Annotated in this window: 110 protein-coding genes and 1 pseudogene (2 of these 111 only partly in view); 54 read left to right on the top strand and 57 right to left on the bottom strand. The window is 64.2% G+C overall.

The features are described from left to right. A protein-coding gene (locus LY284_RS32690) for a LysR family transcriptional regulator (RefSeq protein WP_045460305.1) crosses the window boundary here: on the bottom strand, window positions 1-293 show its beginning. Its footprint begins 613 nt before the window's first position; only the first 293 of its 906 coding nucleotides appear in the window; the start codon lies at window positions 291-293; the stop codon falls past the left edge of the window. A gap of 104 nt (window positions 294-397) precedes the next feature. On the opposite strand from LY284_RS32690, the gene LY284_RS32685 reads away from it, so the two are divergent. After that, window positions 398-3,937 carry an indolepyruvate ferredoxin oxidoreductase family protein gene (locus LY284_RS32685; protein WP_233390575.1) on the top strand — a complete coding sequence of 1,180 codons (3,540 nt, stop codon included), beginning with the start codon at window positions 398-400 and terminating at the stop codon, window positions 3,935-3,937. Here LY284_RS32685 and LY284_RS32680 read toward each other — a convergent pair. Further along, complete coding sequence (locus tag LY284_RS32680) at window positions 3,901-4,878, bottom strand: LysR substrate-binding domain-containing protein (protein ID WP_233390574.1); 978 nt, start codon at window positions 4,876-4,878, stop codon at window positions 3,901-3,903. The genes LY284_RS32685 and LY284_RS32680 overlap by 37 nt on opposite strands. 116 nt (window positions 4,879-4,994) lie before the next feature. Here LY284_RS32680 and LY284_RS32675 point away from each other — a divergent pair, with 116 nt between their 5' ends. From LY284_RS32675 to araH, 7 genes are all read left to right on the top strand, one after another. Then, entirely contained in the window at window positions 4,995-6,728 is a 1,734-nt protein-coding gene (locus tag LY284_RS32675; RefSeq protein WP_233390571.1) for an IlvD/Edd family dehydratase, read from the top strand. 119 nt (window positions 6,729-6,847) lie between these two features. Beyond that, window positions 6,848-8,194 carry an MFS transporter gene (locus LY284_RS32670; RefSeq protein ID WP_233390570.1) on the top strand — a complete coding sequence of 449 codons (1,347 nt, stop codon included), beginning with the start codon at window positions 6,848-6,850 and terminating at the stop codon, window positions 8,192-8,194. A 39-nt stretch (window positions 8,195-8,233) separates the two neighbouring features. Further along, window positions 8,234-9,163: a dihydrodipicolinate synthase family protein gene (locus LY284_RS32665; RefSeq protein ID WP_233390568.1), complete on the top strand. Its 930-nt coding sequence runs from the start codon at window positions 8,234-8,236 to the stop codon at window positions 9,161-9,163. Window positions 9,164-9,211: 48 nt separating this feature from the next. Next, entirely contained in the window at window positions 9,212-10,150 is a 939-nt protein-coding gene (locus LY284_RS32660; protein ID WP_233390566.1) for a Gfo/Idh/MocA family protein, read from the top strand. Between the two features lie 48 nt (window positions 10,151-10,198). Next, the gene (locus tag LY284_RS32655; protein ID WP_014252184.1) at window positions 10,199-11,203 is read left to right on the top strand and encodes an arabinose ABC transporter substrate-binding protein; all 1,005 of its coding nucleotides are present in this window, start codon (window positions 10,199-10,201) and stop codon (window positions 11,201-11,203) included. Window positions 11,204-11,209: 6 nt separating this feature from the next. After that, on the top strand, window positions 11,210-12,739 hold the full coding sequence (araG, locus tag LY284_RS32650) for an L-arabinose ABC transporter ATP-binding protein AraG (protein ID WP_233390564.1): 1,530 nt from the start codon (window positions 11,210-11,212) through the stop codon (window positions 12,737-12,739). A gap of 28 nt (window positions 12,740-12,767) precedes the next feature. Beyond that, window positions 12,768-13,778: an L-arabinose ABC transporter permease AraH gene (gene araH / locus LY284_RS32645; protein ID WP_014252186.1), complete on the top strand. Its 1,011-nt coding sequence runs from the start codon at window positions 12,768-12,770 to the stop codon at window positions 13,776-13,778. 4 nt (window positions 13,779-13,782) lie between these two features. On the opposite strand, the gene LY284_RS32640 is transcribed toward araH, so the two are convergent. From LY284_RS32640 to LY284_RS32620, 5 genes are all read right to left on the bottom strand, one after another. Beyond that, the gene (locus tag LY284_RS32640; protein ID WP_233390563.1) at window positions 13,783-16,260 is read right to left on the bottom strand and encodes a glycoside hydrolase family 2 protein; all 2,478 of its coding nucleotides are present in this window, start codon (window positions 16,258-16,260) and stop codon (window positions 13,783-13,785) included. Between the two features lie 71 nt (window positions 16,261-16,331). Further along, window positions 16,332-17,336: a DUF1839 family protein gene (locus LY284_RS32635; RefSeq protein WP_233390561.1), complete on the bottom strand. Its 1,005-nt coding sequence runs from the start codon at window positions 17,334-17,336 to the stop codon at window positions 16,332-16,334. Beyond that, window positions 17,333-18,385 (bottom strand): amino acid--[acyl-carrier-protein] ligase, encoded by a 1,053-nt coding sequence (locus tag LY284_RS32630; protein WP_233391099.1) that lies wholly within the window; start codon window positions 18,383-18,385, stop codon window positions 17,333-17,335. Before LY284_RS32630 ends, LY284_RS32635 begins: the two co-directional genes overlap by 4 nt. Window positions 18,386-18,417: 32 nt before the next feature. Next, window positions 18,418-19,671 (bottom strand): acyl-CoA dehydrogenase family protein, encoded by a 1,254-nt coding sequence (locus tag LY284_RS32625; RefSeq protein ID WP_233390559.1) that lies wholly within the window; start codon window positions 19,669-19,671, stop codon window positions 18,418-18,420. After that, window positions 19,668-19,919 carry an acyl carrier protein gene (locus LY284_RS32620; protein ID WP_045460334.1) on the bottom strand — a complete coding sequence of 84 codons (252 nt, stop codon included), beginning with the start codon at window positions 19,917-19,919 and terminating at the stop codon, window positions 19,668-19,670. The genes LY284_RS32625 and LY284_RS32620 overlap by 4 nt, the downstream gene beginning before the upstream one ends. A 424-nt stretch (window positions 19,920-20,343) precedes the next feature. Between LY284_RS32620 and LY284_RS32615 the strand changes: the two genes are divergently transcribed. Then, window positions 20,344-21,036 (top strand): YdcF family protein, encoded by a 693-nt coding sequence (locus tag LY284_RS32615; protein WP_233390557.1) that lies wholly within the window; start codon window positions 20,344-20,346, stop codon window positions 21,034-21,036. A gap of 9 nt (window positions 21,037-21,045) precedes the next feature. Here LY284_RS32615 and LY284_RS32610 read toward each other — a convergent pair whose 3' ends face one another. Continuing rightward, window positions 21,046-23,727 carry an excinuclease ABC subunit UvrA gene (locus LY284_RS32610; RefSeq protein WP_233390555.1) on the bottom strand — a complete coding sequence of 894 codons (2,682 nt, stop codon included), beginning with the start codon at window positions 23,725-23,727 and terminating at the stop codon, window positions 21,046-21,048. Window positions 23,728-23,881: 154 nt separating this feature from the next. Here LY284_RS32610 and LY284_RS32605 point away from each other — a divergent pair, with 154 nt between their 5' ends. After that, window positions 23,882-24,133 (top strand): hypothetical protein, encoded by a 252-nt coding sequence (locus LY284_RS32605; RefSeq protein WP_077161342.1) that lies wholly within the window; start codon window positions 23,882-23,884, stop codon window positions 24,131-24,133. Window positions 24,134-24,166: 33 nt separating this feature from the next. Here LY284_RS32605 and LY284_RS32600 read toward each other — a convergent pair whose 3' ends face one another. Continuing rightward, the gene (locus LY284_RS32600) at window positions 24,167-24,589 is read right to left on the bottom strand and encodes a hypothetical protein (RefSeq protein ID WP_014252194.1); all 423 of its coding nucleotides are present in this window, start codon (window positions 24,587-24,589) and stop codon (window positions 24,167-24,169) included. A gap of 586 nt (window positions 24,590-25,175) precedes the next feature. Here LY284_RS32600 and LY284_RS32595 point away from each other — a divergent pair. Next, window positions 25,176-25,931 (top strand): FadR/GntR family transcriptional regulator, encoded by a 756-nt coding sequence (locus LY284_RS32595; RefSeq protein WP_233390553.1) that lies wholly within the window; start codon window positions 25,176-25,178, stop codon window positions 25,929-25,931. Window positions 25,932-25,935: 4 nt separating this feature from the next. Here the strand turns inward: LY284_RS32595 and LY284_RS32590 are convergent, their stop codons facing one another. Beyond that, window positions 25,936-26,346 carry a hypothetical protein gene (locus LY284_RS32590; protein WP_233390550.1) on the bottom strand — a complete coding sequence of 137 codons (411 nt, stop codon included), beginning with the start codon at window positions 26,344-26,346 and terminating at the stop codon, window positions 25,936-25,938. A gap of 436 nt (window positions 26,347-26,782) precedes the next feature. Between LY284_RS32590 and LY284_RS32585 the strand changes: the two genes are divergently transcribed. After that, complete coding sequence (locus LY284_RS32585; protein WP_233390549.1) at window positions 26,783-27,868, top strand: glycosyltransferase; 1,086 nt, start codon at window positions 26,783-26,785, stop codon at window positions 27,866-27,868. Then, window positions 27,865-28,719, top strand: a complete 855-nt coding sequence (locus LY284_RS32580) for a polysaccharide deacetylase family protein (RefSeq protein ID WP_233390547.1) — start codon at window positions 27,865-27,867, stop codon at window positions 28,717-28,719. The genes LY284_RS32585 and LY284_RS32580 overlap by 4 nt, the downstream gene beginning before the upstream one ends. Here LY284_RS32580 and LY284_RS32575 read toward each other — a convergent pair. Continuing rightward, the gene (locus LY284_RS32575) at window positions 28,709-29,548 is read right to left on the bottom strand and encodes an alpha/beta fold hydrolase (RefSeq protein WP_375294310.1); all 840 of its coding nucleotides are present in this window, start codon (window positions 29,546-29,548) and stop codon (window positions 28,709-28,711) included. The genes LY284_RS32580 and LY284_RS32575 overlap by 11 nt on opposite strands. 261 nt (window positions 29,549-29,809) lie before the next feature. On the opposite strand from LY284_RS32575, the gene LY284_RS32570 reads away from it, so the two are divergent. Both LY284_RS32570 and LY284_RS32565 read left to right on the top strand, forming a co-directional pair. Then, window positions 29,810-30,457, top strand: coding sequence for a carbonic anhydrase (locus LY284_RS32570; protein ID WP_233390542.1), 648 nt, complete (start codon window positions 29,810-29,812; stop codon window positions 30,455-30,457). Window positions 30,458-30,539: 82 nt separating this feature from the next. Then, the gene (locus LY284_RS32565) at window positions 30,540-32,075 is read left to right on the top strand and encodes a SulP family inorganic anion transporter (protein ID WP_045460357.1); all 1,536 of its coding nucleotides are present in this window, start codon (window positions 30,540-30,542) and stop codon (window positions 32,073-32,075) included. On the opposite strand, the gene LY284_RS32560 is transcribed toward LY284_RS32565, so the two are convergent. The 4 genes from LY284_RS32560 to LY284_RS32545 form a co-directional block, all read right to left on the bottom strand. Further along, on the bottom strand, window positions 32,042-32,866 hold the full coding sequence (locus tag LY284_RS32560; protein ID WP_233390541.1) for an anti-sigma factor: 825 nt from the start codon (window positions 32,864-32,866) through the stop codon (window positions 32,042-32,044). The genes LY284_RS32565 and LY284_RS32560 overlap by 34 nt on opposite strands. Beyond that, window positions 32,863-33,381 carry a sigma-70 family RNA polymerase sigma factor gene (locus LY284_RS32555; protein WP_233390539.1) on the bottom strand — a complete coding sequence of 173 codons (519 nt, stop codon included), beginning with the start codon at window positions 33,379-33,381 and terminating at the stop codon, window positions 32,863-32,865. Before LY284_RS32555 ends, LY284_RS32560 begins: the two co-directional genes overlap by 4 nt. 4 nt (window positions 33,382-33,385) lie before the next feature. Beyond that, on the bottom strand, window positions 33,386-33,922 hold the full coding sequence (locus tag LY284_RS32550; RefSeq protein WP_233390537.1) for an anti-sigma factor: 537 nt from the start codon (window positions 33,920-33,922) through the stop codon (window positions 33,386-33,388). 110 nt (window positions 33,923-34,032) lie between these two features. Further along, the gene (locus LY284_RS32545; protein ID WP_233390534.1) at window positions 34,033-35,280 is read right to left on the bottom strand and encodes a LysR family transcriptional regulator; all 1,248 of its coding nucleotides are present in this window, start codon (window positions 35,278-35,280) and stop codon (window positions 34,033-34,035) included. Window positions 35,281-35,433: 153 nt separating this feature from the next. Here LY284_RS32545 and LY284_RS32540 point away from each other — a divergent pair, with 153 nt between their 5' ends. Then, window positions 35,434-35,934 (top strand): universal stress protein, encoded by a 501-nt coding sequence (locus LY284_RS32540; RefSeq protein WP_233390532.1) that lies wholly within the window; start codon window positions 35,434-35,436, stop codon window positions 35,932-35,934. Between the two features lie 10 nt (window positions 35,935-35,944). Here the strand turns inward: LY284_RS32540 and LY284_RS32535 are convergent, their stop codons facing one another. Further along, window positions 35,945-36,640, bottom strand: a complete 696-nt coding sequence (locus LY284_RS32535) for a GntR family transcriptional regulator (protein WP_233390530.1) — start codon at window positions 36,638-36,640, stop codon at window positions 35,945-35,947. A 212-nt stretch (window positions 36,641-36,852) separates the two neighbouring features. Between LY284_RS32535 and LY284_RS32530 the strand changes: the two genes are divergently transcribed. The 8 genes from LY284_RS32530 (at window position 36,853) to LY284_RS32495 (ending at window position 44,078) form a co-directional block, all read left to right on the top strand. After that, a complete protein-coding gene (locus LY284_RS32530; protein ID WP_233390528.1) occupies window positions 36,853-37,548 on the top strand; it encodes a GntR family transcriptional regulator in 696 nt (231 codons plus the stop codon). Between the two features lie 259 nt (window positions 37,549-37,807). Beyond that, window positions 37,808-38,758, top strand: a complete 951-nt coding sequence (locus LY284_RS32525) for an ABC transporter substrate-binding protein (RefSeq protein ID WP_077160788.1) — start codon at window positions 37,808-37,810, stop codon at window positions 38,756-38,758. 7 nt (window positions 38,759-38,765) lie between these two features. Next, window positions 38,766-39,626, top strand: a complete 861-nt coding sequence (locus tag LY284_RS32520) for an ABC transporter ATP-binding protein (RefSeq protein ID WP_077160789.1) — start codon at window positions 38,766-38,768, stop codon at window positions 39,624-39,626. Next, window positions 39,623-40,381, top strand: coding sequence for an ABC transporter permease (locus LY284_RS32515; protein ID WP_233390526.1), 759 nt, complete (start codon window positions 39,623-39,625; stop codon window positions 40,379-40,381). Before LY284_RS32520 ends, LY284_RS32515 begins: the two co-directional genes overlap by 4 nt. Further along, window positions 40,378-41,154: an ABC transporter permease gene (locus LY284_RS32510; RefSeq protein WP_053571242.1), complete on the top strand. Its 777-nt coding sequence runs from the start codon at window positions 40,378-40,380 to the stop codon at window positions 41,152-41,154. Before LY284_RS32515 ends, LY284_RS32510 begins: the two co-directional genes overlap by 4 nt. 2 nt (window positions 41,155-41,156) lie before the next feature. After that, entirely contained in the window at window positions 41,157-42,563 is a 1,407-nt protein-coding gene (leuC, locus tag LY284_RS32505) for a 3-isopropylmalate dehydratase large subunit (protein WP_233390524.1), read from the top strand. Continuing rightward, a complete protein-coding gene (gene leuD, locus LY284_RS32500) occupies window positions 42,560-43,177 on the top strand; it encodes a 3-isopropylmalate dehydratase small subunit (protein ID WP_233390523.1) in 618 nt (205 codons plus the stop codon). The genes leuC and leuD overlap by 4 nt, the downstream gene beginning before the upstream one ends. A 16-nt stretch (window positions 43,178-43,193) precedes the next feature. Next, window positions 43,194-44,078, top strand: a complete 885-nt coding sequence (locus tag LY284_RS32495) for an oxaloacetate decarboxylase (protein WP_052485903.1) — start codon at window positions 43,194-43,196, stop codon at window positions 44,076-44,078. 9 nt (window positions 44,079-44,087) lie between these two features. On the opposite strand, the gene LY284_RS32490 is transcribed toward LY284_RS32495, so the two are convergent. Further along, entirely contained in the window at window positions 44,088-44,918 is an 831-nt protein-coding gene (locus tag LY284_RS32490) for a siderophore-interacting protein (RefSeq protein WP_233390521.1), read from the bottom strand. Between the two features lie 14 nt (window positions 44,919-44,932). Then, entirely contained in the window at window positions 44,933-45,670 is a 738-nt protein-coding gene (locus LY284_RS32485; RefSeq protein WP_233390519.1) for a PadR family transcriptional regulator, read from the bottom strand. A 153-nt stretch (window positions 45,671-45,823) separates the two neighbouring features. Here LY284_RS32485 and LY284_RS32480 point away from each other — a divergent pair, with 153 nt between their 5' ends. The 3 genes from LY284_RS32480 (at window position 45,824) to LY284_RS32470 (ending at window position 48,122) form a co-directional block, all read left to right on the top strand. Beyond that, window positions 45,824-46,405, top strand: coding sequence for a flavin reductase family protein (locus LY284_RS32480; protein ID WP_233390518.1), 582 nt, complete (start codon window positions 45,824-45,826; stop codon window positions 46,403-46,405). 220 nt (window positions 46,406-46,625) lie between these two features. Next, window positions 46,626-47,285 carry a hypothetical protein gene (locus LY284_RS32475; protein WP_233390516.1) on the top strand — a complete coding sequence of 220 codons (660 nt, stop codon included), beginning with the start codon at window positions 46,626-46,628 and terminating at the stop codon, window positions 47,283-47,285. A gap of 69 nt (window positions 47,286-47,354) precedes the next feature. After that, a complete protein-coding gene (locus LY284_RS32470) occupies window positions 47,355-48,122 on the top strand; it encodes a class I SAM-dependent methyltransferase (protein ID WP_233390514.1) in 768 nt (255 codons plus the stop codon). On the opposite strand, the gene LY284_RS32465 is transcribed toward LY284_RS32470, so the two are convergent. The 10 genes from LY284_RS32465 to LY284_RS32420 all read right to left on the bottom strand — a co-directional run bounded on the left by LY284_RS32465 (window position 48,095) and on the right by LY284_RS32420 (window position 58,519). Next, window positions 48,095-48,562: a hotdog family protein gene (locus tag LY284_RS32465; protein WP_233390512.1), complete on the bottom strand. Its 468-nt coding sequence runs from the start codon at window positions 48,560-48,562 to the stop codon at window positions 48,095-48,097. The two genes, LY284_RS32470 and LY284_RS32465, sit on opposite strands and share 28 nt — an antisense overlap. Continuing rightward, entirely contained in the window at window positions 48,559-49,356 is a 798-nt protein-coding gene (locus LY284_RS32460; RefSeq protein WP_233390509.1) for a beta-ketoacyl synthase chain length factor, read from the bottom strand. Before LY284_RS32460 ends, LY284_RS32465 begins: the two co-directional genes overlap by 4 nt. Beyond that, window positions 49,353-50,561: a beta-ketoacyl-[acyl-carrier-protein] synthase family protein gene (locus tag LY284_RS32455; RefSeq protein ID WP_233390507.1), complete on the bottom strand. Its 1,209-nt coding sequence runs from the start codon at window positions 50,559-50,561 to the stop codon at window positions 49,353-49,355. Before LY284_RS32455 ends, LY284_RS32460 begins: the two co-directional genes overlap by 4 nt. Before the next feature lie 86 nt (window positions 50,562-50,647). Further along, a complete protein-coding gene (locus LY284_RS32450; protein WP_233390505.1) occupies window positions 50,648-51,370 on the bottom strand; it encodes a class I SAM-dependent methyltransferase in 723 nt (240 codons plus the stop codon). Between the two features lie 31 nt (window positions 51,371-51,401). Further along, window positions 51,402-52,214 (bottom strand): polysaccharide deacetylase family protein, encoded by an 813-nt coding sequence (locus LY284_RS32445; RefSeq protein ID WP_233390503.1) that lies wholly within the window; start codon window positions 52,212-52,214, stop codon window positions 51,402-51,404. Next, window positions 52,211-54,565: an MMPL family transporter gene (locus tag LY284_RS32440; RefSeq protein WP_233390501.1), complete on the bottom strand. Its 2,355-nt coding sequence runs from the start codon at window positions 54,563-54,565 to the stop codon at window positions 52,211-52,213. The genes LY284_RS32445 and LY284_RS32440 overlap by 4 nt, the downstream gene beginning before the upstream one ends. Window positions 54,566-54,572: 7 nt before the next feature. Next, window positions 54,573-55,157: an outer membrane lipoprotein carrier protein LolA gene (locus LY284_RS32435; RefSeq protein ID WP_233390498.1), complete on the bottom strand. Its 585-nt coding sequence runs from the start codon at window positions 55,155-55,157 to the stop codon at window positions 54,573-54,575. A 4-nt stretch (window positions 55,158-55,161) separates the two neighbouring features. After that, entirely contained in the window at window positions 55,162-56,136 is a 975-nt protein-coding gene (locus tag LY284_RS32430; protein ID WP_233390496.1) for an acyl-CoA synthetase, read from the bottom strand. Further along, window positions 56,133-57,845 (bottom strand): AMP-binding protein, encoded by a 1,713-nt coding sequence (locus LY284_RS32425; protein ID WP_233391093.1) that lies wholly within the window; start codon window positions 57,843-57,845, stop codon window positions 56,133-56,135. Before LY284_RS32425 ends, LY284_RS32430 begins: the two co-directional genes overlap by 4 nt. A 20-nt stretch (window positions 57,846-57,865) precedes the next feature. After that, window positions 57,866-58,519, bottom strand: coding sequence for a hypothetical protein (locus tag LY284_RS32420; RefSeq protein WP_233390493.1), 654 nt, complete (start codon window positions 58,517-58,519; stop codon window positions 57,866-57,868). Between the two features lie 443 nt (window positions 58,520-58,962). Between LY284_RS32420 and LY284_RS32415 the strand changes: the two genes are divergently transcribed. The 6 genes from LY284_RS32415 (at window position 58,963) to LY284_RS32390 (ending at window position 63,893) form a co-directional block, all read left to right on the top strand. Continuing rightward, the gene (locus LY284_RS32415; RefSeq protein WP_014252231.1) at window positions 58,963-59,223 is read left to right on the top strand and encodes a phosphopantetheine-binding protein; all 261 of its coding nucleotides are present in this window, start codon (window positions 58,963-58,965) and stop codon (window positions 59,221-59,223) included. Between the two features lie 147 nt (window positions 59,224-59,370). Next, window positions 59,371-60,087 (top strand): 3-oxoacyl-ACP reductase FabG, encoded by a 717-nt coding sequence (fabG, locus tag LY284_RS32410; RefSeq protein WP_233390491.1) that lies wholly within the window; start codon window positions 59,371-59,373, stop codon window positions 60,085-60,087. Window positions 60,088-60,103: 16 nt separating this feature from the next. Then, window positions 60,104-61,423, top strand: a complete 1,320-nt coding sequence (locus LY284_RS32405; RefSeq protein WP_233390488.1) for an NAD(P)/FAD-dependent oxidoreductase — start codon at window positions 60,104-60,106, stop codon at window positions 61,421-61,423. Beyond that, a complete protein-coding gene (locus LY284_RS32400; protein WP_233390484.1) occupies window positions 61,423-62,268 on the top strand; it encodes a MipA/OmpV family protein in 846 nt (281 codons plus the stop codon). The genes LY284_RS32405 and LY284_RS32400 overlap by 1 nt, the downstream gene beginning before the upstream one ends. After that, window positions 62,261-63,058, top strand: coding sequence for a 1-acyl-sn-glycerol-3-phosphate acyltransferase (locus LY284_RS32395; RefSeq protein ID WP_233390482.1), 798 nt, complete (start codon window positions 62,261-62,263; stop codon window positions 63,056-63,058). The genes LY284_RS32400 and LY284_RS32395 overlap by 8 nt, the downstream gene beginning before the upstream one ends. Window positions 63,059-63,125: 67 nt before the next feature. Further along, on the top strand, window positions 63,126-63,893 hold the full coding sequence (locus LY284_RS32390; protein ID WP_233390479.1) for a glycosyltransferase family 2 protein: 768 nt from the start codon (window positions 63,126-63,128) through the stop codon (window positions 63,891-63,893). A gap of 9 nt (window positions 63,894-63,902) precedes the next feature. Here LY284_RS32390 and LY284_RS32385 read toward each other — a convergent pair whose 3' ends face one another. Genes LY284_RS32385 through LY284_RS32375 form a run of 3 tightly spaced genes read right to left on the bottom strand, consistent with a single transcriptional unit; the run spans window position 63,903 to window position 66,113 of the window. Next, window positions 63,903-65,243 carry an ATP-binding protein gene (locus LY284_RS32385; RefSeq protein ID WP_233390477.1) on the bottom strand — a complete coding sequence of 447 codons (1,341 nt, stop codon included), beginning with the start codon at window positions 65,241-65,243 and terminating at the stop codon, window positions 63,903-63,905. Next, a complete protein-coding gene (locus LY284_RS32380) occupies window positions 65,240-65,983 on the bottom strand; it encodes a response regulator (protein ID WP_233390475.1) in 744 nt (247 codons plus the stop codon). The genes LY284_RS32385 and LY284_RS32380 overlap by 4 nt, the downstream gene beginning before the upstream one ends. Further along, entirely contained in the window at window positions 65,970-66,113 is a 144-nt protein-coding gene (locus LY284_RS32375; RefSeq protein ID WP_233390473.1) for a hypothetical protein, read from the bottom strand. Before LY284_RS32375 ends, LY284_RS32380 begins: the two co-directional genes overlap by 14 nt. A 219-nt stretch (window positions 66,114-66,332) precedes the next feature. Here LY284_RS32375 and LY284_RS32370 point away from each other — a divergent pair, with 219 nt between their 5' ends. The 7 genes from LY284_RS32370 (at window position 66,333) to LY284_RS32340 (ending at window position 71,241) form a co-directional block, all read left to right on the top strand. Then, the gene (locus LY284_RS32370) at window positions 66,333-66,788 is read left to right on the top strand and encodes a redoxin family protein (protein WP_233390471.1); all 456 of its coding nucleotides are present in this window, start codon (window positions 66,333-66,335) and stop codon (window positions 66,786-66,788) included. A 207-nt stretch (window positions 66,789-66,995) separates the two neighbouring features. Continuing rightward, window positions 66,996-67,217 carry a DUF4148 domain-containing protein gene (locus tag LY284_RS32365; protein ID WP_233390469.1) on the top strand — a complete coding sequence of 74 codons (222 nt, stop codon included), beginning with the start codon at window positions 66,996-66,998 and terminating at the stop codon, window positions 67,215-67,217. 43 nt (window positions 67,218-67,260) lie between these two features. Beyond that, window positions 67,261-67,533, top strand: a complete 273-nt coding sequence (locus tag LY284_RS32360; RefSeq protein WP_041733354.1) for a hypothetical protein — start codon at window positions 67,261-67,263, stop codon at window positions 67,531-67,533. A 40-nt stretch (window positions 67,534-67,573) separates the two neighbouring features. Continuing rightward, entirely contained in the window at window positions 67,574-67,990 is a 417-nt protein-coding gene (locus LY284_RS32355) for an organic hydroperoxide resistance protein (RefSeq protein ID WP_041733356.1), read from the top strand. A 42-nt stretch (window positions 67,991-68,032) separates the two neighbouring features. After that, a complete protein-coding gene (locus LY284_RS32350) occupies window positions 68,033-68,956 on the top strand; it encodes a LysR family transcriptional regulator (protein WP_060854065.1) in 924 nt (307 codons plus the stop codon). A 108-nt stretch (window positions 68,957-69,064) separates the two neighbouring features. Further along, window positions 69,065-70,273, top strand: a complete 1,209-nt coding sequence (locus LY284_RS32345) for a YbfB/YjiJ family MFS transporter (RefSeq protein WP_233390467.1) — start codon at window positions 69,065-69,067, stop codon at window positions 70,271-70,273. 143 nt (window positions 70,274-70,416) lie between these two features. Further along, window positions 70,417-71,241 (top strand): serine hydrolase, encoded by an 825-nt coding sequence (locus LY284_RS32340; protein ID WP_233390465.1) that lies wholly within the window; start codon window positions 70,417-70,419, stop codon window positions 71,239-71,241. Window positions 71,242-71,251: 10 nt separating this feature from the next. On the opposite strand, the gene LY284_RS32335 is transcribed toward LY284_RS32340, so the two are convergent. From LY284_RS32335 to LY284_RS32325, 3 genes are all read right to left on the bottom strand, one after another. Then, window positions 71,252-72,505: an MFS transporter gene (locus tag LY284_RS32335; RefSeq protein ID WP_233390463.1), complete on the bottom strand. Its 1,254-nt coding sequence runs from the start codon at window positions 72,503-72,505 to the stop codon at window positions 71,252-71,254. Between the two features lie 85 nt (window positions 72,506-72,590). After that, window positions 72,591-73,505: a LysR substrate-binding domain-containing protein gene (locus LY284_RS32330; RefSeq protein ID WP_233390461.1), complete on the bottom strand. Its 915-nt coding sequence runs from the start codon at window positions 73,503-73,505 to the stop codon at window positions 72,591-72,593. Window positions 73,506-73,546: 41 nt separating this feature from the next. After that, entirely contained in the window at window positions 73,547-74,842 is a 1,296-nt protein-coding gene (locus LY284_RS32325) for a sugar efflux transporter (RefSeq protein ID WP_233390459.1), read from the bottom strand. Window positions 74,843-75,099: 257 nt separating this feature from the next. On the opposite strand from LY284_RS32325, the gene LY284_RS32320 reads away from it, so the two are divergent. The 4 genes from LY284_RS32320 to argP all read left to right on the top strand — a co-directional run bounded on the left by LY284_RS32320 (window position 75,100) and on the right by argP (window position 79,790). Further along, on the top strand, window positions 75,100-76,110 hold the full coding sequence (locus LY284_RS32320) for an IS110 family transposase (protein ID WP_233390456.1): 1,011 nt from the start codon (window positions 75,100-75,102) through the stop codon (window positions 76,108-76,110). Between the two features lie 334 nt (window positions 76,111-76,444). Further along, entirely contained in the window at window positions 76,445-77,848 is a 1,404-nt protein-coding gene (locus LY284_RS32315) for an ISNCY family transposase (protein WP_233390454.1), read from the top strand. Window positions 77,849-78,049: 201 nt separating this feature from the next. Further along, window positions 78,050-78,313 carry a hypothetical protein gene (locus LY284_RS32310; RefSeq protein ID WP_233390452.1) on the top strand — a complete coding sequence of 88 codons (264 nt, stop codon included), beginning with the start codon at window positions 78,050-78,052 and terminating at the stop codon, window positions 78,311-78,313. A gap of 532 nt (window positions 78,314-78,845) precedes the next feature. Continuing rightward, window positions 78,846-79,790: an HTH-type transcriptional regulator ArgP gene (gene argP / locus LY284_RS32305; RefSeq protein WP_233390450.1), complete on the top strand. Its 945-nt coding sequence runs from the start codon at window positions 78,846-78,848 to the stop codon at window positions 79,788-79,790. 33 nt (window positions 79,791-79,823) lie between these two features. Here argP and LY284_RS32300 read toward each other — a convergent pair whose 3' ends face one another. After that, window positions 79,824-81,104, bottom strand: a complete 1,281-nt coding sequence (locus tag LY284_RS32300; RefSeq protein WP_233390448.1) for an MFS transporter — start codon at window positions 81,102-81,104, stop codon at window positions 79,824-79,826. Further along, window positions 81,094-82,179, bottom strand: coding sequence for an LLM class flavin-dependent oxidoreductase (locus LY284_RS32295; protein WP_233390446.1), 1,086 nt, complete (start codon window positions 82,177-82,179; stop codon window positions 81,094-81,096). Before LY284_RS32295 ends, LY284_RS32300 begins: the two co-directional genes overlap by 11 nt. A gap of 338 nt (window positions 82,180-82,517) precedes the next feature. Here LY284_RS32295 and LY284_RS32290 point away from each other — a divergent pair, with 338 nt between their 5' ends. The 7 genes from LY284_RS32290 (at window position 82,518) to LY284_RS32260 (ending at window position 89,502) form a co-directional block, all read left to right on the top strand. Next, the gene (locus tag LY284_RS32290; protein ID WP_233390444.1) at window positions 82,518-83,153 is read left to right on the top strand and encodes a histidinol-phosphate transaminase; all 636 of its coding nucleotides are present in this window, start codon (window positions 82,518-82,520) and stop codon (window positions 83,151-83,153) included. Then, window positions 83,150-84,394 (top strand): acetyl-CoA carboxylase biotin carboxylase subunit family protein, encoded by a 1,245-nt coding sequence (locus LY284_RS32285; RefSeq protein ID WP_233390442.1) that lies wholly within the window; start codon window positions 83,150-83,152, stop codon window positions 84,392-84,394. Before LY284_RS32290 ends, LY284_RS32285 begins: the two co-directional genes overlap by 4 nt. A gap of 6 nt (window positions 84,395-84,400) precedes the next feature. After that, window positions 84,401-85,729, top strand: coding sequence for an acetyl-CoA carboxylase biotin carboxylase subunit family protein (locus LY284_RS32280; protein ID WP_233390439.1), 1,329 nt, complete (start codon window positions 84,401-84,403; stop codon window positions 85,727-85,729). A gap of 33 nt (window positions 85,730-85,762) precedes the next feature. Beyond that, complete coding sequence (locus LY284_RS32275; protein ID WP_233390437.1) at window positions 85,763-86,521, top strand: iron-containing redox enzyme family protein; 759 nt, start codon at window positions 85,763-85,765, stop codon at window positions 86,519-86,521. A gap of 53 nt (window positions 86,522-86,574) precedes the next feature. After that, entirely contained in the window at window positions 86,575-86,856 is a 282-nt protein-coding gene (locus tag LY284_RS32270) for a 2Fe-2S iron-sulfur cluster-binding protein (protein ID WP_233390435.1), read from the top strand. 15 nt (window positions 86,857-86,871) lie between these two features. Continuing rightward, complete coding sequence (gene ssuE / locus LY284_RS32265; RefSeq protein ID WP_233390434.1) at window positions 86,872-87,450, top strand: NADPH-dependent FMN reductase; 579 nt, start codon at window positions 86,872-86,874, stop codon at window positions 87,448-87,450. Between the two features lie 258 nt (window positions 87,451-87,708). Then, window positions 87,709-89,502, top strand: a complete 1,794-nt coding sequence (locus tag LY284_RS32260; protein ID WP_233391092.1) for a serine hydrolase — start codon at window positions 87,709-87,711, stop codon at window positions 89,500-89,502. 45 nt (window positions 89,503-89,547) lie between these two features. On the opposite strand, the gene LY284_RS32255 is transcribed toward LY284_RS32260, so the two are convergent. The 21 genes and pseudogenes from LY284_RS32255 to LY284_RS32160 form a co-directional block, all read right to left on the bottom strand. Continuing rightward, window positions 89,548-90,192 carry a trimeric intracellular cation channel family protein gene (locus tag LY284_RS32255; protein ID WP_233390432.1) on the bottom strand — a complete coding sequence of 215 codons (645 nt, stop codon included), beginning with the start codon at window positions 90,190-90,192 and terminating at the stop codon, window positions 89,548-89,550. Then, a complete protein-coding gene (locus tag LY284_RS32250; protein ID WP_233390430.1) occupies window positions 90,189-91,457 on the bottom strand; it encodes a M20 family metallopeptidase in 1,269 nt (422 codons plus the stop codon). Before LY284_RS32250 ends, LY284_RS32255 begins: the two co-directional genes overlap by 4 nt. Before the next feature lie 305 nt (window positions 91,458-91,762). Further along, a complete protein-coding gene (locus LY284_RS32245; RefSeq protein ID WP_233390428.1) occupies window positions 91,763-93,028 on the bottom strand; it encodes an MFS transporter in 1,266 nt (421 codons plus the stop codon). Window positions 93,029-93,041: 13 nt separating this feature from the next. Then, window positions 93,042-93,971, bottom strand: coding sequence for a transporter (locus LY284_RS32240; RefSeq protein ID WP_233390426.1), 930 nt, complete (start codon window positions 93,969-93,971; stop codon window positions 93,042-93,044). Window positions 93,972-94,182: 211 nt separating this feature from the next. Continuing rightward, window positions 94,183-94,827, bottom strand: a complete 645-nt coding sequence (locus tag LY284_RS32235; RefSeq protein WP_233390424.1) for a CocE/NonD family hydrolase C-terminal non-catalytic domain-containing protein — start codon at window positions 94,825-94,827, stop codon at window positions 94,183-94,185. Next, on the bottom strand, window positions 94,794-95,870 hold the full coding sequence (locus LY284_RS32230; protein ID WP_233390422.1) for a CocE/NonD family hydrolase: 1,077 nt from the start codon (window positions 95,868-95,870) through the stop codon (window positions 94,794-94,796). The genes LY284_RS32235 and LY284_RS32230 overlap by 34 nt, the downstream gene beginning before the upstream one ends. Beyond that, window positions 95,867-96,802: an MBL fold metallo-hydrolase gene (locus LY284_RS32225; RefSeq protein ID WP_233390420.1), complete on the bottom strand. Its 936-nt coding sequence runs from the start codon at window positions 96,800-96,802 to the stop codon at window positions 95,867-95,869. The genes LY284_RS32230 and LY284_RS32225 overlap by 4 nt, the downstream gene beginning before the upstream one ends. After that, complete coding sequence (locus LY284_RS32220) at window positions 96,799-97,740, bottom strand: alpha/beta hydrolase (RefSeq protein ID WP_233390418.1); 942 nt, start codon at window positions 97,738-97,740, stop codon at window positions 96,799-96,801. The genes LY284_RS32225 and LY284_RS32220 overlap by 4 nt, the downstream gene beginning before the upstream one ends. Window positions 97,741-97,743: 3 nt before the next feature. Further along, on the bottom strand, window positions 97,744-98,847 hold the full coding sequence (locus tag LY284_RS32215) for an NAD(P)/FAD-dependent oxidoreductase (RefSeq protein WP_233390416.1): 1,104 nt from the start codon (window positions 98,845-98,847) through the stop codon (window positions 97,744-97,746). Window positions 98,848-98,873: 26 nt separating this feature from the next. Next, window positions 98,874-99,851, bottom strand: coding sequence for a phosphotriesterase (locus LY284_RS32210; protein ID WP_233390414.1), 978 nt, complete (start codon window positions 99,849-99,851; stop codon window positions 98,874-98,876). After that, window positions 99,848-100,876: a phosphotriesterase gene (locus LY284_RS32205; RefSeq protein ID WP_233390412.1), complete on the bottom strand. Its 1,029-nt coding sequence runs from the start codon at window positions 100,874-100,876 to the stop codon at window positions 99,848-99,850. Before LY284_RS32205 ends, LY284_RS32210 begins: the two co-directional genes overlap by 4 nt. 229 nt (window positions 100,877-101,105) lie before the next feature. Then, window positions 101,106-102,242, bottom strand: coding sequence for an NAD(P)/FAD-dependent oxidoreductase (locus tag LY284_RS32200; RefSeq protein ID WP_233390410.1), 1,137 nt, complete (start codon window positions 102,240-102,242; stop codon window positions 101,106-101,108). Next, window positions 102,239-102,448: a ferredoxin gene (locus tag LY284_RS32195; RefSeq protein WP_045460514.1), complete on the bottom strand. Its 210-nt coding sequence runs from the start codon at window positions 102,446-102,448 to the stop codon at window positions 102,239-102,241. The genes LY284_RS32200 and LY284_RS32195 overlap by 4 nt, the downstream gene beginning before the upstream one ends. Further along, entirely contained in the window at window positions 102,445-103,620 is a 1,176-nt protein-coding gene (locus LY284_RS39145) for a cytochrome P450 (RefSeq protein WP_233390408.1), read from the bottom strand. Before LY284_RS39145 ends, LY284_RS32195 begins: the two co-directional genes overlap by 4 nt. 95 nt (window positions 103,621-103,715) lie before the next feature. Continuing rightward, window positions 103,716-104,339: a TetR/AcrR family transcriptional regulator gene (locus LY284_RS32185; protein WP_233390406.1), complete on the bottom strand. Its 624-nt coding sequence runs from the start codon at window positions 104,337-104,339 to the stop codon at window positions 103,716-103,718. 112 nt (window positions 104,340-104,451) lie between these two features. Continuing rightward, window positions 104,452-104,595, bottom strand: a pseudogene (locus LY284_RS39340) (DapH/DapD/GlmU-related protein); the annotation flags it as partial. Between the two features lie 124 nt (window positions 104,596-104,719). Beyond that, window positions 104,720-104,995, bottom strand: a complete 276-nt coding sequence (locus LY284_RS39335; protein WP_375294309.1) for a maltose acetyltransferase domain-containing protein — start codon at window positions 104,993-104,995, stop codon at window positions 104,720-104,722. Between the two features lie 300 nt (window positions 104,996-105,295). Beyond that, window positions 105,296-106,993, bottom strand: coding sequence for an ABC transporter ATP-binding protein (locus tag LY284_RS32175; protein ID WP_233390404.1), 1,698 nt, complete (start codon window positions 106,991-106,993; stop codon window positions 105,296-105,298). 16 nt (window positions 106,994-107,009) lie between these two features. Continuing rightward, the gene (locus LY284_RS32170) at window positions 107,010-107,978 is read right to left on the bottom strand and encodes an ABC transporter permease (protein ID WP_233390402.1); all 969 of its coding nucleotides are present in this window, start codon (window positions 107,976-107,978) and stop codon (window positions 107,010-107,012) included. 23 nt (window positions 107,979-108,001) lie between these two features. Next, window positions 108,002-108,982, bottom strand: a complete 981-nt coding sequence (locus tag LY284_RS32165) for an ABC transporter permease (protein WP_233390400.1) — start codon at window positions 108,980-108,982, stop codon at window positions 108,002-108,004. Between the two features lie 12 nt (window positions 108,983-108,994). Then, on the bottom strand, window positions 108,995-110,593 hold the full coding sequence (locus LY284_RS32160) for an ABC transporter substrate-binding protein (protein ID WP_233390398.1): 1,599 nt from the start codon (window positions 110,591-110,593) through the stop codon (window positions 108,995-108,997). A gap of 261 nt (window positions 110,594-110,854) precedes the next feature. On the opposite strand from LY284_RS32160, the gene LY284_RS32155 reads away from it, so the two are divergent. The 3 genes from LY284_RS32155 to LY284_RS32145 all read left to right on the top strand — a co-directional run. Next, window positions 110,855-112,063: an LLM class flavin-dependent oxidoreductase gene (locus LY284_RS32155; protein WP_233390396.1), complete on the top strand. Its 1,209-nt coding sequence runs from the start codon at window positions 110,855-110,857 to the stop codon at window positions 112,061-112,063. Window positions 112,064-112,271: 208 nt separating this feature from the next. After that, window positions 112,272-113,840, top strand: coding sequence for an ABC transporter substrate-binding protein (locus LY284_RS32150; protein ID WP_233390394.1), 1,569 nt, complete (start codon window positions 112,272-112,274; stop codon window positions 113,838-113,840). A gap of 3 nt (window positions 113,841-113,843) precedes the next feature. Beyond that, a protein-coding gene (locus tag LY284_RS32145; protein ID WP_233390391.1) for an ABC transporter permease crosses the window boundary here: on the top strand, window positions 113,844-113,938 show its beginning. It continues 826 nt past the right edge of the window; the window shows 95 of its 921 coding nt (coding positions 1-95); it begins with the start codon at window positions 113,844-113,846; its stop codon lies beyond the right edge, outside the window.

Raw genomic sequence — 113,938 nt, 5'->3', positions numbered from 1 at the left:
CGTGCCACGCCGCGCATGTCGTGCGAGCGAAAGCGCGGCTGATGCATGGCGTCGCGCGCGGCGTCGAGCACGCGGCGCGCGTGGTGATGAAAGTCCTGACCATCGGGCGTCAGCGCGACGCCTTGCGGCATGCGTTCGAACAACTTCGTGCCGAGCGCGCTTTCCAGCGCCAGCACCGCGTTCGTGATCGCGGATTGCGACACGTGCTCGTTGGCCGCCGCCATCGAAAACTGGCCGGTTTGCGCGGCGGCCACGAAATAGCGCAACTGGCGAAGCGTGAGATCGAAGGCCATCTGATTTTCGAATACCAGAGTTGTTTATTCGTGATTTTACGATAGCGGTTCAGCTTTCTATACTGCGCAAAAAACAATGCCCCGAACCTGGAGACACGCCCCTCATGAACGCACCCGATCGCGCCGCGCTGGCCGCAGCAACCGATGTTTCCCTAGACGATAAATACACGCTGGAGAAAGGCCGCGTCTATATCAGCGGCACGCAGGCGCTCGTGCGCCTGCCGATGCTGCAAAAAGCGCGCGACCGCCGTGCCGGACTGAATACGGCGGGCTTCATTTCGGGCTATCGCGGCTCGCCGCTCGGCGCGCTCGATCAGTCGCTCTGGAAGGCGAAGCAGCACCTGAAAGACAACGACATCGTGTTTCAGCCGGGCGTGAACGAAGATCTCGCGGCGACGTCAATCTGGGGCACGCAGCAGGTGAATCTGTGGCCGGGCGCGACGCGCGACGGCGTGTTCGGCATGTGGTACGGCAAGGGGCCGGGCGTGGATCGCACGGGCGATGTGTTCAAGCACGCCAACTCTGCCGGCACTGATAAGCACGGCGGCGTGCTCGTGCTCGCGGGCGACGACCACGCGGCGAAGTCATCGTCGGTGGCGCATCAGTCGGATCATGCGTTCATCGCGGCGGGCATTCCGGTGCTGTATCCGTCGAACGTGCAGGAATATCTCGATTACGGTCTGCATGGCTGGGCCATGAGCCGTTACTCTGGCCTGTGGGTCGCGATGAAATGCGTGACCGACGTGGTCGAATCGACGGCGTCGATCGATCTCGATCCGGACCGCGTGGAGATCGTCACGCCGGCCGATTACGCGATGCCCGCGGAAGGTCTCAACATTCGCTGGCCCGATTCGCCCCTCGCACAGGAAGCGCGCCTGCTCGACGAGAAGTGGTACGCCGCGCTGGCCTATGTGCGCGCGAACAAGCTCAATCGCGTGGTGCTCGATTCGGACAAGCCGCGCTTTGGCATCATCACGGCGGGCAAGGCGTATCTCGACGTGCGTCAGGCGCTCGTCGATCTCGGCCTCGACGATGAAACGTGCGCGCAGATCGGTCTGCGCGTGTTGAAGGTAGGCTGTGTGTGGCCGCTCGATGCACAGGACGCGCGCGCATTCGCGACGGGTCTCGAAGAAATTCTGGTCGTCGAAGAGAAGCGGCAGATTCTCGAATATGCGCTGAAGGAAGAGCTGTACAACTGGCGCGAGGACGTGCGCCCGCGCATCTACGGCAAGTTCGACGAACGCGACAATGAAGGCGGCGAATGGTCCGTGCCGCGCGGCGACTGGCTTTTGCCCGCGCATTACGAGCTGTCGCCCGCGCTGATCGCAAAGGCCATCGCCCGCCGTCTCGCGCGCGCGGATCTTCCCGCCGACGTGCGCGCCCGCATGCTGGCGCGCGTCGAAACCATCGAGGCGAAAGAACGTGAAGCGGTGAAGCCGCGCGTCGATGTCGAGCGCAAGCCGTGGTTCTGCTCGGGCTGCCCGCACAACACGTCGACGCGCGTGCCCGAAGGCTCGCGCGCGCTCGCGGGCATCGGCTGCCATTACATGTCGATGTGGATGGACCGCAAGACCGAAACCTTCAGCCAGATGGGCGGCGAGGGCGTCGCGTGGATCGGACAGATGCATTTTTCCGGCGACAAGCACGTCTTCGTCAATCTCGGCGACGGCACGTACTTTCATTCGGGCCTGCTCGCGGTGCGCGCGGCGATCGCGGCGAACGCGAACATCACCTACAAGATTCTTTATAACGACGCTGTCGCGATGACAGGCGGCCAGCCCGTCGACGGCGTGCTGACCGTGCCGCAGATCGCGCATCAGGTCTATGCGGAAGGCGCGAAACGCATTGTCATCGTCACGGACGAGCCGCAGAAGTACGATGCGGGCGTCGCATTGCCGGACGGCGTGAATGTGCATCATCGCGACGAGCTCGACCGCATTCAGCGCGAGTTGCGCGATACGCAAGGCACGACGATCCTCATCTACGATCAGACCTGCGCGACGGAGAAGCGCCGCCGCCGCAAACGCGGAACGTATCCCGACCCGGCGCGCCGCGCGTTCATCAACGATGCCGTGTGCGAAGGCTGCGGCGACTGCTCGGTGCAGTCGAACTGCCTGTCCGTCGAGCCGATGGACACGCCGCTCGGCACGAAGCGCAAGATCAATCAGTCGTCGTGCAACAAGGACTTTTCGTGCGTGAAAGGCTTCTGCCCGAGCTTCGTGACGGCCGAAGGCGCGCAGGTTCGCAAGCCCCGGGCGTCGAAGGAAACCAAGCCCGACTTCGACAAGCTGCCGTCGCCTTCATTGCCCGCGCTCTCGAAGCCTTACGGCATTCTCGTGACGGGCGTGGGCGGCACGGGCGTCGTGACGATCGGTGGATTGATCGGCATGGCGGCGCATATCGAGCGCAAGGGCGTCACGGTGCTGGACATGGCAGGCCTCGCGCAGAAGGGCGGCGCGGTGCTGAGTCATGTGCAGATCGCGCCGGAGCCTCGCGCCCTGCACGCCACGCGTATCGCGACGGGCGAAGCGCGGCTCGTGATCGGTTGCGATGCGATCGTGTCGGCTTCCAACGACGTGCTCTCGCGCACCCGCAACGGCGTGACGCAGGCGGCGATCAACAGCGGCGCGACGCCGACCGCCGGTTTCGTCACGGACGCGAACTGGACCTTTCCGGCCGCGCAGACGGAGCAGGCGTTGCAGGACAGCATCGGCGCGGGCTGCGCATTCATCGACGCCAACGCGCTCGCGCTCAAACTGCTCGGCGACACGATCTATTCGAATCCGCTGCTGCTGGGCTTTGCATGGCAGAAGGGCTGGCTGCCGCTCGAACTCGCGAGCCTGAAGCGCGCGATCGAACTGAACAATGTTGCCGTCGAGAAGAACGTGCTCGCGTTCAACTGGGGACGATTCGTCGCCCAGCATGGCGTGGGCGAGCTCATCAAGCCCGCGCAACATGCGATCGTGATGAAGATGCCCGAGTCGCTGGAAAACGTGATTGCGACGCGTGAGACCTTGCTCACGGCGTATCAAAGCGAAGCGTATGCGCGTTCGTATCGCAGCGTGGTCGAACGTATGCGCGAGAAAGAGAAGTCGTTGAACCCGAAGCTGCCGTTGACGCGCGCGGTGGCAAAGAATCTCGCGAAGCTCATGGCCTATAAGGACGAGTACGAAGTCGCGCGCCTCTATGCCGATCCCGCCTATCTCGACAAGCTACGCGAACAGTTCGAAGGCGAGCCGGGCCGCGATTACAAGCTCATGTTCCATCTTGCGCCGCCGCTCTTCGCCAAGCATGACGAGCACGGCCATCTCGTGAAGCAGCGCTTCGGCGCGTGGATGCTGCCCGCATTCCGCGTGCTCGCGAAGATGAAGGGCTTGCGCGGCACGTCGCTCGACGTGTTCGGCAAGACGGAAGAGCGCCGCACGGAGCGCGCGATGATCGCGGATTACATCGCGCTCGTCGACGAATTCTGCGCGACGCTCGATGCCGACCGCTTCGACACCGCGCTGCAACTCGCGAAGCTGCCCGACGAAATCCGCGGTTTCGGCCACGTGAAGGCGCGCAACATGGCGGCGGTTGCAAGCAAGCGCGAGCGTCTGATCGGACGTTATCGCGCGCCGGTGGAGCTGGCGGCGACGGCCTGAGCGCCGTACACCTCGCGGGCGGCGGCGCGCAACGCATCGACCATGACTTCCGTGGCCGGCGTGAAGAGCCGGTCCGCCCGCGTGACGATGCCGAAGTCGTCCATCTGGCAATCCATCGGCAGCGGCAGCATGTCGACGATGCCATGCCGCGCGTAATACAGCGCGACGTCTTCCGCCACGACGGCGATCATGTCGCTTTGTTCCAGCACTTGCGTGATGAAGAGAATCGCCGCCGTCTCGACGACATTCGACGGCGGCGCGAGGCTCGCGCGCTGGAACATCAGTTCGAAGCGATGCCGCAACACGCTGCCCGCGGGCGGCACGAGCCACGCCGCATCGCGCACGTCGCTCAATGTGAGCGCCTTCTCCTTCAGCAACGGATGCCCCGCGCGCACGACCGCGCGCACCGGCTCGCCCGCAAGCTGCTCGTAACGCAGCCGCACCTTGTCATGCTCGACCGAGAGCCGGCCGATGACGATATCGAGCTTTTCCTGCGCGAGCCGTTCGAGCAGCACGTTGCTCGTATCGATCTCGACGGAAATGCGGATATCCGCATGCGCGCGCTTCACGGCGGCGACGGCGGCGGGCAAAAGCCGCACGCCCGGCGACGTGATCGCGCCGAGCGCCACATGTCCGAGCCGTCCCGACGCAAGCGCGACGAGTTCTTCCTGAGCCTGATCCAGACTGCCGAGCACGGCGCGCGCGTGACGGATCATCGCGTCGCCATACAACGTCGCGCGCACGCCGCGCGGTTCGCGCTCGAATAGCGCCACGCCGAGCGTTTCTTCCAGCTCGCGCAAGAGCTTCGACGCGGCGGGCTGCGTCATGTTCAGCACGGCCGCCGCGCGATGAATATTGCCTTCTTCCGCCAGCGCGACGATCAGCAGAAGCTGCCGCGTCTTCAGGCGATTGCGCACATACCAGGGACTGGGATTCAGCATGTAGGGGTTTATACGAATGCTGGTTTGTATATCGATAACGTCCAACTTTTCATTAGTCCATTATCTCGCGGCCTTTTAGACTTCGCCAAATCGAATTTTTGACGGGGATGAAACCGATGGCCGCATCGAAGCCCAAGCTGCGCTCCGCGCAATGGTTCGGCACCAACGACAAGAACGGCTTCATGTATCGAAGCTGGATGAAGAACCAGGGCATTCCGGATCACGAGTTCGATGGCCGGCCGGTCATCGGCATTTGCAATACGTGGTCCGAGCTCACACCGTGCAACGCGCACTTTCGCAAGATCGCGGAGCACGTGAAGCGCGGCGTCTATGAAGCGGGCGGCTTTCCCGTCGAGTTTCCGGTGTTCTCCAACGGCGAATCGAATCTGCGGCCGACGGCGATGCTTACGCGCAATCTCGCCGCGATGGACGTCGAGGAAGCGATTCGCGGCAATCCCATCGACGCGGTCGTGCTGCTCACCGGTTGCGACAAGACCACGCCCGCGCTCCTGATGGGCGCGGCAAGCTGCGACGTTCCCGCGATCGTCGTGACGGGCGGCCCGATGCTCAACGGCAAGCTCGACGGCAAGAACATCGGCTCGGGCACGGCGGTGTGGCAACTGCATGAGTCGCTGAAGGCCGGCGAGATCGACCTGCATCAGTTTCTTTCCGCCGAAGCGGGCATGTCGCGCTCGGCAGGCACCTGCAACACGATGGGCACCGCGTCCACGATGGCCTGCATGGCCGAAGCGCTCGGCACGTCGCTGCCGCACAATGCCGCGATTCCCGCCGTCGATTCGCGCCGCTACGTGCTGGCGCATATGTCGGGCATTCGCATCGTGGAGATGGCGCTCGAAGGGCTGACGCTCTCGAAGATTCTCACGCGCGAGGCGTTCGAAAACGCGATCCGCACGAACGCCGCGATCGGCGGCTCGACCAACGCGGTCATTCACCTGAAGGCGATCGCGGGGCGCATCGGCGTGCCGCTCGAACTGGAAGACTGGACGCGCATCGGCCGCGACACGCCCACCATCGTCGATCTGATGCCCTCGGGCCGCTTCCTCATGGAAGAGTTCTATTACGCAGGCGGCCTGCCTGCCGTGCTGCGGCGTCTGGGCGAAGCCAACCTGATTCCGCATCCGGATGCCCTCACGGTGAACGGCAAGTCGCTGTGGGAGAACGTGAAGAGCGCGCCTATTACGGATAACGAAGTAATACGTACGCTCGACAATCCGTTGATCGACGATGGCGGCATTCGCATTCTGCGCGGCAATCTCGCGCCGCGCGGCGCGGTGCTGAAGCCTTCCGCGGCGAGTCCCGAGTTGCTCAGGCATCGCGGCCGCGCGGTCGTGTTCGAGAACCTGGAGCACTACAAAGAGCGCATCGTCGACGAATCGCTCGATGTCGACAAGCACTCCGTGCTCGTGTTGAAGAACTGCGGGCCGAAGGGTTATCCCGGCATGGCCGAAGTCGGCAACATGGGCCTGCCGCCCAAGCTGCTGCGTCAGGGCGTGAAGGACATGGTGCGCATCTCGGACGCACGCATGAGCGGCACCGCTTACGGCACGGTGGTGCTGCACGTCGCGCCGGAAGCGGCGGCGGGCGGGCCGCTTGCGGCAGTGCGTGACGGCGACTGGATCGAGCTCGACTGCGATGCCGGCACGCTTCATCTCGACATCAGCGATGAAGAACTCGCGCGCCGCATGAGCGATCGCGAGCCGCCGCGCAAGCACGGCGAGGGCGGCTATCAGCGGCTTTATGTCGATCACGTTCTGCAGGCGGACGAAGGCTGCGACCTCGACTTTCTCGTCGGCAAGCGCGGCGCGGCCGTGCCCCGGCATTCGCATTGAAAACTCCCAAAAGAACCTGAGAGCGTTGTTATCGTGCGCGTCGCATGGCTAAATCGAGGACTCTTGAAACGAACCGGCACGCCGATGCCGGTCGAGATTGCAGATAAATAGGAAACCCTATGAATTCGAAAAACGCGGCCGCGCTGGAACGCACCGCACCCGGGACGGATCGCGCGATCGATCATCCGGACGCGAGCGAGCGCCGCATCATCGGATTGCTGGTGCGCAAGCTGTTGCCGTTTCTCGCGTTGATCTACGTGGTGGCCTACATCGACCGCACGGTGGTCGGCTTTGCCAAGCTGCATATGAACGCCGCGGTGGGCTTGAGCGACGCCGCGTATGGCCTCGGTGCGGGCCTCTTTTTCATCGGCTATTTCCTGTGCGAGGTGCCGAGCAATCTCGCGCTGGAGCGCTTTGGCGTGCGCGTGTGGTTCGCGCGCATTCTCGCGACGTGGGGCGTGATCACGATGGCGATGGCGCTCACGCGCGGCCCGATGAGCTTCTATGCGCTGCGCTTTCTGCTCGGCGCGGCGGAGGCGGGGCTGTATCCGGGCATCCTGTATTACTTCACGAAGTGGTTTCCGCTGCGTCAGCGTGCGCGCATCATCGGCTTGCTGATGCTGGCGCAGCCGATCTCCGGCATCGTCACCGGGCCGGTCGCCGGCTGGCTGCTGTCGACGCATGGGGTCTTCGGCATGTCGAACTGGCAGACCTTGTTCGTCGTGAGCGGCCTGCCCGCCGTGCTGCTCGCGCTGCCGACCTTGCGCGTGCTGCCCGAGTCGCCCGAGCATGCGCGCTGGCTCGCGCCGGCGGATCGCGCGTGGATCGAGCGCAAGCTGGCCGAGGACCGCGCAGCCTACGCGCTGAAGGCGCACGGCAATCCGCTCGCGGCGCTGAAGGACGGGCGCGTGCTGCTGCTCGCGTTGCTGTTCCTGCCGTTTCCGCTCGCGATTTACGGTCTTTCGCTGTGGCTTCCGACGATCATCAAGAGCTTCGGCGTCACCGATTCGATGACGGGCCTGCTCTCCGCCGTGCCGTATCTCTTCGCCGTAGTCGGGCTGTGCATCGTGCCGCGTCACTCCGACAGGAAGCGCGAGCGCTATGGCCATATCGTGGCGGTGACGAGCTTCGGCGCATTGATGCTGGCGGGCAGCGCATGGGCGGGCAGCGCGCCGTTGCAGTTCGCGTTCATCTGCCTCGCCGCGTTCTCGCTGTATGCGATTCAGCCGGTCGTGTGGGCGTTGCCGGGGCAATTCCTGACCGGCGCGAGCGCGGCCGTCGGTATCGCGACGATCAATTCCATCGGCAATCTCGGCGGCTATTTCGGGCCCGCGGGCATCGGCTTCATCAAGGATCGCACGGGCCATCTCGCGGACGGCCTCTACTTTCTGGCGGCGATGCTGTTCGTGGCGGTCGTCGTCACCTTCGTCGTGCGCCGCGCGCTCGACCGGCCGCGCGCCCGATGAACCCATGAGATTCCCATTCAATTCACTCTGGACGCCAGCATGACGAGCCTCGCCCATCCACGCTATCGCGGCATCTTCCCGGTCGTGCCGACGACCTTCACCGAATCCGGCGAGCTCGATCTGGAAAGCCAGAAGCGCGCAGTCGATTTCATGATCGATGCAGGCTCGGACGGCCTCGCGATTCTCGCGAATTTCTCCGAGCAGTTCTCGCTCGCCGACGATGAACGCGACACGCTCACGCGCGTCATTCTCGAACACGTCGCGGGCCGCGTACCGGTAATCGTCACGACGTCGCACTACGGCACGCGCGTGTGCATCGAGCGCAGCCGGCGCGCGCAGGAACTCGGCGCCGCGATGGTCATGGCCATGCCGCCTTATCACGGCGCGACGTTCCGCGTGCCCGAAGCCGCGATTTACGCGTTCTACGCGCGTCTTTCGGATGCCCTGACCATTCCGATCATGATCCAGGACGCACCGGCCGCGGGCACGCCGCTGTCCGCGCCGTTTCTTGCCCGCATGGCTCGCGAGATCGAGCAGGTGTCGTACTTCAAGATCGAAACGCCGGGCGCGGCGAACAAGCTGCGCGAGCTGATTCAACTCGGCGGCGAGGCGATCGAAGGACCGTGGGATGGCGAAGAAGCGATCACGCTGCTCGCCGATCTCAACGCGGGCGCGACCGGTTCGATGACAGGCGGTGGCTTCCCCGATGGCATTCGTCCGATCATCGAAGCGCATCGCAACGGGCGCATCGACGAAGCGTTCGCGCTGTATCAGCGCTGGCTTCCGCTCATCAATCACGAGAACCGGCAGGCGGGCCTGCTCGCGGCGAAGGCGCTGATGAAGGAGGGCGGCGTGATCGCATGCGATGCGCCGCGTCATCCGCTGCCCGCGATGGGCCGCGAAACGCGCGATGAGCTGATCGCCATTGCGCGACGTCTCGATCCGCTGGTGTTGCGCTGGGCGCGATAGCGTTATCGTGAACGCTCGCCCACCCAATCGGAGACAAGGAGGCATCGCATGAATACGGTCTATAAACTCGGCGTCGTCGGCATCGGCAAGATTGCGCGTGACCAGCATCTGCCCGCGATCGCGGCGCAGCAGGGATTCGAACTCGTCGCGTGCGCGAGCCGGAACGCGAGCGTCGAAGGCGTGCGCAATTACGAGGATATCGGCGCGCTGCTCGCCGCCGAACCATCGCTCGACGCGATCTCGCTCTGTGCGCCGCCGCAAGTGCGCTATGAGCAGGCATTGGCCGCGCTCGAAGCGGGCAAGCACGTCATGCTGGAAAAACCGCCGGGCGCGAGCGTGAGCGAGGTCGTCGCCTTGCATGACATCGCGCGTGCGCGCGGCTGCACGCTGTTCGCGTCGTGGCATTCGCGGGCGGCAAGCGCGGTGGAGCCCGCGCGCGCGTGGCTCGCATCGAAGGAGGCGGGCGCTCTGCGTTCGGTCGAGGTGCGCTGGAAGGAAGACGTGCACCGCTGGCATCCGGGCCAGCAATGGATCTGGGAGCCGGGCGGTCTCGGCGTGTTCGATCCGGGCATCAACGCGCTCTCGATCGTCACGCGCATCCTGCCGCATGAAGTGGCGTTGCGCGCGGCCACGCTCACTACGCCGAGCGATACGTCCACGCCCATCGCGGCGGAACTCGATTGCGTCGCGACCAACGGTGCGCCCGTGCGCGCGGTGTTCGACTGGCGTCACGGCCCCGTCGAGGAATGGGACATCGATATCGAAACCGACGCAGGCCGCCTCTCGATGCGCGAAGGCGGCAAGCGCTTGTCGATCGCGGGCAAGGACATCGTGCTTCCGGCAGAGCGCGAATATCCCGCGCTGTACGAGCGTTTTCACGAACTCGTCGCAACCAAGCAGAGCGACGTCGATGTACGGCCGCTCGCCCTCGTTGCCGATGCGTTTCTCACAGGACGTCCTATCGAAACCGAGCCGTTCGGGCGTTAGCAGCACCCGCATCATCTACACAAAAGCCAACACAAGGAGACATACGACATGACCAGCACTTTCCGCCGCCTGACCCTGCGCGCCATGATGGCCGCGATGATCGCCGGGCCTTTCGCGATGCACGGCGCGGCGCAAGCCGACGAGCCGCTCAAGATCGGCTTTCTCGTGAAGATGCCCGAACAGGCGTGGTTCATCAACGAACAGAAGGCCTCGACGGCGCTCGGGCAGAAGGAGAACTTCACGTCCGTGAACATCGGCACGCCGGACGGCGAGAAAGTGCTGGCCGCTATCGACAATCTCGGCGCTCAAGGTGCGCAGGGCTTCGTGATCTGCGCACCCGACGTGCGCCTCGGACCGGCGATTCAGGCGCGCGCGAAGCGCTACAACATGAAGTTCGTATCCGTCGACGATCAGCTCGTCGATACATCCGGCAAGCCGCTTTCGAACGTGCCGCATCTGGGCATGTCCGCCTTCAAGATCGGCAATCAGGTCGGCGATGCCATCGCGGGCGAGATGAAGCGCCGCGGCTGGAAGCCGGAGGAAGTGGGCGCGTTGCGCATCACCGATTACGAACTGCCGACCGCGAAGCTGCGCACCGACGGCGCCACGCAAGCGCTGATCGCGGGCGGCTTCAAGAAGGAGAACATCTTCGATGCGCCGCAAAAGACCACCGACGACGAAGGCGGCTTCAATGCGGCGTCGCCGGTGCTCGCGCAGCATCCGAACATCAAGAAGTGGGTGATCTTCGCGCTCAATGAAGAAAGCGTGCTGGGCGGCGTGCGCGCCACGGAGCAACTGCACATTGCTTCGGCCGATGTCATCGGCGTGGGCATCAACGGCGCGGGCGAGGCCTTCGCGGAGTTCCAGAAGAAGGAGCAGACGGGCTTCTTCGGCACGATCGCGGTGAGCTCGACCAATCATGGCAAGGACAGCGCGCAGAACCTCGTCGAATGGATTCGCAAGGGCAAGCAGCCGCCCGCCGACACGCAGACCACGGGCAAGCTGATGACCCGCGAGAACTGGAAGTCGGTGCGTACCGAACTCGGCATCTAAGGCGTCATGGATACGACGACGCTGGATGAAACGCGCGCGCCGGCAACGAGCGCCGGCTATCTGGAACTCGACGGCATCACGGTGAGCTTCCCCGGCGTGCGCGCGCTCGACGGCGTTTCGCTGTCGGTGCGCGCGGGCGAAGTGCACGGCCTGATGGGCGAGAACGGCGCGGGCAAATCGACGCTGCTCAAGGTGCTGTCCGGCGTGAACAAGCCGCTTGCGGGCACGTTGCGGTTAAACGGCATCGAGCAGCGCTTCACGTCGACGCGCGAGGCGATCGCGGCGGGCATCGCGATCATCTATCAGGAACTGCATCTCGTGCCCGAGCTGACGGTTGCGGAGAACCTGATGCTCGGCGCCTTGCCGAACCGTGGCGGCGTGCTCGACGAACGCGCCCTCGTGCAACGCGCGATGAAGGAACTTGAGCGCCTGGGCGAACGCATCGACCCGCGCACGCCGGTCAAGCATCTCTCGATCGGTCAGCGGCAGATGATCGAGATCGGCAAGGCGCTGATGCGCGATGCGCGCGTGATCGCCTTCGACGAACCCACGTCGTCGCTCTCCGCGCGCGAAACCGCGCAGCTCTTTAGGATCATCGATGCCTTGCGCGCCGATGGCCGCGCAATCATCTACGTCACGCATCGCATGGACGAAGTCTACGAGCTGTGCGATCGCGTGACGGTGTTTCGCGACGGCAAGCGCATCGAGACGTTCGAGTCCGTCGCGGATCTCGAACGCGATCGTCTGATCGGCTGCATGGTGGGCCGCTCGATCACCGATGTGTACGGCTATCGGCCGCGCGAAGCCGGCGACGTGATGCTCGAAGCGAAGGGTCTGCTCGGGCCGGGCTTGTCCGAGCCGGTCTCGTTCAGCGCACGGCGCGGCGAGATTCTCGGCTTCTTCGGGCTCGTCGGCGCGGGCCGGTCCGAGTTGATGAAGCTCATCTACGGCGCGACGAAGGCGAGCGAGGGACACGTCGAGCTGAAGGGTAAACGCGTGGCGTTCGCGAGTCCGCGCGATGCGGTGCGCGCGGGCATCGCGCTGTGTCCCGAGGATCGCAAGCAGGAAGGCATCGTCGCGATCGCATCGGTGTCGGACAACCTCAACATCAGCGCACGCCGGCATTTCAGTCCCGCGCGTTTCCTGCTCGATGCCCGGCGCGAACGTGCGCTCGCGCAGGAATACATCGCGAAGCTGGCGATCAAGACGCGCAGCGGCGAGACGGCGATCGGCACGCTGTCGGGCGGCAATCAGCAGAAGGTGATTCTGTCGCGCTGGCTCGCCGAACGCATCGACGTGTTTCTGATGGACGAGCCCACGCGCGGCATCGATGTCGGCGCGCGCGCCGAGATCTACAACCTGCTGTACGAGCTCGCCGAAGCGGGGCGCACGGTGATCATGGTGTCGAGCGATCTCGCCGAAGTGATCGGCGTGGCGGATCGCATCATCGTGATGAAGGAAGGGCGCATAGCGGGTTCATTGCTCAAGGCCGACGCCACCCCCGATGAACTGATCAAGCTCGCGCTGCCGCGTTGACGGCCGCGCACGGAAGGACGAACAGATTATGAGTCAACTCATGCAAACTCCAGGCACTTCATCCGCAAGCGACAGCGCCGCCCCGGTCACGCCTTCGCAGGCGCGCATGTGGGACCTCGTCAACAAGTCGGGCATCGTCGTGGTATTCCTCGTGCTGTTCGCGGTGCTCTCCGTGACGGTGCCGGGCTTTCTCACGCCGCGCAACATTCAGGGCTTGCTGCTTTCGGTGACGCTCATCGGCTCCATCGCCGTGACGATGATGTTCGTGCTCGCCCTGGGCGAGGTGGACCTTTCTGTTGCCTCGATCGTCGCGTTCGCGGGCGTGATGGCGTCCACGGTCATCACGGCGACGCATAGCGTGACGCTCGGCATCGTGGCGGGCGTGCTCGCGGGCGGTGCGGTCGGGCTCGTGAACGGCGTGCTGATCGCGCGCTTCAAGATCAATTCGCTGATCGCCACGCTCGCGATGATGGAAGCGGTGCGCGGCCTGGCCTTCCTGACCTCGAACGGCGATGCGGTGATGATCTCCGAGGAACGCTTCTTCGATCTCGGCGGCGGCTCGTTTCTCGGCATCTCGTTTCCGATCTGGAGCAACATCATCGGCTTCGTGGTGTTCGGCTTTCTGCTGAAGAAGACCGTGTTCGGCAAGAACGTGCTGGCCGTGGGCGGCAACAGCGAAGCCGCCGTGCTCGCGGGCCTGCCCGTCACGCGCATCAAGATCACGGTGTTCGTGCTGCAAGGGCTCGTGACGGGCTTCGCCGGCGTGATGCTCGCGTCGCGCATGAGTCTCGGCGATCCGAAGACATCGGTCGGTCTCGAACTCGGCGTGATCTCGGCGTGCGTGCTCGGCGGCGTATCGCTGACGGGCGGCGTGGCGACGATCTCGGGCGTGCTCGTCGGCGTGCTCATCATGGGCGCGGTGCAGGACGCGATGAGCCTGCTCAACGTGCCGACGTTCTATCAGTATCTGATTCGCGGCGGCATTCTGCTGCTGGCCGTGCTGTTCGACCAGTTCCGGCGCAGCAAGCGAGCGGTTTGACGCATCACGCAGCGCGATACGTCGCGCTGCGCAGCGCATTGACCGCGCACACATCGCCCTCGGGCGCGGCGCGCACATTCGCGTGCCGCGCGACGAGCGGAACGCGTCGCGTGCCGCCAGGCGCGAGATGAAACCAGTCGATGCGCGCGTAATAGTTCGGATCGACGATATGCACCCAGCGCGCGAGCTGCGCCGTTTCGACGACGAGACTCCAGCCTTCGTCATCCTTCTCGACCGAGGCACGCAGGCCGATATCGCGCCGCTCGCCAATCGACGGATCGGGAAAGTGGAACGCTTCCGATAGCACGTCGCCCGTATCCGCATCGCGCAGGACGACATGCGTCGCATCGTGCGCGCGCGGCCCGAAGCGGTACGCATACGCGATATCGAAGAACGCGCCGATCAGCGCATTCGAGGACACGCGTTGCACGCTGCGCGGCGGCAACACGATATCGCGCGAACCGCCCGCCACTTTGACCGCGCCTTCGCGCAGACACGTCAGCTCGACGCGTGCGCGAATCTCGCGTGCCGTCTCGTTGACAAGATGCACGTCGAGGCCGTCGAGGCCTTCGTCGAGAATCAGCGCCTGCACCGGTTGCAGCACGCGCGCGAGTCCATGCAGCGCGCTCTTCGGTGCGCCGAGCACGTCGATGACGCCCCAGCCCGCGCCCGGCCGCACATCGAGCAGATTCCACACGATGCCGCCCGCGCAGGTCGATCCTTCGCGACGCCATTCGGAGAACACCGCGCCGATCACATCGGCGACGATCGCGCGCGACAACTCCAGATAACGCTCGGGATTTTCATAGCGCAGACGCGGCACATCGATGCGATAGAGCGCTTGCATGTAGTGCTCGCGCACGTCGTCGAAGTCCCACGCGGAACCGGGATCGCGCGGCACGCCCGATTTCCAGCGCGGCTCGTGCGCGCGCGGGTTCGGCAACGCGCGCAACGCGGCATCGTCAGGCACGTTCGCGAACGCGAGGCATTCTGAGGCAAAGCGCACTTGCGCGCGGCGCACGTCGTCGAACGATCGCTGATACGCGGGCACGCCGTAGTAATGCGTGATGCCGCCGCGCGTGCCGAAAGGCATCGATACCGTATCGCCGGGCGCGGCGCTCGGCGAGTTCACGACATACGCGGCATCGGGCCTGTGTGCGGCGATCGCGTTCGGCAGCAGTTCCGTGAAAAGGCGCTGCTGATAGGCGTCGAAAGGCAAGCCGAGCATCGCAGCCTGCTGATGCACTTCGCTTCCGCCGCATAACACGGCGAGCGATGCGAAGCGCCGCGTGCGTGCGAGAAACTGTTCGGCTTCGCGTTGCGCGCTCGCGCGAAAGGCTTCGTCGTCGGGATAATCGAAGTTCGCGAAAGCGAAGTCCTGCCAGATCATCACGCCGTATTCGTCCGCAAGCGCGTAGAACGCATCGGACTCGTAGAGCGTGATGCCGCTCACGCGAACGATGTTGAGACCGGCATCGCGCATCAGCCGGAAAATGCTTTCGAGCTTCTCGCGCGGCGCGTCCAGCGCGACGATATCCGCCGAGGTCCAGCATGCGCCGCGCGCAAAGACAGGCACGCCGTTCACGACGAGCCGAAAGCCCTGCTGGTCCGCGCCGCGATCGACTTCTATCGTGCGAAAGCCGACATCACCGAGTTCGATATCGTTAAGCTTTACCGCATAGCGCGCCGGCTCGCCGTGCGTATGGGGGAACCACAGGCGCACGTCCGGCACGCGCACGCTGCCCGTCAGCGTGTGCGCGTCCTGCCAGTGCAGCGTGGCTTGCACGCCGCCGCATTCGATCCGATGCGGCGCGGGCGCTTGCGCGTGAAAGAAGCGAAGCGTGATGTCGAGCATGCCGTCGCGTCCCTCGACGCGCGTGTGCATGTCCACACGGTCGATGCAGGCAGGCGATGCGCCGATCAGCTCGACCGCGCGCCACGGGCCCGCGGGCTGAATCGCCGGGCACCAGCCGGACATATGCCCGAGCAGCGTCGTGCGCACGTTTCGCAGCGTGGCCGGCTGCGCGAGCTTCGGACGCCAGCGCGCGCGTGGGCGTTTTGCGGCGAGCGCGGGCGCGATCGAGCGAAAGCACAGATGCAGCATGTGCTCGCCGTTCAGTTCGACATCGACGTCATGCGCGATGAACATCGAATCCGATTCGAGCAGCTTGCGATCGTCGAGCCACACTTCGGCGATAGTCGCGAGCCCGTTGAAGCGCAGGCGCCGTTTGCCGTCGCCCGCGATCTTCACGCGATACCAGTGATCCGAATGCGCGAACGGCTGCGCGAGCGCTTCATCGGCGATGCCGGACGCGCGCAACGCGGAAGCGATCGTGCCGGGGACGGGCGCAGCGATCCAGTGCACGTGCGTGTCTGTGAGCGTGTCGAGCGATGGGGGCGTGGCGTATGCGCCCGCGGGTGTGCTCGCGCATTGCCAGCCTTCGGACAGACGCAGCGGCGCGTGCGCGGACAAGACGTGCATGACCTTCCTCGATGACGATGGAATGGGGAACGAAAACGAAGCCGCGCGAGAGGATCGCGCGGCTTCGGCGTTCAGAGAAAGCGCGCGGCAAGCGGCTCGATGACTTTATCGTAGGACGCCTGCATCGAATCGAAGCAATCCTCGCACGCGTCGGTGCGCGAACGCATGCGGGCGCGCGCGAGACGGAACTGCATCACCATCGCTTCGCTCGCGAGCGACTGCGCGCTCGTCTGAATCTCGACGGGCACCTCCACGCCATGCTTGCCCAGCCAGCCGAGATACTTCGCCAGCAACTCGAAGTTCGAGCCCAACTGCCGCATCACGTTGAACGTGTAGAGGTGATAGTACGCAGGATCGCGTTCGAGCAACGCGCGCAAATGCTCGGGAAATGCCGCGCGCCATTGTTCGACGGGGTTCACCTGCGGACGATCCGCGAGCCGCAACGCAAGCAGTTCGAGCGAGCGCTGCACGAGCGCCTCGCCTTCGAGCGGGGCACGCGCGCGCTTCACGAACTCGACGTACGGAAAGAGCGCGTGCACGTCGCTCGCGAGGCCGGGCATCAGACGGAAGACGCCGTCGTAGTCTTCGCCCGACAACACGAAATAGCCCGCGTTATGGAAGTACGTGATGCGCTTCGCTTCCGTGTCGATGGCGTCGATGGCGATAGTCGTCTTCGTATGCGTCTGCCGGTACGCGGTCGCGCGCGTGTCGGGCAGATAGTACGCATCCATTTCGACCACCACCATCTGCCCGCGACGCGTCTGCTCGCGCACGTGCGCTTCCACCGTGTCGTAGATCGCGAGCTCCTGCGCCTGAAGGCCGTAGAGCCGCGCGATATCGTCGAGCGAGAACTTCGGGAAGGTGAACTGATCGCCCTCGAACGCCTGCGTCACCGTGAAGCCGAGCCCCGCATGCGGATCGCAACGGTAGTGATGCAGCAGCTCGATCCACAGATCGACGTAGCAATTCGTTTCCAGCCACACGCGCTCTTCACGATGCAGCGCGTGTTGCTGAAAGCCGCTATCCGCAGGCGTGGACGTGGCGATCACGGTTTCTGCCGGCGAGCGTGCGTTCATACGTTCGTTCCCAGGTTCGCGAGGCCTTGTTCGATGAGCGGCGCCTTGTCGCCCCAGAGCAACTGGCGCACTTTCTCGGGCCACGCATTCACATCGAGTCCGTGATGACGGAACAGCGCGAGCGTGGTGCGCTCCATGCCGAATCCGACGCACGCGGTATGCGCGACTTCGTCGTCGGCCTGACGGATATGCCACAGCTCGCCGAAGTGATCCTGGTGATAGTTGAACGACAGGCACGCGGTCGGACGATCGGGCGTTGCGACGGGCACGAGCAGTTCGAACTTGAGTTGCTGCGCGCGCTGGCTGTCCGCGACGATCATGCCGCCACGCCCGAAGAACGGATCGTTGGCGAGATCGATCTCGAAAGGCAATTCGAGCAGGTTCACGAGCAGCGAGCCGCGCTCGATCCACTTCTGACGGAACGCCATGACCTGTTCGGGGCTGCCTACGCGAATGTACTCGCGCATGCGGAACATCTGCATGCGGCCCGGATCGATGGACGGCTCGTGGCGGAAGCAGTACGAGAAGGCGTCGAAGGTCGCGCCGTCTTCGGCGAGATTGCCGCGCTTCGCGACGAGCGGATAGATCGGATAGCATGCGGCCGGCGTGAGCACGAGGCGCGTGGGCTTTTGCTGATCCATCCATTCGTCGGAGCGCTCTTCCTCTTCGCCGACATGCACGATCTTGTCGAGCGCTTCGAGCAGGCGATGATGCCCGCGGTCGTTGCCCTGGAAGCTATGGATCGTGCCCGCGAGATTCGGGAAGCTCTTCAGATACTCGCTGTCCTCGAAGTCGCGGCGGCGCATCGCGGGCGGAAAGCGCAGCACTTCCGCGTGCTGATCGGCGCCGAGCATGGTGATCGCCTGATTCAGGCGCTCGACGACATCCTCGAATACTTCGCTGCGGCCATACAGACCGTCTTCGCCCGTGTCGAGCAGAATGCCCGCCTCGAGGAGACGATCGCGCAAGGTCAGGTCCGATTTATCGTACGGGGCCTGAGCCGCTTCCGCTTGTTGTGCTTGTTGGGCTTGTTGTGCTTCGGCCTGCATCATCGCGGCCTGTTCCGTCGGCATGTTCATCGTCAAAGTGTCCCCGTTGCGGCGCGCTGCGCAAGCAGCAGATTCGCCGTGTTCAATTCAATGCGGTCGTTGCTGATCATGAGCGGCGACGAGTGCAGATCGCGCAGATGCCGTCCCACGCTGAACGGCGTGTCGTTCTTGTAGCCCGCCATGCCGCAGATCATCAGCGTCTCTTGCACGACATGCACGGCCGATTGCGAAATCGCCAGCTTGAGCATGTTGAGGTCGGCATTGATGCCGATCGATGCCGCGAGCGGCGCGTCGTCGTCGTTGCTCTGGCTCGCCTTGCGCGCCGCGCGCTGCGCGCTCGCGGCTTCGACATTGGCGAGCGATTCGCGCAGGCGCGCCTGCATCATCTTGATGAGCGTGAGCACTTGCGAGAGCCGCGCGGCCGAAGGCGGCAACGCGGGCTTGCCGCGCGCCTGATTGCGGAAAAACTGATGCGCGCGGTTGGTCGCATCGCTCGCGATGCCGCACCAGACCGCCGACCACAAGGTATGCGATACGGGCAGCATGCTTTCGTCGGCGATCTTCGAGAACGGCGTGGGCAGGATCTGCTCCGCGGTGCCGCTCGCGACGAGACGATGCCCTTCGCTGCAAGTACCGCGCATGCCGAGCGTGTCCCACGTGCCGCGCTGTTCGAGCGTGAACGTATCGCGAGGCGCGACGATCAGGACCTGATCCGAAGGCGGCGCATCCGGATGACGGCGCGCCGTGACGAGAATCGCGTCCGCATACTTGCCGTACGAGATGGTCGGCGCGAGCTTCTCGATGCGAAACGCGTCATCGACGAGATCGACCGCGCACGCGCTCGTGCGCATGTTGCCGCCGATGTTCTCTTCCGAGGTGGCCGATGCGAGCAGCAATTGCTCGCCGACCATGCGCGCGAGAAAGTCGCGCTGCCACGCCACGTTCGCGCCGTGATCGACGATGCACACGACCTGGCTCTGATGCATCGCATAGATCATCGCGGACGACGCGCAGCCTTGCGCGAGGGCTTCGCACAGGCGCGCCACGCCGGTGAGCGAGAGACCGTCGCCGCCGTAACTCGCCGGGATCATCGCGGAGAAGAGGCGCTCTTCGCGCATCGCCTTGACGGCTTCGGCGGGAAAGCGCGCCTGCCGGTCCACCGCATCGGCGTGCTTCGCCGCGACGGCGGCAACACGCTTCGCGGCTTCGATCAGCTCGCTTTCGCTGCGCGCGCCGGCGCTCTGCGCGAGCTCGGCGATCTCCAGCTCCTGGGCGGGCGCGTTCATGCTGCCGCCTGCGCGCGACGCAGTTCATCGACCGCCGCCGCGAGCGAATCGACGCTCGAGAACAGGCGGCGCGTGAGCATGTGGTCGGGAATCTCGATGCCGAATTCATCTTCGATCGCGAGCATCACATGAACCGTGGCAAGCGAGGAGAGACCGGCGGAATAGAGATCGTCGCTGTCGGAGAGCGTGTCGATGGGCACGTCGAGACGAGCGGACTCGGCGAGGATACGGCGCAATTCAGTTTTCATTGTGTGTGTTTTCCCTGTTACCCGACCAACGGTCAATTTAATCCGGACTGCGACGATGAATTCTTATCGAATGCCGCATTCATTCCGGAACGTGCTGACAGCGGTGTTGTTCTTCTCTCGTGAAGACGGTTTCACGAGCCTCCTCTCACGCACTGCCGTTTTCTTTGTTTGATCGTATTTAACGGATTTGCGGCACTATGCGTCCGTGCGATGGCGCACGGAGGGCTTCCAAGAGCCATGCGGCGTTATGTGCGATAACCCGCACGCTTTTAATCGCCGATATCGTTCAAACTCCTGCTGGCCGTGCTTTACGCAATGCGCATTGTTTGTCCATATCAATCTTGCAAGTTTTATGCGAGATTGAAAGCAATCTGAAAATATAAGGACGCGGGTGAGGTAATTGGTACTGATTGCGCTACTGCTTATGTTTGTGTTGCTGTTCGTCGTCTGGAATAAACGGCGCGCCACGATTTTCATGCTGGCATGCGCGGTATTCTGGCTGCTCGGAAGCTGGCTTGCGGGGCCGCTCGTGTGGATCGCGAATTCCGGGTATGGCTCGGCGCGGGAGCCGCATCTGGGTGCGCGCACGGCGATCATCGTGCTTGGCGGGGGCACGCGCCACGATTTCTACAAGCGTCTCGTGCCCGAAGGCGATGGGATGGCCCGCATCGATCTCGCGGCATCGCTCTACAGGCGCTGTGTCGAAACGGAAAAGTCGTGCTTCGTCGTCATGAGCGGCGGCAATCCGCAGCATCATGAACAGAGCGAAGCCGATCTCTATAGCGGCTTTCTGCTCGACGCGGGCGTGAAGCGCGCGGATCTCGTCATCGAAAATCAGAGTCTCGATACCTACGAGAACGCGCGTAATACGGCAAAGCTGCTACGGTCGAGGCAATACGACACGTCGGTGCTCGTTACCTCGTCGCTGCATATGCGCCGCGCGATGCTCGCGTTCGGCAGTTTCGGCATACATCCGCAGCCGGCGGTGGCCTCGATACGCGAACCGGATTCGCGCTGGGTGCTGCGACCGGCCGCATTGTTCGATTCGAACCGCGCGTTGCACGAGCTGGTCGGCATCGCGCGATTTTATGTGTGGCGATGGATAGGGTTGTATTGACGCGACTCGTCAACTCGCGCGGTCCGACGAGAGCGCCTCGCTCAGATAACCCGCCGTGCGGCTCGCGGCATGCTTCGCGATGCGTTGCGGCGGCCCTTCCACGACGATCTTGCCGCCATCCTCGCCCGCGCCCGGACCGATATCGATGACCCAGTCGGACGACGACGCGACCCGCATGTCGTGCTCGACGACGACCACGGTGTTGCCCGCATCGACGAGTCCCTGCAGTTGCGCCATGAGGCGGTCCACGTCGGCGGGATGCAGACCCGTCGTCGGTTCGTCGAGGATATAGAGCGTGTCGCCGCGGTGCGCGCGCTGCAGTTCCGTCGCGAGCTTGATGCGTTGCGCTTCGCCGCCGGAAAGTTCCGTGGCGGGCTGCCCGAGCCGCAGATAGCCGAGACCGATGTCGCGCAGCACGGCAAGCGCGCGCATCACGTTCGGTTCATCGGCAAAAAAGTCGCACGCGGCATCGACGCTCATGCCGAGCACGTCGGCGATGTTCTTGCCGTGCCATTCGATCTCCAGCGTCTGCGGGTTGTATCGCGAGCCGTGACACGTCGCGCAGGACGTGTAGACGCTCGGCAGAAACAGCAGCTCGACGCTCACGAAGCCTTCGCCTTCGCAGGTCGGGCAGCGCCCTTGCGCGACATTGAACGAAAAGCGCCCCGCGCCGTAGCGGCGTTTGCGGGCGGCGGGCGTGTCGGCGAAGAGCTGGCGAACGTGATCGAAGAGGCCCGTGTAGGTCGCGAGGTTCGAGCGCGGCGTGCGGCCAATTGGCTTCTGATCGACGCGCACGAGACGCCGGATCGTCTCCATGCCCTCGACGATGCGCCCGCCCGCGGAGGCGTCGGCGGCTGCGAAGAGCGGGTCCTGCTCGTCGTCCTGAGGGTCGTCGAGCGCGCGTCCGAGCCGTTCGGCGACGAGTTCCGGCAGCGCCTGGCTGACGAGGCTCGACTTGCCCGAGCCTGAAATGCCGGTGACCGTCGTGAAAGCGCCGAGCGGAAAGGCCGCGTCGATGCCATGCAGATTGTTGCGTGTGATGCCCTCGATCCTCAGCCAGCCGCGCGGCTTGCGCGCCGCACGTTCGCTCGTCTTCTGCGAGGCGAAAAGATGCGCGCGCGTCTGCGATTCGACGACCGATGCGAGGCCTGCCGGCGGTCCGCTATAGAGCACATGTCCGCCGCGCTCGCCGGCGGCCGGACCGACATCGACGAGCCAGTCCGCGCGCCGCATCGTATTCAGATCGTGCTCGATGACGAAGAGCGAATTGCCCGCCGCCTTAAGACGCTGCAACGCGGCGAAGAGCGCTTCGCTGTCGGCGGGATGCAGCCCCGCGGACGGTTCGTCGAGCACGTAGACGACGCCGAATAGTTGCGAAGCGAGTTGTGTCGCGAGCCGCAGCCGCTGCAATTCGCCGGATGAGAGCGTTGGCGTCGCGCGATCGAGCGAGAGGTAGCCAAGGCCGAGATCGATCAGCGTGGCGAGCCGCTCCAGCAAGTCGGCGGCGATGCGCTCAGCGGCGGCGCGTTTCTCGCCGGAAAGGTTGGCCGTGCGGCGCACGTCGGGCGCGGCCTTGTGCGCCGAGCCGCCCGCCGCGACGCGCTGCGCCACAGCGGCGTCGCGCGCTTTCTTCGTGAGCGCGGAGCCGGGCGCATCGGCGTGAGCGGGCCATTCGCCGCGCGCGATGGGCGCGAGCAGATCGGCGAGACGGTTGAGGGGCAGCCGCGCGAACTCGGCGATGTCGAGCCCCGCGAAGGTCACGGACAGCGCTTCCTTCTTGAGCCGCTTGCCATGGCACGCGGCGCAATCGCTGCCGATCATGAAGCGCGACACGCGCTTTTTCATGAGCGCGCTTTGCGTATGCGCGAAGGTGTGCAGCACGTAGCGGCGCGCGCCGGTGAAGGTGCCCTGATAGCTCGGCTCGGCGCCGCGTTTGAGCGCCGCCTGCGTTTCCTTCGGCGTGAGTCCGGCGTACACGGGCGCGGTCGGCTGCTCTTCGGTGAAGAGAATCCAGTCGCGGTCTTTCTTCGGCAGGTCGCGCCAGGGGGTGTCGACGTCGTAACCGAGCGTGACGAGAATATCGCGCAGATTTTGCCCGTGCCATGCCGGCGGCCAGGCCGCGATGGCGCGCTCGCGAATCGTGAGCGAGTCGTCCGGCACCATCGACTTTTCCGTGACTTCGTAGACGCGGCCGAGACCGTGACAGACCGGGCACGCGCCCTGGACCGTGTTCGGCGAGAAGTCTTCGGCGTACAGCATCGGCTGTTTCGGCGGATAGCTGCCGGTGCGCGAGTACAGCATGCGCACGAGGCTCGACAGCGTCGTCACGCTGCCGACCGATGACCGCGCATTCGGCGCGCCGCGCTGCTGCTGGAGCGCGACGGCGGGCGGCAGGCCTTCGATGGAATCGACCTGCGGCACGCCGACCTGCTCGATCAATCGCCGCGCATACGGTGCAACCGACTCGAAGTAGCGCCGCTGGGCCTCGGCGTACAGCGTGCCGAACGCAAGCGACGATTTCCCCGATCCCGAGACACCGGTGAACACGACGAGCGCGTCGCGCGGCACATCGACATCGACGTTTTTCAGGTTGTGCTCGCGCGCGCCGCGAACGCGCACGAAACCTGCTCTCGATGCAGATGCGGCATCGTCGCGATCGACTGGCTTGCGGGTGGTTTTACGGACATCCATGGGCAGGGCGGAATGACGGCCAGACGCGGCGTGGAGGTTGAGAAGGAGATTGAGCAGCGAGCATGCAGCATGCCATATACCAGATGGCATTTTGCGTTATGCATATTGCGTGCGGAATGCAAACCGACTGGCGATGAAACCGAAGGAGAGGACAATGACGACGGCAGTGTGGAAGGTGTTGCTCGCGGCGGCCGCGGGCATGACGATGGGCGTCTCAGGCGTGGCGCTGGCGCAATCGGGCGGCGGCAATGGGAATGGCGGTTCGGGCGGAGGCAATGCGCACGGCGCGGCGACAGCCGGGCCGACCGTTGGCGGCGAAAGTACGTCCGCGCCCGGCAGCGCGCGTCAGGACGGCGCGCATGGCAAGCACAAGAAGAAGGCGAAGCCCGCGACGCAAACGCAATAAAGCAATGAAGCCATGACGCGCGGGCGCTGCGGATCAGGCCGCTACGCTTTCCACGTCGATATCGTCGGTACCGAGGCGCGAGAAGATGTCGCACACCGCGCGCATCTCGGCTTCGTCGCGAATGCTTACGATCACGCGCGTGATCGCACAGGCTTCGTCCGCGTCGCCGCCATCGGCGCCGAACGAGGGCAGGATGTCGTCGCCGGTCATATCGAGGCCGAACGGGTAGTCGTGCGTATCGACCACGCCGAGATGCTCGCCGTGGCCCGCGTACTCCGCCGCGATCCACTGGGTCTGCGCGTTGTTGCTCTGAGTCTGCGAAGCGTGGAAATCGGCAAAGCCGCTCATGCTCGCCAGGCGCACCCGGTCGCCCGCGATGCCTTCCGCGCGCAAGTCTTCCAATGCTTCGTCCAGCTTTCGCGCGCCACAGAACGCGCCGCTTACTTCACGCATCATTGCTCGTCTCCTTGCCTGCCAACCTCGATGCTGCGCCTCAGTATCGCCGTGAACCCGGCGAATGGGAATACGGATGTTCACCGGCTTTCGCCTGATGGTTGATGGCGACGCGCGAGCTGCGCAACGCATGTGACGAGACGCACAGACACGCGCGGATACGCACGAAACCAGCCGGTGAACCGCTGTGCTCAGGCCCGCGAGTGCGCGAGGAGATGGCGAATCCAACGGATGCGGACATGGATTCGCGAGCCGGACGATAAAGCGAACTCGCCCTATACAGACGAGCGCGCACGGCCGATATGCGGCTGATGCCGCCTGACTGGCGCGTTTTCACTTCATGCGGTACTTCAACTTTACGCCGCAACCGGCGGTTTATCAACGGGTTGCTTTGTCCCTAATCGCATGATTTCGAGGTGTTCGTCATCGCCTTACCCGACTCCTGATTCGCTTAATCGTTAAAACGAATGCTGGTTCTAAATCGGCGTGCGCAAGGCGGCGGCATCTTGCGTGCAAAATTCGATAGTCATCGTACAAGCTGTCGCGCGCCCTATAATGAGCCGGTCAGCACACCATGATCGGCCTTTCAATGTCCCAAGCACTCGCGTCCGGCGCGCTTCGCCGCTCCCGCAATCTCACCGAGGAAGTCGTCGCCGAATTGTCGGAGCGGATTCGCAGCGGCGCGCTTCAGCCGGGCGACAAGCTGCCGACGGAATCCGAAATCATGGCGCAGCTCGGCGTGAGCCGAACGGTCGTGCGCGAATCCATCTCGCGGCTGCAAGCGGCGCGGCTCGTGCAGACGCGTCACGGCATCGGGACGTTCGTGCTCGAAGCGGGCGATCAGGACCGGTTCCAGATCGAAGCCGCAGGCGATCTCACCGTGCGTGACGTGATGGCCATTCTCGAACTGCGCATCAGTCTCGAAGCGGAAGCGGCGGGTCTCGCCGCCATGCGCCGCACCGATGACAATCTCGCGCAGATGCGCCGCGCGCTCGACGAGTTCGAGCGCCTTGTCGAAGCGGGCGAGGGCAACGACGTCGCCGCCGATGTCGCGTTCCATCTGGAACTCGCAAAGGCGACCGGCAATCGTTACTTTCACAGCATCCTGAGTCAGCTCGGCAACACCATCATTCCGCGTACGCGCGTCAATTCCGCGGCGCTCGCGCACAACGATCCGGGCAGCTATCTCGATCGCGTGAATCGCGAGCACGAAGACATCTACGATGCGATCGAGCGTCGCGATCCCGAAGCGGCGCGCGCGGCCATGCGCATGCATTTGTCGAACAGCCGCGAGCGTTTGCGGCGTGCGCATGAAGCGTTGTCGAAGTCGCAAGACGCGGGGTGAACCTCTAGTCCTCGTCGAGCATGACCGACAGCGTTCCCGGTTCGCTTTGCACACCCACGTCGAGATCGATCTCGTGCGGCGTCATGGTGGCGATTGCGCGCAGCAGACGCGGCGAGAAGCGCGCGCCGAATCGCGCAATGTCGGCTTCGCGCGTGGCGTCATCGGCATGAGATAGCGCGCGCAATTCGCTCAACGGCAAGCCAACGAAAAGATCAAGCGGATACGGCGGCGCATCGGCATCGGCCGACGTTCGCGCTGATTCCGGCGCGCGAATGCGCAAGCCCGGTTGCAGATGCGATTCGAGTTCCATCGTCACTTCATAGCTGGCTTCGGCCTCCAGCGCCGAGTGCGCTTCGCTGCGTAAAAACGGCGTGACGGATTGAAGGCGCGCGAGTTCTTCATCGGACAGCAGCATGATTTTCTCCTCGAAACTTCGATTCAAGTTATCACGCTCACTCGGCACTCGCTGAGACGGGGCAAGGTCTCGATGAACAATAGTTGGTCGAACGAAATGCAAACGTTTGACGCGTTTGCTTGAGTGCTTCGTCGCACTCGATTGCCTTTGCTTATCGATCTGAAACTGACAAAATCGCCATGCAGGCGTCAACCGGACGCTGGTTCGAGCCGTTATCAAGACGGGCGCAAAACTTTACAGCTAGCGATTGTTTTTAGCACCGGCGGCACCGGTCTTTCATTACGCTAACAAGCCCAGCATTTTCTTCCGAGAGCCTCGTTCGAGGCAGCATTCAATCCCTTGCGTTTTCCTTACGAACCACCAAGGGCAGCAAGCTAGACGAATTATTACCAAATATTTCGGCGCGTCACCGCCGGAATCATGGAGAGCAGAGCACTTGAAGATCCTACATAGCGAGTCCTCAACGGGATGGGGCGGTCAGGAGATCCGCACGTTGAAGGAGATGGTGGCGCTGCGCGACGGCGGCCATACCGTCGAGCTGGTGTGTCCGATCGAGGCGCGCCTCGGGCATCGCTGCAAGGAACTCGGTTTCACCGTGCATCACGCGCGCATGCGCGGGGGCGGCGACATGCAGTCGATGCTGCATATCGGCGCGTTGCTGCGCCGCCGTCCGTTCGACGTGGTCAACACCCATAGCGGTCACGACAGTCTCGTCGCGGGCACGGCGGCGCGGCTCGCGCGCACGCCGCTCATCGTGCGCACGCGGCATCTCGCGCTGCCCATTTCCTCGCTCGCCACCTATACGTGGATTCCGCATCGCGTGATCGCCGTGAGTCATTACGTGCGCCGCTATCTGATTTCGGCGGGCGTCGCCGAGAAGCGGGTGCAGACGATCTATGACGGCATCGTCAAGCCGCAGCCCGTCGCGCATTCGACGCTGCGCGAGGAACTCGGTCTCGGCGACGATGCGTTCATCGCGTGCATGGTCGCGATCATGCGCGACAAGAAGGGCCATGAAGATCTGATCGCCGCGGTGCGTCCGCTGCTCGACACCTATCCGCACCTGCACGTCGTGATGGCGGGCGACGGCGATCTGTACGTTCGCATCAAGGGCATCGTGGATGGCCTCGGTCTCGCGCATCGCATTCACTTGCTGGGCTTTCGCACCGATGTGCCGAACATCTTTCGCGGCTCCGATCTTTTCGTGCTGCCCACACATCAGGAAGCGCTTGGCCAGGCATTCATCGAGGCGATGGACGCGGGCTTGCCGGTCATCGGCACGCGTGTCGATGGCGTGCCCGAACTGATCGAAGACAACGTGAACGGCCTGCTCGTGCCGCCGCACGATCCGGTTGCGCTGCGCGCGGCGATCGCCCGCATGATCGACGATCCGGCTTTGCGTCAACGTCTTCAACGCGAAAGCGTGCGCATCACCGAACGCGGCTTCACTGTCGGCGAAATGGCGCAAGAGACGGCGCGCTTCTATCAGCGCGCCTTGCAGGAGCGGGGGCATCCGCAATGAGCAGGAAGCAGGCACGCGCCGTTCCCGTGTTGATGTACCACCACGTCAGCACGTCGCCGGGCATGATTACCGTCACGCCCGGGCATTTCGCCGCGCAAATGGATTATCTGGCGAGCGCGGGTTATCGAACCATCGGCTCGGCACAACTCGCGGCGTTTCTGCGCGGCGAAGACATGCCGCCGAAATCGATCGTCATTACGTTCGACGATGGTTATCTCGACAACTGGGTGCACGCGCATCCGGTGCTCGAGCGCCACGGCTTTACGGCCTTATGCTTTCTCGTGAGCAGCTGGCCGGGCGAAGGCCATGTGCGCCCGAATGCGGCGTATGCGGGTTCGGCCTTGCCGGCTCTGCTCGATCATCATGCGGGCGAACGCGCGATCGAGAGCGGACGTGCCGACGATGCGATCCTGCGCTGGTCCGAGATCGAAGCGATGCGCGCTGCCGGCACGTTCGAGTTCCACAGCCACACGCATACGCATGTGCGCTGGGACCGCGTTGCGGGCTCGTCGGGCGAGAAGCGCGAACGGCTGCACGACGATCTTCACGCGGCGCGTTCCGCGTTGCGCGCCCGCCTCGGCGAAGTCTCCGATCATCTGTGCTGGCCGCAAGGCTATTACGACGACGACTATCGGGAAGTGGCGCTGAGCGCGGGCTTCAGGCACTTCTATACGTGCCATACGGGCACGAACGTCGGCGCGAATCCGCTCGATCGCAACGCGTCGGCCGATGCGGAGCGCACCATCAAGCGGCTCGAAGTACGCGATCGTCCGGCGTCGTGGCTGGCGTCGCGCTTATGGGTGCATACGCGGCCCGCGATCAGCCGGGCCTATCTCAAGATCAAGCGCTGAATCGCGCGCGATGCGATTGCACGAAAGCGGCAATCGCATCGTTCACTGCTTCGGCCGCATCGCGATGCGGCGAGTGCCTGCACTGCGCCAGCTTGACGAGTTGCGTGTGCGGGACGGCCGCCTCGATCTCGTCGAGTTGCAGCATCGACGCGTATTCGTCGTCGTAGCCCTGTATCGCCAGCAACGGGCGCGCGATCGACGTTATCTCTTGCGTGATGTTCCAGTGAAGAAACGCGGGATTCAGCCACGCGTCGTTCCAGCCGTAAAAGGCTGAATCCACGTCGTCGTGATACGCACTCAGCTTTTCCCTGAACGACGTGGTTTCATACGTGCGACGGGCCTTTTCGATGCCTTCCACCGTCATTGTCTCGACGAACACATGCGGCGCCATGATGGCGAGACCGGCGAGCGCTTCGGGAAAGGCGCTCGCATACAGGAGCGCGATCGTGCCGCCGTCGCTATGGCCGAAGAGCCACATGCGCGCGCGCTCATCGGCGCCGATGCCGAGCGCATCGAGCAGGGCGGGCAGCACGTCATGCGCTTGCCTATGCAGAAATTCGACCGGCCACTTTTCTTGGGCCCGTCGAGGCGTAGAGCGCCCATAACCCGGTCTCGAATAAACGAGGCCGCGGCATTCGAGGCGATCGCATAGCGTCTGTGGCCAGTCTTTCCATAGCGCGATCGATCCCAACCCCTCATGCAGGAATAGCGCAATGGGCGCCTCGGCACGTTCCGCATTCAACCACTGATATTCGATATGCACCGGATAAGCACCGTCGTTCAATTCGACGAAGCGCGTTGCATTCATATTCTCTGCCGGGCCGTTCATGAAAGTTTTATGACTGAATGTCGATCGATAAAGATTAGCAGACCCCAATGCATGCACCGCAATAAAACCTGACCGCGCGATGCATGATTCACGCGGGTGCACGGTGAAATTGAAACATCATATTTTTTCTCTGGACGGCGCTGAACTTTTTCTGCGAAAGTTATTCGTAAGGAACTCGCTGCAGTGCAGCGTAGCTACCGCCCTTTTTAAATACCCGCGTCGTTGCTGAAGACGCAAACGTTTGCTTCTGGAGAGAAATGCATGAATCGACCGAAACGGATGCTGCTGGAAAACATCGCCTGGGCGCGCGAAACCGCGCATGCGGATGCGGAGTTCTTTCCGCGTCTCGCGCAAGGGCAAAGCCCGAAAGTGCTGTGGATCGGTTGCGCGGATAGCCGCGTGCCCGCTGAAACGGTAACGAACGCCAATCCCGGCGATTTATTCGTCCATCGCAACATCGCGAATCTGTTTTCACCTTCGGATGACAACACGATGAGCGTGCTCGAATACGCGGTGCGCGTGCTGAAAGTCGATCACGTGATCGTATGCGGCCATTACGGATGCGGCGGCGTGCGCGCCTCGCTGCTGCCGCAGTCGAGCGACTTGCCGCACGTGAATCGCCGTATCGCGCCGCTGTGCGCATTGGGCGAGCGGCATCGCGCGGAACTCGATACCTTCGCCGATCTCGATACGCGCGCCAATCGCCTCGCCGAATTGAACGTGCTGGAGCAAGTCCGCCTCTTGCGGCAACACGCGGTCGTGCGCGAGCGCGACGAGCCGCCCCTCGTTCATGGCTGGATCTTCGGCCTGCATGACGGTCTTATCGACGTGCTCGCGTCTGGCTATGCGCAAGCGGGCGAAACGCAAGACGCGGCGCACGTGCAAGTGGTATCGCTTCAGGCCGCTTAAGCCGGCTTTTTCCAATCGATAGCTTGTCGATGCGAAGTCGCCCCGCGACGTTCGCAGGCCCCAACTCGTTCGAAAAAAACTCATGAATCAAGCTAACCGTCTCGCCACTTTTCCGCGCGATGTATTCGCGGGCACTGTCGTATTTCTCGTCGCGATGCCGCTCTGTCTCGGCATCGCCAATGCATCGGGCGTCGAGCCGTTTGCCGGGCTGTTGTCGGGCATCATCGGCGGGCTCGTCGTGGCGCTGCTGAGCGGCTCGCAATTGAGCGTGAGCGGCCCTGCCGCGGGTCTCATCGTGATCGTCGTCGATGGCATCGCGGGTCTCGGCAGCTTTTCCGCGTTCCTGCTTGCCGTGCTGCTTTCGGGCGCGATCCAGTTCGGCTTCGGCATGCTGAAAGCCGGACGTTTCGCGGCGTACGTGCCTTCGTCGGTCATCAAGGGCATGCTCGCGGCCATCGGCCTGCTGCTCGTCATCAAGCAGATTCCGCTCGCCGCGGGCTTCGCCAATCAAGGCGCGCCGGCTGCGAGCGGCCCGGGCATGCTCGGCACGCCGTTCGGTCCCATATCGATGGCGGCGTGCATGGTGGCTGTCGTATCGCTGGTGATGCTGGCCGGCTGGGAAACACGCGCGATGCGGCGCTTCGCGCTGGTGCGCGCGGTGCCCGCGCCGCTCGCGGTGGTCGCGTTCGGCATCGGCATGACGCTGTTGCTCGATATGTTCGCGCCGGGGTTCGCCCCGCCCGCACAACATCGCGTTGGTTTGCCGTCACTTGAAACGTTTGCGGCCTTCACGAATGCGCTGGAATTGCCGAATTTCGCTCAACTCGCGAATCCCGACGTGTGGCGTCTTGCGCTGACGCTCGCGATCGTCGCGAGTCTCGAAACGCTTCTGAGTCTCGAAGCCGTGGAGCAGCTCGATCCGAAAAAGCGTGCGGCGCATCCGGATCGCGAGTTGAAGGCGCAAGGCATCGGCAACATGATGGCGGGCGCGATCGGCGCGTTGCCGATCACCTCGGTGATCGTGCGCAGCTCCGCGAACGTGCATGCGGGCGCGCAGAGCCGCTGGTCATCGTTCGTGCACGGCGTGCTGCTGCTCTTGAGCGTGTTTGCGCTGACGAGCGTGATCAACCTGATTCCGCTTGCCTGCCTCGCGGCGATCCTGATCTTCACGGGACTCAAGCTCGCCAAGCCTTCGCTGTTCGCGGCGGTCGCGAAGCAGGGCCTCGAACGCTTTGCGCCGTTCGTCGTCACGATTGCGGGCGTGTTGCTGACGGACCTGCTGATGGGCATTCTGCTCGGCATCGCATGCAGTCTTCTGCTTGCGATTCGCGCGAACCTCGAACGCCCGATCACGCTGGCGCAGCACGACGACCATTACCTGCTGTCGTTCCGCAAGGACGTCTCGTTTCTCGGCAAGGTCACGCTCAAGCATCATCTGCGGACGATTCCCGACGGCGCCACGGTAATCTTCGATGCCTCGCGCGCCGACTATATCGATCCGGACGTGCGCGAGGAAATCGAACGGTTCATGGCGGCCGCGCCATCACGCGGCATGCATGTCGAATGCAGAAAGCTGCCGCGCGCTCAACCCGGCGTCGATGGCGTCAGTTGCGCGTAGACATCGTGCGCGAGTTCGAGCATCACCTTGCGATCGATGCCGCCCGACACCGCATAACCGAAGTCGCCGTCGATCCAGTAGAACACGTTCACCGGCCCGTCCTGGTACAGCCTGAACGCGGTGGTGTTCGTGCTCGTCTTGCGATGCGAGATGCATAACGTGACGCGCTCGCCCTTGGCACCGCGATACATGAACTGCGCGGTCGGACCATTCTCACCGGGGAGAATGCGTCCGCCCATCAACTCGAAGCCGTTTTTCGTGAGCAGCGGCGGATGCACGTCGGTGCCGAGCTTGTTCGAAAGATATTGAACGAAGTCTTGATCGCGATCTTTGCCGATGTCATCGGGGCGATCGACGGCGGGCATGTACACGACATGCGCGATCGCGGCCTGTCGCGCCATGCCTTCCATGCCGTCGGCGCTCGCGTTGCGGATGTTCGTCGCCGCCGCGCCCGATAACGACATGGCGTCGCGCCCCATGTTCGTGCCGACGCCGATGCCGATGCCCAGCACGAGCGCCGCCGCCATGCCGGCGAATTGCGGCCAGTTGGCCGCGCCGAACCAGCGCCGGCGCTTCAAGGTCCGCAAGCGCGCGGGCATGGGTTCGTTGAGCACGCGGTCGTAGCGCTCATGAAACATGTTGTTGAGCGAGAAGTAATCGCTCACGCGCGCGGCCAGCGTGGGATTCAGCTCGATGGCCCGCTCGACCTGTGCGCGGCGCGCGGCCGACAGCGCGCCGTCGACATAGGCATGAATGTCCTCTTCACTGATCGGAGTGTGCTGGTCGCTCATCGCACCACCTTCAACTTTGCATTGGGCTGCGTGCCCGCCATCAATGCACGCAGGCGTTCGCGTCCGCGCGATAGCCGCGACATCACGGTGCCGATGGGAATATCGAGCGCGATCGCGACTTCGGCATAGCTCATTTCTTCGAGCCCGACGAGCAGCACCACTTCGCGCTGCTCGTCGGTCAGACGCTGCAGCGCATAGTCGAGATCGCGCACGTCGAGAGAATGAAATTGCGGGGCGGGCACGGCGAATTCGCGTTCGTCGATTCCCTCATCGTCGACAGAAACGTGTGCCGCACGCGCCGATGCCTTGCGCATCTGATTCACGAATACGTTATGCATGACGGTGAAAAGCCACGCGCGCAGATCGGTGCCCGCCTCGAACATCGCCGTACGCGACAGCGCGCGTTCCATCGTGTCCTGCACGAGATCGTCGGCGAGGTCGCGATTGTTCAGCAGCGCGCGCGCATAGCGGCGCAGCCTCGGCACGTGTTCGATCAGTTCATCGCGGACGTCCATCGCTTTATCGCCCGGGCATCGCGGTCAGCGCGTCGGCGGCGCGCATGAGCCCATGCGTGCCGGCGCGTCCCGCGAGTACATGACGCTTGCCGCCGCTGGTCCACGTAAGCAGGCGGATTTCGCCCACGCGCCGCGCGCTCCAGTGCGCATCTTCGCTCGCGAAGGGCGCGGAGGCGACGAGCAGGACAACGGCGTCGCCGTCCGCATTGCGATAGTCGAATTCATCGATCCGCGCGAGCCTGGCGGGCTGCCGTGTTCGGCTCGCGACCAGTTCGAGGCCGACCGGCGTCAGTTCGATGAAATGCGGATCGTGCGACACGAGCGGTGGAGCGTTCGCGCCGCGCGCACTCGACGTTTCCGCCAGCGCCATGACCGCGGCGGCATCGAGCATGTCGGCGCATGCGCGCGTGGCCGCGCACCAGCCGGCCGCGGCTACGGCTGCCACAATGCCCACGCCCAGGCTCACGCCGGCGAGCGAAATGCGCGCCGGGCGTCGGGTCGCGATAGCGTGCAGGCGGCGTGTAGGAAACAAGTGGTCCATGTCGGTGCATCGAAATTCCGGGCTCTCGATGCGCTAACAGTCAGGACGAGCGTTTTATTCCCGCCATTGCGCCTATTTTTGCCAGACGCTTCAGCGCGAGCAACACGCGGTCATGCGCGGCGCATGTCATGTCCGAGCCGATCGACGGTCAGCCGTATGGCGTCGATCAAAGCCCGCGCCGCCGGAGAGGGCGTGCTGCCCGCGCGCAGCGTGAGCCCGATGTCGCGCCGCGTGTTTCGAAGCGGAATATCCATCACGACGAGTTGGCCCGATTCGCATTCGTAGTGCAACTGTTGCGCCGAAACAGCGGCGAGCATGTCGGTCTGCGACAGCAGTCCGCGAATGACGGCGAGGTCCGCGGTTTCGACAGTCGGCATCGGCGGCTTCAGCTTCCAGCGCTTGAACTGCGCTTCGAACATGCCGCGCGCGGGCGCCTGACTGCGCGGCAAGATCCATTGCGCGGAGATCAGATCCTTGAGCGTCAATCCGCCCGCGCTCGCGCCCGCCAGCGGATGCCCGCGCCGCGCGATCACGACGATGTCTTCCGACATGAGGCGTTCGTTGACGAGGCCGCTCGACGCATCGTTCTGCCGCAGCGCGCCGAGCACGAAGTCGATATCGCCCGCGCGCAAGCCTGCGACGAGCGTTTCATACGCGCTCTCGTCGGTCACGATGCGCACGCCCGGATAGTGCGCCGCCACGCGTGCGATCGCGCCCGGCAGGATCAGCGTTCTGCCCAGCGGCAGCGAGCCCACCGTCACGTACCCCTGTATCGTGCCGCGCAAGGCCGCGAGATCGTCGGGAATATGGCGCAGTTCGTTCAACGCGCGGCGCACATGCAGGAGGAAGGTCTCGCCTTCGCTCGTAAGCAGCAGTCCGCGTGGACTGCGATAAAACAATGGCATACCCGCGCCCGTTTCCATGATGCGAATCGCGCTGCTCACGGCCGGTTGACTGAGCCCCAATGTTTGCGCCGCGCTCGGCATGTGCCGATGGCGCGCGAGCGCGGAGAACAGTTGCAGTCGCCGCGTGTTGAGCAGAAACGCGGGAAGCGTCCCGCCGCTTGCGGTTCTGCGGCGCGATTGACGCGCCGCGCACCATTGCGCCAGTTCCTCCAGCTCGCCGAAGATGCGCTGGCAGCGCAACAGCACGGCGCGTCCCGCGGGCGTCGGCAACATGCCCGAGGGACGGCGTTCGAGCAAGGTTTCGCCCACTGCCGCTTCGAGTTCCTGCAAGGAACGTGTGACGGCCGACTGCGCGCGGAACAGCGCGGCGGCGGCGCGCGTGGCGCTGCCCGTCTGCGCGACGAGGCGGAATGCGCGCAAATACGCGAGATTGAGCAATTCGCGATGGTCCATGGGCCGGAGCGAGTGAATGCGAGGCCATCAGTTTAATTTATCGGACCGTAGCGCCTCGTCCGACGCCTGCGCTCATTGAAAGCTAATTCTCGGCAACGATCATGACGTCATGCACGAAACGACGCGTGCTTTCATTGATCGGAGGGTTGCGCCATGTATCGACATATTCTCGTCGCCGTGGGACCGGGCTTCAGCGAGGCCGCCATGTCGACCGCCATCGCGCGGGCGCGTGACAACGACGCGCGTCTGACCATCCTGCATGTAACCGAAACCACGCGATGGTGGGCGGGATGGCAGGGCGACAGTCTGTGCGACATGCCCTCGCTCGTGACACAGCTTGCACTCGTGATCCGCCGCCATTGCGAACGGATGACGCAGCGCGAGGGCGTGGATGCACAGTGGCTCGTGCGCACACTGCCCGAAGCGGGCCGAAGCGTAGGCCGCGTCATTGCCGACGAGGCGAATCGGCTCGACGCCGATCTCATCGTTCTCGGCGCGGAGAAGCGCGGGTTTTTCGGCATCGGCATGCATCATGTGCGCAATGTCGTGTGCCGCCATACCGAGCGCGAAGTGCTGATTGCGCGGGAATGCGCCACGTCGACGGTGCGCGTGACCGGCTTGCGCGGCGCGCTATTGCAGGCACATCACGCGTAATGCGGTGCGATCAGACGTCGAGAATCCGGTAGCGTTGCAAGGCCTCGATTTGCGTCTGAAGATTGCGCGCGCGATGCTCGCGGCAAAGCGTTTCCGCCGATAAGGCATCGCCTTGCCGCAAGGCATCGATGATCGCGCGCAGTGCCTGCGCTTGCGATTCGTCGGGGTCGATCAGACGCAAGGTCAGTTCGCGCACGCGCCGCACCTGATCCGAGCATTCGCCGACGATCTGCATGAGACGCGGGTTGTCGCTCAGTTCGACGAGGCGGGCATGAAACGCTTCGCGCGCGGCGGACCATGCCTCGCGATCGTTCTTCGAGAAAGCGCGCTCCATGTCGGTGCACGCTCTTTCCAGCGCCTTGAGTTCGCGCGCGCCCGGCTTGCGCGCGGCGACGGCCGCCGCGGCCGTTGCTTCGAGACTCGTCTGCACCTGACAGACTTCCTCGATATCCGCCATCGACACATTGCGCACGCGCATGCCGTGGCGCGGAATGATCTGCACGAGATGCTCGTTCTGCAGACGGATGAGCGCCTCGCGCACCGGCGTGCGGCTCACGCCGAACCGTTCGACGAGTTCCTGTTCGAGCAACTGCGTGCCGGGCCGCAGCTCGTTGCTGAGGATTTTTTCGCGCAGCGCCTGATAGACCGTGTCGGTCGATTTCTCACGCGGCTTGCTGATCGCTTCGGCGGTCCGGGCTGGAGCCATGATGGGCGTTCCGAAAACGTTGCCGTCGATGCACGGACGCAATGTCCGCCGAAATGCGAACTGGCGGACGGAATGCCTTCATTATATGTATCACTCAACGCATACGTTACTGCCCGGAGAAAGAAAAGATTTGCTTGTCCCGGACGTCTCACGCGACCTTGATGCGGTGCTAACATCGGCGCGAAGCGATGATTCCTTCATGGAGTTCAAGCATGACCGCCTCGCGCGTTACCGTCACGTCGAATCCCGCAAGGCGCAACACGACTGAGCTCGCGTATCGCGAACTGCGCCGCCGCATCATCGAAAGCGAACTGACGCCGGGATCGTACCTGCTCGAACAGGAACTCGGCCTCATGCTCGGCTTCAGCCGCACGCCGATTCGCGAGGCGGCGCTGCGCCTGCAGGGCGAGGGGCTGGTGCAGATCGTGCCGCGCCACGGCATTCGCATCGTGCCGACGTCGATCTCCGATATCCAGCATATCTATCAAGTGCTGATGAGCCTCGAATCGACGGCGGCGGGACTCATCGCGGCGAGCAAAGACGCGGATCTCGCACCGCTCGTTCACGCGTGCGAGACGATGACCGGCGCGTTCGAACGCGGCGACATGCTCGCCTGGGCGGAGGCGGACGAGGTCTTTCACGAGACGCTCGTCGCCTCGTGCGGCAATGCGCGCCTTCACGCGATCGTGATGAATTGCCGCGATCAGGTGCACCGCGTGCGCCGCTTCACGCAGAGGGTGAAGCCTCATCCGCAGCCGCTGAAATCCATACAGGAGCACTACGCGATTATCGACGCGATGCGTTGCGGCGATGCAGCGAAAGCAAGCGGCCTGTATCGCGCGCATCGCGAGCGCGGGTGGCGCGACCAGACCAGCGTGCTGCAGCAATACGGCATCCAGCAAGCCTGATTCAAAACTCACGCCAGCGCGCACGAGGGTATCTACGCCCTCGATGAATCTGGACTTTCGCTAAGTTAATGCATACATTAACTTGCACGGTTATGCGATGCGGCCATGTGCTCGCGGCAATCGCAATACCGGGAGCAGGTCCAAAAAACACAGTGCGGCCGCATGCGCCGAGCACGCTGCGAAACCGCCGGTCACGGATGGAGACGCCTACATGTTTGCGCCTGAAAAGATCGCGAGATTCGCACGCGGTGCCTGCTTCATGTCTGTCGCCGCGGCGCTGGTCTGCAGCGCCGCCGTGCGCGCCGCGCCGCTTACCGTCACGCACTGGGGCGACGGCATGTACGGCGTGCCGTTCGCGGTCGCGATGGAAAAGGGCTTCTTCAAGGAAGAAGGCGTGGACGTGTCGGGCTTCATTACGTCGGAAGGCGGCGGCACGACGGTGCGCAACGCGATGGCATCCGAGATTCCCTATGGCGAAGTCGCGCTGCCCGCCGCGATCTCGGCGGTGAAGCAGGGCGTCGATCTGACCATCGTGCATGGCGGCGTGCAGAGTCTTGCCGACCTCGTATGGGTCGAGAAGAAGGACGGCACGATCACCGGCATCCAGCAGATGAAAGGCAAGACGATCGGGTATAGCAGCCCGAAATCGACCACCGACACCATCGTCACCATTGCGCTCGATCGCGCCGGACTGACGGGGCAAGTGCAGCGCAAACCCGTCGGCAGTTCGAGCGGCATGCTGACTTCCTTGCAGCAGGGCGCGGTCGATGTCGCGTACATGACCGAGCCGTCGTATAGCGCGAAGAAGGATCAGTTGCGCATCGCGTTTCGTTCGACGGATATCGTGCCCAATGAAACGCAGACGGTCGGCATCGTGCGCACCGACTATCTGAAGGCGCATCCGGAAGTCATCAAAGGCATCATCAAGGCGCGTCGCAAGGCGGTGCAGTACCTCGTCGCGCATCGTGACGAGTCCGCGCAGATGCTCGCGAAGCAGTACAAGATGGACCCGGCGGTGGCCTCGTCGGCGGTGAATAACGTGCTCGATTCGGACCCGAAGTACTGGAGCGAAGGCAGCTTCGATCGCAAGGGCATGGACGAAGTGCTGAAGGGCCTGATTCTCGTGAAGGCGATTCCCGATGGCGCGTTCGACTGGTCGAAGATCGTCGACGAATCGCTGTTGCCCGCCGATCTGCAAACGAAGAAGTGAGGCTGCGATGAGCGTGTTGTCACGTCGCACGAAGATATCGGTCGTATCGCGCGATCCGGCTTCAGAGGACGCCGATCGCGTGCAGGCGCGTCTTGCCGATGTCACGCGCATCTATCCCGGCACGGCGGACAAGCCGCCGTTTCATGCGCTCGGGCCCGTGAGTCTCGAATTGCGCGCGGGCGAGTTCTTCTCGGTGGTCGGCCCATCGGGATGCGGCAAATCCACCTTGCTCGACGTGCTCGCGGGTCTCAATCCGGCGAGCGGCGGCACGGTGGAATTCGAAGGGCAACCTGTAGGACGTGAAGTGCCGGACGGCGTCGCGGTCGTGTTCCAGGAAGACGCGAGCTTTCCCTGGCTCAACGTATTCGATAACGCCGCGTTCGCCGCACGCCGCGCGGGCGTGCCGGAAAACGAGGTGCGCGAGCGCGTCGATCATGCCTTGTCGTTCATGGGCCTGAAGTCGTTCGCGCGCGCGTATCCCGCGCAGCTTTCGGGCGGCATGCGCCAGCGCGTGTGCATTGCGCGCGCGATGGTCGTGCGTCCGCGTCTCATGCTGCTCGACGAACCGTTCGGCGCGCTCGACCAGCAAACGCGTCTGCTGATGGGCGATGAGATGCTCAAGCTCTGGCGCGATACGGGCGCAACCGTCATGCTCATCACGCACTCGATCGACGAAGCCGTGTTGCTGTCGGACCGCATCGGTGTGATGTCGGCGTGTCCGGGCCGTTTCATCGCGACGATCGAAACCGGCTGGACGCGCCTGCGCGACAGCAAGATCGCACTCGATCCGCGCTTTGGCGAACTCACCGCGCAAGTGTGGGGCCTGTTGCGCGATGAAGCGTTGAAAGCGCTCGGGAGTCGGCCGTGAACACGGCCGCGCGCTGGCGTATCGGTCTCGTCGTCGCGCTGCTGCTCTTGCTGGAAATCGCGACGCGTCTCGCATGGATCAATCCGGTGTCGTTCATTCCGCCTTCGCGCATGGCGGTGAGCGCGTGGGACATTCTCACGTCCGGACAGTTCACGATCGATATCCTGCAGACGCTCGGCAGCGCCATGCTTGCGGTGGCGCTCGCGGTGATCGCGGGCTTTATCGGCGGCGTGCTGCTGTTTCGCTTGCCGCGTCTGCGGCGCGTGCTCGATCCCTTGCTGCTGTCGTACTATGCGGTGCCGGTGTTCGTGCTCTATCCGATTCTCATCGTGATCTTCGGCTTGAATCGCTGGCCGCTGGTCGGCATCGGCTTCCTGTTCGCGGTCGTGGCGATGGCCGTGAATACGCTCAACGGTCTGGAGCGCGTGCCGCGCGTGCTCTTGCGCACCGCACGCGTGTGCCGTCTGAGCACGCTGGATGAAGTTCGCCTGATCACGCTGCCCGCGAGCCTGCCGTTCGTATTCACCGGCATCAAGCTCACGGTCGTGTACGCGTTCATCGCGGTCGTAGCGGGCGAGTTCGTGCTGTCGGGCTCGGGCTTCGGCTATCAGATCGCATTCGCGTACAACGCATTCGACAATCCGACGATGTACGGCCTCATGCTGCTGATGCTGGTCTTCGTCACGACCATCAACGGCTTGCTGCGCCAGGCCGAACGGCGGCTATACCGGCGCATCAGAAGGGAGGCGGCATGAGCACCGTCGTCATTACGCATGGCACGAGCACGCGGCGCGTGCGGCGCTGGACCGACGCGCTCGTGCTGGTCGTCGTGCTCGTCGCGTTGTGGCAGGCCGCGAGCGAACTGCTCGGCCCGGATGTGTTGACCACGCCCGCGCATACGGTGCAGCGCGCGCTGCATATCGTGAGCGATGCGGATTTTCCGGCGAGCCTGTATGTGACGTCGCTCGCGTTCGCGTCGGCGTTCGCGATATCGGCGATCGCGGGCGTATGCCTCGGCCTGCTGCTCGGCACGCGCCGCATGGCCGGCGACGTCATGGAGCCGCTGATGATGGGCTTCTATTCGATTCCCAAGGTCACGCTGTATCCGGTCGTGCTGCTCGCGTGCGGACTCGGCCTGTGGGCGAAGATCGTCTTCGGCGTCATGCATGGCATCGTGCCGATCACGCTCTTCACGATGAACGCGGTGCGCAACATGCCGCCCATCTATGCGCGCGCGGCCAGAACGTATCGCATGAGTCCCGGCGATTTCGCGCGTCACGTACTCATTCCCGCCTGCGTGCCGGAGGTCGTCTCGGGCCTGCGCATCGGCTTCTCGCTGACGCTGCTCGGCACGCTGATCGGCGAGATGTTCGCCTCGCAAAGCGGCATCGGACGCATGTTGATGATCGCGATGAACCGCAACGAAACCAGCACGATCATGGCGCTCGCGCTGATGCTGTTCGTGTTCGCGACACTCGTCAATCTGCTGTTCCTCACATGGCAGCGTCATCTCACGCATAGCGACTGAACATGAAAACGCTCTTCGACAAGCTGTGGGACAGCCATACGATTGCGCATCTCGCGGGCGGCGTGGACCTTCTGCACGTGGATCGACACCTCATGCACGAACTGACGGGCGTCGAAGCCGTCCGTGTGCTGGAGCGGCGCGGACTCGCGGTGGACAGCCCCGCGCTCACGTTCGCGACGCTCGATCACGTGATCTCGACGCTGCCGGGCCGGCATGCCGGCGATGCCGCGTGGAGCACCGAGATGATCGATGCGATGCGCGGGCAGATGACGCAACACGCGATCCCGATCTTCGATATCGGCAGCGAGGGAAGGCAAGGCATCGTGCATGTGATCGGGCCGGAGCTCGGGCTCTCGGTGCCGGGCACGTCGATCGTCTGCGCGGACAGTCACACCTGCACGCATGGCGCGATGGGCGCGCTCGCGTTCGGCATCGGCTCGACGGAAGTCGTGCATGTGCTCGCCACGCAAACGATCCGCCAGAAGCGTCCGCGCACGATGCGCGTGCTGTTCAATGGGCGCGTGCGCGAGGGCGTGAGCGCGAAGGACATGATCCTGTATGTGATCGGCAAGATCGGCGCGGCGGGCGGCACCGGCTATGCGGTGGAATATGCGGGCGAAGCAATCGAAGACTTGTCGATGGAAGCGCGTCTGACGCTGTGCAATCTGAGCATCGAACTGGGCGCGAAGTTCGGGCTGATCGCGCCGGATGAGACGACGTTCGCTTATCTGCGCGACAAGCCCTATGCGCCACAGGGCGCGCATTTCGACGCGGCCGTTGCGGACTGGAAGCGGCTTGCGACGGACGAAGGCGCGCATTTCGATCACGAAGTGATCGTCGATGCCTCGGCCATTCGCGTGCAAGTCACCTGGGGCACGAGTCCCGAGCATGTGATCGCGTTCGACGAGACCATTCCCGATCCCGGATCGCTCGTCGATGAATCGCGGCGGCAGGCCGCGCAAAACGCGATCGATTACATGGGCGTGCGCGCGGGCCAGCATCTCGATGAGCTCGCCGTGGATCGCGTGTTTATCGGCTCGTGCGCGAATAGCCGCATCGAGGATTTGCGCACCGCGGCGCGTATCGTCGAGGGTCATCATGTCGCGCGCCATGTGAAGGCGTGGGTCGTGCCCGGCTCGCTCATGGTCGCGCGCCAGGCGCACGAAGAAGGGCTCGACGACATCTTTCGCTCGGCGGGCTTCGAATGGCGCGAGCCGGGCTGCTCGATGTGCGTTGGCGCGAATGGCGATGTGGTCGGGCGTGGCGAGCGTTGCGTATCGACATCGAATCGCAATTTCGTCGGCAGGCAGGGACCGGGCGCGCGCACGCATCTCGCGAGTCCGGCCGTGGCCGCCGCCAGCGCGCTCGCCGGGCATATCGCCGCGCCCTACGCGGAGGCATCGCAATGAAGGCCGTCACGACGATTCAGGGCGCGGCCGCGCCGCTCTTGCGCGATAACATCGACACCGATCTCATCATCCGGATCGAGCGCATATCGCAACTGAAGCGCGGCGAACTCGGGCCGTATCTGCTGGAAACGCTGCGCTATCGCGACGGTGGACCGGCGAGCGGCGAGCGTGAAGACTTCGTTCTGAATCAACCCGCGTTTCGCGACGCGCGCACGCTACTCGGCGGCAAGAATTTCGGCTGCGGCAGCTCGCGCGAAATGGCCGTGTGGGCGTTGGAAGAAGCGGGCATCCGCTGCGTGATCGCGCCGTCGTTCGGCGATATCTTCTACAACAACTGCCTGCAAAATGGCTTGCTGCTCGTTCGGCTCGATGCAAAAGAGATCGAGCGTATTGCGGATGCATCGCGTGACGGCGAGCACATCGAAGTCGATTTGCGCGCGCTCGAAATACGCGCGCCGCAACTGAACGCCATTCCTTTCGAATTCGACGAAGCACAACGCGAGGCCTTGCTCGAAGGACTCGACGACATCGACCAGACACGGCGCTTCGCCGAACATATCGCGCGCTTCCGGGCAAACGACCGCAAGGCGCGCGCCTGGGCGTACTTCGCCTGACTTCCGGAGATTGATCTTGACCCGTTCCGCACGCTTTCGCGAGTTGTTCAAGGAAGGCCCGTTCGTTTGCATGGGCGCGCACGACGCCATTACCGCGATGCTCGCAGAGCAAGCCGGCGCCAAGGCGATTTACGTGTCGGGCTTCGTTGCCTCGGGCGTCGTCGCGGGGCAGCCCGACGTGGGCGTGCTGTCGCAAACGGAGATGTTCGAGCATATCCGCCGCATCTGCCGCGTGACTTCAGTGCCCATCTTCGCCGATGCCGACACGGGCTACGGCGGCATTCTCGACGTGCAGCGCACGATGCGTCTCTGGGAAGAAGCGGGCGCGTCCGTGCTGCATCTCGAAGATCAGGCGTTGCCGAAGAAGTGCGGTCACTATGCGGGCAAGCAACTCGTCTCGAAAGAGGAGATGGTGCTGAAGCTGCGCGCGATGATCGAAGCGCGGCGGGATCCGGATTTCTTTATCGTTGCGCGCACGGATGCGATCGCGGTGACGGGCATCGACGATGCCATCGCGCGGCTCGAAGCGTATGCGCAAGCGGGCGCGGACGGCCTCTATGCCGATGCACCCGAAAGCCTCGAACACATGCGCGAGCTCACGCGCCGCCTGCAGCCGCTCGGCAAGCCGATTCTGTTCAATCAGGCGCGCACGGGAAAGAGTCCGTATGTGTCGATGAAAGAAGCCTATGAAATAGGCTTCGATTACACGCTGAGCCCCATCGAACCCATGCTTGCGATGCACAAGGCCGTGAAGGACATGCTGGCCGTGTTCATGCGCGAAGGTTCGACCGACGCCATAGCGGATCGCTTGACGCCGTTCGAGGAGTACAACCGCTTCGTCGGTCTCGGCGAGGCGGTCGCCGTGGAAAAGCGCTTCGCGGGCGGTGGCTCGACGAAGTAACGCGCGAGCTCAGCCGTCGATCGTTTCGTGCACGGCCTGCTCGCCGCGTTTCCAGTACGCCGATGCGCGAATGCGCTTCTTGTCGATGCCGCGCTCGTCGCACAGCAGCTTGCGCACGGCGCGCATCAAGGTGGCTTCGCCCGCGGCCCACACGTAGCCATCGCCATCGGGCAGATAGGTTTCGCGCAACGCAAGCAGGAGCGCGCCGCCCGGATGCTCGCTCTCGTTCCGGTAACGCCATTGCACGTACAGATCGGCGCGCGTTGCGAATTCGATGCGCGCCGACGGATCGGCGGCTTCGATCAGCGCCGCGACGCGCGTGCCCTCGGGCAGTTCTTCGAGCCGCCGCGCGATGGCGGGCAGCGCGGTTTCATCGCCGATCAGCAGATGCCAGTCGAACTGCGTCGGAATCACGAACGAGCCACGCGGCCCGCCGATGCCGAGCTGCTGCCCCGGCGCGGCTTGCGCGGCCCACGCGGTCGCGGGGCCGGCTTCGTGCAGCGCGAACTCGATATCCAGCTCGCGCGCGGCGCGGTCGAAACGGCGCGGCGTGAAATCGCGCGCAATCGGGCGCGGCTTCGACGGATCGAACTCGGGACCGTTGGGACCGGCCTGCGGCAGCGCGGGCATCGCCTCTCCGGGCGCCGGGAAAAACAGCTTCACGTGATCGTCGAAGGACGCGCTGACGAAGTCGTCGAGGTCATCGCCCGTGAACGTGACGCGCACGAGATGCGGATTGAGCGCCTGCACGCGCGTGACTTGCAGCAGGCGGAACTTGAGCGCGTGACGCACGCGCGTGACGTCGAGCTCGGGACGGTCTTGCAGGATGGGATCGGTCATCGTGTCGGTTCCTTTCACGCCTGCTTCGGGGCGGGGTTCTGTTCGATTTCCGCGGTCGCGCGGCCCAGGATCGCGGCGATGCGGCGCTGTTCGTCGTGCGGCGCATCGGTGCGCAGCAGCAGCGCCTTCTTAAGCGCGCGGCGCGCGGCGATGAGTTCGGGCGCCCAACCGCCGTCGGACGATGCATCCTCGGCTTCTTCGCCCATATAGGCGCGGCGCACGAGATCCATCTTGCGCGCGAAGTGGGTGAGCTTCGCGAGCATCAAGTCCACGCGCTCGCGATTGGCCGCGAGATAGTCACGGCCCGCGTCGGAAAGCGCATAGCGTTTGCGATTGCCCTCCAGTTCGACGGTCGTATAGCCGAGCTCTTCCAGATAGGTGAGCGCCGGATAGACCATGCCCGGGCTCGGCGCGTAGAAGCCGTTCGAACGGTCTTCCAGCGCCTTGATGAGCTCGTAGCCGTGACGCGGCGCTTCGGCGAGCATCGCGAGAAGCAGCAATTGCAGGTCGTCGGACGAGAACTTGCGGCCGCGCGGCATGCCGTCTTCGCCGCCGAATCCGCCCATGCCGCCCGGGCCGCCCATTCCACCGGGACCACCGCCAAAGCGGCTGCCGCCGCGACCATGACGGCCGATCATGCCCCAGCGTTCGAAAGCGAAGCGTTCGACCCATTCGGGGACCTCGAACGGAAAATCAGGGCCGAAGGCGCGGCCGCCGGCATTGCGTCCATGTTGAAAGCAACGGGATTTCATATGAATACTCCAGATATGTCGTAAAACATATCTAAAGATATATATCGTAAGAGCGTCTGTCAAGGCGACTTTTAGGGGAGGGATCGCGCTCCGGCGCATGCATTTTGAACGCCGCATACAATCACGCGCATTGTCTTTTGCATGCATGGAACCATGAGCCACTTTCTTCCCGTCAGGCTGGAACACGCCAGCCGCCTCATCAATCACGGCCCGACGGTGCTCGTCACGAGCGCGCACGGCGGGCGGCGCGACGTCATGGCGGCGGCCTGGTCGATGCCGGTGGAATTCACGCCGCCGCGCATCGCCGTGGTGATCGACAAAAGCACGTACACGCGCGAACTCGCCACCGCGAGCGGCACGTTCGGCCTCGTCGTGCCGGGCGCGGCGCTGATCGATCTGACTTATGCGGTCGGATCGACGAGCGGGCGCGATATCGACAAATTCGAGGCGTTCGGCATCGACGCCGTACAGGGTCCGGTGCTCGGCGTGCCGCTCATCGAGACGAACTGTGCGGCCTGGCTCGAATGCCGCCTGATCGACGAGAAGCACACCGAAGACGCCTACGACACCTGTTTCGCCGAAGTCGTCGCGGCCGCCGCCGATGCGCGCGTGTTCGTCGACGGTCACTGGATCATCGACGAATCGAATCAGCCGCTGCACACGATCCACCATCTCGGCGCGGGCAAGTTCGTGCGCGCGTCGGCGATGGAGCAGGCGAAGCCGCTGTCGCGCTGATGCACGCTTTAGCCCGTTAGCGCGGGGCTAAAGATTCCCCGTTTCCCCGTCGTTAAAGAGACGTCGACCGCGAAAGACCGAAAGGCTATTCGCGTCGGCGTTTTCGAGCGCGCGATCCGTCATTCGAATCGGACGCGCCGACAGATGGGCGAGGACAGGTTGGCCGGGTCTCGCGACCGCGGCGGCAACCGCTCGCACCGTCAGGGGAAAGGGGTGCGGTATGGAACAGCGTTTTTCGGGTGTGCGGTTCGTGATTCATCTCATCGGCTTCACGAGTCTTGTGTTGTTGAGACTGCTCGTCGCGCCGGACGGGCAGGGCGGCATGATCGCGTTTGTCGCCTGCGTGGCGGCGCTCGCCGCCGGATATATGGTCTGGTACGCGTCGTCGGAGGGCTATCTGCGCAATCTGATGACGGGCGCCGTCGTCTATCTCGCGCTCGCCGCCGTGGTGGCCGCGTGTCCGCTTTTCCTCATCGTGCTGGCCGGCTGGTCGATCGCGAGTCTCGTGAAGACGCGGCGCGCGTTGCTCCTTCACGCGATGGCGAGCATCGCGCTCCTGGTGCTGATTTTTCCGATGCCGCTCGCGCAGCGCATCGGCATGCCCGAACTGGCGGGCGCGCCGGCGGCCATCGCTTATGCCGCGTTCGCGCTCGCGTGGTCGGCGTGGGCGTCGCGCAGTCCGCTGAAGTTCGGGCTGTTCAAGTTCGCGACGATGCTGCTCGCCGCGCCGCTGGTGGCATCGTTCGTCGCGCTCGTCGGCGGCGGCATGCTCGGGCGGCCCGAGCCGCGCGTGCGCAATACGATCACGCGCGCGCGTAAAACGCCGCAGTGGACGGAGGCGAGCGCGCCGGTGGAAGCATCCGTGGCGATAGCCGACTGATACGGCGCGCGCTGTGGTAAAAAACGATCGGCACCTTTCCGCGGCTCAGCACCGAACCCAGGAGACCCGATGACTTCCCCCCGGCGCGACACGAGCAATGACCACGCCCCGCACGAGCCGCTCACGTCCTACTACCCCGACGAATCGAAACGGCGCCTCTGGCTGCGCGGCATCTTCGACCGCACCGCCTCCGACTACGATGCAATCGAACGCGCGATGGCCTTCGGCTCCGGCCCGTGGTATCGCAATCGCGCGCTGCGTTCGGCGGGCCTCGCGCGCGGCATGCGCGTGCTCGACGTCGGCATGGGAACGGGGCTCGTCACGAGGGAAGCCGTTGCGATCACCGGAGACCCCACGCTCGTCACGGGCGTCGATCCGAGTCCGGGCATGGTCGGACAGGCGCATCTGCCGGCAGGCGTAAAAACGCGCATCGGCACGGCCGAAGAGTTGCCCTGCGAAAACGCCGCCTACGATTTTCTGAGCATGGGTTTCGCGTTGCGCCATGTCGGCGATCTCGCGAAGGTCTTCGACGAATATTTTCGCGTGCTCGCGCCCGGCGGCCGGCTGTGCGTGCTCGAAATCACGCGTCCCGCGCATGGCGTGGGCGTCGCCGCGCTGAAGCTCTACATGCGCGGCGTGGTGCCGATGATCGCGCGAATCGTCGGAAAGAAAGAGGAAAGCGTCGAACTAATGCGCTATTACTGGGACACGATCGAAGCCTGCGTGCCGCCCGACGCCGTGCTGACCGCCATTCGCCGCGCGGGTTTCGCAAACGTGCGGCGCGATGTCGAGCTCGGCATCTTTTCCGCCTATTGCGCGACCAAGCCGGCGGCCTGAGCGGCGTCGAGAATCACGGCTGCGCGCCCGCTCAGGAGCAAGCGGCCCGCGCACTGCACGGCGAAGCGATAGAGCACGGTATTGCCGTCGCCGCCCAGGCGCTCGGCTTCGATATCGAGCGGGCCGTCGAGCGTATCGAGGCGCTCGACGTGCGTCTGCACGCCGCGCACGCTCGCCAGCATCCCCACGCGCGGACGCTCGCCCGCATCGGCGAGAAGCGCGCCATGCACGGCCATCGCCTGCGCGGCATATTCGATCCCGCATACCGACGCGAGCCGCCCCCGCGAACGCAGCGGATTGCCAGCGGCAAGATGGCTCGTCGCGATGCAGCGGATGCGCTGCGCATCCCACGCGACGACGGCATCGAGCAGACACATCGAGCCGCCATGTGGAATGCGTGCGGCGATCCAGTCGCGATCGTACGTCTGTGCGGCGCTCATGCCGGGGCGATCTCCACGGCGAGACGCGTGCCGTCGAGATAATCGATGACGACGTTCGACGCCTGCCCGCGCGCCAGCGCGTCGAGCAGCGGCAGCGCGCGCGCCGCGGGGTTCGAAAGACGCAGCGCTTCGAGACCGGCATCCGCGAAGGCGAACGCGCTTGCGTCGGTGAGACGCGCCTCGATGCGCGCGAGCGTGCGCTCGCCGGGCTCAGGCGCGAGCACGAGCGCGACGCCGAAGGCATCGGCGATCGGGCGCGCGTGGCGCAACGGCTCCGGGTAATCGGTGTCGTAGGCGACGAGCAGCGTCGCGGCGTCATCGACGCTCACTTGGGCGAGACTCTCCAGCAAGCCCGCCGCGAAGCTGCCGTCGTAGGCGCACAGCACGTTCGACGCGGCCATCGCGCGCGTCGCGATGCTCCAGTAGCCTGCGGGCGCGTTGTGGACGGAGTTGTGAAAGCGCGTCGGCGAAAGTTGCGGCTCGTCGCTCGCGAGTGTTTCGCAGATCGCATGAAAATTCCCGCCGTCGCCACCCGACGCCGCGAACACGGCGGCGAGCGTGGCGGCGTCGCGGCCGCTCTGCGCAACGGCTTCGTGCGCCGCCGCGAGCGCCGCGCGCACGACCGGCCCGGTGCGGCGCCGCTCGGCGGAAGGCAGGCTGGTAGGCGCCGGCAGCGCGGTGCGTGCTTCGTCGCGCACGGCGCGTTGCGTGAGTACGTCGGCGGTCTGCGGCCAATTGGCGAGCCCCGGCCCGATCACACCGATCCCTTCGATATAGGCGCGCAATGGAGTCATGCCGATGCCGCTCCCTTGCGTCCGAACACGAGACTGCAGTTCGTCCCGCCGAAGCCGAACGAGTTGGAAAGCACCGCGTGGAGCGGCGCGTCGCGCGAGCTCAACACGTAGTCGAGACCGAGCGCGGGATCGGGCTCGGTCGTATTCGCGCCCGCCGGAATCATCCGATGCTTGAGCGTGAGCGCCGCGATCACCGCTTCGAGCGCGCCCGCCGCGCCGAGCGTATGCCCCGTCGCGCCCTTGGTCGAACTGCACGGCACGCGGCCGAACAGGTCCGTGAGCGCGCGGCTTTCGGCGGCGTCGTTGCTGGGCGTCGCGGTGCCGTGCAGATTCACATAGCCGATGTCGCGCGCAGTCAGGCCCGCGCTCGCCAGCGCCTGTTCCATCGCGATACGCGCGCCGAGCCCTTCCGGATGCGGCGACGACATGTGATACGCATCGCTCGATTCGCCGATGCCGAGCAGACGGATCGCGTCGTCATCGTCGGCATGGCCGGCCGGCTCGCGTTCGAGCAATCCGAACGCCGCCGCCTCGCCGATCGAAATGCCGTCGCGCTTCACGTCGAACGGCTTGCACGGTCCGGCCGAAAGCAGTTCGAGCGAGTTGAAGCCGTAAAGCGTCGTGAGACAGAGCGTATCGACGCCGCCGACCACGGCCACGTCGATGAGACCGGTTTCGAGCATGCGCCGCGCCGAGCCGAACACCTTCGCCCCCGACGAACACGCCGACGAGACCGAAACCGCTGGGCCGCGCAGCCCGAAATACGCGCGCACGAAGCCGGCGAGCGAATAGGGATTGTGCGTGGTCGCGTAGCTGAAATCGGCGGGCAGCGCGCCGGTTTGCGCATCGCGGCGGCGGTACGCGAGCTCGGTTTCGAGAATGCCCGCGGTGCTCGTGCCCATGAACACGCCGACGCGCTCCGCGCCCGCCCGCGCAATCGCTTCGCGCACGCGCGTGTCGAAGCCGTCCTGCGTCATCGCCAGTTGCGCGAGGCGGTTGTTGCGGCAGTCGAAGGCGGCGAGATCCGCGCGCACCGGCGCATCCTCGACGCCCGCGACGCGGCCCGTGTAGGTGGCGAGCGCGGCGCCTTCGAAGTCGCACGGCGCGAGGCCGCCGCGTCCTTGCGCGAGCGCGGCCAGCGTCGCGTCAATGCCGCGTCCCGCGCAACTCGTGGCGGTGAAATGCGTAAGCAGGAGAGGGTTCACTACAGGCTCGCCTCGGTATTCGGTGGCTTCAGTGGCGTGTGGGTCGATGAATTGTAACAAACGGGTCTTGTCGGACCGGGCGACGCTCAGACGGCTGGTCTCGCGATCAGCAGACGATTGGCCTCGTGCGTGCCGTTGCCCATCGGGCGGACTGTCGTGCGAAAACGCAGACCGTCGAGCAGCGCCAGCCATTGCGCCTCGCTGCGGCAGGTGAGCCCACTGGTGCGTCCCGACCGGGCGACCTGCACACCGAAATCGACGGCGCGATCGACGGCGGCGCGCCAGCCCGCGGCGGCGTCGCTGACGCGCAGGAGCAGCACGCCGTCCGAAGCGAGACTAGCGCGCACGCGGCGCAGGATAGCCGCTTGCGCATCGGCATCGACGTAATGCAGCACATCGCACGCGACGACGACATCGGTCTCGGGGAACGGCGCCGCGCGAATGTCGTCGCAGACGAAACTCACGCGCGCCGCGTGCGCCTTCAAGGCGATGCGCGCCCAGTCGACGTCGCGCGGCGTCAGGTCGATGCCGTGTATCGATTGCGGCAGGGGCGGCGCGGGCCAGTCGGGCGGCCACTTCGCTGATGCGTCATCTCGATGCCACGCGTGCGCGCCGACGAGCCACGCGGCGAGCAAACCCTGGCCGCTGCCGAGATCGAGGATGCGCGCGTCATCGGCGATCAGACCGTGAGCGAGAACGTGAGCGAAGAACGGATCGTGACGCAGCTTCGCCGACGCGAAATGCCACGCGAAGCGGCCCGCGGCGCGGTAAGGACGGCTGGCGGCTTCGATGAGCGCGGTCGGGACCATGCGGGCGTTCATAACGTTGGGCCCGTGCAGTCTAGCCGACAATCGCCTCGCACAAGGTCACGGTCAAAAGCCCGCGCTCCGCCGCCGCGCGCAGCACCGTGTCGAGCGCGGCAAGCACGACGGGCGCGCCGTCGGGCGCGCGGGCGGCGTGCCCATCGTGGACGAGCAGAATGTCGCGCGCGGCGAACCCGTTCAGGAGCCGCCGGGCGACGAGTGCCGCATCGCCGGTGCGCGTGTCGAAGCCGCGCCGCGTCCAGCTCGCGAGATGCAGGCCGAGACCGCACAGCACAGGCTCCAGAAACGGATTGCGCAGCCCGGCGGGCGCACGAAAGAACACCGGCCGCGTGCCCGCGATCTCACCGATCGTCGCCTGCGCCGCGTCGATTTCGCGCCGCAGCGCGCCCGGCCCCATCAGCGAAAAATTATGGCGATGCCGCTGGCTATGGTTCTCCACGGCATGACCGCGAGCGACGATCGCCTGGGCGATGCCCGGATGCGCGCGCACCCGCTCGCCGATGCAGAAGAACGTCGCGCGGGCGCGATGCGCGTCGAGCAGATCGAGCACGCGCGGCGTGACCTCGGGATCGGGGCCGTCGTCGATCGTGATGGCGATGCGCGCGCCCGCCGATGCCGGCAGCGCCGTCCAGTTGTGGCCGAGCAGCGCACTGCGCGGCCAGAGCCCCGCCGCCGTCAGCGCGAGATGCGAGGCGATCACGCCGCCCGCCGCCCACGGCCATGCCGCGGGCGCCACGGCCAGCGACGCGAGCGCGCCCGCATGCACGGCGAGCGCGCCGCCGACGAGCGGCGTCGGCCTCCAGCGGCGAGGTGTACCCGGCGCGTTCATCGTCTGAATCCGGCGCGCGGCGCAAGGATCGCCGAGAACAGCAGCGCCAGAATCGCACCCGGGCCGACAGTCAGGCCGAAGGTTTTCAGCATCGGCACGCTGGACAGCGCGAGCAGCCCGAAGCCGAGAACGGTCGCGAGATTCGCAATCACGAGCGACACGAGCGTTTGCGGCGAAATGGCGTTGTCTTCCGCGTGCGCGCGATAGTTGAAGAAGAGCGCATAGTTCGACCCGACCGCGACGATCAGCAGCATGCCGATCAGATGCAGGATCGTCAGCGACTTGCCCGCGAGCGCGAGCGCCGCGATCACGACGATCACCGCCGCGACGAGCGGCGCGAGCGTGCGCGCCGCCCGCACCGGCGAGCGCAGCGCGAGCACGAGCAGCACGACGATGACCGCGAACCCGCCGAGCGAAAGGCGAATGTCCTCGTGCACGTAGTTCTGATAGAGGCGGTCGGCTTCGGCTTTCATATCGACGAAAAGCGCGTCCGGCACGTTCGCGGACGCCACCGCCGCGCGAATTTTCTGCGCCTCGACCTCCGAGCCTTGCGCCGCGCGCAGCGGCAGCATCGCGGTCCAGCGGCCGTCGCGCCCGGTGAGCAGCGAATCGACGGCGAGCGCCATCGACGTGCCTTGCAGATCGGCGCGGCGCACGAGCGGCTGCGCGCGGGCGGCGTCGGCATCGGCGATGAAGGGCTCGAAAACTTCCGGCTTCACGCGGATCGCCTGGTCCTTCAGCGCGGCGGCGAGACGCGCGCGCAAGGCGTCGGCGGGCGGCAGGCTCGCGATGCGGGCACGCTGCGCCGCGTCGCTCGGCAAATAGCGCGCGGGACTTTCGTAGCCCGCGATCACGTGTTCGTCGACGAGCGGCTGCAAGCGATGCGCAACCGCTTCCGCCCGTTCGAGCGCCGTCTGCTCGTTCGCCGCCTGCACCACGACGAGATAGCGCACGTCCGGCGCGCCGACATCCGCGCGCAGGCGTTCGTCGAGATCCTGGCTCGCCTTGGGGACCGGGCTCAGCGCCGACAATTCCTGGCTCCACAGACCATGCCGCTGCATGAGCAGCACCGCGACGGCCACGAGCAGCAGCACGGCGAGCGCCCCGCGCAGGCGCGACGCCCGCGCCGCGAAGCGTGCGAGCAGATTGCCGAGGTGCGACACATCGCGGATCGCGAAGCCTTGCGGCAGCAGATGCGGCAGCACGAAGCGCGTGACGATGCCCGCCGTCGCCAGACCGACGATCGAATACAGCCCGAGTTGCACGAGGCCCGGAAATCCGGAGAAGAGCATCGACGCGAAACCGCAGATCGACGTGAGCACGCCCAGACGGATCGTCGGCCAGAAACCGGCGACCCAGTCTTTCAGCGACTCGCGTCTTTGCACGCCCGCCGACTGCACGAAGAGATAAATGGAGTAATCGACGGCCTCGCCGATCAGCGTCGTGCCGAACCCGAGCGTGAGGCCATGCACGGTGCCGAACGCGACGCTCACCGCGGCGACGCCCGCCGCCACGCCGGACAGCACCGGCATCAGGCCGAGCAAGAGCGTCGGCACCGAGCGATACACCGCGAGCAACAGCACGACGATCAGCACGATGCTCGCAGCCGACAGCCAGCGCACGTCGCGCATGATCGTGTCGCGCGTTTCGACGGCGAACACGCCAGGGCCCGTCATCGACAGCCGGTACGACGGCGCAACCGCTGCGAACGCATTGCGGATCGCGGCAATCGCGGACGCCTGCGCGTCGGTGTCGGAACCGGCGCTCGCGGTCTGCGCGAGCAGCACGGCGCGCTGGCCGTCGCGCGACACCCACACGCCGTCGCGCATCGAAGGCTGCGCGCCGCTGTCCAGTTGACTGACGAGCGCGGTGACTTCGCCGGTCGGATCGTGCGGCAGCAAGTCCTTCGCCATCATGCCGGCCGATGAGCTCAGCAGATCGAGGCTGTCCGCGAGCGCGTCTTTCAGGCCGGCCACGCTGAAGCGCTCGGGCGTCACCGCCGGACTCAGCTGATAGCGATGCTCGAACACGAAACGCTCGTCGCGCGCCTGTCCGACCGGCTCGCCGTTATTGACGGCGGAAAAGCGCTTGTCGGCGCGCAGCTTCGCCGCAACCTCGCGCGAGGCGTCCGCGCGGCCCTTCGCGTCGCCGCCCTCGATGCCGACGAGGATCAGCCGCGACACCAGTCCGTCGCGCAACTGCTCGACGAGCACGCGCTGCTGCTCGCTCGGCGAGCGCGGCAGGAACGCGGAGAGATCGGCGGAAAAATTCGTGCGGGCGATCACGCCCGCGCACAGCGCGAGCAGGCACAGCCAGACGATTACGGCCGGCTCGCGAAGAACGGCGCGCATGCCGGGCCTAATGCGCCGACGCGTCTTGCAGGCGCATCAGCGAACGGTCGCCGTCGGCCTGCTTGATCTCGACCCGCGACAGCGCCGCGCCCGTGCCGGCGAGCGTGATCGAACTGACTTTCTGCTTCATGCGCGAATCGATCGGCACGAGCGTCAGGGTCCAGTCGTCGCCACGGCCCGCGATCGACACCGTGTAGGCCTCTTCCAGCGCGAAACGGTTGCCCGCGAGCGTCGCGCGGATGCTTTCGATGAACGCGCCCAGCTCCGGATAATTGCGCAGCGGAATCGTGACCTTGCGGCCGTTGCGATCGACGGTGAGCATGTCGCCATCGACAACGAGATTTTCGGGCTTCGGGCTGACCGTGTGCTTTTCCAGATGATCCGGCGCGACGAACACGAGTTCGCCCGACGATTCGAGCGGCTCCTGCGCGATCTTCAGATAACGCGTCTCGGTGAAGCGCGCGCGGCCGGACTTCTTCGCGCCGAGCGTGTTCATCAGGCGATCGAGCGTCCAGGGCGTGTCGGCGGCGACGGCCATCATCGATGAAGCGCCGAGAACGGCGGCGGTCAGGACCGCGGCGAAAACTCGCATAAGCTCAGGAATCCCTCGCGACTTTCTGCAAGACGGCGGTGCTCGCACGCGCGGGGGCCTGCGCGGCGTTCGCCTGCCAGAAGTCGAAATAATTGAACCAGTTGTACGGCGCGGCGCGGCAGTATTTTTCCAGCAGCGCGACGTAACGCGTCAGCGCGGCATCGACGGCGGCGGCGCGGTCGCGACGCTCGATCGTCGAGAAATCGGCGAGCGTCTCGAAGTGGATGTCGTAGCGATTGCCGCCGAGATACAGCCCCGTCATGAAGACGACCGGACGCCGCAGCACCGCCGCCATGTGCAGCGGCCCGAGCGGAAACGCGGCGCTCGCGCCGAGAAAATCGCGCTCCGCGAGCGCGTCGCCGGCCTGGCGCAGCGTGCGGTCGGCGAGCATGCCGACGAGACTGCCCGCATCGAGCCGCTCGCGCACTTTCAGCATGGCATCGACCTTGCCGAGGCCGATCACATCGTGATGCGCGGCCGGATTCACGGCGGCGAGAATCGCATTGATCTTGCGCGCGTTCTCCTCGTACATCGTGATGGCGATGCGGATATGCGGCTGCGCCCGGCCGATCGCGCGCACGACCTCGAAGCTGCCGAGATGCGCGCCCATCAGAAACGCGCCGCGTCCATCGGCGAGCGCGGCTTCGACATGCTCGACGCCATGTGTGCGGATATCGAACAGATCGAAGCGTTCGTTGACCAGATAGATGCGGTCGTGAATCGTCGATGCGAACGAAAACACATGGCGATAACCGTCGCGCCAGCCCGCATGCCGTCCGAGCGCGCGGTTCAGATAAGCGCGCGATGCACGCCGCGCGCGCGGCGCGAAGACCACGAAATACGCGGTGATGATGCGCAGCAGCACGCGCCCCGCGCGCCGGCCGAAGCGCAGCGAGATCCACGTCATGAAGCGCAGCAGCGCGAGGTTGCTGCGCTCCTGGCGGTCGGCCCAGTCGTCGCGGTTGCGCGGTTTGTTCACGATGCGTGCGCGTCCGTGGCGGTCGCCGCCGTTGCTGTTGCCGTTGCGGTTTCCGATGAAGCGGCGAGCGCACCGCTCGCCACCGCGCGTTCGCCGGCCCGGATCGTGAAGCGGATCGCGCCGCTCGCCGCCGTTTCGTAGGCGATATCGAGCGCCTCGCCCGGCGCGGCCGGACTCAGGAATTTCGCCGATTCGATCCGGCACGCGTCGAAGCGTCTGCCGAGCGCCGCGCCGATCGCATCGAGCGCGTGGTCGAGCAGGACCACGCCCGGCACGATCGGGTGTCCGGGGAAATGTCCGGCGAGCGCGGGATGTTCGGGCGGCACGGTGAACCTGAGCGCCGCGCGGCGCTGGCGTTCGGTCTCGATCAGCTTCGTCAGCACTTCGCGCGGCAGCTTGCCCGTCGCGTTGCGCGGCAGCGAATCGACGAACAGCAGCGGCCGCGGCATGAAGGCGGCGTCGATGCGCTCGCGCAGCGCGCGCTGCAAGCCGGCCGCGTCCAGTTCAGGTGCGACCACGACGGCCATCAGGCGGCGCACCGGCTCGCTATCGGACCCGCTTTCGTCCGGCATGTGAAACACGCCGTCGACGACGCCCGGCACCGCGTTCAACTGATGATTGAGATACGCGAGCGACGTGCGCTTGCCCGCGATATTGATGAGATCCGCCTTGCGTCCGTGCAGCAGAAAATGCGCGCCGTCGATGAGTTCGAGCGCGTCGCCCATCGGCACCGGCACTTCGACATGGCCGCCGGACGCCCACATCGTCTGTTCGCCGGCATCGTCGGCGCGCGGCGTCAGCGCGATGTCGGGAAACAGCGCCCACGCGGCCGTTTGCGCGGTGCGGCGCGTCGCGATCTGGCCCGTTTCGGTGCTGCCGTAGATTTCCATGAGCGGCGCTTGCAGGCGCGCTTCGGCATCGAGCGCGAGTTTTTCCGAAAGCGGCGCGGTCGCCGACAGCACCAGCGACGCGCGCGGCAGCGCTTCGTCGTTCGCGAACAGCGCGCGAAGGTGGATGGGCGAGCTCACGAGCACGCGCGGCTCGGGAATGGCGTCGAGTTCCGCGCGGATATCGACGGGATAGAACGGCTGGCGGTTGCTGAACGCGAGACCGCCGAGCAGGGCGAGCAGCACGGTCGATTCGAAGCCGTACATGTGCTGCGGCGGCACCGTGCCGATGAGCGTCGCGCGTGCATCGCCCAGCAGGTTCAGGCGCGCCGCCGCCGCGCGCACGTTCTTGACCAGAAAGCCCCACGTCTTGCGATGCGGCACCGGCGCGCCGGTCGAGCCGGACGTGAACACGTAGGCCACGACGCGCGCGCCGTCGATATGCGGCACGTTCGCTTCGCCATCGCCATCGGTCCGGGCGCGGGGGGCGTCGGGATAACGGAAGCGCGGCAGGTCGATCGCACAGTCGTCGTTGTCGTGCAGGCAAAAGGCGTCCGGCGCGAACGAGGCGAGGGCGCGCACCATTTCCGGGGTGTGCGTGGACGGCAGAAGGCTCGTCTTGCCCGCCACGAGCGTCGCGCACAGGCTTACCGTGAAGCGATACCGGTCCGTGCAGACGTTGAACACGTGGCCGCCTTCGGGCAGCGCGGCGGCGAGCGCCCGCACGTCCGCGAGAAACGCGCGCACGCTGACGGGCGCGCCGTCGCGCCAGGCGATCGTCTGATCCGGCGACGCGTGGAAAACCAGCGGAAAGGTCTGCATGGGCGATGAGTTCGTCGGCATTACTGCGCCTCGCTGCGGCGCATTTGCATCGAATGCGTGTAGGCGCGTACGGCGTCCATGATGCTCGACGGCTCCATATCCGGCAGCGCGACGCGGCGGCACGCATATTCGGCGACGAACATCAGTCCGACCGCCGGCAGCGCGAGATAGTTGGCGAAGGTGGACCACGCGACGAGCGGCGCGCACGCGAACAGCAGCGTCGACACGAGCGCCGTCGCGATGAAAAAGAGCGTCCACGCGACGGTGACGCGGCGCGTATAGCGCGCGATGCGTGCTTCGAGCCTGCCGTGGACCATCGTCGCGAACTGGGTGCAGAGCGGCTCGCGGCCGGCGGCGAGCGTGCGCCCGAACATCCACGCGAGCGCGAGATTGAAGCACGCGTGCTCCAGCCACAAGCCCCAGCCGAAATGCGCGGTGAGCGGGGCGCGCGCGAGCCACAACGCGGCGCACGCCAGCGCCCAGAGCGGCAGCAGCCATGCGCGCGCAGTCGAGCGCACCGCGCCGTTCAGCGTGACGAGCAGGAGCGGCGCGAGCACGAGCGCAAGCCCGAGGCCGTGCGCGCCCGGCGTTGACGCCGCGTGATGCGCGGCGAGCTGGTACGCGACGATCGCGGCCACGACGCCGGCCGCCCGGAGAAAGCGGGCGGCGCTCATCGGCGCGGACCCGCGCCGCGCGGCGCGTGTAAAAGAAGGAAAAAGGTACGCAACATGGGATGCGGCTGCGGCGCTCTTTGTGAACGCTCGGTTGTTGAACAAAAATGCGGCAGTCGCCCGCCTGACGATCATTTTCTCGCGCGGGTGCGCGCCCGGTCTGTAACCGATTGTTCGAGGATCTTACATTCGTCAGACCGGCGAATTTTACCCTACTGGCGTGGCCCCCCGACCCATGGGGGAACCCGCTGATTTTTCTCAAAAATATTGTGTCGTGGCGCACCGCACGGCCCGTTACCTTTACTACTAGGCGTCCCAAGGGGCTTCGTCTAGAATTTCGCCACCGCAATTATCTAGATAAAGACGGCCGGCAGCGTGCGGAGAACGCGGGGCGCACGGTTTCCGGGCGACCCTCGCCGCGCGTTTTCGCGCCGGTTGTACACACGATGAATGAACTGGAAAGAGAGCTCGCCGAGCTGATCGTCGCCGAATTGAACCTCGAAGACGTCGATCCCAAGGCCGTCTCGGCCGATACGCGCCTGTACGAAGAGGGGTTCGGACTCGATTCCATCGACATCCTGGAAATCGCGCTCCTCATCTCGAAGAAGTACGGCTTCGAGCTGCGCTCGGACAATCCCGACAACCAGAAAATCTTCGCGAACCTGGGCGCGCTCGCGGCGCACGTCGCCGCGCATCGCACGCGATAACGCGCGTCGCGGCGTCCTGCGCCGAATGCGTCGGCAGCCGCTGTCATGCGACTGAAATCCGCCGCATCGAGACTGGACAAGGCGCACGCGCGTGCGACGCGTTGCGGCGACACATGAAAACGGAGTGCAATCGATGACGGGAGCCCCATGCGCGCGCTCGTGACGGGCGGCAGCGGCGCAATCGGCCAGGCGGTGAGCCGGTCGCTCGCGGCCGCCGGACACGAAGTGTGGATTCACGCGAACGGCGGCGTCGATCGCGCGGAAAGCTGCGCGCAAGCCATTCGCGCGGCGGGCGGGGCAGCGCATGTCATCGTTTTCGACGTGACCGATCCCGACGCCGCGGAAACCGCGCTCGCGCGCATTCTGGCCGACGGCCCCGTCCAGATTCTCGTGAACAACGCGGGCATCCACGACGACGCGCCGATGGCCGGCATGACGCACCGGCAATGGAAACGCGTGCTCGACGTGACGCTCGACGGCTTTTTCAACGTCACGCAGCCGCTTTTGATGCCGATGATCCGCACGCGCTGGGGCCGCATCGTCAACATGTCGTCGCTGTCGGGTCTGATGGGCAATCGCGGGCAGGTGAATTACGCGGCGGCGAAGGCCGGGCTGATCGGCGCGACGCGTGCGCTCGCGCAGGAATTGGCCTCGCGCGGCATCACGGTGAATGCGGTCGCGCCCGGCGTCATCGATTCGCCGATGCTCGGCGCGGCGTTTCCGCCCGAGCGCATCAAGCAACTGGTGCCGGCGCAGCGCGCGGGCACGGCCGAGGAAATCGCGGGCATGGTGGCCTATCTCGTCTCGGACGCGGCGGCCTATGTCACCGGCCAGGTATTGTCGGTCAACGGCGGAATCGCCTGAAAACGGAGGAACACGGATGAGCGAAGCGACGCAAGCCTGGGACGTCGTCGTGATCGGCGGCGGTCCGGCCGGTTCGACGGCGGCGACGCTGCTCGCGGACCGCGGCTATCGCGTGCGGGTGCTGGAGAAGGCGCGGCATCCGCGCTTTCATATCGGCGAATCGCTGCTGCCGGCGAATCTGCGGCTCTTCGAGAAGCTCGGCGTCGGAGACGAGGTGCGCGCGATCGGCATGGTCAAGCGCGCGGCCGAATTCGTGTCGCCGCAGCACGGCAATCGCACGCAACGCTTTCTGTTCGCCGACGCGTGGGACAAGTCGATGCCGAGCGCGTATCAGGTGCGCCGCTCCGAGCTCGACGAGATCCTGCTGCGCAACGCGGCGAAGCACGGCGCGCACGTGAGCGAAGGCTGCCGCGCGCGCGAGGTCGCGTTCGCGCCCGACCATTCCAGCGCGACGATCGGCGTCGAGCACGACGATGGCCGCATCGAGCAGGTGCGGGCGCGTTTCGTCGTCGATGCGTCGGGCCGGGACACGCTGCTCGCGAATCAGTTCAAGACCAAGCGCCGCAACGAACGCCACAACTCGTCGGCGCTGTACGGCCATTTCAGGAACGCGCGGCGCAACGAGGGCGAGCACGAGGGCAACATCACCGTGTTCTGGTTCGAGCACGGCTGGTTCTGGTTCATTCCGCTCGCCGACGGCGCGACGAGCATCGGCGCGGTCGTGTGGCCGGCGTATCTGAAGCGGCGTCCGAAGGGCACGTCGGTGGAAGCGTACTTTCGCGAGACGATCGCGCTGTGCGGGCCGCTCGCCGAGCGCCTGAAAGACGCCGAACTGATCAGCGAGGTCCACGCGACGGGCAACTATGCCTACACCGGCGACATGACGCACGGGCGCAACTTCCTGCTGCTCGGCGACGCATTCGCGTTCATCGATCCAGTGTTCTCGTCCGGCGTGATGCTCGCGATGCAAAGCGCGTTCGCGGGCGCGGAAGCGATCGACGGCGCGCTCTCGAATCCGGCCCGCGCGCAAGCCGCGCTCGCCAAGTTCGACCGCGACGTGCGCCACGGGCCGCGCGAGTTCTCGTGGTTCATCTACCGCATGACCTCGCCGACGATGCGCAATCTCTTCATGGGCCCGAGAAACCCGCTGCGCATGAAAGAAGCGCTGCTGTCGCTGCTCGCGGGCGATATTTTCGGCACCACGCCCATCTGGCATTCGCTGCGCGCGTTCAAAGGCATCTACTACGCCACCGCGCTCTTCGACTGGCGCAATTCGCTGCGCGCCTACCGCATGCGCCGCCGCAATCTGAGCGAAGCGGAGTCGCCCGCAAATTGATGAGCCTGCGATCGCGCCTTGCGCTTCTGACGCTGCTGATGGCCAGCAGCGCCGCATTCGCCGATGAAACGCCGCCGCCGCAGAAGCCGCTGTGGGAACTGGGCATCGGCATGGGCGTGGCTGCGTTCCCGCACTATCCCGGCTCGGACCAGACGCGCGCGTGGGTCTTCCCGTTCCCGTACGTGATCTATCGCGGCAAGTACCTGCGCGCGGACCGCGACGGCGTGCGCGGTCAGTTGCTCGAGAGCGATCGCGTCAATTTCAACATCAGCGTGCTCGGTTCGCTGCCGGTTTCGAGCCGCGACGACAACGCGCGCGCCGGCATGCCCGATCTGAAGCCGACCATCGAGATCGGCCCGTCGGTGGAAGTGCATCTGTGGCGCTCCGCTTCGCGCGACATGCTGCTCGATCTGCGCATGCCGCTGCGTATGGGCATTACGCTGGAGTCGTCGCCGAAGACGGTCGGCTGGCAGTTCGAGCCGAACGTGAACCTCGATCTCGTCGATGTCGCCGGCGTGTCGGGCCTGCGCGTGGGCATGTTCGCGGGGCCGATGTTCGCGAACGGCCACTACAGCGACCACTACTACACCGTCGCGCCGCAATATGCGACGCCCGGCCGGCCGGCGTTTCAGGCGAGCGGCGGCTATTCGGGCGCGCAGGCGCTCGTGTCGATGTCGCGGCGCTTCAGCCGTTACTGGGTCGGCGCGTTCATGCGCTACGCCAATCTCGCGGGCGCGAGCTTCGCCGACAGTCCGCTCGTGCGTCAGAAAAGCGTGCTTTCGGGCGGCGTGGCAGTCGCGTGGGTGTTCGGGCAGTCGTCGAAAACGGTGGCGAGCGATGAGTGACGCGCATCGCAAAATCGGCGGCGCAGACGCGAAGCCGTCGCTCGAAAGCGTCTGGCAAGGCGCGGCGTTCTATTTCGCGCTCGCCGTGCTCGCGCTCGTGTGCCTCGCGTGGTTTCCGTTCGCGCTGATTCTGCGCGCCGTGCTCTCCGTCGATGCGGGGCGGCGCGTCGGGCGCGCCGTCGTGCAGCGCGTGTGGCACCTGTACTTCGCGCTGCTGCGCACGCTCGGCGCGTGCCGCTTCGATCTCTCCGAACTGGATTCGCTCGCGGGCGAACCCGCGATGATCCTCGCGCCGAATCATCCGTGCCTGCTCGATGCGCTGCTCATCGCGTCGCGCGTGCCCGATACCTGCTGCGTGATGAAGGGCGATGTCGCCGGCAACGTGTTCCTCGGGCCGGGCGCGCTGCTCGCGGGTTATATCGTCAACGACACGCCTGTCGGGCTGATTCGCGCCGCCGTCGCCGAACTGCAGCGCGGCAGCCCGCTGCTGCTGTTTCCCGAAGGCACGCGCACGGAAAGCGCCGCGGTGAATCCGCTGAAGGGTGGCATCGCGCTGATCGCGGCGCGCGCGCAGGCGCCGGTGCAGACGCTCATCATCGAGACGGATTCGGGCTTTCTCGGCAAAGGCTGGCAGATTTTCCGCAAGCCGGCGCTGCCGATCACCTACCGGGTGACACTTGGCCGCCGCTTCGCGCCGCCGGGGCGCGACCACGCCGCGCTGCAGGCGTTCATCGGCGAATTGCAGCGCTTCTACGCGGGCGAACTCGACACGCATCGCGCGCGCGACTGAGCGGCTGAAATCGAAGCGCCGGCAGACGTTAAAATTCGTCGCATCCATTCCGTTTTCTGCATCTTCAATGTCTTCGACTCGCGCATCGTCCACGCATCTCGTCCTCATTCCGAGCTACAACCCCGGCGAGAAAGTCGATGAAACCGTGCGCGGCGCGCGCGAACAGTGGAATCCCGTCTGGGTCGTCGTCGATGGCAGCACGGACGGCAGCGCCGCGCGTCTCTCGAAGATGGCCGAGACCGATCCCGGCCTGCGCGTGATCGTCCTGCCGGAGAATCGCGGCAAAGGCTCGGCGGTCCTCGCGGGCCTCGAAGAAGCGGCCAGACTCGGCTTCACGCATGCGCTGACCATGGACTCGGACGGCCAGCATCCCGCCGCGCTGATCCGCACGTTCATGGAGACGTCGATGGCCGCACCCGATGCGATGATCCTCGGCCGCCCGAAGTTCGACGCGAGCGCCCCGCAGTTGCGCGTGCAGGGGCGTCGCATCTCGAACGGCTGGGCGAATCTGGAGACGCTGTGGATGGGCATCGGCGATTCGCTGTACGGCTTTCGCGTCTATCCGATCGCGCCGCTTGCTTCGCTGATGCGCTCGCAGTCGTGGATGCGCCGCTTCGACTTCGATCCCGAAGCGGTGGTGCGTCTGTGCTGGCGCGGCGTGCGGCCGATCAACCTCGACGCGCCCGTGCGCTACTTCATGCCGGAAGAGGGCGGCGTGTCGCATTTTCACTATGGCCGCGACAACGTGCTGCTCACGTGGATGCATACGCGGCTTTTTCTCGGCTTTCTGATTCGTTTGCCGATGCTGATCGCGCGGCGCGTGACGGGCCGTTAGACGCCCTGCCTACGCGGCTTGCTTCAGCACGAGCCGCGCTTCCAGCCCGCCGCCTTCGCGCTGATGCAGCGTGAGCGACGCGTCCATCGCAAGCGTAAGCTGGCGCGCGATGGCGAGACCCAGACCCGTGCCGCCCGTCTGCCGGTTGCGCGAGCCTTCCAGCCGCACGAACGGCTCGAAGACGGCCTCCAGCGATTCGGCGGGAATGCCCGGCCCGCGATCGAGCACGGCGATCACGGCGCGGCCATCGGCGCGCGAGGCGACTTCGATTTCCGCCGCGCCGGAATACTTGATCGCGTTATCGACGAGATTGCCCACCACGCGCTTGAGCGCCTGCGGCGGGGCCATCAGCGCGCCGCCGATGCTGCCGGCGAGCGTCACGCTTTGGCCGGCATCGAGATAATCGTCGACCATGCTTTCGACGAGCGCATCGGCATCGATGCGCCGCGGCGCTTCGTTCGTGCCGTGCAGCGTGCGCGCATACGTGACGCCTTCCTTCACGAGCGATTCCATTTCCTTCAGGTCCTGCTGGAGCTTCGCGCCGGCGGTTTCGTCGTCCATCGTTTCGACGCGCAGGCGCATGCGCGTGATCGGCGTCTGCAGATCATGCGTGATCGCCGCGAGAATCTGCATGCGCTGGGCCATGTACATCGAGACGCGGTCCTGCATCGCGTTGAAGGCTTGCGCGGCGCGCGCGACTTCCTCCGGGCCGGATTCCGGCAGGCGCTCGGCCTTGAGATCGGGGCCGAGCGTGTCCGCGGCGCTCGCGAGCCGCTTGAGCGGGCCGGTCGCGAGACGCACCGCGAGCCAGCAGCACGCGCCGAGCACGATCAGTTGCAGCACCAGAACCAGCGGCAGCCAGGCGGAGAGCGGCGTGCCGACCATCGGGCGCATGTCGATGGTGAGCGGCGAACCGTCCGACAGCTTCAGATGCACCTGAAAGCGCTCCTTGTGGCCGGGCACCGCGTTGACGGTCAGCGGATAGCGCTTGCCGATGCCATCGCCGATCGAGCGCGCGAAGCGCTCCGACAGCGCGGCGTCGGGGACGGTGCCGTTCGTCTCGCCCGGTCCGAGGATGAACTCGTAGCTGCGCCGCGCGAGCCGCGGCAGCCACGCGGCGCGTTCGGCGGGCGGCAGGTGATCGAGCAGCGCGACCGAACTCGCGACTTCCCGTTCGACGTAGCCGACCATCACGTTGGTCATCGATTCGTCGCGTTCGTGCATGGTCAGCAGGAACGAGAAAGTCTGCGCGAGCGCCAGGCCGACGACGAGAATCAGCGCGAGCCGCGCGAACAGCGTGCGCGGCCAGTGCAGCATCGAGCGCGGAGAAAGCGGCGAAAGCGTGCTCATCGAGGCGACTCGATCGGGGTGACTTCGGCCGAGAACACGTAGCCTTCGCTGCGCAGCGTCTTGATGTAGCGCGGCTCGCGGGCGGTGTCGCGCAGGCGCTGGCGCAGCCGCGAGACGAGCAGGTCGATGGAGCGGTCGAAGGCATCGGCCTGGCGGCCCTGCGTCAGATTCAGCAGTTGATCGCGCGTGAGCACGCGCTGGGCGTTGTCGAGAAACACGCGCAGGAGACGGTATTCCGCGCCGGAGAGCGAGACCATCGTGCCTTCGGCGTCGAGCAGATGGCGCGCGGTCGTGTCGAGCCGCCAGTCGCCGAAGGCGAGCATCTGCGACGACTCGCTCACCTCCATGCCCGGCGGCAGCATGCGCGTGCGGCGCAGCACGGACTTGATGCGCGCGAGCAGTTCGCGCACGGCGAAAGGCTTCGGCAGGTAATCGTCCGCGCCCATTTCGAGGCCGAGGATGCGATCCGCTTCCTCGTTGCGCGCGGTGAGCATCAGCACGGGGACGTCGCGAAACTTGCCCGAGCGCAGTTCGCGGCACAGCACGAGACCGTCTTCGCCGGGCAGCATCAGATCGAGCACGACGAGGTCCGGCGCGCCCTGCTGGTCGAGAACGGCACGCATCTGGTGGCCGTTCGCGGCGAGCGACACGCGCATGCCGTTCTTCTCGAGATACTCCGCGAGCAGTTCGCGAATGCCGCGATCGTCGTCGACGATCAATACGTGATCAGTGGTTTCCATCAATGGATCGTTGTCGTTGACGCTTGAGTTGCACCCGGCCCGGACTGACCAGCAGACACTGAACCGGATGGGCTAATTCCGTCGCTATTCCGCCTGCGAGAAAGGCGAGCACCGCCAGTATGCGTTTCATCTTTTTGCTCCCGCCGATAACCGATGACTGCGTTATAGCGCGCTTCGGCGGGGCTTTTGTATCGCAGTGTATCCCGCATGCCGCGCGATACATAACATTGCGCAGCGCGCCGCGACCCGACACAAGCGGGATACGCCCGCGCAGTCCAATGCGGTTATGCCGGGAAAGTGCGCATCGTGCGCGCCGCCCCGATTTCTACCGCATTCGGAGGTTTTCGTCATGCACCGGTCCATCCACAACGCCATCGCGCCCGAGTTCGCGGGCATCGACACATGGATCAACAGCGCGCCGCTCACGCTCGCGCAATTGCGCGGCAAGGTCGTGCTCGTCGATTTCTGGGCCTTTGCGTGCGGCAGTTGTATCGACAGCCTGCCGGCCTTGAAGTCGTGGCATCGCCAATACGCGGACCAGGGGCTCGTCGTGGTCGGCGTGCATACGCCCGAGTTTCCGTTCGAAGAGGACACGAACAACGTGAAGCGCGCCGTCGAGCGTTTCGGGATTGCGTATCCCGTCGCGCAGGACAACGGCTACGCGACGTGGGCCGCATACGGCAACCAGCGCTGGCCGTCGCGCTATCTGATCGATCGACACGGGCGCGTCGTCCACACGCAAGCGGGCGAGGGCGGCGACGCCCAGACCGAAGCGGCCATCGAAACGCTCCTGGCCGCCCGCTGAACCGGGCTTTCGTATCGCAATGTATCTGGACCGCGGGCGATACAAAACATTGCACAACACCCGGTTCCGGGACACATGGCAGATACCTGCGAGCCTTCAAATACACACATCGACGGCTGACGAGTGAAACGCAAAGCGAACACCGCGAAAGCCGACGTGCCTCAACCCATTCGACCCGACTGATTCATTCGCTCAAGGAGAAACGCCATGAAATCCACGATCGTTGCTTTCGCTCTCGCCGCCAGCGCTCTGACAGGTGTAGCCCATGCCGCCGTGACCCACGGCAGCACGGTGGACGTGCAAACCCAGCAGGCCATCGCGAATCGCACGGTGGTTGGCAAGACGCGCGCCGAGGTGAAGCAGGAACTCGTGCAGGCGCAGCGCGACGGCCAGATCGCCGCCTTGCGCAGCCTGTATCAGGGCAGCTGATTCGCTTCAACACCCTTTCCACATCATCGAAGAGAGACACATCATGATCAAGCAATTCGTCACCGCCGCAGTCATCGCCGTCAGCGCCGTCGCAGCCGGTTCCGCTTTCGCCAGCAGCGGCTACGGCCCCGCGCCGCATTACGACCCGCTCGCCGGCGCACCCGCTTCGCAGCGCGGCGTGAGCGCGCAGACCATCGCCAGCGAGAGCGCGGCCATGCCGATGCAGGCCTATGGCGGTATCGCCGACGGCGCCACGCAATCGGGCGCACGCGGCGTGAACACGAACGACGTCGCCAGACTTTTCGCGCATCACTAAGCCCAGCCACTTTTCCGAACGCACTCACGAGGAAATCATCATGACCCAGATCGACACCGTCCTGTACACCGGCAAAACGCGCGTCGTCGGAGGCCGCGAAGGCCATGCGAAGAGCACCGATGGCCGTCTCGACGTGAAGCTCTCGCCGCCCGGATCGGCGGGCGCGGGCACCAATCCCGAGCAGATGCTCGCCGCGGGCTGGTCGGCGTGTTTCATCGGCGCGATGGGCAAGGCCGCGGCCAAGCTGAAGACGCGCCTGCCCGCCGACACCGCCGTCGATGCCGAAGTGGATCTCGGCATGGCCGGCGAAGCGTATCTGCTGCGTGCGCGGCTGAACGTGAGCCTGCCGGGCATCGAGCGCGCGGTGGCGGAGGAAATCGCGAACCTGGCGCATCAGACCTGCCCGTACTCGAAGGCGCTGAAAAGCAATATCGACGTGACGATCTCGGTGGTCTGAGGCGGTAGACTTGGCGCTTCGCCCCTGAAGCACCGAGCCGACATGGACCGTATCGACGCGATGAAAGTGTTCATCGCCACGCTGGACGAAGGCAGCCTGGCAGGCGCGGGGCGGCGGCTCGGCCGCTCGCCCGCCGCCGTGAGCCGGGCGATCGCGTTTCTCGAAGAACATACGGGCACGGCCCTGCTTCATCGCACGACGCGCACGATCCGGCTCTCCGAAGCGGGCGAGCGTTATGCGGCCGCGTGCCGCCGCATTCTCACCGATCTCGAAGAAGCCGATTTACTGATCGCGCACGAACGCTCGGCGCCGCGCGGGCTTCTGACGATCACCGCGCCCGTCGCCGCGGGCGAAGACTTCCTGCGCCCGCTGATCGACGATTTTCTCGCGCGCTTTCCCGCTGTCTCCGTGCGCCTGCAACTGCTCGACCGGCCCGTGAGCCTGATCGATGAAGGTATCGATGTGGCGCTGCGCATCGCGCATCTGTCGGACTCGACGCTGATCGCGATTCCCGTGGGCGCGGTGCGGCGCGTGGTGGCGGCGTCGCCGCGTTATCTCGCGAAGCATCCGCGCATTCGCAAGCCTGCCGATCTCGCGCAGCATCAGGTCATTTCGATGACGCATTTCGGCCTCGATTCATGGAGCTTTCCGACATCGGGCGGCGCGGCCATTCCGCAGGTCGTGCAGTTCGCGCCGCGCTTCATTGTGAACACGGTGCGGGCGGCGGTGGCGTCGGCCGTCGATGGCCACGGCCTCACGCGGCTCTTTTCCTATCACGTCGCCAGGGAAGTGAAGAACGCGTCGCTGCGAATCGTGCTTGCGGACAGCGAGCATGCGCCGTTGCCGGTCCATTTGCTGACGCCGCACGGGCGTTTGTCGGTGCCGAAGGTGCGCGCGTTCGTCGACTTCGCCACGCCGCGCCTGCGCCAGCAATTCAAGCGGCTGGAACTCGATTCGACCGTCTAGCGGAAGATTGACTTCCGGCTCGCGGCGATTCTCTCTCGATTCGATCGAATATAGACTGGCCTTCATCGAAGGGCGCGTAGACCGTGCCCGATGCGGCAGGGAGGCACCATGCGATACGCAGTCTCGAATCAATCGGAAAGTGGCACATTTCAGGTCTGGCGCGGCGTGCTGGCCGGGGCGAGCGCGAGTCTCGTCGGCATCGGGCTCGCGCGCTTCGCCTATACGCCGCTGTTGCCGGCCATCATCGGCGCGCACTGGTTTCCGGCGTCCACGGCGGCGTATCTCGGCGCGGCCAATCTCGGCGGCTATCTCGCGGGCGCGCTCGCGGCGGGCTGGCTCGCACGGCGCGCGCAGGCCGCCGCCGTATTGCGCGCGATGATGATCCTCGCCACCATCGCGTTCGTCGCGTGCGCTTTTCCGGTGTCGTTCCTGTGGTTCTTCGCGTGGCGCTTTCTGTCGGGCATTTCAGGCGGCGCGCTGATGGTGCTCGCCGCGCCGACGATCATCGCGCATGTCGCGCCGTCGCGCCGCGGCTTTGCGAGCGGCGCGATCTTCGCGGGCATCGGGCTCGGCATCGCCGCGTCGGGGACGATCGTGCCGCTGCTGCTGCGGCACGGGCTGACCGAGACATGGCTCGGGCTCGCGACGGTGTCGCTGCTGCTCACGATGGTCGCGTGGCACGGCTGGCCGTCGGACGAAGCGCCGGCGCAGGACCACGCGCACGGACACACGCATGCGAAAGCGCCGTCGCCGCCCGCGTTGCGCGCGCTGTTCGCGGAATATGCGCTGAACGCCGTGGGGCTCGTGCCGCACATGATCTTTCTCGTGGATTTCGTCGCGCGCGGCCTCGGCAAGGGCGTCGATGCGGGCGCGCAATTCTGGGTGCTGTATGGGCTCGGCGCGATCGCGGGACCGCTTCTCGCCGGCCATCTCGCGGATCGCGCGGGTTTCGGGCCTGCGCTGCGCGTGGCGTATCTGGTGCAACTGGTGGCCGTCGCGCTGCCGGCGGTGTCGTCGAGCGCGGTGTTGCTGATGGTGTCGAGCGTGGTGGTCGGCGCGTTCACGCCGGGCATCGTGCCGCTCGTGCTCGGACGCGTGAACGAACTGCTCGCGCATCATCCGGCCGCGCAGAAGGGCGCGTGGCGCACCGCGACGACGGGATTCGCCGTGCTGCAGGCGCTTGCCGCGTATGGACTGTCGTTTCTGTTCTCGAATAGCGGCGGGGATTATCGCCTGCTGTTCGCAATCGGCGCGGCGGCGCTGGCGGTTGCGCTCACCGTCGATCTCTTCGCCGCGCTGAGATCGAGGGCGAATTGAGTCGGGACGTTCGCGCGTCGAGGCCGAACTGCGCGGTTTAAGTTTCGCTTAAGCCTCGCCCCATACGGTAGCGGACTCTTTCGTCCGCCGCCGCACCATGCCGCCACATCGACGCTCAATTTCGACGCGCATCCGGACGCGTCATGCTTAAACTGCATCTGCTCTTCATCGTCTTCCTCTTCGCGAGCCTGGCGCCGCTCATCGCGCATGCGAAGCGCGCTGCCGCCGCGAAGCAGCCCGCCGTGCAGGCGCGCGCCGCGATCGTCGTCGATCTGACGAGCGGCCGCACGCTCTACGCGAAGCATGCCGACCGGCGCTTGCCCGTGGCCTCGCTCACCAAGCTGCTCACCGCGATGGTCGTGCTCGACTCGAAGCATTCGCTGCTCAAGCCCGCGCGCATCACCGATGCCGATGTCGATCGCCTCAAGTGGTCGCGCTCACGGCTGCCCGTCGGCTCGCTTTTGCTGCGCAAGACGATGCTGCATATCGCGCTGATGTCGTCGGAGAATCGCGCCGCGTTCGCGCTCAGCCGCGATTATCCCGGCGGCCGCGCGGGCTTCGTGCGCGCGATGAACCGCACCGCGAAGCGGCTCGCCATGAACCGCAGCCATTTCGTCGATCCGACCGGTCTTTCGCCGCACAACGGATCGACGGCGCGCGATCTCACGCGGCTCGCGCGTGCGGCGTACCGCTATCCGACGATCCGCGAATTCGCGACGTCGCATCACAAGCTGGTGCTCGGCGGCGAGGGGCCGCTCGTGTATCGCAATACCGATCCGCTCGTGTATCGCGATGCGTGGCATGTCGGCTTGCAGAAGACGGGCTTCACGAACGAGGCGGGGCATTGCCTCATCGTCATCGCGACGGTGCGGGGGCGTCCCACGCTCTTCGTGATCCTCGGCGCGCCGAGCGTGCACGGGCACTTTCAGGACGCGGAAAGACTGCGAAGCTGGCTGCTGAAGCGCTAGCGGCGCGTTTTCAGGCCGCGGCGAGCGATTCCTCGGTGACGGGCCTGTCGTCGATCGGAAAGTGCAGTAGGGCCGCGACCAGCCCGGCGATGGCCGTCGCGCCCCAGATCAGCGAGTACGAACCGGTCGTGTCGAACACATAGCCGCCCAGCCACGCGCCGAGAAACGACCCGAGCTGATGGCTCAGGAACACGACGCCGAACAGCGTGCCGAGATGACGCGTGCCGAACACCTTTGCGATGAGGCCGTTGGTCAGCGGCACCGTGCCGAGCCATGTGAGGCCCATCACGGCGGCGAAGACGACGACGGAAACGCTCGTCGTGGGCAGCAGCACGAAGAGGGCGATCGTGCCGCCGCGAATCAGATAGAGCCACGCGAGCACGTGCTGCTGCCGCCAGCGTCCGCCGAGCCAGCCGCATCCCCAACTGCCGAACATGTTGAACAGGCCGATGAGCGCGAGCGCCGTTGCGCCGAGCCCGACCGGCATGTGACACAGCATCAGATAGCCGGGCAGATGCGTGGCGATGAACGCAAGCTGAAAACCGCATGTGAAGAAGCCGAGCGTCAGCAGCCGGTAGCCGCGATGACGCGTCGCGAAGCGCAGCGTTTCGGCGAGCGGCATGGCGGCGCTCTGCGTTTCATGCGATGACGCCGCCGCCACGCGATGACGACGGCTCGCGCGATCGAGCACGATGCCGAGCGGCGCGGTGAGCAGCAGCACGAAGGCGAGCGCGCAGAGCGACGCCGGCACGCCCGCGTACAGCCGGATTTCCTGCGCGAACGGCACCATCAGCACTTGCCCGAGGGAGCCGCCCGCGCTGGCGAGGCCCATCGCGACACTGCGCGTTTGCGGCGAAGCGACGCGTCCGACCGTCGCGAGCACCACGCCGAAGCTCGTGCAACTGATGCCGATGCCGACGAGCACGCCGAGACCCAGCACGAGCATCCATCCCGATGTCGCGGCGGCGGCGAGCGCGAGCCCGGCGGCGAACGTGGCCGCGCCGGTCGCGACGACGGGCGCCGCGCCGTAGCGGTCGGCGGCGGCGCCCGCGAACGGCTGCGCGAAGCCCCACACGAGATTGTGCAGCGCGATCGCGAAGGCGATCAGCGTGACGGGCAGACCGCGATCGAAGGAAAACGGCCCGATGAAAAGCCCGAAGGTCTGACGCACGCCCATCGCGGCGCTCAAAATCAGCCCGGCGGCGGCGATGAGCGCCCACGCCGTTGCGCGGCTCGTGTCTTTCGTGGCGGATAGGCTCGACATGGCGCGTGTTCCTCCTTGCCGCCATCGTCGCAGGCGAACGTCCGTGCTGGCAAACGAAAACTTTTCGCGGACGGTTGAGCGCAGTTCAATCGCTCGCTTTTTCGCCTTCGGCGAAACTGGCCGCCTGTTCGATCAGCCAGTTGCGGAACGCGACGAGATCCGCGCGCTCGCTCGCGTGCGGCGACTCGCACAGCCAGTAGGCCGTTTGCGTCTCGACGCGCGTCGCGGACGCTTCCACCAGCGTGCCCTCCGTCAGTTCGCGATCGACGAGCGGCCGTCTGCCGATGACGACGCCAAGCCCCGCCGCGGCGGCGTCGAAGGCAAGCTGGACGGTATCGAAGCGCAAACCACCGCGAAGATCGAGACCGTCGATGCCCGCGCCGTCCATCCACGCCTGCCAGTCCTGGCTCGCGGTATCGACGTGAATCAGCGTGGCGCGCGAGAGATCCGCGCTGCCGTCAGCGCCCGACAGCCTCGCGCGGTAGGCCGGGCTGCAAAGCGGGACGAGACGCTCGCCGAAAAGACGCTGCCACGATGCGCCGTCCACCGGGCCGCGCGAGAGACGCAGGCCGATATCGAAACCATCGACGGGAAAACCCGCCTGACGGCGCGAGGTATCGACGCTGACGTCGACGTCGGGCCAGCGCGCGCGGAAATCGGCGAGGCGCGGGACGAGCCAGCGGGCGGCGAGCGTAGGCGCACAGGTCACAGAGATGGAGCGGCGGGTGCGCCGGTCGGCCAGCGATCGCGTGCCGATGGCGATGAGCGAGAACGCTTCGGCGATATAGGGCAGGTAGTGTTCGCCGGCGGCGCTCAGCGACAGGCCGCGCGGCTCGCGCACGAACAACTCGACGCCGAGCAGCTTTTCGAGCGCGCCGATGCCGTGGCTCACGGCGCCCGGCGTCACGTTGAGCTCGGCCGCGGCGAGCTTGAAACTGCGATGGCGCGCCGCGGCTTCGAAGAGGCGCAGGGCGTTGAGCGGCGGGAGGCGCTGGGGCATGTTGGGCGTGTCGGTCGGCGGCGTGTGCTTATATTGCCATTTCAGCGGGCCGGCTCGCGCCGCGACTTCCACCAGTGCCACGAACGGCGCGCGATGAGTCCGAACGGCGGATTCGCGAACAGGACCGCTGCGCCCAGCGCGATGCCGCCGCAGACGAGAAACGTGCCTCGATATCCGAGTGCCGCGACGAGCGCGCCCGACAGCACGCCGGAAAGAATCGAGCCGACGCGCGATGCGTTGAAAAAGAGCGCCGTGGCCGAGCTTGGCCGTTCGGGCATCAGGTCCTGCATATAGATCATGCCGAGACACGAGATGACGGACACGACGAACGCGTTGAACGCCTGCATCGGAATCAGGAAGCGGATGCTCTGCGACGCCGCGACCGCGATGAAATAAACCGTGTGCACGGCGGCGCTGGCGGCGAGCCATCGCTGCTTGTCGAGGCGCGAGCCGCGTGCGCCGAGCGCGAGCATCATCGGGATTTCGAGGAAGGCGCCGAGCCCGAGCATGACCGATACGTCGATGCGCGTGCCGTGCATGCCGTGGACGACGTACAGCGGCAGGACGATCATGGTGGCGCTCGCGGCCAGCCCGATGAGCGTCATCGCCACGGTCGCGCGCCAGATTTCCGCGCGCGTGTGCGGCGCGCCGGCGTGCGGCGGCACGAGTTCGTCGGTATCGGGCGCGGTCACTTCGAGGAGCGACGACGGATCGCCCGCGTAGTGCGCGGGCGCGCTGTGCGGATCACCCTTGGGCGAATCGTGCATGCGCCAGACGATGCCGCCGCACGCGACGAAACACGCGGCCGCGAACAGGAAAAGGCCGTAGAAGCCCGCGGCGGCCAGCACCAGCGCGCCGACCGAGGGGCCGAAGACCCAGGCCATCGACAGCACGGTTCTGAGTGTGGAGAGCGCGAGTGCGCGTTCGGCTTCGTCATCGACGGGCAAAGCGGCGCGTGCAAACGAGAACACGAGCGACATGGCGGCGCCGCCCGCGCCGAGAAACACGATGCCAATGGCGATCAGCGCGGGATAGCTGCGCAGCAGGCACAGCAGAAGGAAGCCGAGCGCCGACGCGATGAGCGCGGCGAGCAGCAGCTCGCGGTGATGGCCGTGGCGGTCCGACCATTTGCCCGCGAATGCACTGGCGACGACGCCGCTCGCCGCGATCACCGTCATGAAGACGCCGAGGCGCAATGGCGTCATGTCGGCCTGTTCGACGCTGAACAGCGAGAGATACGGCGCGGTGAACGACATCGCGATGCCGAGCATCAAGGTTGCGCTGGCGAGCGGGAGGAAGAAGGGAATTTTGGCGAGGCTGAAGAGACGTGTGTTCATCGGGATGTTGGAGGGACGCGGCTGGGGTCGCGTATGGGCGGGTTTGGGATGATTGTGCGGGATTTGGGCGGTTGGGGGATTTTGGGATGTGGGTGCATGTGTTAGTGGACATAATACAAATTAGCGAATTTTTGTGTGTTAGAGCTCTTTAGATGGAATGGTCGCCTCCCGCCTTAGCGGTCATCCGTCGCCGCAGTTCGGTTGACTGGAGCGTGCGACATTGCTGGTTCGGCGTGTTCGCCGTCAAGGAGAACCAGATGGAATCCACGACCATCGCCATCGATCTGGCCAAGCGCGTTTTCCAGATTCACTACGTCGATCCTCAGACCGGCGCGATTTACAGCAAGGCGCTCAAACGTGCGCAGCTCGTGCCGTTCTTTGCGAACCGGCCGGCATGCCGCGTCGTCATGGAAGCTTGCGGCAGCGCTCATCATTGGGCCCGAACTCTGGCACGACTCGGCCACGACGTGCGGCTCATAGCGGCCCAGTTCGTACGACCGTTCGTGAAGTCGAACAAGAACGATGCGGCTGATGCCGCCGCAATCTGGGAAGCCGCCCAGCGCCCTGGCATGCGGTTCGTCGCAGTCAAGACCGAAGATCAGCAGGCCATGCTGGCGCTGCACCGGATCCGTCAGCAACTGGTCCGGATTCGCGTCATGCACATCAATCAGCTTCGTGGATTGCTCTACGAGTTCGGCATCGTACTGCCGCAAGGCCGTCGCCCATCCATTGAGGCTGCAAAAGCGTCCCTAGTGTCATTCGATGACCAGTTTCCCGTCATGCTGACGGACAGTCTGCAAGATCAACTCTCGCGACTTCGCATGCTCGACGAGCAGATCGAATTGCTCGAACATCGCATTCAGGAATGGCGGCGCAACGACGACGCATGTCGCCGTATCTCCGAAATTCCTGGTGTCGGTGTTCTTACCGCGACCGCTGCGGTATCGGTAATCGGACAAGCGAAGTCGTTCCGCTCCGGACGCGAGTTCGCTGCCTATCTTGGTCTGGTGCCGCGACAGAATAGCTCCGGAGGCAAAACGAAGCTTGGAGGCATCAGCAAACGCGGTGACGTCTATTTGCGAACGCTGCTGATTCACGGTGCTCGAGCGGTGATCTCAAGCTCAAGGCATTTGCCGGAGCGATTGCGCCTGATGTTGACTCGGCGTCCGACGAACGTCGTTGCTGTCGCTCTCGCCAACAAGATGGCACGAACGATTTGGGCGCTGCTTGCGTATGGACGAACGTATCAAGCCTCACCACTGCAGTAAGCAAGCTACGCAACGTAAAACTTATCCACGGTTGCACAGGTGGATTGAACGATGGCAAGACAGGTTGGACCGCGCAAAGGCAAGCCTGAGACATTACTCGGACTTCGAGTCCGCTATTTAGATTAGGACCTTTGCGGCGAAATCCATCGGGGCCGGCGGGCATGCCCGCGATCGAGTCCGGATATAAGTCCGCAACCACCCTCCTTGCTACGAACAATTACCTTGCAAATGGGAGGCGACCATATAAGTAATGTCCGGTTTTGGCTCATTAGAAATGTCCGGTTTCGCTCCGCGAAGCGCACGCTGAATGCGAGCGTCTTCAAGGAGTTTCGCCATGAACGAGCGTGGTTTCATCACGGCGACTATGAACGAACTCGAGCGCATTAAGGTGATCGAGGCGGTGTGCGAACATCGGCTGACGATGGTCCGGGCTGCCGAACGACTGGGGCTGTGCGAACGCCAGATCAGTCGTCTGGCGCGGCGCTATGTGGCAAGCGGTCCGGCTGGGCTGATTTCAGGCAAGCGCGGGCAGCCCAGCAACCGCGAGTTGCCCGCCGATCTGCGAGCACGCGCGATGGCGCTCGTGCGTGAGCGCTACGTCGATTTTGGTCCGACGCTGGCCTGCGAGAAACTGCGTGAATGTCATGGCATCGCGCTGGGCAAGGAGACCGTGCGGCGCTGGATGCGAGATGCAGGCCTATGGATTCCGCGTAAGCAACGTCCGCCAAGACTGCACCAGCCGAGAAACCGTCGTTCGTGTCTGGGCGAACTGATTCAGATCGACGGCAGCGAGCATCGCTGGTTCGAAGATCGCGCCCCCGCCTGCACGCTGCTGGTATTCATCGACGATGCGACGGGCCGGCTGATGATCTTGCACTTCACCGCGACGGAGTCTACCTTCAGCTACTTCGAGGCCATGCGCAAGTATCTCGAAGCGCATGGCAAGCCGGTTGCGCTGTACAGCGACAAGGCGGCGGTGTTTCATTGCAATGGACACGCCGAGACCGCCGGCAAAGGCGTCACGCAGTTTGGACGGGCCTTGTACGAGCTCAACATCGACGCCTTCTGTGCCAACAGCAGCCAGGCCAAGGGGCGTGTCGAGCGGGCCAATCTGACGCTGCAGGACCGGTTGGTGAAGGAGCTGCGGCTACGCGGCATCAACACCAAGGAAGCCGCCAATGCGTATGCGCCCCACTTCGCCGCCGACTTCAATGGCCGCTTCGGCAAGACGCCCAGGAGCACGTTCGATGCACATCGACCGTTGCGCGCGGACGAATCGCTCGAGCTGATTCTCACGTCACGGGTGCCGCGCCGCGTCACCCAGGCGTTGACGGTGCAGTATGACCGGGTGATCTATATGCTCGACGACACGCCAGAGAATCGCGCGTTGATTCATCAGTATCTGGATGTGTTCGAATATCCAGACGGGCGCATCGAGATTCGGGTAAATGGCACGGCCCTCGCCTATCGGCAATACGATCGACTCTCGGAGATCGATCAGGGGGCGGTGGTCGACAACAAACGGCTGGGGCACGCGTTGCAAGTCGCACAGGTGTTGCAGGCGCAGCGCGATGATCGCTGCGCTTCAGGCATGCCATCGCGAACGAACCAGGGGCTGGCTCCGCGGCCCAAAGAACGCAAGGTGGGCACGCGAACGCAGCGCGAATTGACCCAGGAACAGCTCAATGCGGCCGTGCTGAGAACCGCCGAAACGCGGGCAGCCGCGGTGGGGAAATGACCAGAAGCAGGGAGAGATTCAACCGACAAACCGGACATTTCTAATGAGCCAGGCATCGGACATTTCAATCTGGCCGTGACATTTTATGTCACGGCCAGATAGAAATGTCGTAGCGCCAGCTAAATACAGATGTCGGGTTTTAAACCGGTGGCAAACTGGCGACTGAGCGCAATGCTTTTCCCACCCTTGCGAGGAGACCGCATGACAGCCCATGACTTCTCCCAGTTTTCCTGGGACGAACAAGAAGACGTCAAAGCCGTGCTTGCGAATCGGGGGCTCGAACTTCGTGATTTCCGGATTACGGACAATGTCATGGTCCCGGCGGACAACTCAACCGGCGCCACGCGGCAGATCTCCGTCACGCGAATCTCCAACGGCAAAACGGCGAGCTACGACACGGATCACTTCGCCGTATGGCTCACGGATTTCGCGGATGCTCTGGAGTCCGGCGAGTTCGACGACTAATTAGTCGAAAGCGCTTAGGCGCTCGGCGAAAGCAGCCACTCGAACCACATGCCTTCCTTTGGAGGGTTTGTATTGCTTGCAAGCTCGCCTATCGTTGTCACGAACGTGCGCTGCGCCTTGATCGACGCCAACACGCTTGCGCGTCGATCGCCATGGCCGCTTCAAACCAGTTCTCGACAAGGCGAACGCCAGATGGAAGCGATCCAACAGTGCGCCGCCTTTTGTTAACACGATAACGACACATGATTCGATCGAAACGCTACGCGATGGGCGAACTCGCGGCACCAGCGGGACAATCGCCGCTGCAATGAGCGCCGGACGGCGGGTTCCTCGCGCCCGCCCGACAATTTGCCGCCGCTATGCGCCAGCAACCGTCGATTGGCATCATTCGTGCCTGCAATTCGCCTGACTGCGGACCATCCTTCCCGATGCGCCGTCGATGCATCGCCCTGGCCACTCGATGCTCGTTGCTTGGCCGACGCGTGCCGACATGATGCACGCGCGTACTGACTATATTTTGAGGAGCAAACTGATGATGCTCGACCGACATCAGTTGGAGGCTTTCGCAGCCGTCGTCGAAACCTTGAGTTTCGAACGCGCGGCCGAGAGGCTCAATGTGACGCGCGGCGCGATTTCACAACGCGTGAAGGCACTGGAAGAGGCACTATCGACCGTCCTGCTGGTGCGCGACAAGCCGCTGGCCCTCACCGCGGTCGGCGAGGTGCTGCTCAAGCATGTGGTCGCCATTCGGCTGCTCGAAGCCGACACCTACAGCCAGGTGCGCCCGCATGGCGTCGAGGGACGAGGCATGATGCCGCTCGCCATCGGCGTGGATGCGCATTCGATCGACACGTGGTTCAGCGCCGTCGCCCAGCGCCTGATCGAACGCAACACGATAGAACTGGAAATCGTCGTGGATGACGCTGATCCGGCTTTTCCGGTTCTCACGCGCGGGGAAATCATCGGCTGCGTCTCGACCGTGCCGCGGCCTGCGCGCGGTTGCGCCGCCACGCTCATCGGCACCATGCCCTATCGTTGCGTTGCGAGTCCGGCCTTCATGCTGCGGTATTTTTGCAAAGGCTTCACCCTTCATTCGGCCACGTCCGCGCCCGCCGTATTGCTCGGCAAGCGCACCGCCATGCTGGACCGGTATCTCGACACGGTATTCGGTGTCGCCGCCGCCCGTTATCGCAAGAACTTCCTGCCCTCGGCCGCTTCGCAATTCGAGGCGATCGTCGCGGGCGTGGGCTATGGGCTGCTTCCGGAGCAGACCGTGCGCTCACGGCTCGCCAGCGGCGAACTCGTCGATGTGATGCGGCACATGCCGCTGCACGTCACGTTGTACTGGCATCACTGGCGAGCAGCACCGCCAGTCTGCGAGGCGATCTCCTCGGATATCGTCAACAGCGCGCGGGAGATACTGCAGATGAGCGGCGCGGAAGTCGCGAGTCATGCGACGGCACCCACGACCCCGTGAAGACATTGCACCCGACGAGCGCGGCCGATGACGCTACGCTCGTCCGGCGCACTTCGGCGCAGCGGCGGACGCCGACGCATGTTCCTGCGGACCCTTGTCATCCAGCTTTGCACGGAACCCGCGAGCCGTCAGCCATAGCAACGCCGCGCCGGGCAGCGATAGAAGCCCCGCCATGAAAAGCATGATGTGCTGCACGCCGAGCGCGGGTCCGAGGCCCGCCGTAATGAGCCCGGCGATGGGATACGAGAGCGAGTTCACGAGATAGAACGGACCGATGACCTTGCCGAGGTGCTCGGGCTCGATCGCCCTCGCCCGCTGCGTGCGATTGAATACGTTGAACCACGCGACGCCGGCCATCGCAGCGGGAAATGACATTGCGTAGACCCACAGCGTGTCCGTCCAGCCCATCGACGCGAGGCCGATGCACATCACGGCGAATCCCGACGCCCCGATGCGATAGACCGACCACATTTTCAGCAAACGGGGCATCGCCAGCAGATTGATGAAGCCGAGCAAGCCCGCGGCGGTGTTCATCAGGCCGAAGACGCTGTCCGGCGCATGAAAGAGCCCGGTTATGAGGTAGGCATTGGCGCTGATCGCGATGGCAAACGCAAGGTTGATCGTGAAGTTGACCAGTGCGAGCATGAGCACCGGCCGGTTACGGATCAGAAGCTTCCAGCCGAGCAGGAGCTCCTGCCCCACGCGGCTCGGTGTGGCTTTTGCGGACAGCCCTGTCGGCATGCCGCGCCAGCACAGGACGGCGGCAGCGAACGCACCTGCCGCGACGACGAGCAGCGGAAGCTTGCCGAGCCGGTATGCCAGTCCCGCGGCAAGCACCGGCCCGAGCGCTCTCGACAGCAATTCCGCGTTTTGCACCAGCGATTGCAGGCGCGCCAGCGTGTCGCCTTCCGCAAGCGCCGGAACGGTCTTTTCCACCGACATGCGAATCGGCGCCATGAACGCGGAGAGCAATGCGCTATTGATCATGAGCGCGGCGATCGTCGCGCCGGGAACCGTCCAGCATACGAGCGCCGCAATCAGGAGGCATAGCGCACGCCCGGCATTCGATAGGAGAAACAGCCGCTTTCCACCGACACGGTCGGCGAGCACGCCGGCAAACGGATAGCAGATCAGTGCCGGCACCCACTCGACGGCAAATGCGATGCCGGAATACGTCATGCTCGCCGTTTCCTGATAGATGATGAGGGGCACCGCGAAAAGCACTGTCTGCTCGGCGACGATGCCGAGCATCAGCCCGGCGGCGAAGCAGCGCAGGCGCCGGGCCTTGCGGCTGTCGATGGCATCAGATGACAAGGGCTATCTCCTCGTGCTCACCTTCACTGGCTTCGAGCTTGCGCACGAGCGGGACAACATGCTGGAAGAAACGGCGCATTTCGCCGTGGGTGGGCCAGCCCGAAAAGATGAACTCCGTGACGCCGGCCTTCTTGTATTGCATGAGACTCTTCGCCACTTCCTCGTAGCTGCCCGCAAGGCACAGCGCCGGCCCGCCGCGATACGCCACGGCGCCCGACCACAGCACCGGCGACAACCATTCGTCGACGGCTTGCTCCGCCAGCCGGAACGAGGTCTTCACCGCCTGCGAGTCGCAGTGCCTGACGAACTCGCGAACGTTGCGTCGATGCTGCTCGTCCGGATTGGCCATCATCGCCTTGATCTCGGCAAGCGCCTCGGCGTGGGTTTCGCGAGCGAGCACATGCATGCGAATCCCCACCTCCCGCCCTGCATCGCGCACGAACCGGCTCGCCGCTGCGATGCCTTCGGGCGTGTCGCCATAACGCAGCCAGCAATCGCCCCAACGCACCGCGCTTTCCTGCGCCTGCTGCGAAGCGCCGCTCAGATAGAGACGCGGACGATCGCCGTCCTTGTACGGCAGCCCGAGTTTCGCGCCGCTCAGGCGGTAATGCTCGCCTTCGTGCGTTATCGGCGATTCGCCGTGCCAGAAGCGCTGCAGGACGGCGAGATATTCATCGGTGCGTCGATAGCGATCGTCATGCTGCAGATAGTCCCCGTAGTACGCCTGCTCCTCGGGCGAAATGCCGGCGACGATGTTCAGCGAAATCCGCTTGCCGGACATCCACGAAATCGTATTCACTACCTGGGCAAACAGCGTCGGCGGCATCAGCCCAGGGCGATACGCGAGAATGAACGTCACTTTCCTCGTCTCCCGGACCAGTGCGCCGATGAGCGGCAGCGGGTCAGGCAGGTGAAACCCGATCCCCATCAACAGCGAATCCACGCCCAGGTCTTCCGCCTCCTGGACGAAATCGATCATGCCGTCGAGGTTCAGTTCGTTCGCCAGATCCTTTTCGGATGCCTTAGTATTCCCGTCTCCCCTGGGCGCGCACCAGTGGAATCTCAGTGGTCTCATCGCTTGCTCCGCATGGATTCGTTGAAGTTGAAACGAGCTTAGGTGCGATGCAAACCTCATCGCAAGCGCTAACTCATCGATGCAAGAAATTCTGACGGGCCGATAGCCGCGCTCAACGCGTGCGGTGCATCCCGGTCCGCTCATCGCTGACGGCGCGCCTTGAATCCGCGCAGGCCCGTGCACATTCGCTGAACCGCCTTGGGCTATTTCACCGGCACTTTTTCTGACGCGCCGTCAATTAAATCGACCGATGTGCTCAAGCGGTATTTCCTGATCTACATTGATTTCACGATTCGTTCGGGGACGAGTCGACTGACCGATGACAGGAGCAAGAGCTTATGCTTTCGGGCCACGCGCTGGATGCGGCGCGGCTCAGAGACCTGGTCGAGCGCCTGCCCGCTCATGTCGTCCTGGTGCTCGACGAGGCCTATGCGGAATTCGCATCGGACGACGCGTCGGCCTTCAACGCGCAGTTGCCGCTCATCCATCCCAGGGTCGTGGTCACGCGCACATTCTCGAAGGCGTATGGCCTCGCCGGGCTGCGCATCGGCTACGCCATCGCCGATGCGGGCCTCATCGACTGGCTGAACCGCGTCCGCCCGCCTTTTCCCGTCAATCGTGTCGGGGCGGCCGGCGCGGCGGCGGCACTGGACGACCGCGCGCATATGGAATGCATCGTCGCGCAGGTGCGCGAAGGCCGGCGCACGCTCGTCGATGCGCTCGGCGCGATGAAGATTCCCGTCACCGACGGCAGCGCGAACTTCGTTCTGGCCGATTTCGGACCGGCCGCACCCGCCGTCTATGAAGGCCTGCTCGCGCGTGGCCTGATCACGCGCGCGATGCACGCGTACCGCTTGCCCGGTCATCTGCGCATCTCCGTGGGCACGGCGGACGAGATCGGGCGGCTCGTGGCCGCCATCGGTGAACTCAAGCAGCCCGAGAGCCTGACCCATACGACCGAGGAGGAAGCGTGAACGTCGTCATCATCAACAACCTCGCGCGCTTTCCCGGCACCGCGAGATGGGACTTCCATCTCGTGTGCTACGAGGCGTTTCTCGATCACGAAGCGCACGACGTCAGCTATATCGTGAACCGCCGCGGCCGCTCGGCGATCATGGCGCCGCCGGGCAGCCACAGCGTGTACGAACTGGACCGGCTCGACGACATCGCGGCGTACCGGCCGATTCTCTCGCGAATCGCGAGCGAGCACGGGCCGATCGATCGCCTGATCGTCTTTTCCGAGTCGCTGCAGGACCTCGGCGCGCAGCTTCGCGAGGAGTTTCGCATCCCCGGCAAATGGACGGCCGAGAATCGCCTCGGCCGCGACAAGCTCCTCATGAAAGCGAGAGTGTCCGCCGCCGGACTGCGCACCCCGCGCTACACCGCGATCACGGCGGGGCAAGTGGATGACGCCTTCGCGTTCGCGGCGAGCGCAGGCTATCCGCTGATCCTGAAACCCACCAACGGCCAGTCGAGCCAGGGCGTACGCAGGATCGAGAACGCGCCTCAGTTGCGCGCCAGCGTGTCCGCGCTGCCGGCGCACGAGACGTGGGACCTGGAGGAGTTCATCGACGGCACGCTGCTGCACATCGACGGGCTCGTCGATCCTTCAGGAAACGTCACGCTGGTCGTGCCCTCGCGCTATCTCAACACGTGCCTCGATTTCACCTTCGGCGCGCCGCTCGGTGCGATCACGCTGGAACCCGGCACCGTGCTTCATGCAACGGTGAGCCGTTTCTCGGCGCGCTGCATCGAGGCCATCGGTCTGAAGGCGTGCCCGTTTCACCTGGAGCTCTTTCACACGGCCGAAGGCGAACTCGTGTTCCTGGAAGTCGGCGCGCGTGTCGGCGGCGCGGACGTGCCTTCGGTCATCCATCGGGCCACCGGCATCAACCTGTTCTGCGAGTGGGTCAACATGAGCATGGGGCAGGACGCCACGCTGCGCGCGCAACAGCGCTCGATCGGCGCGTGGCTGATGTTCCCTCGCCCCGATGGCCTGCCCCTGCGCGTGCGCTCCGTCACGCGCTTCGATGACCGCCTGCGCAGCCTCTACCGCCAGCTCGTGCCCGACGAAGGCCAGCTCATCGAGCACGAAGACGGCTACTGCTCGATGCAGTCGGGCCGCTTTCTTTTCGACTCGACGTCCGCGGACGAGGTCGAAAGCGACGTCGCCCATGTTCTCAACGCGTTCTCCATCACCACCACCGAGCCCTGACACATCATGACGAAACCCGCCCTGCTTCTTTTCGCACACCAGGCCCGCTCCTATGCGGCGATGATCAAGGAGTACGTCGAACGACTCGACGTCGCCCTGGTGATTCTCAGCTCGAAACCGCGCGACGTGCGCGATCTCGAGCAACTGAACGCGCTCAGCCCCGCCCGCCTCTGGCATGTCGACGACGAGCACCTCGACGAATCCCATGTGTCGATGGTGCTGACCGAGGCGCGCGACGAAGGCTTCACGATCATCGCATCGCTCGCGACGTTCGAAGGCTACCGCGTGCTGATGGCGCTCACCAACCAGCGGCTCGGCGCCGTCGATGTCGATCCGGCGGCGGTGCGTCGCTGCATGGACAAGTATCTGTGCCGCCAGTCTCTCGTCGAGCGAGGCTTGAGCCGCTCGGTGGCGACCGTGCTCGATGAAGAGTCGCTGAGCGTGCTGCGCGCGAGCGGGAGGAAGCTCTTCGTCAAGCCACGGCGCGGCGCCGGTTCGTTCGCCTGCTTCCGGCTCGACGATACGCTGACGCCCGGGCGGCTACAGACGCTCAAGCAGCAGATGCGCGAGGATCAGGCCTTTCGGGCGATCTTCGCCGGCCAGTTCGACTTCATCGCGGAAGACTACCTGCACGGCGACGAGTACAGCCTGGAAGTACTGGCGATGGGCGGCGCGAGCTATGTCATCGGCGTGCACGCGAAGTATCTGGACGATTCGAGCGGCACGACGCTCGAAACCAGCAACTCGCTTCCCGCGCCGCGCCTGAGCGATGCGCAACAGCTCGCCGGCGAGCGTTTCGTGGATGAATGCCTCGCGGCGCTGCAACTGCGCGACGGGTGCTATCACATCGAGGCGCGCCACGATCCGCGCGACGAGCACTGGGACATCATCGAGATCAATGCCCGCATGGGCGGCGCGCTCATCAACCAGAGCATCGGTATCTTCACGGGCGGCCTTTCGATGCTCGAACTATGGGTCCGGATGCTGTGCGCCACGACCGACGCCACGCGCCGCGCATTGCGCGACGACCTGGACGTGCTGCGCGAGAGCACGCGCCGACGCGACAAGAGCATGCAGCAGGGCACCGTGTTCTTCAGCCGCTATGGCCAGCGCAACCGCACCCTCGCGACGCTGTCGACACACGAGCTCGCGCCGCAGCCGGACATCATCGAAAGCCCGGTGCGCGAGGGCACGAGGCTGCCCGACTCGGAGCGCGGCATCTTCATTCTGAACGCGCTCTGGAAGGTGCCCATCGACGAGATCGCGACCCAGCTGAATGCGCTCGCGGCCATGCTCGACCAGAAGCTCGTCGTGCGTTATTCCGATGCGGCCTGACGCGCCGCCCATTCCATTCTCGAGGACAAGACCATGAATCGCGTGACCCGATGCGGCATTGACCGCCCGACACCCTTTTACTCACTCGCCGAGGGCCAGGAAGTGCGGGCCCGGCTCGACCGGTATCTCGACGGGAAGATGGCCGAATGGGCCGCCACCGTTCCCTATGCCAACCACCTGGAAAGCCGGAAGCTGGACAGCAGATGGTATCGCCGCCATACGATCGAGCATGTCTGGCGCATTCGTCTGAGCCGCTCGGCGCATTGCAAGGCGCTGCACGCGATCACGCAGATTTCGCCGGAAGCCGCGCAGCTTTACGGGCAATACCAGTCCGAAGAGATGAACCACGACCAGTTGTTCATGCAGGACTGCAAGGCGCTCGGCGTCACGCAGGAGGAACTGCTTGCCACCGAGCCGTTCCTCGCGACCCGTCTGCTGCAAGGGTTCTTCTATTTTCTCTGCGAGCACGAAAGCCCGCTCGGGGTGGTTGCATCGAGCTATCTGGTCGAGTACACGACGGCGAAGCTCACGCCTCGCCAGATCGAATCGCTGCGCACGACGCTCGGCGACGAGAAGATCAAGGGCCAGCTCGCGCACATCAACACCGATGTCGGAGACGATCACGCGGGCGAGATGTGGCGCATCCTGCGCTACCTGATTCACTCGGAAGAAGACGTCGAAAAGGTGCTGCGCTATTTCGACGACATTCAGACCATCCTCGCCATGTACTTCCGCGAGCTTTACGAGACCACGGTCGGAACGCCGCCCGTGACGGAAATGGCGACCGCGTGAATCGATAACCTGCGGCTGCCCACACGGGGCAGCCGTCGCACCTGGGCCTGAACATGCATAAAGTACACGTCAGCACGACCGGCGAGAGCTTCACGCTGCCCCACGACGCCTATCTCTCCGATGCCGCCGAGCTGCAACTCGCGGGTCTCACCTTCGGATGCCGGGCCGGCATGTGCGGCATCTGCGTGATCGAGGTGATCGACGGCGCAGCCAACCTGTCGCTGCCCGACGAGGACGAGACGCGCCTGCTCGCCTTTCTCGGTTATAGGGATGCACGTCATCGTCTCGCCTGCCAATGCCAGTTGCACGGCGACGTGACGATCCAGCAACGCTGAGCCGGGAGACCCAATTTGAACCCTATCGTCACGATATCCGGCAGCCCGGCAGCCCGTTCGCGCAGCGCGCACCTGCTGCATGTCGCCGAAAACGCGCTGCATGCGCATGGCATTCCGGTCAGACGCATCGATGTTCGCGAACTGCCCGCGGCCGCGCTCGTGCACGCCGACTTCGGCGACCCGGACGTGCGCGCCGCGCTCGCGCTCGTCGAAGAGGCTCAGGCCGTCGTAATCGCGACCCCGCTCTACAAGGCTTCCTACTCCGGCTTGCTCAAGACTTTCCTCGATCTGCTGCCGCGCTCGGCCCTGGCGTCCAAGCCGGTCTTGCCTTTCGCCACCGGCGGCAGCCTTGCCCATCTGCTCGCGCTCGACTATGCGCTGAAGCCTGTTCTGGCGTCGCTCGGCGCGCAGCACGTACTCGGCAATGTCTTCGCGACGGAGGGGGAGATATCGGTGGTCGACGGCGCCTACACACTCAGCGGCGCGACCGCGCAACGTCTTGCCGATGCGGTCGATGCACTCGTGGCGGCGCTCGACGATGCGGCTGCGTTGCGCCGCTTGCGTCAGCCGCGCATGGTTCAATCGGCGGCGTAGTCGTAGGGCGCGCGAATCCGCCGACCGCATCGGCACCTGATCGGCTGACATCAACTTTTAATCCAACGAAAGCGTTTCGGCATGATTTTCATGCCTATAATCAGCGCACAAGGTTCGATCCGCACAGAGTACGTCCCGCGAAAAACAATAAGGAGAGCCGTCGTGCCCCGATCCCACCGTGCCAGCGACGCATTGCCCTTCAGCCCGGACCCGGACAGCGCGGGCCGTCGTCAGTTTCTCGGTCTTGCCGGCGCCGGGATGCTCGCGACACTGCTGCCGGGGTGCGGCAGCGACGACTCCGGTTCACAGATGTATCCGCAAACCGTCGCCATGGGGCAACAGGCCATCCAGCAGGTGATCGGCGACCCGGCGCAACCTGTCGCGGCGATTTCCGTGGCCATGCTCAAGGGCAACAACGTCTTCTGGCAGCAGGCGTTCGGCGTATCGTCGGTGCCGAACCAGACAAAGGCGACGACCCAGACGCGCTTCAATATCGGCTCGGTCAGCAAGCTCTTTCCGGCGCTCGCCGCCACGATTCTCCAGGATCGCGGACTGATCACGCTCGATACGCCGATCGTCCAGTATCTGCCGACGTTCACGATGCTTTCGCCCGAGTTCGCGAAGATCACCACGCGTCATCTGCTGTCGCATTCGTCGGGACTGCCCGGCACCAATTCGCGCAATCTCTTCACCTTCGCACCGGTTCCCGGTTACGCGGCCGATACACAGGCCGAACTGGCCAATACGCATCTGAAGCATTTTCCCGGCGAGCTCGCCGTGTATTGCAACGACGGCTTCACGATGGTCGAGCAGATCGTCCTCGCGAGGACCGGGCAGAGTTTTGCGAGCTTCGTTCAGGCGAACATCCTCGCGCCGCTGAAGATGACGAACTCCAGTTATCTCACCGCCGTGCCCACCGATGGTTCCTTCTCGTATCCGTTTGCGCAGGGCACGCAGTATCAGGAATTCGTCAATGCCTACGCGACCGGCGGCCTGAGCTCGACACCGGCCGACATGATGAATCTCGCGCAGATGTTCCTCGGCGGCGGCGTGTTCGAGGGCAAGCGTGTGGTGTCCGCCGAAGGTATCGCGCAGATGGGCACGGACCAGTCGACGGGCCTCCTGATCAACCCGTCGCCCGAATGGCGCTGGGGTCTCGGCTGGGATTCGGTCCAGCAGCCCGCACTGCAGGCCGCGGGCGTCCTCGGATGGGAAAAGGATGGCGGGACCGCTTTCTACACGAGCGAATTTTTCGTCGTGCCGAAGGCGCAACTGGCGTTGATGGTGACCGGCAACTCAGGCTACGACGCCCGCAAACTCGCGGAAAGTCTCGTGCTGTCCGCGCTAAAGGAAGACGGCACCATCACATCGCTGCCGGCTAAAGTCAGCACGACCGCGCCGCCCGCTGCGTCCGGTCCGGGCATCACCACCGCGGGCGGCATCTACGGCAATTCCGACTCGCCGCTTCAGGCGATTGCCAATCCGGATGGCAGCCTGCAACTCAATCAATGGGATGGCCCTACGCGTGCGTGGAAGCAGGTAGGCGCTTATCAATATCGCAGCGACGGCTGGTGGTGGAGCGGCACCGATACCGCGTCGTACCGTTTCGCAGTCGCTTCCGGAACGGACGAAAACGGCAATGCATTCAGCTACCGCTATCTGATGAAGCGCGTCGCGCCGGGCGCGGGTTATGCCTATCTGACGCTGCCGATCGGTCAGCAGCTGGCCCCGCTTGCGCCGCTCGACAACGCGTGGCAGCAGCGCCTGGGCACGCAGTGGACCCTGACAAACGATTCGCCGACGGCCGTGCCGATCGTCATCCTCGGCAACGAGCCGGCCTTCCTCACGACCTTAACCGAGCTGCCGGGCTATGTTCTGTACGGCAACACCGACCTTCGCTATCAGCTCTTCGTGCCGCTTGCGGACGACCGTGGCGGAATGTCGGTCAAAGTGCCCGGCAACTTCGGTCGCGATCTCTATGAGATTCGTTTTGCATCGGCGGGCAGCGGAACGACTCTGACGCTGGGGAGTTCGATTTACACGAAGCTCTGAACATGGCGCGGCTCAGTCGCAGTGCCTTATGTCGCCCCCGTCGCGCTATTCGTCGCCAGCAAGCTCGCTGGCGCGATCCCCGCGAAACACGGGCAGGCGCCAGCCAAACCGAAGCGACGCGAGCCGAATGACGACGCATAGGACTGTCGCGAACCACGGCGTCCACCACTGCGTCCAGTGCACGTATGAGAACAACACTTGCGCGCCTGCACCGGCGAGCGCAGCTGTGGCATAGATTTCGCGATCCAGGATGGCCGGCAGGCGCGAGAGCACGACATCGCGCATGACACCGCCGCCAACGGCAGTCACGATGCCGAGCAAAATGGCGAGTTCCGCGCTATGCCCGAAGCTCAGCGCCTTTTGCGAGCCCGCTACGGCGAATAGGCCAAGCCCGATCGCATCGAAGAAAAGCACAGGCTGCCGCAGGCGGCGTACCGGCGCATGCGCGAAAATCGCGACCGCGGATGCGAGCACGGAAGCCGCCATATATCTCCAGTTCGAAAGCCCTGCCGGCGGAATCGCGCCAATGCAGACATCGCGCACGATTCCGCCGCCGCACGCCACCATGAAGGCGATGGCCAAGATGCCGAACAGGTCGAGCCGCCTTTGGCGAGCGGCAACGGCTCCGCTGATGGCGAATGCAAACGTCCCGATCAGATCGAGTACGAAGTAGACCGAGTGCGAATTCACGCCGATGCATCTCGCGGGTCGAGCCACGCGCCCGCCGCGCATAGCATCGCCTCCAGGCCCGTACGCAGCGTGGGGTCAAGCACGGGCGCAAACTTGGGCGAATGGTTGCCGGGAATTTCGTTGAGCTTTTTCTCTTCCAACGCCCTTCTGAACGTATCCGGATGGGTCCCGCCGATGAACCAGAACGCATACGGCACGCCCCACTCTCGTCCGAAAACACTGAAGTCCTCGCTTGCCGCTGCCGGGTCGGTTTCGTAGGCGCGCTCGCCAAAGTGCGATTTGAATGCATTGCTCACGCGCTGGGTCGTCTCTGCGTCGTTGATGGTCAGAGGGTAGCTCGAGAGCGTCGTAAATTCCGGTTCGCGTGGCGCGTTGGAGGCAACGCATTCCGCGCAGCAAATGCGGCGGATCGCGCCTAACATGTACTCGCGCACGTCTTCGTCAAATGTGCGCATGTTGAGCTTGAGCGTCGCATCGTCGGGGATGATGTTCTCTTTCGTTCCCGCCTGCAGCGCGCCAATGGTCAGCACGGCACTATCGCGCGGCGAGATTTCCCGCGATACGATGGTCTGTAGACGAAGCGTCGTCGAGGCTGCCATGATGACCGGATCGATCGACGCCTGCGGTTGCGATCCGTGCGCGCCGCGTCCGAACAACGTCACCTTCAGACTGTCGCCTGCCGAAAGAATCGTGCCGCTTCGATAACCGACCGTGCCCGCCGCGCCCACCATGACATGCTGCCCGAATATCACGTCAGGCTTCGGGAAGCGTTCGGCCATGCGGTCGTCGATCATGCTGCGGGCGCCGCGCCCCACTTCCTCGCCTGGCTGAAAGACTGCCATCAGCGTCCCGCGCCAAGCGTCCCGATGCGCAGCCATCAGGTGCGTCACACCCATGAGCCAGGTCACGTGCATGTCGTGGCCGCACGCGTGCGCGACGCCCACTTCGATGCCTTCTTCGTCTTTCGCCCTCACCGTGCTTGCATACGGCAATCCGGTCGCTTCCGCCATCGGAAGCGCGTCCATGTCGGCGCGCAGCATCACAGTCGGACCGTCGCCGTTGCGTAACACGGCCACGACGCCGGTCCCGCCCACATCGCGCGTCACGTCATAGCCGAGCTTTTCGACATAGTCTGCCGCAATGCCTGCGGTGCGCACCTCCTGCATCGACAGTTCGGGATGCTGGTGCAGGTCTTTGTAGATCGCTTCGAGTTCAGGCAAAAGGCTTTCGATGGCGTCCGTCGTCGTTTCCACCAATGCTGGCATGATCGATCCTTGTCGATGTTTCATTGCGGTGGTCGATGTCGCGTCGCACGCGTCGGTCATCAGTGAAGCTTGAGTTTGAGGCTGGTCTTGCGGCCGATTAGAGCGAAACATAGAACATTCGGGCGGGCCACCCCTCCACCCTGACACTTCATATTATGTTTCCCGTCAAATTGCCTACTGCATCGAAATGGGACAGGGACACGCCAAAACGATAGTCTCGATCGCGATAATCTAAAAGGTCTTTGTTGCGGAAGCACGACCTGCTCTTGTGGGGAGCAGGGTCCTTCAATCCAGCGCCAAGTGGATCAACGAGAACGTCGACCCTCGTCGGACCATACTTCCTCGCGTCCTTCTCCGAACGGCGCAGAAAGCTCGACGACACTTCCTGAATTGCCCGCGCGAGTGTCTTCTGTTTGCGCGACAGTCCGGCGCGTCAGGTTAAAAAACAACAATTGAGCTGCGACCAAAGCAATGGCCGCATAACCAATTGCATTGAATCCGATGAACTTCACAAGCGTTCCACCAAGAAATGGAGCGATGGCGGCCCCCACCATGAGCATGGCAGGAGTTGCCGCCACCGCGCGCCCGGTAGAATCCAGGCGCGCAAGCAGTCCAAAAGCATAGGTGTGTACGAATAGAATTGTGAATGCCATCAGCGCGCCTGATGCTGCAAACATCGCATAACTCCAGGTATGCGTCACGATCATGGAGCATACGGCCTGCATGATTGGCCCTATCGAAATAACGGTTGTTGCCTTGATGCGCTTTTCAAGGAGACTAGCCAACGGTGTCGGCAGTAGCGCGACGATGCCATAAACCACCAGCGCCAAAGTCACCAGTTCCCGGCCAAAGCCTCGCGCCATTCCGATTCGCTCGTAAAAACTGAGTGTCATACCTTGGGTCATCGCGAGCAAAGCGATTCCGGCAATCGTGAACCAGACCGCCCGGTCGAGCGGCTGCGCTCGAACAGAAGATTGCTGGCGATCTTCCGCGATCTGCCGGCTCGGACATGGGAAAAAGAACAGTCCCATCAAGGACGCCAGCCCCATGGTTCCAGCAAAGACAATAAAGAGCGTCGCCCCTCCAAACTTGGCTAGAACCTCTGGCGTACCGCCAAAAAAAGCGATACCGAATACGCCAATGGCCAGCCCTGCCCATGCGAATACCTGGTGAGGATTGAGCGCACGCCCAATCGTACCGTGCGTCGAACTCAAAGCGGCTCCCACCGCCAAGCCGCCGGCGAAATGCAGGGGCGCCAGCGTGGCCATGGTGGATTGTCCGAAGCACAGGGCGAAGGCCAACGCCGCTGAAGCGAAGCCAGTCACCGCAGTCCACTTTGCGTTCACGCGATTAAAGCGGGATGCTAAAAACATGCTGGACAGCGATGCGCCAATCAAAAAAAGCGTCGGTAGTGTTCCCGCCTGTTGAGGATTGAACCGATAGTGCGCGATCAGCGTGCCTACCCATAACGGCAGTGCAACAAGGTCCAACATACCTGCGCAGTGGGACATCATTAGCGTCGCTATCCCGCGAGCACTCTCGATTCTTGGTAAGTCCTGTACCTTCTGCATGGCCATCTCCTGGTCAGAACGCATGAATCCAGCGCAGGTTCACATGAGTGCCGGAGTAAGTATTGCGCTCCACCACCGGGAAATAGAGGTTTGCAAATACGAAGTTCTTATGATCGATCGTCCACTGGGCACCGGGACCGAGCGACAGGTTTGTCGTGCGGCCAGCGGCTTGGCTAGCGCCATTGACATGATCGTCCGAGAGCTGGCGGAACCAGAACCCGTTCAAGCCGACATCGAGGTTCTGCGCTATCTTGTAAGATGCGGCGAAGTTAGCCCACACCGCCTGGCCAGCCCGGAAGTTAACAATCCCCGGGACTTGGTAGAGGTTGTTGATGCCCGGATTGGTATTCTTGAAGTTGTATAGATAGTGCATCCGCACTGACACTTCCGTCTTCGGCGTAGGCAAAACCGTCACCGACCAGTGCGGGTTCAGCGACCAGAATCCCGAACTCGGATTGACCAGCTTGTTCGGCTCATAAGCGCCGGTCGGCGCGATTACGTCGAACTCGAAACGCTGCACGAAAATCGGGCGACCGTTGCTGATCACCGGAGCCATCTGCAAAAACGGCCCGAATGTGATGTCACCAATGCCCGAACGCGCGGTCAGCGTCGGCGCATAGGGATTGATCTCGGTCGAGTGCGCGTTCAACGACGTAACCGGCAGCAGCGCCGTGAAGCCGAGCGCGCCCCCCAGTACGTGAATCGGCGACGTATAAATCATCTGCGGCACCCATACGAACGCATTGAGCTGCGCGTCCTTGAATGCGGAACTTTGCGCGCCGGTGTTCGTATAAAACTTGGTGTTGTGCTTGTACTGCAAGAGCTGGATCGTTGTCCAACCCGGCTCCATACTGCCAAACGCATCATTGAACGTCGTCGCGCCAAGGTCGATGCCCGCCGGCTGGTATGTCGATGCCTGACTCGAACATGACAGCGCAGCCAACGTCGCTCCAAGAACGACCTGTACGGATCGCCGTGTCCTTCTTTGGGAAACACGTCCTCTTTTCATTTCGTCTCCTGTAGGTAGTACTACTATTTACTTTTTATAGATCTCTATGTTTCATCGACTTTCGACCATCCCTTAAAACGACCTATTCAGAAGCAATGGCACGGTTATGCAGTGCCTATTCGGAATAGATTGAATGTCTTGCTGGCTATCTGTTCGAACACGACGCAAAAGGCAAAACAAGACGCGAAAGGTGCGTTGAATCTCGATAAATGGTGTGAGTCACTGCTCGTCCAACGGGCAGATGAAATGCGTCAGGAGGCAACAGGGAATTGTGCTCATCCACAAGCGGCTCATTGCACATAAGTTCGACGACCAGCTTGTGGCCAGCCTTGAATTCATTTGCGAAGGGGTAGAGTCGCACGACGTATTCGTTGATCACTCCTGGCTCGACAGGCACACTGCGGGTATGTGGGTGATACGGACTGCCATCGCTGGAACGTTCGTCGAGTTCGCGATGCGATGCCTTGAGGAAACCTGTCGTAACAAGCTGGCGCTTGCCAGTAGGCGCTTCGTCCCACAGGCGCAGGATAAGATTGGTATCGTCCTGGTCGATTGCGACATAAAGATGCGCGGCGCCCACGCCATGCACCGATGTTGCAACCTGGAAGGGTTCGGTAGACCATGTCAGCTTCTCGACCTTGTCTACCATTGTCAGCGGCGCCTGATACAAGCCTTCGGGATGTGCATGATCCACGTTCAAGGGCTCGGGTTCGTACGCCAGCTTGCTACGCGTGCGCAGGTACAAAGCCTTGTATGTCACAGGCGTGACGGGCCAATGGTCAGCGGCCATCCATTGACGGCTGCCTTCGACATGCACTTCACCGCTGGCTCGTCCATGATCCCGTTGTCGATACCCTTTAGCCAGTAGTCGTACCAGCGGAACATGGTGTCGTGCTCGTCCACCCAAGGACGCGTCTGCATCGGTGGATACGGGCCGATTTCCAGCTTCTTCGGGCCTTTCAGCACGTCGAAGAGTTCGATCGTTCCGTCCATGGTCCAGCCGCGCCCCTGGTTGATCTGCAAATAGACAGGAATGTCGATGTTTTTAGCCAGATTGATCGGGTTCTGCGCTTCGTACCAATCGCCGTCGAGAGGGTTCATGACAATGTCGAACCAGGACTCGTGGTGAATCGGATAATTGAGCAGATGCACCAGGTTGGGCCAGGCGGCCACGTCAGGGTCGGCGAGTCGCTCGGCCACACGTCGCTTGATTTCCTCTTCGGAGTACGTCTCCAGCATGCGAGATTTGTGACGATGCGTGAAGGCCCAGCCCGAGTCGCCGCCACGGCCCTCTCGTGCAGCGCGCGGCATGAACCACATGACGCCGCCGTGATACGTCGTTTCGTAGAAGTCGAAATGCCCACCGCTGACGAAGATGGCCTTGAGATGCGGGGGGCGCTCGGCTGCGGCAAAGATTTGCATGGAGCCGAAATAAGAAATACCGATCATGCCCACCACGCCGTTGCACCACGGTTGCGCGGCAACCCACTCAATGAAATCGTATGCGTCGCATCCGAGCGGAACGCCACCGGCGTTGTAGTTGCCGATGTGTTCTCCCTCTGAACCGCCGGAGCCACGTACGTCACCGATCACGTGGACGTAGCCCTCCTTCACCACACGCGCGATGTCACCCGCCTCGATGCATCCGTCCCACAACGGAGAGGGACGTCGCTGGGGAGGAAGGGTGAGCGCCAGCGCCTGTAATTCCTTGCCGTAGGGACTCAGCGCGACCAGTGCCGGGCGCGGCATATCGCCTTCGGCATGATAGGCGTCTGCGGCCAGTTGAATGCCGTCGCGCATAGGCACACGCAGGTCTTTGTGTACAACCATCATGAGCGATAGCCCTTGTGAAAGTATCCGTGCATAGTGGTAAAAAACGGTGAGGGTTCCAAGGTTGGATCGCCGTCGTAGCGCAAGTGCTGGGCGATACAGCAAAACGGCGAACAGGGAGCCGTGGCAATAGCCTTGCCGTCGAGGCCGAATTGCTCGGTGGCGGCACGCACCCTCGCCTCGATCTCGAGGCTTTCCTGAATCTTTGCTTCTGCCTGTTCGCGGTCCAGCACTACGCCCAATGATTCAGCACCCTGACTGCGATAGGGATGACCGAGAAACAGGCGGTTTGGCTTGACGTGATCGCGCAGGTGCAGCAGGCTGGCACGGTATGCATCAGGATCTGCATAGCTCGGAAATCCGTTGGCTGCCCCGTGGATCTGCACGGCATCGCCGACGAAGACATCGCGCTGCCCTTCCACCACATACGCCACCGAACCTGCCGTGTGACCCGGCACGGAATGCACTGTGATCGTCACGTCCGGTCCAAGCGATATCTGGTCGCCATGGCGGACAACCCGGTGCGGCTCCATTTCCCCGGAGATAGCGGCCTCACAGGCCGCCGTCAGCCTGGCTTCTCCTTCCGGGTCGTTGATATAGCGTCCACGCGCGGCCAGATATTCTTCGACGTGAGTGCGGCGCGATCGAAGGAACGGCGCATCCGCCTCGTGGATAACCACTTTGGCTTTGCGGCCGGTCAGCTCCCATAAGGCATGCGCACCACCCATGTGGTCGATATGCCCGTGAGTCAAAAGAATCCAGCGCACGTCTTCTATGCGTCGCCCCAATTGCTTCAGGGCTGGTGCAATGCCATCCGCCGGCGATGATGCGATGCCCGTGTCAACGATCGCCGGCTCGCTTCCGTCGATGAAGAAACTGTAGAGGCCGAAACGCCCCCATTGCGAATACAAGGGGTGGATATCGACGGCACTCATCGCTTTGTATTCCTGATGAAGTCAGCCGTTTCGGCGAACACACCTTGGAATTCCGGAAGCCAGGAAAAATGCTGGACAAAGCCATGCCCAGCCGATTCGTAGCGGTGAACTGTGGCCGGAACGCCTGCCTGCTGCAGGTTTGCGCCATAGAACTCCCCTTCGTCACGAAGGGGATCGCATTCTGCAGTGACAATGAGTGCCGGCGGCAATCCGGAGAAATCCGGTCTCTTAATGGGCGACACGCGAGGATCGGCAGGGTTCGCACCGCTATCGATGTAGAACGCGTTGAATGGCTTCAACATTGCCGTTTCCAGACCATTGCCGACGGCGTTGGTCTTCAGCGACGCGTAGCGCTCGACATCGAAGTCGAGATCGAGCGACGGATAATAGAGCACCTGATGCGTGATGCATTTCAGACCCGCGTCGACCGCCATCGCGGCAACCGCAGCCGCGAAGTTCCCGCCAGAGCTGTCACCTGCCACTGCCAGGGTCTGACCGTCCCAGCCAATCTCGTTGCCCGAACCGCGGCCATTCTTTTCTATCCATTGAACCACGGCGTAGCAGTCGCTCAGGCCTGCGGGAAAGACGTGTTCGGGAGCCAGCCGGTAACCGACTGAAACGACAACGCATTGCGTGGCATTGGCCAGTGCGCGCGCAACATGATCGTGCGTGTTGAGGCTGCCAAGAAAGAACGCGCCACCGTGGAAATAAACCAGTACCGGATGGATGTCGGCTTCCGTCGGCTTGTAGACGCGCACGGGAACCTCACCCGCAGGAGTCGACAATGACAGGTCGAATACCGAATGAACGGGTGGTCGTTTTTCCAATGGAGGAACGTGGCTCTCGTCTGCCGCTCGCATGGCCTGCGGATTGAGTGGACCGGGAGGCGGAGGCGCCAGGGACGCGATGAACTCGGCCACAGTAGGATGCAGTGCCATGATTTAGCTCCTCGCAGCGATTTCGCCCTGATGCTGGTTGGGGAAGACACTCTGAACTTCGTCTTCGCTCCAGCTTTGCCGGGACAGGCGTTGCAGCTCATCGGTTACCGGCTTGCGGCTGGCCTGGTATTGCGCAAGCGCTTCGGGAATCGAATCGGCCTCTTGAAGCTTCTCGGCAAGGGCACCAGCATCCAGCACCGCCGAATTCGCGCCCTGACCTTGATGGTGCAGCATCGCGTGCGAGGCATCGCCAATCAGCACCACCGAGTTGGAATGCCAGACGGGAACCGGGTCGATGTCGTACACGGCACGCAGATTCACCTTGCTCATGTCGAGCCCCTCCGCGATAGCAACCAATTGAGAATCGAAGCCCTCCACGACTTTCATCAATTGCTCCTTGCTGACGGCTGGCGCTGGCGTGGAGTCGGTCGCAAGGCAAGTGACATCGAACGACACCTCGTTGCGATGGTGTAGTGGCAACAGGTAAATCTTGGTCCCATGCCCCAGGTACATGCGAAGATTGCCATCAGCCACGAGACCAAAGGTGTCTGCCGCCGGGATGACCGCGCGATAGGCGTGCTCGCCGGCAAACACGGGGGGCTTATCGCCGAACAGATACTTGCGCACTTGCGAGCGGATGCCGTCGGCACCGACAATCAGATCGGCGTTGACCGTCACACCGTTCTCGAAGACAGCCGTGGCGCCGTCGCCGTTGTCGACGATTCGGCTGAGCCGGTGGTTCAACTTCACCATGCCTGCGGGAAGCGTGCTCAGCAACGTCTCGATGAAGTCGCCCCGGTGCACGAAATGCGTGCTGGCGCCAAAGGCTTGCTTTTCGGGCCATTCCTCCATGGCAATTCGCTGACTGTGAGCGGTCAGTATTTCGAAGTAGTCGCTCGGCGAGGTCACGGCGGCGATTCGATCGAAGATTCCGAGCTTACGGAACTGGTCCATCGTGGAGGGACGTAATCCAATTCCGGCCCCCACCTCGTTGATCTCTTGCGCTTGCTCGTACACCGTGACCGTTGCGCCCAGCTGGCTCAGCGCCAGCGCCGCGGTCGCACCCGCGTAACCGGCGCCGATTATGGCGATATTCAGTTCCTTCATGATTTGTCTCTCTGATCCACTACGTTTCAACGATGGGAAATAGGCGTCAAGGTCAGAAACTCAGCCGCGTTATGAACGAACAACTGGTCGATGACCGAGTCATCGATACCTTCCTCGTGCAGATCAGGGATGAGTTGCTCGAACAGATAGTTCACCGTGTGGCCTTTCACGCCTGGCCAACCCAGCGGTGAGCAATTGGCATCCGCCGAGGCGAGGACTTGTTTGGTCAAGCCACTTCTAAGGAACCTTAGAAAGTGGTGCAGACGCTCCTGACGGTGGCGGCCCCAGAATGGCGGATCGGGCAATTCAAGGTCGTAACCGAAGGTATCGAAGCCAATCCGTGCTCCCGCATCCAGAAGGGCCTTTTCGTTGATCAAGCCTTGGCTCACACCGTCATCGGCATGTCCAAACAACACCCGATGGCAGGGCAACCGCTCCTCCGCAAAGATGTTCAGCGCCGGCGCGGAATCGACCGCGAGATGGGTGAAGATCGGTGCGCCGGTGATTCTGGAGGCACGCGCAGCGGCGCGATAGATGCGCAGGTCGAGCTCTTTCATCTTGAAGCCGCGACTCACCCCAACCTTGATGATCCCGGCCTTGGCACCGGTGCCCCCAATTCCGACCTCGATTTCATGGACAAACTGGTCGGTCAGATACTCGACGCTTGCCCGCTCGAAGAACGGCAATGCCGTGTCGCCACCGACAAAGCCCGTGCTGGCGACGATGTGCACACCCGTCTTGTCCGACAAAGACTTGTAGTAGTCGATGTCGCGACCGTTGCAGATGCCCGTGGCCTCCACGAAGGTGGCTGCACCCCAGGGTTTCGTATTCTCATGAAACTGGCGCAGCTTCGGCACCGTCTCCTCATAGCGCTGCTCTGGCGTCTTCCACCACTTGCTGTCGAGTTCGCAACCCGGCATGCCATAGCCAATGTGCTCATGGATTGCGACAAACCCGAGCTCCGAAGCCGAAATGGCGCCCAGTACCGTATTCACTCGTGTCATTTGACTTCCCCATTCACGCTTAACAATCGCGCGGTGTTCGTAATCAGCATTTGTGCGATGTGTGCCTGCGAAACACCCGCTGCCTGGAGCATGGGCACGAACTTCGTCAGCACGTCGCTGTAGGGGATGTCGTTACCCGGTTCGCCAAAGGCCACCCCCGTGGCATTGGCCGACAGAAGGATGCGATCGGCATAGCCTTCTTCGATCAATCTGGATATCAAGCTGACCCGTTCGACATCGCTGAGATAAAGCGGGTCGTTCGAACCGATGTGATCGATGCTCACGCGGACACCGGCCCGCGCGACTGCCATGGGCCAGCCCTTGACCACGGCGTCGCGACGATCCAGTCCGCCCATGACAAGGCGTTCCGGCTCGAGCACTTCGTCGATGGCCAGCTGCATATCAGCCAGAGCATCGGCTCCGCTGCGGATGAACACAGGCACGCCATAAGTCGAGCCGGCGCGCGCGGCGCCCCGCACGAGGTTGCCATCGGTTGGCGTCATGCCACTTTTGGTGACTGCGGTCACTACCATGCCGGCCGGCGCACGGCGTTCCCTTCGAGGCACCACCATGCCCTCATTGACTTCTTTGCCGAACAATTCGGCAAACTTGCTTGCTGGCCATGGCGTAGGAGGATTGGTCTGCGGCGTCAGAAAATATCCACCCAGCATGGACTCCGGCCCCTGCCCCGTGGAAGCGACGATGTGAACGCCGGTGGCACGTGACAGCGACTCGTACATGCGCAGGTCGCGCCCTTGGAACATGCCCGTCGCATCGACGATGGTGCCCCCGCCGGCCGCCTTGAACGCGCTCAGCTTGGCCGCCAGGCGCTCAAAAACTTCAGCACGATCTATCTTGATGTCATAGGCGTACTGCGCCCCCGGCAACACATACATCAGCGATTCGCTGACCAGCGTGATGCCAAGCCGCCTTGCCTCGACCGGGCCGAGCACCGTGTTGACCAGCGTTGCATTGACACCTTCGTAATTGGGCGGGTCAAGGATCAGCGAAGTGAAAGGCGGCAAGGGCTCCAAGGCACCCTGACTGTGTTTAACGCACATATTCGCCTCCCATAAGGGACGAGACGTAGTGCGCGTTATCGACGGTAGAAGCGGTCATCTCACTCAAAGCAAACTCCCTATCTAAAACATGATGTTCTTTGTAATGCCATTCCCGTAGTACACCTACGTAATGTCACGGCTTTTCCGTTTGGCTCATACTTGATCTATCGCTAACGCCTGCCGGTTACACGCTTTACGCAGCCACGCGGCGCAGCTTCGGGATCGGAACGCGATAGTCGATCGCGACGGCAGTCGCTGTGCCGTTCGATTGCCGCCAGCGAAGCACGCCCTGTTCACCGGTGCCTTCCACGATTTCCGCCTCACCCGCAACCGGCGTTGGCCCAATGGCTTTTAGAGAGACACCAAAAGCCTCTGTCCAGAAGTACTGCTGGAATGCCAGTTCCGGAGCATCCCGCCTGAGAAGCGCGGCGGCGGCTACTTTCGCTTGATCGATGGCGCTCGTCCATAGCGGAACACGTGCGACGCGCCCCGCGTGCGGGAATGCGGCGACATCTCCCACCGCTGCAATGTTCGGGCGAACCAGGCCACGCCGGTCCACCTCGAGCGCGCCGCCAGTGAGCAGCCCGGTGTTGGCAAGCCACTCCACATTGGGGGCGTCGCCGATAGCAGAGACAATCACCTGTGCCTCGATTACCGTGCCGTCGCCGAGCGCCACCATGGATGCACCATCGCGCGTCACGATCTCCGCGGAGTCAGTCGTGACGATCTTCAGGCCCTGCGCGAGAGCCGCATCGTGGAACCGCGCCGCGAGCAATGCGCCGAGATGGTCAGCGAGCGGCACGCCTTTCGCAACGAGTGTCGTCGCGCATCTAGCCCCAATGGCGCCGGATGCGATCTCCATGCCGAGCGGGCCACCGCCCACCACCACGACCGAAGGCCTTGTCGAGAGTCGCGCCCGCAGCGCCAGCGCGTCGGCGAGCGTGCGAACGGTGTATTCAGTATTACTAGTGTTCAGGCCCAGGCGTCGGGCGCGCGTGCCGGTGGAGATCACCAGCGCGTCATACGGCACCTCGTCACCATCCGCAAGCCGCACGCGCTGCCGATCGACATCGAGACCCACGGCCGCCATGCCGCGCCGTTCGATTGCCCCGTGCGTCGCCGCCGGCAACAAGTGCGAAGTCAGATCATCCTGGTCGCGCAGCATGGCCTTGGACAAGGCCGGACGGCTGTATGGCGCGACCGGTTCGTCACCGATTACCGTGATGCGGCCATCGAATCCTTCGGCGCGAAGCGTGTCGCAAGCGGTCAATCCCGCGATGCCACTGCCCACCACTACGATATCGCGGACGGCATTTCGAAGGACACTCATCGCGTCGCCTCTTCGTCGACGAGCCTGAGCGCGGCTACCGGACAGACGCGGGCCGCAGCCTGGGCCGTCGCCAGGATCGCATCGCTGATTTCGTTGATATCGATCGCGGCATAGCCTTCATCGTCGATATGAAGAAGCTGTGCGGCCACTTCTACGCAGAGACCATGACCTTCGCAACGAGGGCGATCAAGAATGAGTTTGATCATACGGCCTCCAGCTCCATGACGGGGACGGTGTCGAACGACAACGTGATATTGCTCGGCACGCGGGCGACATTGCCGATGCGGAACGACTTGATTTGAGTCGCAAGCGCCTCGATGATTGCGGCACCCTCCATGCGGGCAAGGCCTTGGCCGGCGCAACCATGCGGGCCATAGCCAAAGGAGAGATGGTCGATCGGGTTGCGTGTCACGTCGAAGACTTCAGGATCCTTGTAATGGCGGGGGTCGTGGTTGCCCGCGCCCAGCATGATCGCAATGCGCGAGCCGCCCGGGATCTTCACGCCGCCGACTTCCACGTCTTGCGTCGCAACCCGGCTCCACACGTGGACAGGCGAGTAATAGCGCAGCACCTCGTTGAACGCCGAGGGAACCAGCGTGAGATCCTCGCGCACCTTGGCAAACTCTTCGGGAAAGCGCCCGAAGAGCGCGACGGTGTTGCCGATCGCGGCAAGCGTCGTGTCGAGGCCAGCGCCGAGATACTGGTGGATGATGTGACGTGCGGCGCCTTGGGGAATGATCCCTTTGCGCTCCGCCTCGAAAACACCCCAGCCGACGGAGCCGTGTGTGAGCGCGTCCTGGGTGATCTGCGAGCAGTAGCCGTAAAGTTCGCCCGCGATAGGGAAATGCTCTGCGGTGCGCTGATTCATCGGCCCGACGACTTCCATCGCGGCCTGCCCCCAGCGCAACATATTTGCCCTTGCGTCACCCTGGAAGCCCACGAGGTCGGCAACAACGCCGATCGGAAAGCGCCGGGCGATGTCGTCGATTGCGTCGAAGGAGGGTTGTTTTACAAGGCGGGCCACCAGTGCCTGCGCATTGGCCTTGATCTGCTCGCCCAGGCCACGCAGCGCCCGCGGCGTGAGGTTCTCGGAAAGGGCTGCGCGCAACTGGGTGTGCACCGGCGGATCGGAAGCCAGCGAGGTTCCCTGCAACGCCTGGTTCACGCCGTCGTTGAAGCCGATGCCCTGAGCGGAAGAAAATCGCGTCGGGTCGGCCAGCGCGTCCTTGATAACGTCGTAGCCAGTCAGGGCATAGAGTTTCGAGTGCGTGAGATAGACGACTTCGCCGAGTTCGCGCAATGCCCGATAGGACGGATAGGGATCGACGAGCACATCGTCGGCCCAAAGGTCGATGCCGGATTGGGGGACGCTAGTCACAGGCCATGCTCCACGTCGTTGATCATGGCCTGCATTATCAATTTCGCTTTACATCGTGTAAAGCGAAAGAATACCTTGATAGGGTAATCCCTGAATTAAGGTGCGCCCAGCAATTTCCACCACATTTCGGTCAGCACGTCGAGGGCCGGTTCCGTCGTCAGATCCAGATCGCCACGCATCCACGAGAGCGCGGTTTGGTCGAGCGCGACATAGGCCAATTCACCACGATAATGCCGCGTGTTCGGCTCATAGCGGTCGGCTGCATCAAGGCCTTCGCGGATGTCTGCCACCACCTCTTCGATCCAGCCACGCAGCAGCGCACGCATTTCAGCATCGACAGCGGAAGCTTCCGTTGCGGCCAGCACATAGGGCTTGATCGCCGGCCAGCGCGCAGCCTGGTCGCGCAGCCAGCCACCCAGTTGTTCGCGTGAGCCTTGGCGCACCACCGCGACCAGCAAACTGGCCGTGGAGTTGCGACCGGGTTCTTCACGCCGCTCAAGGATGCCGTTGAGTTCGTGAATCAACGCACGCATTAATTCCCGGCGCGACTCGAAGTGAGAGTAGAAGGTGACGCGGGTGGTGTTGGCGGCGGCGGCGATGTCATCGACTGTAGTGACCACGTAGCCGCGCGAAACAAATAACTCGAGCGCCGTTGAGAGGATGCGCTGCCGAGTCGCTTCCTTCTGAATTTCTCTTTGATTTTTGGGTTGCTTTGTCATGGCGGGAACGATAACCCCGATCATTGTTGTTCGACAACCCTCCTCTAACGCTCACGCGAAAATCGAGTTTCCAGTTCCTGACCACTCATGCGTGATCTTTGGCCGCCGACCGCACGCGTGCGGGATTGCCCACAGCAGTGGCGCCAGCCGGCACGTCGCGCGTGACGATGCTGCCTGCGCCGATCAATGCGTCGTCGCCAATCGTCACGCCCGGCAGAATGATCGCGCCCGCCCCGATCCAAACATTGCGTCCGATCCTCACAGGACGCCCGAATTCCAGCCCTGCCGCACGAACGGCCGGATCGCGAGGATGATCGGCGGTCAGAATCTGCACGCCGGTTGCAATCTGCGTCATGTCGCCGATCTCGACCTGAACGACATCAAGGATGATGCAGTTGTAATTGAGGAACACCCCCGCGCCCAGACTGATGTTGAAGCCATAAATCGCAATGAAACGGCGGGCGAATCATGGAGTCCGTTCCAATCGTGGCGAGTCTCTCTCGCAAGAGTTCGTATCTCTCCGAGAGCGGCATGTCGATGGCTCCGTTGAAGCGGGCCATCCATGCCCGGGCTGCCGCCTGATCGGCCTGAATCTCGGGTGCGTTCGCCGTGTACAGCTCTCCGGCGAGCATCTTTTCTTTCTCCGTTCTGCTCATGACACTCTCTCCAGTCGAGCGCATCGCTTGCGTCACTTCCACTCGGGGTACATGGCGTCTGACCCATGGAATGCTTAAACGTTCGAACTGTCGAAGCGCGCAATTGAGAAAGGGGCAAGAACAGGTGACGGCCCACCAGGACAGATCGAGGGCCGGCAAACCTTCCTTGGCATGGCGCGCCAAGAGCGCGGCGCGGTCCGGCACATGGACGTGATAACCGCGCTGCGTTTCGAGCGGCCTGAGCGCGCCGAGCGGCCATTGCGACGCGCAGATCCGCGCAGTCGGCGACGTGCACGGGTATCAAGCCGCCTGCGCATCGAATTGCCGCGACGGAACGGCGTCGAGCAGAGCGCGTGTATAAGCGTGCTGCGGCGAACGCCAGATCTCCCGATGACCGCCGCTTTCGACGATGCGGCCGCCGCACATCACATGCACGCGATCGGCGATATAGCGCACCACGGACAGATCATGCGAAATGAAGAGATAAGCGAGACCGAGATCGCGCTTGAGCTCGACGAGCAGATTCAGGATCTGCGCCTGAATCGACACATCCAGCGCGGACACCGGTTCATCGCAGATGAGCAACGCCGGTTCGAGAATCAACGCGCGTGCAATGCCGATCCGCTGCCGCTGTCCACCGGAAAACTCGTGCGGAAAGCGATTGAGCGCGGCGCCGGGCAGCCCCACCCGATCGAGCATCGCGGCGGCTCGGCCGCGCCGTGTGTGCGCATCGCCGATACCGTTGACCGCCATCACCGTCTCGAGAATCTCGCCCACGCTGCGCCGCGGATTGAGCGAAGCGTACGGGTCCTGGAACACCATCTGCACCTGACGCCGCAGCGGCCGCAACGCACGCTCGGAGAGCGGCGCGATATCCGTGCCGCCAAGGCGGATCGCGCCGCTCGTGGCCGGAACGAGACGCATGATGGCGCGGGAGAGCGTCGACTTGCCGCAACCCGATTCGCCGACGAGCCCCACCGTTTCCCCCCGCGCGATATCAAACGACACATCATCGACGGCGCGCATCACGCCCTTGCCATGCCGATGCGCATAGTCGACGGTCAGATTGCGTAGGGACAGCAGCGGCGCCCGCTCGTCCTCCGCCCCGGCCGGCTCGGGCGCAGCAGCGCGCCGCGCGAGAGGCGTCACGTTGAATGCGTGTTCGCCCTCGCCGGATGTCGTGTGGCGAATCTCGGGCAGCGTCCACTCGCGATAATGCAACCCGCTCGACACATTCAACGAGGTGCCGAGCAGGCCGCGCGTATAGGCATGCTTCGGCTGCAGGAACAACCGGGCGACCGGCGCCTCTTCCACCTTTTTGCCGGCGAGCATCACCGCCACGCGATCCGCATGCTCGCTCACCACGCCGAGGTCGTGCGTGATGAGCAGCAGCGACATCGACAGCTCCCGCCTCAGTTCGCCCAGCAGTTCGAGAATGCGGGCCTGAATGGTCACGTCGAGCGCGGTCGTCGGTTCGTCGGCGATCAGCAGGCGCGGACGGCAGGCCACGGCCATCGCGATCATCACACGCTGGCGCTGCCCGCCCGACAACTCGTGCGGATAGTCGGAGACACGCCGGTGCGGCTCCGGCACATGCACCAGGTCGAGCAGTTCGATGGCGCGTTTCCACGCCGCGTCTTTCGACAGGCGCTCATGCTGCCGCAAGGTCTCCACGATCTGCGCGCCGATCGACAGCACCGGATTGAGCGACGTCATCGGCTCCTGAAAGATCATCGAGATCTGGCCGCCGCGCACGTCGCGCATGTCGGCGGGGCTCAGATCGAGCAGCTCGCGCCCGTCGAAACGCACACTGCCGGACACGCGTCCCGGCGCAGGCAGCAGCCGCATGATCGACAGCGCCGTTGCGGACTTGCCGCAGCCGGATTCGCCCACGAGCGCGAGCGTTTCGCCAGCGGCGATATCCAGGTCGATGCCGCCTACCGCACGATGCGCGCCGAAATTCACACGCAGATCGCGCACTTCAAGCAGATTCTTCACGAATACCTCGGAATGGTCAGGCGCGATTGCGCAGGCGCGGATTGAGCGCGTCGTTCAGGCCGTCGCCGAGCAGATTCAGCGCAAGCACCGCCAGCACGATGGCGGCGCCCGGCAGCGCGGTCAGATACCACGCGGTGCGCAACGAATCGCGTCCCGCGCCGATCATGCCGCCCCAGCTCACCACGTTGGGGTCGCCCATGCCGAGAAACGACAGCGACGATTCGATGAGAATCGCGCTCGCCACCATCACGGACGCGGTGACGATCACCGGCGGCAGCGCATTCGGGAGGATCTCGCCGAAGATGATGCGCGCGCTGCTGAAGCCCTGGCTGCGCGCCGCGAGCACGAAGTCCGCATGACGCAGCGTGCGGAATTCGGCCCGCACGATGCGCGCGACCGTGGGCCACGACGCAATGCCGATCGCGAGCGCGATGACCTTCACGCCCGGATTGCCGATCGCCACGATAACGATCACGAGCAGAAACGAGGGCACCGTCTGGAACAGTTCGGTCACGCGCACGAGCAGATCGTCGAGCACGCCGCCGAAGAAGCCGCCCAACGCGCCGACGAGCGTGCCGATCAACAGCCCGATCGCCGCCGCCGACGCGCCGATCAGCAGCGAGACCCGCGTGCCGTGCGCAATGCCCGCGGCGACATCGCGTCCGAGCGAATCCGTGCCCAGACGATAGAGCGGATCGGTGCCCGGCCATTCGAAGGGCGCGGCGACCATATCGAGCGGATCGCCCGGAAAGAAGTGCGGCGCGCCGATAGCCAGCACGATAAACGCCGTCAGCAGCGCCAGGCCCGCCAGCGCAGACGGATTGCGCAACAACGCGCGCAGAACGGTATGCGTGCCGCGCGCCGCGCGCGGGGCGGCCGGGTCCTGTCCGTGGTGCGCGCCGAACAGCGCGCCCGTGAGCTGACGCCGCCATGCGGAGCCTGCGGAAGCGGATGCCGTAACGAGTTCGGATGATTCAGAAGCCATGCGTTACCCAGATGAAAGACGGTTCAGGCGATGCGCGGATCGAGCCAGGCCTGCAACAGATCGACGACCACGTTCGCCGCGATCACGAGCAGCGACGACAACAGCAGCACGCCCAGCAGCACGCTGAAGTCGCGCGCCATGACGGCGTCGAGCGCGAGACGCCCGAGGCCGGGCCAGCTGAACACCGTCTCGGTGACGGCTGCGCCGCCGAGCAGCGTGCCGAAGTGGATGCCCACCATCGTGGTGAGCGGCATCAATGCATTGCGCAGCACGTGGCGCACGCTCACACGCAGCGGATGCAGCCCCTTGGCATGAGCGGTGCGCACGAAGTCCTGACGCTGCACTTCGAGCATCGCGGCGCGCGTAAGGCGCGCGTAGATCGCCACGAAGAAAGTAGCGAGCGTCGCGGCGGGAAGCAGCACGTGCCTGAGGACATCGGTGAGATAGGCGAAGCCATGCAGTTGCGCGCCGACCGTGACGTCGCCGCCGCTCGGCAGCCAGCCGAGATGCACCGAGAACAGCACGATGGCGAGCAGCCCGATCCAGAAGCCGGGCGTCGAGTAAAGCAGCAACGCCAGCACCGACAGCACGCGATCCGGCCACTTGCCGGCCCAGTGCGCCATGATCGCGCCGAGCACCACGCCGACGATGATGGCGAGCGTGAGCGCCGTGCCCATCAGGATCAGCGTATTCGGCAGCCGCCCGAGAATCAACTCCATCACCGGCGCGTCGTAGCGCGGCGAATAGCCGAGGCTGAAATGCGAGAGATGCGAAAGATAAGACCACAACTGATGCAGCACCGGCTGGTCGAGACCGAACTTCGCACGCAGCGACGCGATCGTTTCCGCCGTCGCCGAGCCGGACTCGCCGGCCAGCACGTCGGCGGCGTCGCCGGGCATCAACCGGAGCAGGAAGAAGTTGAGGATCACGATGGCGAGCACGGTCGGCACAGCCTGCCATGCGGTGCGTCGCGCGATTGCGGCAAGGCGCGTGCGTCGGTTCATCGCGCGAACTCCTCAGGCGCTCAGCCAGACATCGGCGAGATTGCCTTCGAGCCCTTGCGCCGATACCGTGTGATTGCGCACGCGCCGGTTGGCGAGCGTAATCATGCGCGGCGCGACGAGATTCAGGATCGGCAGGTCGCGGTACACGATCTGCTGAAACTGCTGATAGAGCGCCACGCGCTTCTTCTCATCGGTCTCGATCGACGCCGATTCAAGCAGCGTGTCCACTTCCGCGTTGCTGTAATGCGGCGCGTTCGAGAACGGCACGCCGGGTCGAATGTTCTTCGACCAGTAAAGGCGCTGCACGCCGACGCTCGGATCGAACAATGTATTCACCCCTATGCTCGTGAAACCGAACTGCCGGTCCGCGTAGACGCGCTTGAGAAACGAAGGCAGATCCTGCGAGCGCACGGTCACGTCGATGCCCACACGCGCGAGCGCCGATTTCACGTAATCGGCCTGACGGCGGTACATATCGCCATAAGGCAGGAAATCGTGCGTCAGTTGAAAGCGCGGGCCGCCGTTCTTGCGCGGATAACCCGCGGCGTCGAGCAGCTTCTCCGCGTTCGCGATATCGAATGCGTAGGGCGTGAGCTTCCCGTCGTGGTACGGCGATCCCGGCGTGATCGGCGTCGGCGAGATATCGGCATAGCCGTAGGCGATCGTCTTCTGCACGACCTGCGGATTGATGGCATGAGCGATGGCCTGCCGCACGCGCACATCTTTCAGGATCGGATGATCGAGATTGAAGTCGATCTCCGAAAGCGGCTCCAGAAAGCGATAACCACGCGTCTCCACCGCGAGTTGCGGCAATTGCGTGAGACGCGGCAGATCCGAAAGCGGCACGGGATTTTCCCCGCCGAGATCGAGCGCGCCGGTTTCAAACGCGGCAGAGCGCGCGGCCGCATCGGGAATCACCTTGAACACGAGCGAGTCGATATACGGTTTGCCCGCATCCCAGTACTCCGGATTGCGTTCGTAGACGATGCTCGCGCCACGCGTCCACGACTTGAAGCGGAATGGCCCGGTGCCGATAGGCGCATTGTTATGCGGGTTCGAGAGCGGATCGCCGCTTGCGTAGAGATGCTTCGGCACGATCGGCGATTCGCCGGCGGACAGCGCCTTCAACAGATACGGCGCGGGCTTCGACAATTCGATGATCGCGGTGCGTGTGTCGGGCGTCGACACGCGCGTGACGTTGGCGAAGGTGCTGCGCCCACGCGGGTGAATCGATTTCAGAAGCTCGATGGAGAACGCGACATCCGCCGACGTGAATGGCTCTCCGTCGTGCCACTTCACGTTCTGACGCAGCGTGAACGTGTACTTGAGACCGTCCGGGCTCACGTTCCACGCGGTCGCGAGCTGTGGCTTCGGCTTCAGATCGAAGTCGTACGCGAGCAGGCCCTCGAGCACCTTGGAGCTCGCGACGAGCGCGGGACCTGTCGTCTGAAAGATCGAGACGAGCACGGGCGGCTCGGGGTTGATGAGCATGTTGAGTGTGCCGCCGCGCCTGGGCGGGGCGTCTTGCGCGTATGCGAGCGAAGACAGGCCGGCGGACGCGAGCGCCACGCCTGATGAAACCAGAAAATCGCGTCGATTGAAGCCTGTCATGTAATGCCGTTCCTTTCTGTTCGTTGTTCGATGACGGCATATGACGCGCCGAAGCGATCACGATAGAACGGCGTTGCGTGCGCGTGAACCAACGGTTGCGCATATGAAAAGCAAGGCGTGTCGAAAAGCATGTGACGTGGACTGCAATACCGCGTGTCCAAAACAATCCACAAATGATTCTTTGTCTGCGAGTGTGAGCGCGTGCTTAACTCTCGTGCTCCGATGCGCGACGCCGATCGGTCAACCTTCTGGACATGCAACATGAGCGAGACAACGTACTCCGCGTACTCCGAGCCGCATGCAACGCAATCACGCGCGAGCGCGTTCGTGGACGTCGCGTCACCCGTGCAGTTTCCCGACAGTCCGGTGTCGCGCGTGTTCGCGCAGCCGCTCATGCTCGGCCTCTTCCTGCCGATCCAGGCGGGCGGCTGGAGCGCCTCCACCCTGCCGCGCACGACCGACTGGTCTTTCGACTACAACGCCGATCTCGTGCTGAAGGCCGAATCGCTCGGCTTCGATCTCGTGTTCGCGCTGTCGCAATGGCTGCCGAAAGGGGGTTACGGCGGTGTCTTCAACGGCGAGGCGCTCGATTCCTTCATGACGCTCGCGGCGCTCACCGCACGCACCGAGCGCATCATTCTCGCCGCGACCAGCCACGTGCTATACGGCCCGTGGCATCCGCTGCACTTCGCGAAGTTCACCGCGACGCTCGACCACATCTCGCGCGGACGCTGGGCCATCAACGTCGTGACGGGACATCGCGCGGTCGAGCACGAGATGTTCGGCTGGAACCGGATCGAGCACGACCGGCGCTACGAGATGGCCGCCGAGTTCATCGACGCCGTCCAGCAGCTCTGGGCGCAACGCGAGAACTTCACGTTCGAACCGGAGCTATCGAGCTGGAAGCTGAATGGCGCGTTCGTCACGCCCAAGCCTCGCTATGGCCGGCCACTGCTCATCAACGCGACGGGTTCGGACGCGGGCATCGAGTTCGCCGCGCGTTATTCGGATGTCGTGTTCATCACGAGCCCGGCGGGACCGGACATCGATCGCGCGCTGGAGGCGCTGCCCGCGCACGCCGCGCGTGTGAAAGCCGCCGCCGCGAGGCATGGCCGCACAATCCGCACGCTGCTCAACCCGCTCGTCGTGTGCCGCGAGACGGCGGCCGAAGCGCGAGCGTATCGCGATGCGATCGTCGCGCACGCCGACGAAGGCAGCTTCCAGCGCTTCGACAGCGACGCGCACGCGTGGCGCGGCGGCATGGATCAGCGCACTCAGGCCGCGGCGCGCGCGGTGGGCGGCAACGTCTCGATCACGGGATCGCCGGAGGAAGTGGCCGACACCATCGTGCGTCTGCATCGCGCCGGCATCGACGGCGTGCAGTTGAGCTTCTTCGATTTCAAGCCCGACCTCGACTTCTTCGGCGCGCGCGTGCTGCCGCTGTTGCGCGAAGCGGGCCTGCGACACTGATCTCTCCGAGGGTATCGAAGAAAAATCGCCTCTTGCGCCGATTGCTCTGCATAACGACGCAACGCGTGAAATCGACCTGATTGCCGACTCGATATCGATATCTCTTTTCGTCGTTTCGGATTCTAAAGCGCGCGCGTCATCATATTCCCTTCATCAGCCGGCTTCTCCAACCAAAAAAGGGCGCGCCCGCCCAACAACAGACCAACCTATGCGCACGTTCTCGTCGGTCCTTCGCGGACTGGTCTTCGCCGCCGCCTTGTCCGGTGCTTTCATCCTGCCGGCGCACGCCGCGAGCACGGCGCCCGCCCTCGATCGCGACACGGTCGTGATCGGCGTCGAAAAGGAGTTCTATAACCTCGACGGACTCGTTGCCGTGAGCGGCGATTCGCTTCGCTACGGCTGGCAGATCTACGACACGCTCTACGGGTTCGACCAGAAAGGCAATCTCGTGCCGCGCCTGGCGACAAGCGTGAGCGTTTCCGACGACGCGCGCGTGTTCACCTACAAGCTGCGTCCCAACGTCCGGTTCCATAACGGTGCGACGCTCACCTCGCGCGACGTGAAGGCATCGCTCGAACACGTGCTCGATCCGCGCAGCAAGAGCACGCGGCGGCCGTTCTTCGCGCCGGTCGTCGAGGCGGTCGAGACGCCCGACGATCTCACCGTCGTCTTCAAACTGAAGCAGCCGGATGGCGCATTCGCCAACAAGGTCGCGGGCTATCTCTATGTCATTCCGTCCGACTATCTCGCGAGCCTGCCGAATCCGGATGCGTTCGCGCAAAAGCCGGTATCGCTCGGCCCGTACAAGTTCAAGTCGCTCGCTCCCGGCGGCAGCGAGCTCGTGCTCGAACGCTTCGACGACTATTGGGGCGAGAAGCCGCGCGTGAAGACGCTGATCTTCCGCGCGATCACCGAGCCGGCGAGCCGCGTCAATGCGGTGTTGCGCGGTGAAGTCGATCTCTCGGTGGCGCTGCCGTTCTCGGACTATGCGCGTCTCCGGAAGGAAAGCGGGCTCGACGTGATCGAGAGCCGCGTCGCGTCCCCCGTCTACGTGCGCGTCTACACCACCGACAAGAACTCGCCCTTCTCCAATGTCCAGGTCCGTCAGGCGTTGAGCTACGCGCTCGACACCAACGCGATCATCAAGAGCGTGCTGTACGGCGTGGGCGAGCCGCTCGGCACGATGATCTCGAACTACTATCCCTACGGCGCGGATCGTTCGATCAAGCCGTATCCGTACGATCCCGCGAAGGCACGCGCGCTGCTTGCGCAGGCCGGCTATCCGAAGGGTTTCGAGACCACCCTCAACATTCAGGGCGACATGCCGCAAGGCGTCGCGGAAGCGCTCGCGGCGTACTGGGGGCAAGTCGGGGTGAAGGTCAAGCTCAATCGCCTGACGTATGCGACCTTCCAGCGCCTGAACAACACGCACACGTCCGGCCCGCTCGCGCTGAGCCAGTTCACCAACGCGCTGTACGACCCTGTGCATCCGGTGGGCGGCGCGTTCGCATCGAACGGAAGCTGGTCCGACTATTCGAATCCGAAAGTCGATGCCCTGCTCGCCGATGTCTCGCGCGTCAGCGACACGAAGCAGCGCGGCGCAGTGTTCCAGAAGATCGGCCGCGAACTGCACGACGATGCCGCCGCGTTCTTCATCTCCGAGTTCACCTACGTGTATGCGAAGAAGAAGACGCTGCAATGGCAGCCGCAGCAAGGCGGCGGCTTCCTGAACTTCCGCACGATCCAGTGGACGCCGCAAGCGGTGGCCGGGAACTGAGCGATGTCCGCTTATCTCCTGCGCCGCATCGGCTCGGCACTGCTCACGGTGTGGCTGATGTCGGTGCTGATCTTCGTCCTGGTGCGCATGGTGGGCGA

The sequence above is a fragment of the Caballeronia sp. PC1 genome, assembly GCF_021353155.1.
Taxonomy (GTDB): Bacteria; Pseudomonadota; Gammaproteobacteria; order Burkholderiales; family Burkholderiaceae; genus Caballeronia; species Caballeronia cordobensis.
Note: the sequence above shows the minus strand (reverse complement) of the source record. Positions and strands in the feature narration are given on the sequence as shown.

Bases quoted from the DNA above. Each gene is read 5' to 3' on its own strand.
- LY284_RS32680 (WP_233390574.1), bottom strand. From the start codon at position 4,878: ATGCTGAATCCCAGTCCCTGGTATGTGCGCAATCGCCTGAAGACGCGG.
- LY284_RS32520 (WP_077160789.1), top strand. From the start codon at position 38,766: ATGAGCGTGTTGTCACGTCGCACGAAGATATCGGTCGTATCGCGCGAT.
- LY284_RS39335 (WP_375294309.1), bottom strand. From the start codon at position 104,995: ATGAGCAGAACGGAGAAAGAAAAGATGCTCGCCGGAGAGCTGTACACG.
- LY284_RS32420 (WP_233390493.1), bottom strand. From the start codon at position 58,519: ATGAGCGCCGCCCGCTTTCTCCGGGCGGCCGGCGTCGTGGCCGCGATC.
- LY284_RS32465 (WP_233390512.1), bottom strand. From the start codon at position 48,562: ATGAGCGCCGCACAGACGTACGATCGCGACTGGATCGCCGCACGCATT.
- LY284_RS32310 (WP_233390452.1), top strand. From the start codon at position 78,050: ATGACAGCCCATGACTTCTCCCAGTTTTCCTGGGACGAACAAGAAGAC.
- LY284_RS32260 (WP_233391092.1), top strand. From the start codon at position 87,709: ATGCTCGCGACACTGCTGCCGGGGTGCGGCAGCGACGACTCCGGTTCA.
- LY284_RS32675 (WP_233390571.1), top strand. From the start codon at position 4,995: ATGGCCGCATCGAAGCCCAAGCTGCGCTCCGCGCAATGGTTCGGCACC.
- LY284_RS32170 (WP_233390402.1), bottom strand. From the start codon at position 107,978: ATGGCTTCTGAATCATCCGAACTCGTTACGGCATCCGCTTCCGCAGGC.
- LY284_RS32250 (WP_233390430.1), bottom strand. From the start codon at position 91,457: ATGCCAGCATTGGTGGAAACGACGACGGACGCCATCGAAAGCCTTTTG.
- LY284_RS32355 (WP_041733356.1), top strand. From the start codon at position 67,574: ATGACCCAGATCGACACCGTCCTGTACACCGGCAAAACGCGCGTCGTC.
- LY284_RS32480 (WP_233390518.1), top strand. From the start codon at position 45,824: ATGAGCCACTTTCTTCCCGTCAGGCTGGAACACGCCAGCCGCCTCATC.
- LY284_RS32485 (WP_233390519.1), bottom strand. From the start codon at position 45,670: ATGAAATCCCGTTGCTTTCAACATGGACGCAATGCCGGCGGCCGCGCC.
- LY284_RS32150 (WP_233390394.1), top strand. From the start codon at position 112,272: ATGCGCACGTTCTCGTCGGTCCTTCGCGGACTGGTCTTCGCCGCCGCC.
- LY284_RS32590 (WP_233390550.1), bottom strand. From the start codon at position 26,346: ATGCTGCTGTCCGATGAAGAACTCGCGCGCCTTCAATCCGTCACGCCG.
- LY284_RS32325 (WP_233390459.1), bottom strand. From the start codon at position 74,842: ATGAACACACGTCTCTTCAGCCTCGCCAAAATTCCCTTCTTCCTCCCG.
- LY284_RS32655 (WP_014252184.1), top strand. From the start codon at position 10,199: ATGACCAGCACTTTCCGCCGCCTGACCCTGCGCGCCATGATGGCCGCG.
- LY284_RS32320 (WP_233390456.1), top strand. From the start codon at position 75,100: ATGGAATCCACGACCATCGCCATCGATCTGGCCAAGCGCGTTTTCCAG.
- LY284_RS32530 (WP_233390528.1), top strand. From the start codon at position 36,853: ATGACCGCCTCGCGCGTTACCGTCACGTCGAATCCCGCAAGGCGCAAC.
- LY284_RS32230 (WP_233390422.1), bottom strand. From the start codon at position 95,870: ATGATGGTTGTACACAAAGACCTGCGTGTGCCTATGCGCGACGGCATT.
- LY284_RS32640 (WP_233390563.1), bottom strand. From the start codon at position 16,260: ATGCACGTCTTGTCCGCGCACGCGCCGCTGCGTCTGTCCGAAGGCTGG.
- leuD (WP_233390523.1), top strand. From the start codon at position 42,560: ATGAAGGCCGTCACGACGATTCAGGGCGCGGCCGCGCCGCTCTTGCGC.
- LY284_RS32345 (WP_233390467.1), top strand. From the start codon at position 69,065: ATGCGATACGCAGTCTCGAATCAATCGGAAAGTGGCACATTTCAGGTC.
- LY284_RS32425 (WP_233391093.1), bottom strand. From the start codon at position 57,845: ATGCAGACCTTTCCGCTGGTTTTCCACGCGTCGCCGGATCAGACGATC.
- araH (WP_014252186.1), top strand. From the start codon at position 12,768: ATGAGTCAACTCATGCAAACTCCAGGCACTTCATCCGCAAGCGACAGC.
- LY284_RS32160 (WP_233390398.1), bottom strand. From the start codon at position 110,593: ATGACAGGCTTCAATCGACGCGATTTTCTGGTTTCATCAGGCGTGGCG.
- LY284_RS32290 (WP_233390444.1), top strand. From the start codon at position 82,518: ATGCTTTCGGGCCACGCGCTGGATGCGGCGCGGCTCAGAGACCTGGTC.
- LY284_RS32490 (WP_233390521.1), bottom strand. From the start codon at position 44,918: ATGACCGATCCCATCCTGCAAGACCGTCCCGAGCTCGACGTCACGCGC.
- LY284_RS32270 (WP_233390435.1), top strand. From the start codon at position 86,575: ATGCATAAAGTACACGTCAGCACGACCGGCGAGAGCTTCACGCTGCCC.
- LY284_RS32335 (WP_233390463.1), bottom strand. From the start codon at position 72,505: ATGTCGAGCCTATCCGCCACGAAAGACACGAGCCGCGCAACGGCGTGG.
- LY284_RS32315 (WP_233390454.1), top strand. From the start codon at position 76,445: ATGAACGAGCGTGGTTTCATCACGGCGACTATGAACGAACTCGAGCGC.
- LY284_RS32610 (WP_233390555.1), bottom strand. From the start codon at position 23,727: ATGGATGTCCGTAAAACCACCCGCAAGCCAGTCGATCGCGACGATGCC.
- araG (WP_233390564.1), top strand. From the start codon at position 11,210: ATGGATACGACGACGCTGGATGAAACGCGCGCGCCGGCAACGAGCGCC.
- LY284_RS32555 (WP_233390539.1), bottom strand. From the start codon at position 33,381: ATGGACGTCCGCGATGAACTGATCGAACACGTGCCGAGGCTGCGCCGC.
- LY284_RS32385 (WP_233390477.1), bottom strand. From the start codon at position 65,243: ATGAGCACGCTTTCGCCGCTTTCTCCGCGCTCGATGCTGCACTGGCCG.
- LY284_RS32280 (WP_233390439.1), top strand. From the start codon at position 84,401: ATGACGAAACCCGCCCTGCTTCTTTTCGCACACCAGGCCCGCTCCTAT.
- LY284_RS32185 (WP_233390406.1), bottom strand. From the start codon at position 104,339: ATGACAAAGCAACCCAAAAATCAAAGAGAAATTCAGAAGGAAGCGACT.
- LY284_RS32595 (WP_233390553.1), top strand. From the start codon at position 25,176: ATGTCCCAAGCACTCGCGTCCGGCGCGCTTCGCCGCTCCCGCAATCTC.
- LY284_RS32195 (WP_045460514.1), bottom strand. From the start codon at position 102,448: ATGATCAAACTCATTCTTGATCGCCCTCGTTGCGAAGGTCATGGTCTC.
- LY284_RS32665 (WP_233390568.1), top strand. From the start codon at position 8,234: ATGACGAGCCTCGCCCATCCACGCTATCGCGGCATCTTCCCGGTCGTG.
- LY284_RS32670 (WP_233390570.1), top strand. From the start codon at position 6,848: ATGAATTCGAAAAACGCGGCCGCGCTGGAACGCACCGCACCCGGGACG.
- LY284_RS32525 (WP_077160788.1), top strand. From the start codon at position 37,808: ATGTCTGTCGCCGCGGCGCTGGTCTGCAGCGCCGCCGTGCGCGCCGCG.
- LY284_RS32470 (WP_233390514.1), top strand. From the start codon at position 47,355: ATGACTTCCCCCCGGCGCGACACGAGCAATGACCACGCCCCGCACGAG.
- LY284_RS32545 (WP_233390534.1), bottom strand. From the start codon at position 35,280: ATGGACCATCGCGAATTGCTCAATCTCGCGTATTTGCGCGCATTCCGC.
- LY284_RS32600 (WP_014252194.1), bottom strand. From the start codon at position 24,589: ATGATGCGTGAAGTAAGCGGCGCGTTCTGTGGCGCGCGAAAGCTGGAC.
- LY284_RS32535 (WP_233390530.1), bottom strand. From the start codon at position 36,640: ATGGCTCCAGCCCGGACCGCCGAAGCGATCAGCAAGCCGCGTGAGAAA.
- LY284_RS32340 (WP_233390465.1), top strand. From the start codon at position 70,417: ATGCTTAAACTGCATCTGCTCTTCATCGTCTTCCTCTTCGCGAGCCTG.
- LY284_RS32380 (WP_233390475.1), bottom strand. From the start codon at position 65,983: ATGGAAACCACTGATCACGTATTGATCGTCGACGACGATCGCGGCATT.
- LY284_RS32660 (WP_233390566.1), top strand. From the start codon at position 9,212: ATGAATACGGTCTATAAACTCGGCGTCGTCGGCATCGGCAAGATTGCG.
- LY284_RS32630 (WP_233391099.1), bottom strand. From the start codon at position 18,385: ATGCAGGCCGAAGCACAACAAGCCCAACAAGCACAACAAGCGGAAGCG.
- LY284_RS32390 (WP_233390479.1), top strand. From the start codon at position 63,126: ATGTCTTCGACTCGCGCATCGTCCACGCATCTCGTCCTCATTCCGAGC.
- LY284_RS32275 (WP_233390437.1), top strand. From the start codon at position 85,763: ATGAATCGCGTGACCCGATGCGGCATTGACCGCCCGACACCCTTTTAC.
- LY284_RS32685 (WP_233390575.1), top strand. From the start codon at position 398: ATGAACGCACCCGATCGCGCCGCGCTGGCCGCAGCAACCGATGTTTCC.
- LY284_RS32415 (WP_014252231.1), top strand. From the start codon at position 58,963: ATGAATGAACTGGAAAGAGAGCTCGCCGAGCTGATCGTCGCCGAATTG.
- LY284_RS32560 (WP_233390541.1), bottom strand. From the start codon at position 32,866: ATGAGCGACCAGCACACTCCGATCAGTGAAGAGGACATTCATGCCTAT.
- fabG (WP_233390491.1), top strand. From the start codon at position 59,371: ATGCGCGCGCTCGTGACGGGCGGCAGCGGCGCAATCGGCCAGGCGGTG.
- LY284_RS32445 (WP_233390503.1), bottom strand. From the start codon at position 52,214: ATGAACGCGCCGGGTACACCTCGCCGCTGGAGGCCGACGCCGCTCGTC.
- LY284_RS32510 (WP_053571242.1), top strand. From the start codon at position 40,378: ATGAGCACCGTCGTCATTACGCATGGCACGAGCACGCGGCGCGTGCGG.
- LY284_RS32405 (WP_233390488.1), top strand. From the start codon at position 60,104: ATGAGCGAAGCGACGCAAGCCTGGGACGTCGTCGTGATCGGCGGCGGT.
- LY284_RS32360 (WP_041733354.1), top strand. From the start codon at position 67,261: ATGATCAAGCAATTCGTCACCGCCGCAGTCATCGCCGTCAGCGCCGTC.
- LY284_RS32580 (WP_233390547.1), top strand. From the start codon at position 27,865: ATGAGCAGGAAGCAGGCACGCGCCGTTCCCGTGTTGATGTACCACCAC.
- LY284_RS32235 (WP_233390424.1), bottom strand. From the start codon at position 94,827: ATGGCCGCTGACCATTGGCCCGTCACGCCTGTGACATACAAGGCTTTG.
- LY284_RS32200 (WP_233390410.1), bottom strand. From the start codon at position 102,242: ATGAGTGTCCTTCGAAATGCCGTCCGCGATATCGTAGTGGTGGGCAGT.
- LY284_RS32575 (WP_375294310.1), bottom strand. From the start codon at position 29,548: ATGAACGGCCCGGCAGAGAATATGAATGCAACGCGCTTCGTCGAATTG.
- LY284_RS32435 (WP_233390498.1), bottom strand. From the start codon at position 55,157: ATGCGAGTTTTCGCCGCGGTCCTGACCGCCGCCGTTCTCGGCGCTTCA.
- LY284_RS32450 (WP_233390505.1), bottom strand. From the start codon at position 51,370: ATGGTCCCGACCGCGCTCATCGAAGCCGCCAGCCGTCCTTACCGCGCC.
- LY284_RS32620 (WP_045460334.1), bottom strand. From the start codon at position 19,919: ATGAAAACTGAATTGCGCCGTATCCTCGCCGAGTCCGCTCGTCTCGAC.
- argP (WP_233390450.1), top strand. From the start codon at position 78,846: ATGATGCTCGACCGACATCAGTTGGAGGCTTTCGCAGCCGTCGTCGAA.
- LY284_RS32440 (WP_233390501.1), bottom strand. From the start codon at position 54,565: ATGCGCGCCGTTCTTCGCGAGCCGGCCGTAATCGTCTGGCTGTGCCTG.
- LY284_RS32570 (WP_233390542.1), top strand. From the start codon at position 29,810: ATGAATCGACCGAAACGGATGCTGCTGGAAAACATCGCCTGGGCGCGC.
- LY284_RS32210 (WP_233390414.1), bottom strand. From the start codon at position 99,851: ATGACACGAGTGAATACGGTACTGGGCGCCATTTCGGCTTCGGAGCTC.
- LY284_RS32605 (WP_077161342.1), top strand. From the start codon at position 23,882: ATGACGACGGCAGTGTGGAAGGTGTTGCTCGCGGCGGCCGCGGGCATG.
- LY284_RS32220 (WP_233390418.1), bottom strand. From the start codon at position 97,740: ATGGCACTGCATCCTACTGTGGCCGAGTTCATCGCGTCCCTGGCGCCT.
- LY284_RS32540 (WP_233390532.1), top strand. From the start codon at position 35,434: ATGTATCGACATATTCTCGTCGCCGTGGGACCGGGCTTCAGCGAGGCC.
- LY284_RS32215 (WP_233390416.1), bottom strand. From the start codon at position 98,847: ATGAAGGAACTGAATATCGCCATAATCGGCGCCGGTTACGCGGGTGCG.
- LY284_RS32350 (WP_060854065.1), top strand. From the start codon at position 68,033: ATGGACCGTATCGACGCGATGAAAGTGTTCATCGCCACGCTGGACGAA.
- LY284_RS32625 (WP_233390559.1), bottom strand. From the start codon at position 19,671: ATGAACGCGCCCGCCCAGGAGCTGGAGATCGCCGAGCTCGCGCAGAGC.
- LY284_RS32395 (WP_233390482.1), top strand. From the start codon at position 62,261: ATGAGTGACGCGCATCGCAAAATCGGCGGCGCAGACGCGAAGCCGTCG.
- LY284_RS32635 (WP_233390561.1), bottom strand. From the start codon at position 17,336: ATGAACGCACGCTCGCCGGCAGAAACCGTGATCGCCACGTCCACGCCT.
- LY284_RS32295 (WP_233390446.1), bottom strand. From the start codon at position 82,179: ATGAGACCACTGAGATTCCACTGGTGCGCGCCCAGGGGAGACGGGAAT.
- LY284_RS32460 (WP_233390509.1), bottom strand. From the start codon at position 49,356: ATGACTCCATTGCGCGCCTATATCGAAGGGATCGGTGTGATCGGGCCG.
- LY284_RS32330 (WP_233390461.1), bottom strand. From the start codon at position 73,505: ATGCCCCAGCGCCTCCCGCCGCTCAACGCCCTGCGCCTCTTCGAAGCC.
- LY284_RS32375 (WP_233390473.1), bottom strand. From the start codon at position 66,113: ATGAAACGCATACTGGCGGTGCTCGCCTTTCTCGCAGGCGGAATAGCG.
- LY284_RS32615 (WP_233390557.1), top strand. From the start codon at position 20,344: ATGTTTGTGTTGCTGTTCGTCGTCTGGAATAAACGGCGCGCCACGATT.
- LY284_RS32365 (WP_233390469.1), top strand. From the start codon at position 66,996: ATGAAATCCACGATCGTTGCTTTCGCTCTCGCCGCCAGCGCTCTGACA.
- LY284_RS32400 (WP_233390484.1), top strand. From the start codon at position 61,423: ATGAGCCTGCGATCGCGCCTTGCGCTTCTGACGCTGCTGATGGCCAGC.
- LY284_RS32155 (WP_233390396.1), top strand. From the start codon at position 110,855: ATGAGCGAGACAACGTACTCCGCGTACTCCGAGCCGCATGCAACGCAA.
- LY284_RS32225 (WP_233390420.1), bottom strand. From the start codon at position 96,802: ATGAGTGCCGTCGATATCCACCCCTTGTATTCGCAATGGGGGCGTTTC.
- LY284_RS32550 (WP_233390537.1), bottom strand. From the start codon at position 33,922: ATGGACCACTTGTTTCCTACACGCCGCCTGCACGCTATCGCGACCCGA.
- LY284_RS32370 (WP_233390471.1), top strand. From the start codon at position 66,333: ATGCACCGGTCCATCCACAACGCCATCGCGCCCGAGTTCGCGGGCATC.
- LY284_RS32245 (WP_233390428.1), bottom strand. From the start codon at position 93,028: ATGCAGAAGGTACAGGACTTACCAAGAATCGAGAGTGCTCGCGGGATA.
- LY284_RS32565 (WP_045460357.1), top strand. From the start codon at position 30,540: ATGAATCAAGCTAACCGTCTCGCCACTTTTCCGCGCGATGTATTCGCG.
- leuC (WP_233390524.1), top strand. From the start codon at position 41,157: ATGAAAACGCTCTTCGACAAGCTGTGGGACAGCCATACGATTGCGCAT.
- LY284_RS32165 (WP_233390400.1), bottom strand. From the start codon at position 108,982: ATGAACCGACGCACGCGCCTTGCCGCAATCGCGCGACGCACCGCATGG.
- LY284_RS32475 (WP_233390516.1), top strand. From the start codon at position 46,626: ATGGAACAGCGTTTTTCGGGTGTGCGGTTCGTGATTCATCTCATCGGC.